Genomic DNA, 113414 nt, shown 5'->3' with positions numbered 1-113414 from the left:
CTGGGCCTGGGAGGCGGCGAGTGCGGCCTCCGCCGTCTTGAGGGCGTTTTCCTGCGTGCGGCTGTCGATCTGGGCGATGAGGTCGCCCGCCCTGACCGTCTGGCCCAGCGTCACATCGACCGAGGTGATGCGGCCCGAGACCTGCGAGCCGACTGCCACCAGCCGCGCCGGGCGGAGCGTTCCGGTGGCAAGGACCGTCTGCTCTATGTTGCCGCGCACGACGGTTGCGGTCAGCACCGCGGGCTGCGCGGGGGTCTGGCTGCGTTGCCAGAACCACCATGCGGCGCCGCCGGCCAGCAGGCAGAGCAGGAGAAGGAGGAGGAACCGTCGCGGGCGGGGGAGGGTCATGGTCTGGCGTATCCGGTCAGGAGCTGGTCGTTCGCCATTGCAGAGCGGGCGGGGCGCTGCAACACGGCGGGGAATTTCTGGTCTGTCATGTGGCCTGTTTCCGGCGGTTTTCCTGCGGGGGAGCCGCATTCTCTCCCTGCTTCAACGCAGGTGTCGCCGCTTTCCGTCGGATAGGGCGGTCACGAAGTGGCGACGGGCGCGCGAGGCCGCTGCCGGGCCGCCGCGCGGGTGCCGGAGGGGGTGCGGGAGCGCGGGGCGGAGTTGCGGGAAGGGCCGGGGGCACGGGGCCTTGCAGAGCGGGCTGCGTCGGGGAGGGGGGGCACGGCGTGGTGGCACGGGCCGACCGACGCCGGGGGGCATCGCGTATTCGGGGGCATTTCGGGGACGCACGCAGGGAGGGGATTGGCGCGCGGCCCGCGCGCGGCTAGGATGCCTTACAAATGTCAGGAACGTGGAGGAGAGACATGCGTGCAGTGTTGAGCAGGGAACCCGGTGGCCCGGAAACGCTGGTCGTGGCGGAGACGGCGGATGCGCCCGCGCCGGGGCCGGGGGAGCTGACGATCCGCGTCCATGCGGCTGGGGTGAACTTTCCCGACGCGCTGATTATCGAGGACCGCTATCAGGTGCGTCCCCCGCGCCCCTTTTCGCCCGGTGCGGAGGTTGCGGGCGTCGTGGAGGCTGTCGGGCCGGATGTGACCGGTTTCGCAAAGGGCGACAGGGTGATGGCCTTCCTGACATCCGGCGGCATGGCGGAGCAGGTGACGGTGGAGGCGTGGCGCTGCCACCCGCTGACCGAGGGCATCGGCTTCGTGGAGGCGGCGGCGCTGCAGATGACCTATGGCACCGCGCTCTACGGGCTGCAGGAGCGGGGCGACCTGAAGGCGGGGGAGACGGTGCTCGTGCTGGGTGCGGGCGGTGGTGTCGGGCTGGCGGCGGTGGAGCTTGCCGTGGCGGCGGGCGCGCGCGTCGTGGCGGCGGCCTCCAGCGCGGAGAAGCTGGCGCTGGCCCGTGACCGGGGAGCGGAGGGCGCGGTGCTCTATCCCGCCACGGTGGGCGGCGACCGGGAGGCGGGGCGGGCGCTCGCCAACGCGTTCAAGGAGGCGATGCCGGACGGGGCGGATATCGTGTTCGACACGGTGGGCGGCGGCTATGCGGAACCGGCGCTGCGCACCATGGCCTGGGGCGGGCGCTATCTGGTCGTGGGCTTTCCGGCGGGAATCCCGTCGATTCCGCTGAACCTCACCCTGCTGAAAAGCTGCGATATCCGGGGCGTGTTCTGGGGGGCTGCCGTGCGCCGGGACCCGGCCGCGCATCACCGCGCCATGGACGAGCTGCTGGCGCTGCATGCGCGGGGCGCGGTGAAGCCGCCCGTGGCCGATGTCCTGCCGCTCGACCGGGCGGGAGAGGCCATCGCGCGGCTGTCGGGCCGGGGCGTGACGGGCAAGCTGGTGCTGGAACTGGCCTGACCTTTTGCGGCGGCGGCCGCGAGGCAATGGTTGTCACGAAGAAGGGGGGACGCATCGCCGTCCCCCCTTTTTGCTGGCGTTTCGGATTTTTCGTTCACGTGCGCCATGCCTGCCTTCGGCGGCTGGGTGGTGGTGTTGTGGGCCGTTTGTGCCTGGCGTTTATGCTTGGCGCTCGTGTCCGGGCCTGGGACATTCGCGACGTGGTGCGTGACGGGTGCGGCCGCTTTGGTCGGGGGCCGGGGAGGTGACTCGCCGGGTTGCGGAAGGTCCGTTACGTGGAACGATTCGGGCTGCCCAGTTTTCGCGCTTCTGCCTTCAATTTGGAAAAATGCCGGTTCCATTGGGGGAAATGGCGCTAGGTGAAGGACGTGGGAGACCACATGATGGTCCTTTCCAGCGAATATCTGCATTGCCTCTCTTGCATGGCTCGCTGCGCTCTGGCTAAGTAACGCTGCGGCGCCCCGGAGGGAAGTGGAGGCGGTGTCGCAGCAGACAAGATGGAGAGGCGCCGGGCGATCCGGCGGATGGAGCGCGACGTCCCGGCAGGGCGGTTGCGAGGGGGGAATATATGCAAAGACTACTGATGACGGCGGCCATCTGTGCCCTGACGGCCGGCCCGGCGCTGGCCGAAGTATCCAACGGCAAGGTCAAGATCGGCATCCTGAACGACCAGTCGGGTGTCTATGCCGATTTCGGCGGCAAGGCCTCCTTCGAGGCGGCGAAGATGGCGGTCGAGGATTTCGGCGGCAAGGTTCTGGGCGCGCCGATCGAAGTGGTCACGGCGGACCATCAGAACAAGCCCGACATCGCCTCCAACATCGCGCGGCAGTGGTATGACACCGAACAGGTGGACACGATCATGGAACTGACCACCTCCTCCGTGGGGCTGGCGGTGCAGGCGCTGAGCCTGGAGAAGAAGAAGATCACCATCAACACCGGCGCCGCCACGGCGGAGCTGACCGGCAAGCAGTGCACGCCCTACGGGTTCCACTGGGCTTATGACACCCATATGCTCGCGGTCGGAACGGGCGGGGCGCTGGTCGATGGCGGCGGCGACAGCTGGTTCTTCCTGACGGCGGATTATGCCTTCGGCTACAGCCTCGAGGAGCAGACCACCCATGTGGTGGAGGAGAAGGGCGGCAAGGTCGTCGGTGCGGTGCGGCACCCGCTGGCCACGACGGACTATTCCTCCTTCCTGCTGCAGGCGCAGTCTTCCGGTGCCAAGGTGATCGGGCTGGCGAACGCGGGTCTCGACACGCAGAACACCATCAAGCAGGCGGCTGAGTTCGGCATCACCGCGGGCGGGCAGAAGCTCGCCGCGCTGCTGTTCACGCTGGCGGAGGTCAACGGCCTCGGGCTGGAGACGGCGCAGGGGCTGAACCTGACGGAAAGCTTCTACTGGAACCGCAACGACGCGAGCCGGGAGTTCGGCAAGCGGTTCTTCGAGCGCACGAAGGTCATGCCGAACATGGTTCAGGCGGGCACCTATTCGGCGGTGCTCTCCTACCTCAAGGCGGTCGAGGCCGCGGGCACGGACGAGACCGAGGCGGTGGCCAAGAAACTCCACGAACTGCCGGTGCATGACGTGTTCAGCGAGAACGGCCATGTCGGCGCCAACGGGCGGCTCATCACCGACGCCTATCTGATGGAAGTGAAGAAACCCGGCGAAAGCGACGTTCCGTGGGACTACTACACGGTGAAGGCCACGATCCCCGGCGCGCAGGCGTTTGCCGATCCGGCGAAATCGGGCTGCCCGCTGGTCAACTGACCGGGTGATGCGACGGGTGTGGCCGGACTGTCCGGCCCGCCCGATCCGGTTGGGGAGACCGGATCGACATGACAGGTCACGGAACTTCATGGAGGGTAGGATGAAGATTCACGGTTATGCGGCTTCCGTCGCCGTAGCAGCATTGCTCGCGGCAGGGCCGCTCGCGGCGCAGGGCATCTCTGACGGCAAGGTCAAGATCGGCATCATGAACGACCAGTCGGGCGTCTATGCCGATGCCGGAGGGCGGACGGGCGTCGAGGCGGCGCGTCAGGCGGCGGAAGACTTCGGCGGCACGGTGCTGGGCGCGCCCATCGAGATCGTCGCTGCCGATCACCAGAACAAGACCGACATCGGTTCCAACATCGCGCGGCAATGGTATGACACCGAACAGGTGGACACGATCATGGATCTGCCCACTTCCTCCGTCGCGCTGGCGGTGCAGGCGCTGAGCCTGGAGCGGGGCAAGGTGACCATCTCGGTCGGCGGCGGTTCCGCCCTCATCACCGGGGCGCAATGCACGCCGCTCGCCTTCCAGTGGGCCTATGACACCGAGATGCTCTCCCGCGTGGTGGGCGGAGCCCTGGTCGAGCAGGGCGGCGACAGCTGGTATTTCCTGACTGCCGACTACGTGTTCGGCCACAGTCTCGAACAGGCGACGACCAAGGTCGTGGAGGGGAAGGGCGGCAAGGTGCTCGGCGCGGTTCGTCATCCGCTGGCCACGACGGACTATTCGTCGTTCCTGCTGCAGGCGCAGTCTTCGGGCGCCAAGGTGATCGGGCTGGCTTCTGCCGGGCTGGACACCGCCAATGCCATCAAGCAGGGGCAGGAATTCGGCATCACGGCGGGCGGGCAGAAATTCGCGGCGCTGCTGTTCACCCTGGCGGATGTGCGCGGGCTTGGCGCCGAAGCGGCGCAGGGGCTTGTGATGACGGAGAACTACTACTGGGATCGGAACGACGAGTCGCGCAGGCTGGGCGAGAAGATCAAGAAGCGGGTCGGCGTCTATCCGAACATGCTTCAGGCCGGCGTCTATTCGGCGGTGATGCAATACCTCAAGGCCATTGAGGCCGCAGGCACGGACGATGGCAAGGCGGTCGCGGCAAAGCTGCACGAAATGCCCGTGAACGATGACTATGTGCAGGGCGGCAAGGTGCTGCCGAACGGGCGCATGGTGAGCGACGTGTTCCTGCTGGAGGTCAAGAAGCCCTCCGAAATGTCGGGGACCGAGGATTTCTTCAACATTCTCGCCACAGTGCCGGGTGAACAGGCCAATGTGAGCGCGAAGGACAGCGGCTGCCCGCTGACGCAGTAAGACATTCAACCAAGGGGAGGGGAGAATGAAAAACACACTCATGACCGGCGCTGCGGCGCTTGCGCTCATCGCCGGTTCCGTTGCGGGGCCCGCCGCTGCTCAGGAGGCAAAGATCTCCGACGGCAAGGTGAAGATCGGTGTCCTGAACGATCAGTCCGGCGTCTATGCCGACACGACCGGGCGCACCTCCTATCAGGCCGCGCTGGTCGCGGTGGAGGAGTTCGGGGGCACCGTTCTGGGCATGCCGATCGAGGTCATCACCGCCGATCACCAGAACAAGCCCGACGTGGCATCGAACATCGCGCGGCAGTGGTATGACACCGAACAGGTGGACATGATCACCGACCTGCCGAACTCCGCCGTGGCGCTGGCGGTGGTGGGGCTGTCGAAGGACGCCAAGAAGATCACCATGGTCACCGGCGGCGGGGCGGCGGACATCTCCGGCAAGGCCTGCACGCCCTACAACTTCCACTGGGCCTACGACACGACGATGTTGTCCAACGTGGTGGGCGGCGCGCTGGTGGCAGAGGGCGGCGACAGCTGGTTCTTCCTGACCTCCGACTATGCGTTCGGCCACAACCTCGAGGCTTCGACCACGAAGGTGGTGGAGGAGAAGGGCGGCAAGGTGCTCGGCTCCGTCCGCCATCCCATCGGCACGACGGATTACTCCTCCTTCCTGCTGCAGGCGCAGGCCTCCGGCGCGAAGGTCGTCGGGCTGGCCTCCGCCGGGCTGGACACGCAGAGCGCGATCAAGCAGGCGTCGGAATTCGGCATCGTTCAGGGCGGCCAGCGGATGGCGGCGCTTCTGTTCACGCTGCCGGAAGTGCGGGGCATCGGCGTGGAGGCCGGGCAGGGGCTGGTGCTGGCGGAATCCTACTACTGGGATGCCAACGACATATCGCGCGAGCTGGGCGAACGGATCAAGGCCAAGGCCGGGGTCTATCCCAACATGATCCATGCGGGCACCTATTCGGCCGTGCTTCAGTATCTGAAGGCGATCGAGGCCGCGGGCACGGACGACCCTGACGCGGTGGCGGCCAAGCTGCACGAGATGCCGGTGAAGGACTCCTTCACCCAGAACGGCGTCGTCTGGCCGAACGGGCGGATGGCGAGCGATGTCTATCTCATCGAGGTGAAGAAGCCCGACGAGATGAAGGGCGATTCTGACTTCTACAACATTCTGGCGACCGTTCCGGGGAAGGATGCCTATCCTGATCCCAAGACGACCGGCTGCCCCTTGGTGCAATGACGATGGTGGCGATGCAGCAGGCACAGGACGATGCCCGGGTGGTTCTTACCGCCCGGGGCTTGGGCAAGGACTTCGCGGGGTTCACCGCGGTCAACAACGTGGATCTGGACGTTCGTCACGCCCGGATCCACGCGCTGATCGGGCCGAACGGCGCGGGCAAGACCACGGTGTTCAACCTGCTGACGAAGTTCCTTCAGCCCACGCGGGGCAAGATCGAGCTTCTGGGCACCGACATCACCGGCACGCGGCCCGACAGGATCGCGCGGATGGGAATGGTGCGGTCGTTCCAGATCTCGGCGGTGTTTCCGCATCTGACGGTGCTGGAGAACGTGCGTGTCGCGCTTCAGCGGCCGGCGGGGCTGGCCACGCAGTTCTGGCTGCCGCTGTCCGCGCTCGACCGGCTGAACGGGCGGGCGGAGGAGCTGGTGGAGCATCTGGGGCTCACGCCCTACCTGCACACCCGCGCAGCGGACCTGTCCTACGGGCGCAAGCGCGTGCTGGAGATCGCGACGACGCTGGCGCTCGACCCGCAGGTGCTTTTGCTCGACGAGCCGATGGCCGGCATGGGGCAGGAGGACGTGCACATGGTGGCCGACATCATCCGCGACGTGGCCAGGGACCGCGCCGTGCTGATGGTGGAGCACAACCTGTCGGTCGTGGCCGACATCTGCCACCACGTCACGGTGCTCCAGCGGGGCGAGATCATCGCCTCGGGCGATTACGAGACCGTGAGCCGCGACCCCCGCGTGCGCACGGCCTACATGGGCACGGAGGACTAGATGGCCGCGCTGCTGACAGTAAAGAACCTGCAAGCCTGGTATGGCGAGAGCCATGTCCTTCACGGCGTGAACCTGCATGTTGATGAAGGCGAGATGATCTGCATCCTCGGCCGGAACGGCATGGGCAAGACAACGACGCTGCGCACGATCATGGGCATCCTGCGGAAGCGCACGGGCGAGATCACCTTTGCCGGCCAGAACCTGATGGCCATGCCGCTCTACAAGGTGGCGCGCACGGGCATCGGCTTCGTCCCGGAGGAGCGGGGCATCTTCGCCACGCTTTCGGTGGAGGAGAACCTGCTGCTGCCGCCGGTGGTGGCGCCGGGCGGCATGAGTCTCGACGAGATATACGACCTGTTCCCGAACCTGCTGGAGCGGCGCAACTCGCCCGGCACCAAGCTGTCGGGGGGCGAGCAGCAGATGCTCGCCATGGCGCGGATCCTGCGCACGGGCGTGAAATGCATCCTGCTGGACGAGCCGACGGAGGGTCTGGCCCCCGTCATCATCCAGCGGATCGGCGAGGTGCTGGTGAAGCTCAAGGCGCGCGGGATGACCGTGGTGCTGGTGGAGCAGAACTTCCGCTTCGCCTCCAAGATCGCGGACCGGTTCTACCTGATGGACCACGGGCAGATGACGGCGGAGTTCCCCGTCTCGCAACTGGCCGACAAGATGGAACTGCTCAACCAGGAGCTGGGGGTCTGACATGACGACAATCTTCGGCGTGCCGATCCAGGCACTTATGGGCCAGTTGCTCATCGGCCTCATCAACGGCTCCTTCTATGCGCTGCTGTCGCTGGGGCTGGCGGTGATCTTCGGTCTGCTCCGGGTCATCAACTTCGCGCATGGCGCGCAGTACATGCTGGGCGCGTTCGTGGCGCTGCTGCTGCTGACCAAGCTGGGGCTGAACTACTGGTTCGCGCTGCTGCTTGCCCCGCTGATCGTGGCGGCCTTTGCGGCAATCATCGAAAAGACCATGCTGTCCCGGCTCTACAAGCTCGACCACCTTTACGGGCTGCTCTACACCTTCGGGCTGGCGCTGGTGATCGAGGGGACGTTCCGCTACTTCTTCGGCGCCTCCGGCCAGCCCTATCCGGCGCCGCCGCAGCTGACGGGGGCGGTCAACCTCGGCTTCATGTTCCTGCCGATCTATCGCGGCTGGGTGATCGTGGCCTCGCTCATCGCCTGTATCGCGACATGGGTGCTGATCGAAAAGACCAAGCTCGGCGCCTATCTGCGCGCGGCGACGGAAAACCCGGTGCTGGTGCAATCCTTCGGGGTGAACGTGCCGCTGCTGCTGACCTTCACCTATGCGCTCGGCGCGGGGCTGGCGGCGCTGGCGGGCGTGCTGGCCGCGCCGGTGTACCAGGTCTCGCCGCTCATGGGTTCCAACATCATCATCATCGTCTTTGCGGTGGTCGTCGTGGGGGGGATGGGCTCCATCCTCGGCGCGATCGTGACCGGCTACATGCTGGGCATCGCCGAGGGTCTGACCAAGGTCTTCTACCCGGAAGCCTCCAACATGGTGATCTTCGTCATCATGGCCATCGTCCTGCTCCTGCGACCGGCGGGACTTTTCGGAAAGGATGCCTGACATGTCCGCACATGGTTCTTCCGTTCCCGCGGCGGCGTCCGTCGCGGTCCACCCCCGGGCCAGCGCGATCCGCATCGGGCTTCTGCTGGTGCTGCTCGCGCTGGCGTTGGCCGCGCCCTTCTACGTCTATCCGATCTTCGTGATGAAGCTTCTGTGCTTTGCGCTGTTCGCCTCGGCCTTCAACCTGCTGCTCGGCTATACGGGGCTGCTCAGCTTCGGCCATGCGGCCTTCTTCGGCGGGTCGGCCTACTTCACCGCCCATGCGGCGAAGGTCTGGGGCTTTTCGCCGGAGCTTGCGATCCTGACCGGGGTCGCGGGGGCGGCGCTGCTGGGGCTGGTGATGGGTGCCATCGCCATCCGGCGGCAGGGCATCTACTTCGCGATGATCACCCTCGCGCTCAGCCAGATGTTCTTCTTCTACTGTCTGCAGGCGCCCTTCACCCATGGTGAGGACGGCATCCAGTCCGTGCCGCGCGGCCATCTGTTCGGGGTGATCGACCTCAACCAGCCGCTCAACATGTATTACTTCGTGCTGGCGGTGTTCCTGATCGGCATGGCGATCATCTGGCGGTTCGTGCATTCGCCCTTCGGCATGATCCTGAAATCGATCCGCGAGAACGAGAACCGGGCGATCTCGCTGGGCTATTCGACGGCGGGCTACAAGCTCGGCGCTTTCGTGATGTCGGCGGCGCTGTCTGGCCTGGCGGGCGGTCTGAAGGCGCTGGTCTTCCAGTTCGCCACGCTGACCGACGTGGCCTGGCAGATGTCGGGCGAAGTCATCCTGATGACGCTGCTGGGCGGGATCGGCACCTTCCTCGGTCCGGTGTTCGGTGCGGGGCTTGTGGTGACGCTGCAGAACTACCTCGCCACTTCCGACTTCCCGGTGACCATTGTCACGGGTCTGGTGTTCATGGTCTGCGTGCTGCTGTTCCGCCGCGGCATCATCGGGGAGTTCTATGCCTCCCGCATCGGCCGGAGCCTCGGGTTCAAGGCCGAGAACTGAGCTTTTCGAGAGGGGGGCCAAGACCCCTGCAAGAAGGGGGCCCGTCGTGGGCCCCTGACACGCGCGAGAAGGGAGGCCGTCACGGCCCCCCGGACATCTGATCCAGACAGCCCAGCCAGAGAGTCGAGATGGAAGAATACGACTATATCGTCATCGGCGCGGGATCGGCGGGCTGCGTTCTGGCCAACCGGCTCTCCGCCGACCCGAGGAACCGGGTGCTGCTGCTGGAGGCCGGGGGCAGGGACAACTACCACTGGATCCACATTCCGGTGGGCTATCTCTACTGCATCGCCAACCCGCGCACCGACTGGTGTTTCCAGACGGAGGCGGTGCCGGGGCTGAACGGGCGGAAGCTGGGCTATCCGCGCGGCAAGGTGCTGGGCGGGTCCTCCTCCATCAACGGCATGATCTACATGCGGGGGCAGGCGGCGGATTACGACCACTGGCGGCAGCTCGGCTGCACCGGCTGGGGCTGGGACGACGTGCTCCCGGTGTTCAAGCGGCAGGAGGATTTCTACAAGGGCGCCTCCGACCTGCATGGCGCGGGCGGCGAATGGCGGGTGGAGAAGGCGCGCGTGCGCTGGAAGGTGCTGGACGCCTTTCTCGACGCGGCGGTGGAGGCGGGCATTCCGCGCACCGACGATTTCAACACGGGCACGAACGAGGGCGGCGGCTATTTCGACGTGAACCAGCGGTCCGGCATCCGCTGGAGCGCGGCGAAAGCCTTTCTCCGGCCCGCGATGAACCGGCCCAATCTGCGCGTGTTGACGGAAGCGCAGGTCAAGCGGCTGCAGGTCGAAGGCGGTGAGGTGACCGGCGTGGTCTATGACCATGCAGGTCAGGAGAAGGTGGCACGCGCGCGGGCAGAAGTCGTGCTCTCGGCGGGCGCGGTCGGCTCCCCGCATATCCTGCAACTCTCGGGCGTCGGACCGGGGGAGGCGCTGCGCGATGCGGGCATCGACCCGATCCGGGAGGTGGCGGGCGTTGGCGGCAACCTTCAGGATCACCTACAACTGCGGCTGGTCTACAAGGTGACGGGCGTGCCCACGCTGAACGAAAAGGCGTCCTCGCTGTTCGGCAAGGCGTCGATCGGGCTGGAATATGCGCTCAAACGCTCCGGCCCGATGTCGATGGCGCCCAGTCAGGTGGGGATCTTCACCCGCTCCGGCCCAGAAAAGGCAACGCCCGATCTGGAATACCATGTCCAGCCGGTAAGCCTCGACAAGTTCGGCGACAAGGTTCACCCGTTCCCGGCGATGACGGCGAGCGTCTGCAACCTGCGCCCCGAGAGCCGGGGAGAGGTGCGGGCGGTGAACGGCGACTATCGCAGCCCGCCCGCGATCCGGCCCAACTACCTTTCGACCGAGGGCGATCTGGAGGTGGCCGCGCGCGCGATCCGGCTGACGCGCAGGATCGCCAGCCAGCCCGCTTTTGCGCAATACCAGCCGGAAGAATATCGTCCCGGCCCGGACTACCAGAGCGACGCCGACCTGCGTCGTGCGGCGGGAGAGATCGGCACGACGATCTTTCACCCGGCGGGCACGTGCCGCATGGGCGGGGACGACGGCTCCGTCGTGGATCCCCGGCTGCGCCTCAGGGGGATCGGCCGGCTCCGGGTGGCGGATGCCTCTGTCATGCCGACGATCACCAGCGGCAACACCAACTCTCCGACCATCATGATCGCGGAAAAGGCTGCGGCGATGATCCTGTCGGACAACCGCTAGCAGGCTGCGGATCCGCGCGGGAGCGCAAATCCTTCGCGATCCGGCTGGAGGTCTGCAGATCTCGGATCTTTCCGGGGCCGATGTCCGGTTGCCAGCGCCTGAAAATGACGCTTCGGGATCGTTTCGGCGGGCTGCGGGGGGCGTTGGCGTCTTTGCGATTTTTCATGACGCAGGGGGCACGCGCGGGTGCCTCCGCCGCCTTTGGCTTCCGCAATCGCCCGCCACGCTGCGCCATTTGGGAGCTTCGCGCGGCGGGCGATTGCTCTCCTCCGCGACGGGGGAGAGCGGGGGTTCGGAGGCGGTCTGTATCATCGTTCCGGCACAGGATCGGCAACGCGGCAAGCTCGGCCAACGGGATGTCGCCCCCTCCGCGGGCGCCTCCGGGGTTTCGGAAGAAAGGCGGGGCAGCGGTGCGGGGCGGGTTGACTTCGCCCGCGCTTCGGCGGCTCATCCCCTGAAATACCCGGAGGACAGCATGACCGATTTCGACCGTGAAGTGGAAGAGCGGCTTGTCCGCTATGTGCAGGTGGACAGCCAGAGCGACGAACGCTCGGAGAGTTCCCCCAGCACGGCGATCCAGCTCGACATGGCGCGGCTGCTGGCGGAGGAACTGCGCGAGATCGGCGCGGCGGATGTGACCATCACCGACTATGGCGTCGTGCTGGCCACGGTTCCCGCCACTCCGGGAGCGGAGGGCGCGCCGGTCATCGGGCTGCTCGCCCATGTGGATACTGCGCCTGCCTATAACGCTACGGGGGTGAAGCCGCGCGTTCACCGGGGGTACAACGGCGGGCCGATCACCTATCCCGATGCGCCCGATCTGGTGTTGTCGCCGGAGGTGTCGGCCTATCTCGGCACCAAGATGGGCGACGACATCATCACGGCGAGCGGGTCCACGCTGCTCGGGGCCGATGACAAGGCGGGGGTGGCGATCATCATGACGGCGGCGCGGCATCTGCTGGCGCAGCCGGAGATCCGGCACGGCAAGCTGCGGCTGGCCTTCACGCCCGATGAGGAGGTGGGGCGCGGCGTGGACAGGCGGCTGCCTGCCGATCTGGGCGCGGACTTCGCCTATACGTTCGATGGCGCCGGGTTGGGCGAGATCGAGTATGAGAGCTTCTCGGCGGACGGGGCGATCGTCAGCATCACCGGGGTTTCGGCCCATCCCGGCTGGGCCAGGGGCAAGCTGGTGAATGCCCTGCATCTGGCGGCGAAGCTGGTGGCGCTTCTGCCGCAGGCGACGATGACGCCGGAAGTTACGGAGGGGCGGGAGGGGTTTCTGCATCTCTACGAGATCACCGGCACGGCGGCCAGGGCGGAGCTGCGCTTCATCCTGCGCGACTTCGAGCTGGAGGGTCTTTCGGCCAAGGGCGATCTGCTGCGGCAGGCCGCCGCCGCGGTGCAGGCGACGGAGCCGCGGGCGCGGGTGGTGTGCGATATCCGGCCGCAGTATCGCAACATGCGCTACTGGCTGGAAAAGGACATGACCCCGGTGGAGATCGCTCGCGCCGCCGTGCGGGCCGAGGGGCTGGAGCCGGTTTCGGTGCCCATCCGCGGGGGCACGGACGGCTCGCGCCTGACGGAGATGGGCGTGCCCACGCCCAATGTCTTTACCGGGATGCAGGAGATCCACGGCCCGCTCGAATGGGTCAGCGTGCAGGATATGGCGGCGGCGGTTCGGGTCTGCCTGCGGATTGCGGAAAACGCAGCAGGTGAGCCATCCGCTTGACGCGGACGGGTATTGTTGACAATAATACTACGATTTGTCGCCCTGAGGTGGCAACAGGCGGGATCAGCGGAACGGTCGGTCCTGCAGAATCGGCCGCGCCGCTGCGGCAGGAAGGATGAAGACCATGACTGATATCGCCGCGCAGCACGCCGAGCCGCGGATCGAGCGCATCCGCCACGAGTTGAAGCGCCGTGACCTGATCGTGGCCCGGACGGAGCGGCTGACCCCGCATATGCAGCGCATCACCCTGACCGGGGCGGAGCTGGAGGGGTTCTACAGCGCCGCGCCGGACGATCACGTGAAGATCATGCTGCCGGGCGAGGGCGAGCCGCAACGGCGGGATTATACGCCCCGGCGCTATGACGCGGCCAAAGGGGAACTGGTGATCGACTTCGCTTTGCACGAGGCGGGACCGGCGACGGACTGGGCGCTCTCTGCCGTGGAGGGGTCGGGACTGACCATCGGGGGGCCGCGCGGATCGCAGGTCATCGCGGGCGATATCGACCGCTGGCTGCTGATCGGGGATGAAACCGCATTGCCCGCGATCGGGCGGCGGATCGAGGAGATGGCGGCGGGCACGCCCGTTGCCGCGCTCATCGCCGTGCCGGGGCCGGAGGACGAGCAGAGCTTCGACACCGCCGCCGCGACCGATATCCGCTGGATCCACCGCCCTGAGGCGGAGGCCGTGCTGGCCGAGCGGCTGCTCGCCCCGCTGCGGGAGATGGATCTTGGCCCGCGCTGCTTCGTCTGGATCGCGGCGGAGGCTTCGGTGACGCGGGCGCTCCGCGCCTATCTTCTGGAGGAGCGCGGCCTGCCGAAGCACTGGGTCAAGGCCTCGGGCTACTGGGTGGCGGGCGCTGCCGATGCGGTCGAGCATTTCGACTGAAGCTCTGCGCGACGGACATCGCGCCATGTCCGCTTCCGGCGGGCGGGATGCTCTCCGCTGGCGGTAGAGGGCGGGGCATCGCCCCCACCGCGCGGCGGGTGTAGGCGCTCACAAGATCCACGTGCTATCACACACAGCCCGGATCCCCGGGCGCGCTGAGATCGGTGGACGAGATGCTGATCTTTCCGCCCCGTCCCCGCGCGTGCGGAGGCGCTCCTCACAGGCCGCTGAAAAAGGCTTTGGTGTGCGTTGGAGCGGAAATCGTTCGCCATCTGACGAAATCCAGCTTCCGGGCGTTTCCGGGCGGATTTTCCGATTTTAGGCGCATAGGCATGAAACTTCAGGACTTTTTCAGCAGCCTGCCAAATCCGGCGATCCCCAGGGCTGACGCAGGGTCGGTTCTGCGTGTTTGGGAGGGCCAACAGGCTGCTGAAAAAGCATTCGGGGGTTACGCTGAGGCGGAGACCTTCCCCACATCGTTGAAGAGCGTCCCGGAAACCGCAAGCTTTGGCCGGAACCGGACCGATTTTCCGGCTTTCAACGCGAGGCCGCGCCGATATCCGGCTTTCTCAGTAGCCTGCTGAAGGTTACTCATGGTTTCGCAATCCTTTGTCGTGCCCGCTCCACCCGCGCCTGTGGGCTACCCGGGGTGGATGGGGCGATAACGCGAAATGGGTCCGCTCCATGCGGGGGCGCGGAGTTGGACGTCTTCTGCGCCAAGGTCACGGATCTGCTCATCGAGAGCGGGAGGCGCTGACGCGTGCTGGATCAGCGCTCGCCGGAATGGATCTGCTCCGCGCGCAGAGGGTGCGGAGGCAAGTGCGGCCGATCAGGCTGCCGTGCGCATATCTCCTCCGCGCGTGGGGGGCGGAGCCGTTGCGATAACCGCAGTACTTCTGCCCGGTCGGGTCCGCTCAGCTCGCGTAGCGGCGGTCGTTTCTGGCGGAATCCGCTCCGCGAGTGTGTGAGGTCCTCCCTCTTCGGCATATCGCCGGCTCCGTTACCCGCTCCATGCGTGTGTGGCGTTTTCACATTTTCACCACGGCATTGGGTCGCCCTGCTCCGGGCGATGGGGCGACCGCCCTGCCGGACTGCGCTGGCGTATGACCGGCGCAGGTCCCCGATGGCGGCGTTTTGCCGTCCGGCCATCGTGCCGCCTTGCGTCCCCGCGCCCTTCGCTGTCATGGAGAAGGGGAGAGCCAAGGAGACCGCAATGACACCCATCGACCCTGCCCGCCGTATCGCGCAAGCCATCGCTCGCGACATATCGGCCCGGCCCAATCAGGTGGCGGCGGCGGTGGCGCTGCTGGACGGCGGGGCCACGGTGCCTTTTGTTGCGCGCTACCGCAAGGAGGCGACCGGCGGGCTTGACGACACGCAGCTGCGCACGCTGGCGGAACGGCTGGCCTATCTGCGGGAGATGGACGCGCGGCGGACGACCATCCTCGGCTCCATCCGCGATCAGGGCAAGCTGACCCCGGCGCTGGAGGCGGAGATCGCGGGCGCGGAGACCAAGGCCGCGCTCGAGGATATCTACCTTCCCTACAAGCCCAAGCGGCGCACCAAGGCGATGATCGCGCGGGAGAAGGGGCTGGAACCGCTGGCCGATGCGATCCTTGCCGACCGGCGGGCCGTTCCCGCCGAGCTGGCCGCGGGCTTTGTGAGCGAGGCCGTGCCGGAGCCGAAGGCCGCGCTGGAAGGCGCGCGCGACATCATCGCCGAGCGGCTCGCGGAGGACGCGGCGCTGATCGGGCGGCTGCGCGACCATCTGCGGGCGGAGGCGCGCGTCGCCTCCCGCGTGGTCGAAGGCAAGGAGACGGCGGGCGCCAAGTTCTCCGACTATTTCACCCATGTGGAGCCATGGAAATCCGTCCCCGGTCACCGCGCGCTGGCCATGTTCCGGGGCCGGAACGAGGAGATCCTGACGCTCGACCTCGAGGTGGACAGCGAGGCCGCGCCGGGGCAGGGCCGGGCCGAGGGGATGGTGCGCGCGGCGCTGGGGGTCGCGGGGCGCGGGCCGGGCGATCTGTGGCTGTCGGACGTGGCCGGCTGGACGTGGCGGGTGAAGCTGCGCACGACGCTTTCCATCGACCTGTTCGGGGAGCTGCGCGACCGGGCGGAGGAGGAGGCGATCCGCGTCTTTGCCCGGAACCTGCGCGATCTGCTGCTTGCGGCGCCTGCAGGCGGGCGGGCCACGCTGGGGCTGGATCCGGGCATCCGCACCGGGGTGAAGGTCGCCGCGGTCGATGCGACGGGGCGGCTTCTGGAGACGGCGACGGTCTATCCCTTCCCGCCGAAAAGCGACCTGCGGGGCGCGCAGGCGGTGCTCGGGGCGATGATCGCGCGGCATGGCATCGACCTCATCGCCATCGGCAACGGCACGGCGAGCCGCGAGACGGAGAAGATGGTCGCCGATCTGCTGGCCGGACTGCAGGGCAAGAAGCCGATGAAGGTGGTCGTGTCGGAGGCGGGGGCCTCGGTCTATTCGGCCTCGGCGCTGGCGGCGGAGGAATTTCCGGGGCTGGACGTGTCGCTGCGAGGCGCGGTTTCCATCGCGCGGCGGCTGCAGGATCCGCTGGCGGAGCTGGTCAAGATCGAGCCGAAATCCATCGGCGTCGGCCAGTATCAGCATGACGTGAACGAACACCGGCTGGGCCGCGCGCTGGACGGGGTGGTGGAGGATGCGGTGAACGGGGTCGGGGTGGACTTGAACACCGCCTCGCGGCCGCTGCTTTCACGCGTGGCGGGGATCGGGCCGGGGCTGGCGCAGGCCATCGTCCAGCACCGGGACGAGAACGGGCCTTTCGCCAGCCGGAAGGAGCTTTTGAAGGTCGCGCGCCTTGGCCCGAAGGCGTTCGAGCAATGCGCGGGCTTCCTGCGGATACGCGAGGGGAAGGAGCCGCTCGACGCTTCCGCCGTGCACCCGGAGGCCTATGATGTGGCGCGCCGGATCGTCACGGCCAGCGGGCGCGACCTGCGGGCGCTGGTGCGGGAGCCGGAGGCGTTGCGGCGGCTGGACCCGGCGGATTTCACCGACGCGCGGTTCGGCCTGCCGACGGTGCGGGACATTCTGGCGGAGCTGGAGAAACCCGGCCGCGACCCGCGCCCGGAGTTCCGCACCGCCACCTTTGCCGAGGGGGTGGAGACGATCTCCGACCTCAGACCGGGCATGCGGCTTGAAGGTGTGGTGACCAATGTCGCGGCCTTCGGGGCCTTTGTCGATATCGGCGTGCATCAGGACGGGCTGGTCCATGTGAGCCAGCTTGCCGACCGGTTCGTCAAGGACCCGCATGAGGTGGTGAAGGCGGGGGATGTCGTCTCTGTCCGGGTGACGGAGGTGGATGTGCCGCGCAAGCGGATCGGTCTGACGATGCGGAAGGACAATGCGGGGACGGAAGCCGGGCGCGAGCGGTCTGCGGAGCGGAGCGGCGGGGGTATCGGCGACCGGGGCACGGGGGAAAGGGGCGCGGGAAGCAGGGGGAAACCGGGCCAGAACGAGCCGCGCAAGGGCAGTCCGTCGGATGGCAAGAAGGCAGGCAGCCCGCGGAGCGGCGCGGCGGATCGCGCAGACGGCGGGGGCAACAGCGCGCTTGGCGCGGCGCTGCTGGAGGCGATGAAGCGGAAGTGAGCCTGCGCGCGCGCCGTTAGCGGGCGGCTGGAAAAGGCTTTTGGCCTGTGTTGGATTTGGCCTGTGTTGGAGCGGAAATCGTTCGCAATCTGACGAAATCCATATGCTTCCGGGCGTTTCCGGGTCGATTTTCCCATTTCCGGCGCATAGGCATGACGCCTCAGGACTTTTTCAGCAGCCTGTTAGGGGCCGGGGTCAGGCGGTTGCGGGGCGGGTGTCTTCCGCCGTGGCGCGGATGGAACCGGGGCGGTCGACTTCCACGGTTGCGTGGTCGATGCCGAACCGCTTCCGCAGATGGGCGCTGACGCGGGGCGGCAGGTCCAGCGGATCGACACCGGGCGCGGGCGTGACGTGGAGCGTCGCGACGATGGTGGTGTCGGTCAGGGTCCAGGCGTGGAAATGCGCGGCCTCCGCCACGCCGGGGATGCGCACGGCTTCGGTCAGAACTTCACCCGGATCGAGGTTCTTCGGGGTTGCCTGCAGCAGCACGAGCACGGAGTCCTTCACCAGCAGCCAGGCCGAGCGCAGCACCAGCAGCGCCACCAGAAGCGAGAGCAGCGGGTCCAGCGGCATCCAGCCGGTGAACATGATGCCGATGGAGGCCGCGATGGCGCCGACGGATCCCAGAAGATCGCCCAGCACATGCAGGAAGGCGCCGTGCAGGTTCTGATCCTGCTGGCCACCGCGATGCAGGATCAGCGCCCCTGCGATGTTGACCAGCAGGCCCACCACGGCGACCGCGAGCATCGGCCCGGCCAGCACCTCCACCGGCTGGCGGAAGCGCAACACCGCCTCCCACGCGATCCAGCCGACGAGCAGCAGGAGCGAGCCGCCGTTCACCAGCGCCGCCAGCACCCTGACCCGGTGGTAGCCGTAGCTGACCCGCGCATTCGCCGCCCGCCGCGCAACCCGGTAGGCGACAAGCGCCAGCAGCAGCGCCGCCGCGTCGGACACCATGTGCCCCGCATCCGCGATGAGCGCGAGCGAGCCCGAAAACAGCCCGCCCACCACCTGCACGAGCGCGTATCCCGCCGTCATCAGGAAGACGACGAGGATCCGCTTCTCGTTGGAGCGCGTCACCGCCGGCGCGTGGGAATGGTCATGGGCTTCGTGCCCGTGTGCTCCGTGTGATCCGTGCCCGTGCGATCCGTGGTCATGTGCCGCGTCATCCTTTGCGGTGTGGCCTGTCTTTGTGGAGCGGGTTGCCTGCTCCGGGGCTGCCGCTCCGGGGTGGCCTGCTCCGGGGTGTGGCGAGCCATGATCGTGATGCCCGCCGTCCGCACCGGAGGCGTGTGTGTCTTGACCGTGTTCGCGGTGGCCGTGCTCCCCATGGTTGTGCGCCCCATGGTTCACCCCGGTGTGGACCGGGGGATCGCCATGGGCAGGATGCGGACCGGGATCATGGGCTGCGCCGGTGCCTGGCTGCGCTGCGGCGGGGTCGGGGCGGGTGCCGCCAGAATCGCCGCCGGGATACCCCGGCTCATCGGGAGAGGGAGGAGATGCTGCTCCGTCGGGTCGGCGATCCTGATCGGTCATCTGTTCTGCCTTTTCCTTCGGGCGCGCGGCAAGGGTAAGGCGGAGACGGAGGGCGTCAAGGGCGGCGATCCGCTTGCCGGAAAAGAGCCGCAAAAGACCCGATCACGCGCGCAGACGTGATCGGGATGGACATTTCGTCGCATGGCCCCTCGCACCGCAGGAGATAGCTTCCCGGCAAGACAGGAATGTCCGCGCCGACCGCTGCCGAAATGGGCCCGAAGTGGGTCGGGGACGGTGCGAAAACTTGCGAATACAAACGGATACAATTATCGCCACCACACCGCCCCGAGAGGCGGGACAGAACCGAGGACAGCCATGACCACTCCCGCCACGCGACGCGGCCTCCTGCTCGGGGCGCTCGCCATGCCGTTCCTCGCGCCCGCGCTGGCGCGCGCGCAGGAGCCGAACGTCCGTGCGCCGAGCCACCGGCGCAACATCTCCAGCTTTGTCACCCATCGCTGGCAGGACCATTTCGCCACGCTGGGCAAGGGGGTGATCGTCGCCGACCTCACCTCCCGCGCCGTGCATTTCTGGTCTGGCGACGGGCTGGAATACCGGATCTATCCGAGTTCCGTGCCGATGAGCGACGAACTGACCCGCACCGGCTTCACCGAGGTGGTGCGCAAGCGCGTCGGGCCGGACTGGACGCCGACGGCCAACATGATCGCGCGGGATCCGAGCCTGCACTACATGCCGCCGGGGCCAGACAATCCGCTCGGCACCCATGCGCTCTATCTGACGTGGCCCGCCTATCTGATCCACGGCACGCAGGATACGCGGAAGATCGGGCGGCCGTCCTCCTCCGGCTGCGTCGGCCTTTACAACGAGCATATCGAGGAGCTTTACGCCCTCGCGCCGATCGGCACGCAGGTGCGGCTGCTCTGATCTCAGGCGAAGGGGACGGCGATGGTGGCCGCCACGGCCGCCTTCCACTGGTCATAGCGGCTGTCGCGTTCCCCGGCCGCCATCTGCGGCTCGAACCGGCGGTCGAGCGCCCATGTCCGGGCGAATTCCTCCTGTCCCGGGCAGAGGCCCGCCCTCTGCCCCGCGAGCCATGCCGCACCGAGGGCGGTCGTTTCCAGCACCTCCGGCCGATCCACCGGCGCGCCGATGATGTCGGCCAGAAAGGCCATCCCCCAGTCCGAGGCGGAAAGCCCGCCATCGACGCGCAGAACGGGCGGGGTTCCCGAACCGGCCCAGTCGGCATGCATCGCTTCCATGAGATCGCGCGTCTGGTAGCCCACGCTTTCCAGCGCGGCCCGGGCGAATTCGGCGGGGCCTGATGCCCGGGTGAGACCGAAGATCGCGCCCCGCGTCTCGGGCTTCCAGTAGGGCGCGCCGAGGCCGGTGAAGGCGGGGACGAGGATCAGCCGCTCCGCCGGGTTGGCGGCCTCGGAAAGGGGCTGTGTCTCCTCCGCCCGCCGGATGAGGCGGAGACCGTCGCGGAGCCATTGCACGACCGCTCCGGCGATGAAGATCGACCCTTCCAGCGCATAGGTTGTCTGTCCGTCCAGCCGGTAGGCGATGGTGGTGAGCAGGCGGGAGCGGCTGGCGACGGGCGTGTCGCCGGTGTTCAGCAGCGCGAAGCAGCCGGTGCCGTAGGTCGCCTTAACCATGCCGGGGGAGAAGCACGCCTGCCCGATGGTCGCCGCCTGCTGATCGCCCGCGATGCCGAGGATGGGGATCGCGCGGCCCAGCAGATCCTCCCGCACCATTCCGAAGTCGGCGGCACAGTCCCGCACCTCCGGCAGCAGGGAGAGGGGGATGTCGAGCAGGCCGCAGATCTCCTCATCCCAGCGGTTTTCATGGATGTTGTAGAGCATCGTGCGTGCGGCATTGGTGGCGTCGGTCGCATGCACGGCACCCCCCGTCAGCCGCCAGACGAGGTAGCTGTCCACCGTGCCGAAGGCGAGTTCGCCGCGCCGGGCGCGTTCCCGGGCGTCGGGGAGCGTGTCCAGCAGCCAGGCGAGCTTCGTCGCCGAGAAGTAGGGGTCGAGGATCAGGCCCGTCCGCTCCGTCACCAGCCGTTCATGGCCCGCGTCGCGGAGCCGGGCGCAGCTTTGTGCGGTGCTCCGGTCCTGCCAGACGATGGCGTTGTGCAGCGGCTGGCCGGTGCGCCTGTCCCAGAGCAGCGTGGTTTCGCGCTGGTTGGTGATGCCGATGGCGGCGATGTCGGCGCCGGTCAGCCCGGCCTTTTCCACCGCCTGCCGCATGGTGCCCGCGACCGTTAGCCAGATGTCGCCGGGATCGTGTTCCACATGGCCCGGAGCGGGAAAATGCTGGGGAAACTCCTCCCGCGCGATGGCGCGGATGGCGAGGTTGCGGTCGAAAACGATTGCGCGCGACGAGGTGGTGCCCTGGTCGATGGCAAGGATATGGGTCATGACGGTCCTCCCCCCTGCCATCTAGCCCGGTCCCGCAGCCTGTCGCCAGTAGTGTTTCCGCGCGGCCTGACCGGCAACATGGGTCGGTGGCCACGGGTTATCGGCCATGTGCGTCGCCTCCTTCGCCTCGAAGCGGGCGGCTTTCGATGCGGCCCGGATCGCTTTCGGCCCGTTTCCCAGCGGCAGCGGGCGTCATGTCTCGATGAACTGCTCATCTTCCGGCCGGAACCGCTGACCGCCGTCTCCGGCAACACGCCCTCCCGGTTCGGCTGGCGGCGGGTGCGCTTCTCCGCGCTGCGCACGCATGGGCCTGAGCGGATCAACGCCGGATGGTAGCGCGACGATCCGGCCCGGCGGGCGGGCGGACGCGATTACTGCCGGGTCGAGACCTGCGAGGGGCCGCGGCTCTGGCTGTTCCGCAGCCCGCGGGCCGCGGCCGGGTCGGTGGCCTGGTTCGCGCAAGGAGTCTTCGTGTGACCGCCTATGCCGAACTGTGTGTGACCTCGAACTTCACCTTCCTGCGCGGGGCGTCGCATCCAGAGGAACTGTTCACCCGCGCCGCGGAGCTCGGATTGTGGGCAATCGCGATCACCGACCGCAATTCCGTGGCCGCAATTCCGTGGTCGGCGTGGTGCGGTGCGCGTTGGGCCACGGTCAGGGCATGTCCCTGCGACCCTGCCGCCCGGTAGCGAACCCGCGTTTCTTCTTCCCTTTGGGAAGCATGCTGCTGCCACGTCGCTGGGTTTACGCCGGTGGTTTGCCGACAGCCCTCCTTCGCGGGGCAAAAGCCTGCAGAGCCGGGAGGGTGATCGGCCGTTCATGCCTGCGTTCCCGAAACCCTCCCTCCCTCCTCCGCGGGGCGACCATCGCGAAGATCCGGCCCTGAGGCGTGGCTGCGACCCCGCCTTTTACATCGTGCCCGTTGCTTCAGGCCGTGCAGTCCTTACGCTGTGCCAGTCCCTGGGCCGTGCCCATCCTTCAGACGGTGCCCGCGTTCAGACGGTGATTGCGCGAGGTGATGGACATATCGGGCTGACTTCCGGCCGACGACGGAGCCTTGCGGGGATCATCGCAGCAGGGCAGGCGCGGTTTCCGCAGCCCGGTGGTGGCGCTTAACAGGCGGCTGAAAAAGGTTTTTTGGCCTGTGGTGGACTGGAAATCGTTCACCATCTGACGAATTCCAGCTGGAAATCCATATACTTCCGGGCGTTCCGGGCCGATTTTCCGATTTCCGGCGCATAGGCATGACATTTCAGGACTTTTTCAGCAGCCTGTTGAGGGATTGCGGTGGGCGGTCGCCATGGGTTGCGGTTCCCACGCGGCTCGGCCAATCTCGCGCCATTGTCACGGGGAAAGCGCATGATGGAAGCCACGGGGACCGATATCGACATCGGCAAGTTCTGGAAAACGCTGGGAGAGCGGGCGACAGGGGCCACGCTGGTCACGGCGGATGGCGCGGAGGGCTGGACCGGCTTTCTGGGGCTGTCGGCCTCCCATGTCTCTGCCGCCCCTCCGGTGATGCTGGTCTCCATCGACCGCAAGACCTCCGCGTTGGGCGGGGTGCTGGAGAAGGGGCATTTCGCGGTGAACTTCCTGCCTGCGGGTGAGGGAGCGCTGGCGCAGGCCTTCGGCGGCAAGGGGGAGAAGATGTTCGAGGAGGGCCGCTGGGAAACCTTCGTCACCGGGGCACCTGTGTTCCGCGAGGCGCTCGGCGTGTTCGACTGCCGCGTGTCGCAGGTGGTGGAGGAGGGTGATGTCTCCATCGTGATCGGCAGGGTGCAGGGGGTGCGGGCGCGGGGCGAGGGAGCGCCGCTCCTCTTCTTTCGCGGCAGGTTCGAAGGCTAGCCCGCGAGCCTTGTCAGCGCGGGGCCGACCAGCGCCGCGCCCGAGCAGAACAGCAGGCCCACGGCGAGCTGCCGCATGCGGGCCGGGGTAAGCGGCGGCGGCCAGCGGCGCGCGGCAAAGGTGCCGAGCGCCACCGCCGGGATCGCGCCCGCCGCGGCGGCGAGGGTCGGCAGCGCCACCCCGTCCGTCGCGACCACCAGCCCGAGCCGGAAGGTCTGGTTCAGCACGAATACGGCGACGAGGGTGGAGCGGATCGCCGTCTGCGCGATCGGTTGGCGATAGATATGGTAGATGATCGGCGGCCCGGCAGTGGAGAACAGCCCGCCCATGATGCCGCCAGCCGCGCCGAAGGCGATGAAGCTGGCGGGCGGGGAGCGGTGCTCCTGCGGTCTGGGCCTGAAGCCGAGCTGGATGCTCGACCCGACGATGACCAGCCCGAGCAGCAGTTGCAGCAGCCAGAGCGCCGTTCCGGCGAGATAATGCAGAAGCACGTAGCCGATGATGAGCGTCGGCAGCGTCCCGGCGAGGAACAGGCGCAGGGCCGCCCCGTCCACCTCCCGCCAGCCGCGCCGGAGCACGATGACACCGTTCGTTACCACGAGGATCGACGTGACCACGGCCGCCTCCGGTAGTGGCATGAGACCAAGGAGACCCACGCCACCCATCAGGATCAGCCCGAGGGCGAAGCCGGTCAGCGTCTGCACCCATGCGGCAAGGCAGGCGATGAGCCAGAAGGCGAGCGTGGCGGTGGTAAGCATATCGGTCCCGCAGCGACGTCATGCCGCACACCCGTGAATGCGACAATTTCCTGCGGGATGAAACCCCGGGCGGTGAAATATTCGCCTGTCGCATGGATTGCAGGACGGCTTTCCCATACCCGCGCATCGTGTCCGGGCAGAGGGTTCCGCGAAGGCGTCGTGTCGGCAGAACGGCATGGGAGGCCCGCAGTCGTCTTCCTGCTGGAGGGTGCTGGCCGAAAAACACGGTTCGGTCGGTCCGTCGTGGGGCACCGCGCGGTGCGGGCAGGCCCTGTGTTCGGGGAGGAAACGCCCGCTTTCGCCGGGTGTCGGGGCGACACATGGCGACGCGCCGTCCGGCGATCATCTTAGCGGCCTGGCGCTGCGTTGCGCTGGTTTCCAGCGATCCCACCCCGTCTGATCCCACCCTGTCTGATCAGGCCCTGTCTGATCCGGCGGCAATGGTCCGCAGGCCACGGACGGCGTCGGTAACAGCGTGTGTCGCCCCTGTCCCGGTGCGCCATGGCGGATCGGGTGCTTGGTGGTGGATTGTGTTCGGCGGGTCGCAGGGTCGCAGGCGGGGGGCGGGGCGGGGTGGAACACGGTCCTGTCGTGGCGATGGCCAAATCTCTTGCAAGGCGCGCGCGTCTCGGCTTCGATGATTTCTCATCGGGAGAATGGGTTGCATGGCGAAACTGAAGGGTATGTTCGGCGAGGCGAGCGGGGAGACCCTGTTCGATCTTCCCCGTTGCGACGACTTGGAGCAGATGCCGGAAGCGGTGAAGGTGGTCGTTCTGGGAGCGGCCACGGCCACCCCCTATGCGTCCGTGGGCGCCTATTGCGCGGACGCGCCCCGCGCGATCCGCGAGGCCTCGGCCGCCTATGGCACGACGCTGCCGCATGTGAACTTCGACCTCGGCGCGCCGACCCTGCCGGACGGGGTTCTGGCGGTAGATGCCGGTGATCTGCCGATGGCGGAGGAGGCCGCTGCCAACCGTGCCGGTATCCGCGCGGCGGTGGAACGGGTTCGCAGGGCGGGGGCCGTGCCGCTTCTGATCGGCGGCGACGATTCGGTCCCGCTGCCGATGATCGCGGCCTTCGAGGGGCAGGGGCCGGTCTGGATCCTGCAGATCGACGCGCATATCGACTGGCGCGACAGCGTGGAGGGGGAGCGGTTCGGCCTGTCCTCCACCATGCGGCGGGCGTCCGAAATGGCGCATGTCGCGGGGATCGTTCAGGTGGGCCAGCGGGGTATCGGTTCCGCACGAGCGGCCGACATGGCGGCGGCGATCGCGGCGGGCGTGACGTTCGTGCCCGCGCGGGAGGTGTGCGGCGGCGATGGTATCGCCCGCGCGGTGGCGGCGATCCCGGCGGGGGCGCGGGTCATTGTCTGCTTCGACTGCGACGGGCTTGATCCCGCGATCATGCCGGCGGTGATCGCGCCCACCGCAGGGGGTCTTGGCTACTGGCAGGCGGTGGAGCTGATCACGGGCGTGGCGGAGCGGGCGGAGATCGTGGCCTTCGACCTTGTGGAACTGATGCCGGAGCGGGATATCGACGGCCGGGGGGCGCTTCTCGCGGCGCAGCTTCTGGCGACGGTCATGGGCATCGTCGCCCGGCAGGGCAGGTGATCAGCGCCGCTCGAAATGCTGGGCTGCCTTCACCACCAGATCCGGGAGCGAGCTGGCGCCCAGTTTCGATCTGAGCGCGTGACCCGCGTTGAGGACCGTCTTGTAGCTCAGGAAGGACTGCTCCGCGATCTCCCGGTAGGACCGGCCCGCGGCGATGAGGGCGAGGATCTCCGTCTCTCTCCGGCTGAGGCTGGGGAGCGGCGGTGCGTCCGGGTCCGGCATGTCGAGGAAGGCCAGCCGCTGCGCCATGTCGGGCGCGAGGTAGCGGCCGCCCCGCAGCACGCTCAGGAAGGCGGTCTGGATCTCCTCCGGCGCGGCGTCCTTGTTGACGAAGCCGTTTGCCCCGGCCTGCAACGCCTGCCGCACGATGACCGGCCCGCGGTGCATGGAGAAGACGAGGATCGGCAGGCGTCTGTCATGTCGCCTGAGGCGCGAGATGAACTTCACCCCGGCCAGGCGATCCTCCCCGAAGGAGATGTCGGCCACCAGCATCTCGGGCATCGCCTTGCGGCTTTCGCGCAGCGCGGCGAGCGGGGTGGCGGCGAAAACGACCTCGCTACCGGATACGCAGCGGACGATGCGGTTCCAGCCCTCCGCCACCACGGGATGGTCGTCCACGACGAGAATGCGGGTCATGCTGCGGCCTCCTTGCAGTCGCGGCGGGGCAGGGTCAGGGCGGTGCGGGTCATGCAGCCGTCGCGAACGGGACGTTCGTAGGTGCCGCCGAGCGCCTCCGCCCGGTCCTGTATCCCCGCCTGCCCATGGTTCGGGCCGCGGTCAGGCTCCGGGCCGCGGCCATCGTCGCGCATCTCCACCCGCAGACCGCCGGGCACCGTGGTCACGTTGAGGTCGATCCGCGCCGCGCCGCCATGGCGGACGGCATTCAGCGCGCTTTCCTGCACGAAGCGCAGGATCGCCAGCGTCTCGCTCTCGCCCACGGGTACGCGCGCGATGGGCGCCATATCGAGCCGCATGCGCACGCCCGGGGTGAGTTCGGAAAAGGCGGCCGTGCAGTCGTTCAGCACATCCGCGAGCGGGGTTCCCGCGTCCACCATCGGACGCAACCGGTAGATGATCGAGCGCAGGATGAGCTGCACGCCCTCCACGTTCCGGCGGATCGCCGCCATCTCCGCCGCCATTTCCGCCGTCAGCCCATCCGGCGTCTGCGCCGCGCGTGCCAGCATATCCTCCGCCGTCGCCACCGACATGCGGAGGGAGAAGAGCAGCGGGCCGAGGCCGTCGTGCAGGTCGCTCGCAACGTCGCGCCGCTCGGATTCGGAAAGGGTCATGAGACGCTGCTGGAGGAGCCGGTTCTCTGCGCGCCGCCGCCCGAGATCGGAGCCGAGCGCGTGTATCCCCCTGCGCAGCGTTTCTATCTCCTGCAGCGGCTGCGGCGGCAGATCGCTGCTGAGGTCCCCCTGCCGGATCGCGTCCAGCGTCCTGTTGCAGGCCCTGAGCCGGCGCTGCACCAGATGGAGCACGAGGAATGTCGTCAGCACCGCAACGCCGCTCATCGCGAGGATCGCGGCGAGAATGGCGCGGAAATCCTGCCAGACTTCCGCCGCCTCATCCCGCGTGTCGCTGCGCAGGATGAGCCTGCCGAGGATGTTGGGATAGTTGGTCACATAGGCGGTCGTTTCCTGCTCCGTCTGCCCGAGCAGCAGAAGGAACCAGCCGGGCGGCCCATCCCCATCGGTGGCCTGCGGCGCGCTGAGCAGTCTGCCGTCCGGCGCGCGGACTTCGGCATGGACATGGCGGAGCATGTCGAACTGCCGCGACAGGTTGAGCGCCTCCTCCATCGCCTGCGGGCCGGTGAGCCTGCCGCGGAACTGATCCAGATAGGCCGTGGCGAGGTCATAGGCGGTGTCGATTTCATTGCGCGTGGCGATGCGCGCATTCACGATCAGGATCGCAGAGACGCTGAGGCTGAGCACGAGGCTCATGGCGAAGGCCAGAAGGACACCCAGCCGCCGGAGCGGGACCGGCTTCATCCGCGGTCTCATTTCCCTTCCGCATAGGCCGCATGCAGGGCCTCCAGCGCGCCTCCATGGTCCATCCCCTGCCTGCGGAGCACCAGATAATGCTGCGCCACGGTGCCGAAGGAACGGGTCTGCGCCGGATCCCAGGCGAAGTCGCGCAGGAGTTGCCCCGCATCGGCATCCGTCACCTCGGCATCCATCTGTGCGATGCGGTTGGCGATCATGCGCGGCGACTCTTCGTAGTGGCGCGCCGCCTCCGCCAGAAGCCCGGCGTATTCACGGGCGTTTCCGGGCGGTTCGGCGCGCGCGGCAAGCCACCCGCCGGGGTCGCGATCATCGTCCATGGCGAGCCATTCGGCCCCCTTCGGCGCCATGCCGAGCGTCGCTGATACTAAAGTATTGTCGGCCTGCCCATGCCCCGCAAGCAGGGGCCAGAGCAGGGCAGCCCCTGCGGAAAACAGCATAAGCCCTGCAACGGGAAAAACAATCAAATATTTGTTTTTCATAGATCTTTCCTCCTCCGCCGGTCCGATCCATGTGGTCCCGCATTTTGGCAACCGGCGGCGTCCGTGGCAATCCCCCGTGACGTTTGCATCTGCAAGTCGGGATATTTATCCCGGTCGTTTGGGGAAGAAGTGCCGCTGACAGAACGCGCGCTGCCGCGCTTAATCGCCCTTGTCGGAGCGGCGCGGCGAGCGCGCCCCCGGTATCGGTGAATCGCCGGGAAGGAGGCTGGCCTGCGAGGCAGGACGGACCCGGCGCGCCGCCAGAGGGAGGCTTACATATGATACGCCATACAGGGCTCGCCGGAGCCCCATCGAGACTTGCGCTCATCGTCGCGACGGCGGCCATGGGATTTACCGCCGGGCCAGCGCTCTCCAACGACAAGCTGGTGGAGCTTGCCAAGGATCCGGCCAACTGGGTGATGACCGGGCGCGACTACAACGCTCAGAACTACTCCCCCATGACCGAGGTGAACAAGGAGACGGTCAAGCGGCTCCGCCCGGCATGGTCATTCTCCACCGGGGTGCTGAACGGTCACGAGGGAACGCCGCTCGTGGTCGGGGATGTGATGTATGTCCATGCGCCCTTCCCGAACACGACCTTCGCGCTCGACCTGAACGAGCCGGGGCATATCCTGTGGCAGAACAAGCCCAAGCAGAACCCGACGGCCCGCGCGGTGGCCTGTTGCGACGTGGTGAACCGGGGGCTGGCCTACTGGCCGGGCGACAGCGAGGTCGAGCCCCTGATCCTGCGCACGCAGCTTGACGGCCATATCGTCGCGCTGGACGCAAAGACCGGCGAGACCCGCTGGTCGATGGAGAACTCCGACATCAAGGTCGGCTCCACGCTCACCATCGCGCCCTATGTCGTCAAGGACCTGGTGCTCGTCGGTTCCTCCGGGGCGGAACTCGGGGTGCGGGGCTATGTCACCGCCTATGACGTGAAGACCGGCGAGCAGAAATGGCGCGCCTTCTCCACCGGCCCGGATGAGGATGTGCGGCTCGCGGCGGATTTCAATGACGCCAACCCGCATTACGGGCAGAAGGGTCTCGGCCTTTCGACCTGGGAGGGCGATGCCTGGAAGATCGGCGGCGGGACGAACTGGGGCTGGTATGCCTATGACCCGACCGTGGACCTGTTCTACTACGGCTCCGGCAACCCGGCCCCGTGGAACGAGACGATGCGCCCGGGCGACAACAAGTGGACCATGACGATCTGGGGCCGCAAGCCCGAGGACGGCATGGCCAAGTTCGGCTACCAGAAGACGCCGCATGACGAATGGGACTATGCGGGCGTCAACGTGATGATGCTCTCCGACCAGAAGGACAAGGACGGCAAGGAGCGCAAGCTTCTCACCCACCCCGACCGGAACGGCATCGTCTATACGCTCGACCGCACGAACGGCGATCTCGTCTCCGCCGACAAGATCGACGACACGGTGAACTGGACGACCGGGGTGCAGCTCGACACCGGCCTGCCTGTCCGCGACCCGGAATTCGGCACGCGGATGGACCACAAGGCCACGGACATCTGCCCCTCCGCCATGGGCTATCACAACCAGGGCCATGACAGCTACGACCCGGAACGCCGGCTGTTCTTCATGGGCATCAACCACATCTGCATGGACTGGGAGCCGTTCATGCTGCCCTACCGCGCGGGCCAGTTCTTCGTCGGCGCGACGCTTTCCATGTATCCGGGCCCGAAGGGCGACCGGGAGAACGCGCTCGGTCTGGGCCAGATGAAGGCCTACGACGCGATCACGGGCGCGTTCAAATGGGAAGTGATGGAGCGCTTCGCGGTCTGGGGCGGCACGATGGCGACGGCGGGCGGCGTGACCTTCTACGGCACGCTCGACGGCTTCATCAAGGCGCGCGACAGCGATACGGGCGATCTGCTGTGGAAGTACAAGCTGCCTTCCGGCGTGATCGGCCATCCGATGACCTATCAGCATGACGGTCGCCAGTATGTCGCCATCTACTACGGCGTCGGCGGCTGGCCGGGTGTGGGTCTGGTCTTCGACCTTGCCGACCCGACGGCCGGTCTCGGCTCCGTGGGCGCGTTCCGGCGGTTGCAGGAGTTCACCCAGCAGGGCGGCGGCGTGATGGTGTTCTCCATCGACGGCCAGAGCCCGTATTCGGACGATGTGCATCTGGGCGAATACGAAGTCATCCAGCCCGGCCAGAAGCTCTGACAGGCGACATCTCCGCGTCCGGCTTCTCCGGGCGCGGGCATCCCGAAAGGAGTGTCACATGAAAACCAGATCCGTGATCGCCGGTCTTGCCATCACCCTCGCCACCGGCGGAATGGGCGCGGCGGAGACGGCAAAAGAGCCGCTTCGCGTCTGCGCCTCCACCAAGGACGCCCCGTTTTCTCAGCAGGACGGCAGCGGCTTCGAGAACCGCCTCGCCCAGGTCATGGCCGATGCCATCGACCGGCCACTCGAACTGGTATGGGTCAACAAGGAGGCGATCTATCTTGTCCGTGACGGGGTGGATACCGGCCAGTGCGACGTGATGATGGGTGTCGATACCGGCGATCCCCGCCTTCTGACGACCCAGCCCTACTACCGGTCGGGCTATGTCTTCGTCACGCGGCAGGACACGCCGCTGGAGAGCGATCACTGGGAAGCCCTGGGCGACCAGAAGCTCGACACCATCGCCTACCGGCTGCACGGCCCGGCGGAGGTGCTGGTGAAATATGCCGGCAAGTATGAGAACAACCTCATCTACGTCACCAGCCTGACGAATTTCGAGGACAAGCGGAACAAGTACACCAACGTGGAAGCCGCACGCGTCGTCTCTGAAGTCGCCAAAGGCGACGCGGATGTCGGCGTGGCCTTCGGACCGGAGATCGCGCGCTACGTGAAGTCGTCGCGCACGCCGCTGAAAGTCACGGTGATCTCCAACCATCTGACGCGGTCGAATGGTGTCGAAGTGCCACTCCAGTTCAACCAGTCGATGGGGGTCGTCAAGTCGAAGCCCGAACTGCGCGATGCCCTGGACAAGGCCATCGTGGAGAAACGCGCTGAGATCGAGGCCATTCTCACGGATGAGGGCATCCCCCTTCTTCCGCCCAGCAGCTGATACCATCGGAGCCATAGCCCATGCCAAAACCGCTCACCCACGCCCTCTGGCTCGCCGCGGCGCTCGCCGCGCTGGGGACCGCCGCCTCCGCGATAGGGAGCATGACCTTCTACAATACCGTTGAAGGCACGCCCCTGAGCCTGAGCGATGCACCGGAGGAGGGGCGCGATACCGAAGCCGTCAAGACCTTCCTCGACACGGGCGTCAACATCTACAACGAAAACCCGGAGGCGCTGAAGGAAGGCGAGACGCTGTATCTTGGCATGTGCTCGGGCTGCCATGGTCACTACGGGGAAGGCAAGATCGGCCCCGGCCTGAACGATGACTACTGGACCTACGACGTCAACCGCGAGGATACGGGTCTGTTCTCCACGATCTTCGGCGGTGCGCGCGGACAGATGGGGCCGATGTACGGCGCCCTCAATCTCGACGAGATGCTGCATACGATGGCCTGGGTCCGGCACCTCTACACCGGGCCTGCCGATACAGCGGGCTGGCTCACCGAGGAACAGCGGGCCAGCTTCAAGCCGTTCACGCACGAAAAGACCAGCAACTGACCTGTCACCGCGGCCTTGCCGGCCGCGGAGGCGCATGCCGGGCGGGGAGGCCCGGACATCCCAAGGGGAGGAACCCATGAAGACCATTCTCACAGCCGCCGCCTTTGCCGTGATCGCCGCAGGTGCGGCCCATGCCTACGACGGCACCAACTGCCGCGCTCCCGGCAACTGCTGGGAACCCAAGCCCGGTTATCCCGAAAGGATCGAGGGGACCGAGTTCGACCCGCTGCACGACCCCAAGGAGGTGTCGAAACAGGGCGAGTCGCTTCAGGCCATGGACGAGCGCAATGCCAAGCGCGTCGCGCATTTCAAGAAAACCGGCGAGTTCATCTACGACCTCAGCAAGATCCCCGCGGAATAGCACCGCGGGGGCCCTCGCATGGCGCATGCGGGTGGCCCGGAGTTCCCGGCTTCGGCCGGGGCGTAACCGGCAGGCAGGCTGACAGCGCCTGCCGGTCTCCCCGCGTCCCGTGGCCCTCGTGCCGCGGGACGCTCCCGTCTCTGCCGGACGGCGGGCGGGGCAGCGAGGTGAGGCGATGACAGACGGACTTGACCAATGGCGGGGGCGCGCGCTGGCCGCGGAGGCCGCACTGAACGAAACGATCATCGGGCAGGCGGGTGCGGTCCGTCTTGTCCTGATCTCTATCCTCGCGCGCGGCCATGTGCTGCTGGAAGGCGACGTTGGGGTGGGCAAGACGACGCTGCTCCGCGCCTTTGCCCGGGCGCTTGGCGGGCCTTTCGCGCGGATGGAGGGGGCGATCGACCTGATGCCCGCCGATCTGCTCTATTCCCCATGGATCGGTGAGGACGGGCGCCCGCGTGTCGATGCCGGTCCGGTCCTGTCGCAGGGGGCCGACCTGGCGGTGTTCTTCTTCAACGAGATCAACCGCGCGCGGCCGCAGGTGCATTCCCTGCTGCTGCGGCTGATGGCCGAACGGAGCGTGACCGCCTTTCGCGGAGAGCATGCCTTTCCGCATCTGACCGTCTTCGCCGATCGCAACCAGATCGAGCGGGACGAGACGTTCGAGCTGCCCGCCGCCGCGCGGGATCGCTTCCTGATGGAGGTCTCCATGAGCGCCCCCGCCACGCGGGAGGCACGGATGGCGCTGGCCTTCGACACGCGGTTCCATGACGTGGATCGTCTGGTCGCCGGCGTGGAGGAGGGCATCCTGCCCTTCCGCGAGGTGACGGCGCTGGCGCCCCGGATACAGGAGGGGATTGCGGTTTCCCCCCTGCTGCAGGACTTCGTGATGACACTGTGGGAGGGGTTCCGTGACCCCGCCGCGCTGGGGGTCAGCCTGCCCGGTGTCCAGCGGGGCCGGATCGTGCGCGGCGGGGCCAGTCCGCGCGGCATCTCCGCCCTTGTCCGGGCCGCGCGGGTGGAGGCCTGGCTTCAGGGCCGCACGATGGTGCTGCCCGATGATGTGCGCACCGTTCTGGCGCCGGTCATGGCGCACCGTGTGTTCCTCGAACCCGTTTACGAGGCGCGGCGGGATGAGGTGATGCCGGAGCTTGTCGCCGGTGTTCTGGCGCGCGCTCCGGCCCCGGTTGCCGCATGACCGCCTCCCCGCGCATGGAGGAGGAGCGGGCTTTCCTGGAGCTTTGCGAGGCGCTGGCCTGGCGGTTCTCCCTGCGGATTTCGGGTGCGCGGCCCGGCCAGCACCGGGGGCGGCATGCGGGGTCGGAGGGCACGTTCAACGACCTCTCCCCCCTGTTCCGCCACCCCGATCCGCGCCGCATAGATATCCGGCGGACGGTGGCCGATCCCTTCGGGGAAACGTGGGTGCGCCGCTTCGCCATGCCGAGCACGGTGACGCTGCACCTGATGGTCGATCTTTCCGCCTCCATCGCCGCTACGGGCGCGACTGACCGGCACCGGCTGGCGGCGCTGCTGGCCGGTGCCTTTGCCGGAGCGGTGCGGCTTTCGGGCGATGCCTGCGCGCTTGCGATCGCGCAGGGCGATGCGGCGGAGGTCGTGCTTGCGCCCGGGCGCGACAGGGGGCGCGCGCTCGCGGTGCGGGAGGCGGTGGAGGCTGCCCGGCCTGCGGGGCGGGGGGTGGAGGGTCTTGTCAGGCTCGCCCCTCTGACGCCGGTCGCGCGGACGCTGGTCGTGCTCATGTCGGATTTCGAGATCACCGGAGAGGAGGCAGAGCGGCTTCTCGCCGCCTTCGGGAGCCATGCATTGCTGCCGCTCTGGCTGCGTGACAGCGCGCTGGAGGCGGAGGAGCGGCAGCATCCCGGCCGCGTGCCCCGCCTGCTGCGTCTCAACGACCCCGAGACGGGACGGGCCCGCACGTCGGTCGTGACGTCTGCGCGCTGGGACAGATGGCGTCAGCAGCGGGAGCGGCAGCGCGAGGAGGTCGCCGCCGCCTTTCATCGCCACGGGCGGGATCCCGTGGAGATCCGCGACAGGATCGCGCCCGCCGACCTTGCCGCCGAACTTGCGCGGAGGGTGCTGTGAGGCGGCTCGCTCTTCTGTGGTTCCTCTGGGTGGCGGGGCTTACCGGCCTTGCTGCCGCGACGGTGGATTACACTGTGGAGCCGCCGCGGGGTTACGGCTGGTGGCTGGGTGACAGGCTGGTGCATCGTGCCCTTCTGGTGCCGCCCGAAGGGTTCGGGATCGACCGGGCGAGCCTGCCCGCGCCGCGCGCCGCCGCCTATTGGCTCGACCTTGTCGATGTGGTGGTAGAGGAGCTGACGGTGAACGGCCACGCCGCCTGGCGCGTCACGACGGAATGGCAGAATTTCTATGCAGCGCTTGAGCCGTCGCGGCAGCAGGTTCCGGGCTATCGCCTGCGGTTTCTGGCCCGCGACGGAAGCGGGCGCGTGGAGGAGGCCGAGATCCCGGGCTGGGATTTCGTCACCTCGCCCATCCGACCGATCCTCGCCCCGTCCGCCATCGCTTCCATGCAGCCGGACGTGGGGGTTCGGCCGCTGGCGACGCTGCCGCTCTTCCGCGGCGCGGCGGGGTTCGGCCTGTTCGCGCTTCTGGCGCTGAGCGGCATGGCTTGGCAGCAGGGGTGGTGGCCCTTCCACCGACGAGCGGAGCGGCCCCTGACGCGTGCGCTGCGGCAGGTGCGGCGCGCGGGAGACGCGCGGACGCAGGCTCTCGCGCTGCATCGCGGGCTGAATGGCGCGAATGGCGGGCCGCTTCTGGCGAGCGATCTGGACGGGTTCCTGACGCGGCATCCCGAGTTTGAAGGCCTGCGCGCGGAGTTGCGGGGCTTCTTCGACGCCTCCGCCCGGATGTTCTACGGCGACGGCTCGGGAGAGGGGGCGGAAGCCCTGCCGCTGGCACGGAGTCTCGCGCGGCGAGAGGGGGGCCGGGCCTGATGGGGTGCGTCCGCTTCAGCCGTGTCATTCAGCGCGCCTTCCCCGTGCCGCGCGCTGTGCGGGGAGGGGGCGGGTCATGATCGGCTTTGTCTCTCCGCTCTGGCTGCTGTTGCTGCCGCTGGCGGCGGTGCCGCTTGTGCTGCCGCTGCTGGTGGCGCGGGCGCAACCCGCGCTTGGCGGCGGGCCGCCGGGAGGTGCGTGGCTGGAGCCGCTGCTCCGGCTGCTGGGCGCGCTTGCGGTTGCGGGTCTGCTGGTCGGGCTTGCCGGCCCCTATGCCGGCGGTGGAACCCGCGCGCGGATCGGCACGGGAGCGCATCTGGTCCTGCTGATCGACCGGTCGATGAGCATGAACGACAGTTTCGCGGGCCGCAGACCCGATGGTTCGAACGAGGCAAAGGCCGCCGCGGCCAAGCGGCTTCTGGCCGAATTCGCGGCCTCCCGACCGCATGACCGGATCGCCGTCGCCGCCTTTTCCACCGCCCCGATGCTGATCCTGCCCATGACCGACAGCCGCGACGCCGTGGCTGCCGCCATCGCCGCCATCGACGAACCCGGTCTTTCCAAGACGGATGTCGGGCGCGGGCTGGCGCTGGCGTTTTCGCTCTTTGACGACACGGCGGAGAATGCCTCCCGCGCGGTCATCATGGTATCCGACGGGGCCGGGATCATCCCCCGCGAGGTGCAGGATTTGCTTACCGCTGAGGCGGTGCGGCAGGGGGCGCGGCTTTACTGGCTCTATCTCCGCACCGCCAACAGCCGCGGCCTGTTCGACAAGCCTGCGCCGGGAGAGCCGGACACCGCGCAGGCCCGCCCCGAACGCCACCTGAACCTGTTTCTGGAGCGTCTCGGCATTCCCTATCGCGCCTTCGAGGCGGAGAACCCCGAGGCGGTGGCGCGGGCGATTGCCGAAATCGACCGGCTGGAGGCGCGCCCGCTGCTTTATCGCGAACCGGTGCCGCGCCGCGATCTGACCCGTTTCGCATGGGCGGCGGCCTTTGCCGCGACAGCCCTTCTGACGCTGGCGCGTCTGCTGGAGAGGGCGGAGCGGCCACGGCCCGTCGGACCCTACATTCTGGAACCGGGGGAGGAGCGGAGATGAGGCGACCTGCCATGCTGCGGCGGGTGCCGTTTCTGCTTCTTTCGCTTCTGGTGCTGCTGGCCTTTGCCGGGGCCGCGGTCTGTGCCTATCGCGGCTGGGAGGCGTCGCGGGTCAATGCCGCGCTGACGGCCTTGTCCGAGGGGCGGGACGTGCCTGTTTCCCCCGGCGATCCCTTGCGGCTGATCGAGGCGCGGGCCTCATGGCTTCTCGCACGCGACCGGCTGGAGGAGGCAGAGGCGCTCGGCCCCTTGATCGCGGCGGGCGGCGATCTGCGGGCGGAGGCGGCGTGGCATTACAACCGCGGCAATGCGCGGCTCAGGCAGGCGTTCGAGCTCATCGAGATCCGCAAGCTCGACGACGCCACGCCCCAGGTCAATCTGGCCAAGATCGCCTATCGGTCGGCGCTCCGGGCCGATCCCGGCTTCTACGATGCGAAGGTCAATCTGGACCTTGCCATGCGCCTCGTCCGCGATCTGCCGCGGGAGGAGCAGGACGGGGAGGAGCCCGATGTGCCGCCAAAGGCGCTCTGGACCGACCTGCCGGGGATTCCGGGCGGGCTGCCGTGACCATCCGGGAGACCATTCGGCGCGACAGGCGCGTGGCCCTGGGCCTGCTGGCGCTGGCCCTGCTTCTGACAGGCGTGGCGCTGGCCGGTCCAAGGGTGGCGCGGCAGGTCGCCCTGCGGGATCTGCTGCTGACGGTGGACATCACCCGCAGCATGAACGCCCGGGACATGGACGGGCAGAGCAGGCTGGACGCGGTGAAGCGAATTCTGCCGGAGGTGCTTGCCCGGCTGCCCTGCGGCTCCCGCGCGGGGCTTGCGGTGTTCACCGAGCGGCGGACGCTCACCTTCATGGAGCCGGTGGAGATCTGCGCCAACTACGGTGCCCTGACCGGATCCATACATGCGCTGGACTGGCGGATGGCGTGGGAGGGCGACAGCATGATCGCTCGCGGTCTGATGCATGCGCACGACCGTGCCGAGGCGCTTGGCGCGGATCTCGTGTTCGTCACCGACGGGCAGGAAGCGCCACCGCTGCCCTATGCGGGGCCTCCGCCCTTCCGGGCAGAACCGGGGCGGGTCGGCGGAGTGATCGTCGGGGCGGGAAAGACGACGCCCGTTCCCATACCGCGCTTTGACCGCGACGGGCGGGAGATCGGGTTCTACCGCCCGGAAGACGTTCAGCAGGCGCCCGCGCGCATCGGGGAGCCGCCCCCCGATGCGGCGGAACGCCCGGGCTATCACCCGCGCAACAATCCCTATGGCGAGGCCGATCTGACGGGAGAGGAGCATCTTTCCGGCCTGCGGGCCGACTATCTCCGGGAGCGGGCGAAGATCATGGGCCTGGGCTATGCGGCGCTTACCGATGGGCCGCAGCGGCTGACGGAGGAAATTCTGGCATCGACCCACGCAAGGCAGGAGGTGCGCCCGGTATCGGTTGCCGTGGTTCCCGCGGCTCTGGCGGTGGTCTGTCTGATCGCGTCCTATCTGACCGGACTGGTCGGGCGGCGATGACGACAGCGGGGGGCCGGAATGCAGGGGACCGGCGCTGATCGCGCCGGTCCCTTTGGTCATGGGTCCGTTCGTTCTGTCAGCGGTTGTAGGACAGACCGCCCCAGATGCGCCCTTCGTCCCGGTGACGACCGCCATGCACGGCACCGATATAGGCAGCGGCACCGGCAACAAGAGAGGCCGCGGCAAGCAGGAAAGCCGTGAGGATAGTGGCTTTACGAGCCGTCTCGGCTGCTTCGGCCGCCTGTTGCTTCGCTTCCTCGAAGCGTTGCTCGGCCTCGGCGCGGAGTTGCTCGGCCTGTTGCTTCGCGTCCTGAACGCGTTGTTCGGCCTGAGCGCGGATCTCGTTGGCGCGATCGACAGCCTGATCGACGCGCGCATCGACTTCCTGCTCCGACAGACCGGTGCGCGCGGCGACCTGCTGGCGCAGGAACGCGCGGTCCTGATCCGAGATCTCGCCGGTTTCAACGAGGTTCACGAGGATACGGCCGATCTGACGCTGCATGGCTTCAGGATCGTTGGCCGCTCCCGGCATGCCGGGCATGCCCGGTTGCTGCTGTCCGGGACGCAGCAGCGTATCGGTGATATAGTCAACCGGGTTGGATTGCAGACCCTGCGGGAGCATATCCTGCAGCGCCGGAGCAACGGCATTGCCCGCACCCTGCACAAGACCGCCGACCGCCTGACCCGCGCCGGAAACGACACCGCCGGCGAGTTGACCCGCACCCTGGGCGATACCGCCGACCGCAGTCCCCGCCGCTTCCGTCACGGTGCTGGCCGCACTGCCCACGGCCTTTGCCCCGCCGGAAATCGCGCCGGCGGCGAGCATGCCGCCGACCAGCATTCCAAGGCCCCATACCGCAAGCCCGTGAATACCGTCGCGAGCGGTTACTTCATCACGCACGGCGCCATCGACCCGCCGCCGCATACGACCGGCGATATAACCGCCGAGCATGTAGATCGCCACCATGGCAATCACTGTGAAGAGAGCGGTGACAACCAGCCACCACAGGCTGATCCCGCCGCCATCGCCGTCATCGACGGAGATGGATCCGAGCCCAAGGCCCGCCGCGAATGTCGTCATCACGACGGTTGCCCCGCCCGCGACGACTGTCCCTGCAAAGATCGCAGCCCAGTCCACATAGCTCCGACCGGGATCGCGGGTGTCCGTCACACGGACCTGTTCCACCGGGGCGGCCATCAGCGCAGACCCAGGAAGGAAAGGATGAACAACACGATGACCACCAGACCGACAAGATAGATAATGGAATTCATGACTGCCTCCGAAATCTCTGGTACGTCTCACGTACCGCTGCGGTAGAACTTGGCTGCCAAGGGGATGTTCCGCAGAAATTCGTCGAATTCAGATATGTTGTGGCATGAGACATTTCTGCCGCGCCCTTTCGCCGGTCTTTGCCGGAAGGCGGCATCGGGCATATGGGAGATGCGGAGGGGGTCGACAGCGCTGCGAGAACTATATTACCGCTCGCGACAAGATCATTCGAGGAACCAGACCATGGCCGAGACGCTGCCCTTTCCCGCCGCCCTCCCCCGGATCACCGCGGCGCTGGTGGCCGCGCTTCTGACCGGGACCGCGCCCGGCGCGCTGCTGGCTGCGGGCGATCCTGCGGCGGTCATCCGGGTGGGATCGCTCTATGAGCCGCAGAACCTCGACAATACCGCGGGGGCGGGACAGGGGATCAGCGAGGCGTTCAACGACAATGTCTATGAGGCGCTCTACCGGCTGGCCGATGACGGCTCGGTGGAGGCGGTTCTGGCCGCCGGCCATGAGGTGAGCGACGACGGCCTGACCCATACCTTCACGCTCCGGGAAGGGGTGCATTTCCATTCCGGCGATCCGCTGACCGCGGCGGATGTGAAATATTCAATCGAGCGGGTGAAGGCCGAAGGCTCGCGCAGTTCCCGCAAGTCGAGCCTCGCCACCATCGACAGCGTGGAGGCCCCGGATGACCAGACGGTCGTCGTGCGGCTGAAGTCGAAGTCGATCTCTCTGCCTTACAACCTCAGCTATGTCTGGGTGGTCAACGATGCGGCGGGCGACATCACCCAGAAGGAGGACGGCACCGGCCCCTACCGGCTGGCAGGCTGGCGGCGGGGCACGGCGCTGTCGCTGGAGGCCTTCGACGGCTACTGGGGCGACGCGCCGAAGAACGCGGGCGCGACGTTCAGCTATTTCACCGATGCCTCGGCCCTCAACAACGCGCTGCTGACGGATGCGGTGGACATCATCACCTCCGTTCAAAGCCCGGATGCGCTGGCCCTGTTCGCCGATCCCTCCGCCTTCACCATCTCGGAGGGCCGCTCCACCACCAAGCAGATCATGGCCTACAACGACCGCGTCGCGCCCTTCGACAACGTGAAGGTGAGGAAGGCGCTGGCCCGCGCGGTGGACAAGAAACGGCTTCTCGAAGCGATCTGGGGGGACCGGGGCATGGTCATCGGCTCCTTCGTGCCGCCGACGGACGCGTGGTACGAGGATCTGACCGGCGTGGACCCCTACGACCCTGAAAGCGCGAAGGCCCTTCTGGCGGAGGCCGGATTGGCGGACGGCTTCACCTTCACGCTGGAGACGCCGAACTACGACCCCCACCCGATCACTGCGGAGTTCCTGAAGGCGGAACTGGCAAAGATCGGGGTGACGGTGAACATCCGCCTCATCACCGCGAACGAATGGTACACCAAGGTCTATCAGGCGCATGACTTTCAGGCGACGCTGCAGGAGCATGTGAACCACCGCGACATCGTGTTCTATGGCAATCCGAACTTCTACTGGGGGTATGACAATCCCGAGGTCACCCGCCTGATCGCGGAAGCCGAGGCGAGCGACACGGAAGCGGGGCAGGCGGAGAAGCTCCGGCAGGCCAACGAGATCATCGTCGCGGATGCAGCCTCCAACTGGCTTTTCCTTTACCCGCAGATCGTCGTCTCCAACACCCGGACCACGGGCTATCCGGTGAACGGGCTGAACGCGCAGTTCTTCCTGCGCGGCGTCGAGAAGGCGGAGTGACCTGACGGGGCAGGCGGCATGGCACGCTATCTCCTTCGCCGGACGCTGATCCTGTTCGCCTCGCTGCTGGTGGCCGGGCTGGTGCTGTTCGTGCTGCTGCGCCTGCTGCCGGGGGATCCGGCGGCGGCGCTCCTTTCTGTCGGCGCGGATGCGGAGCAGATCGCCGCCGCGCGGGCGGAGGTGGGAAGCGATCAGCCGCTGGTGGTGCAGCTTGGCCGTTTCCTGTCGGACATGGCGCGGTTCGACCTGGGCCGGTCCTTTGTGAGCGGGGCGGAGGTTCTGCCCGAGATCCGGGCGCGGCTGGCGGTGACGCTCCCGCTGACCTTCGCGGCCTTTGCTCTGGCGCTGGTGCTGGCGGTGCCTCTTGGCATCGTGGCGGCCATGCGGGGGGACCGCTGGTATGGCGCGCTGATCTCCGCGGTGTCGCAGCTCGGGCTGGCGGTGCCGGTGTTCTGGATTGGCATCCTGCTGGTTTGGATCGTCGCGGTGAAGTGGCGGCTGCTTCCGGCGAGCGGCTTTCCCGTGCGGGGCTGGGCCGATCCGTTGGCGGCCATGCGGGCGCTGCTCCTGCCCGTCGTGACCATTGCGGTGGTGATGAGCGCCTCGCTGATCCGATACGTGCGCTCCGCCACGCTGGACGTGCTCGGATCCGACTACATCCGCAATGCCCGCGCGCTGGGAGAAAGCCTGCCGGAAGCGATGATACGGCACGGCATCCGCAACGCTTCCCTGCCCGTCATCTCCATCCTCGGGATAGAGCTTGCCTCCACCCTGCTCGGCGCGGTGGTGGTGGAGCGGGTGTTTGCCCTGCCGGGGCTTGGGTCCATGTTGCTGCTCGGCATCGAGCAACGCGATTATCCCAGCGTGCAGGGGGTATTGTTTGTTTCCACGCTCATGGTGCTGCTGATCGGCTTTGCGGCGGACATCCTGCAACGCCTTGTCGATCCCCGGCTGCGTGACGCGGGAGCGCGGCGATGAGGCGGGTGGTGCTGGGGATCGGGTGCCTGCTCGTCGGGCTGCATGTCGCGGTGGCGCTGCTGACGCTCGTCTGGACGCCCTATGATCCGGCCGCGATGGTGGGGGGCAGGCTCTCTCCGCCGTCCTGGGCGCACTGGGCGGGGACGGACCGGCTCGGGCGGGACTATTTCACGCAGGTGATGATCGGCTCGCGCATCGCCCTGACGGTGGGGGCCGGCGCGGTGCTGATCGGGGGCGTGATCGGCACGGTGCTGGGTGTCCTTGCCGCTTTCGCGCAGGGGGCGGCGGATGACGGGCTGGCCGCGACCTTCGACATCCTCATCGCCTTTCCGACGCTGCTGCTGGCCATGCTGATCGTCGCGGCGAGCGAGGGGGCAAGCCTTTCGACCGCGATCATCGCCATCGGGATCGCGCTGTCGGCCATCGTGGCGCGGCTGGTGCGCATCCTGACGAAGCGGGTGCTGACACAGGATTACATCACCGCCGCCCGCTGCTCCGGCGCGGGCTGGCCGCGCATCGTGCTGACCCATGTGCTGCCGAACATCCTGCCCACGCTCATGGTGGCGCTGGCCTTGCAGTTCGGGCTGGCTGTGATCGCCGAAGCCTCGCTCTCCTATCTGGGGCTGGGGGCGCCTCCGCCGAATGCGTCCTGGGGCCAGCTTCTGCAACAGGCGCAGTCCACGGTGTTCACGGCGCCCATAGGGGTGATCGTGCCGGGGGTGGCCCTGCTGACGCTGGTGCTGGGGATCAACTTTCTGGCTGACGGGCTGCGCGATCTGTTCGACCCGGAACGGGAGGGCGCGGCATGACCCTTGTGCAGATCGAGGCACTGACGGTCGGCACGGCCCGGCAGCAACTCGTTCACGGCATCAGCTTCTCCATCGCGCCGGGGGAGCGGCTTGGGCTGGTGGGAGAGAGCGGTTCGGGCAAGTCGCTGACGGCCATGTCCGTCGTGGGTCTGCTGCCGCCCGGGCTCCGGGCCGGCGGGTCCATCCGGCTTGGAGGGCAGGAGGTGGTGGGGCAGCCGGAGCGCGTGCTGAACGATCTTCGCGGGCGGGTGGCGGCGGTGGTGTTTCAGGATCCGCGTTCGGCGCTCGACCCGCTGATGCGGCTTGGCGATCAGCTGGCGCTGCCGCTGCGCCGCCATGCGCGCCGCTCGGGGATAACGCTCGACCGCAGGGCGCTCCGGTCGGAGCAACTCGCGGCGCTGGCGCGCGTGTCCATCGCCGAGCCGGAGCGCATCCTCGCCGCCTGGCCGCATGAGGTGTCGGGCGGACAGCGGCAGCGGGTGGCCATCGCCATGGCGCTTGCCTGCCGGCCGCAGCTTCTCATCGCGGATGAGCCGACGACCGCGCTCGACGTGACGACGCAGGCGGAGGTGCTGGACCTGATCGACCGGCTGGTGCGGGAGGAGGGGCTGGCGCTCCTGTTCATCAGCCATGACCTTCCGGTGGTCGCGCGCATCACCGACCGGATCGTCGTGATGGAAAAGGGGCGCGCGGTGGAGGAAGGCCCGGTCGAGCAGGTTTTCACCCGCCCGTCCCATCCCTATACCCGTGGCCTGATCGCTGCCGCCCGGCGGCTAGAGGCGGCGCTGGAGGGGCGGACATGACGCTCCTGTCGCTCCGCCATGTGAGCCATGCCTATCGTCCGGGCGCGCCCGTGCTGGAGGATGTGTCTCTCGACCTGCGGCAGGGGGAGAACCTCGGCATTCTGGGAGAGAGCGGGTCGGGCAAGACCACGCTCATGCGGGTGATGCTGGGGCTGATCGCACCCGATGCAGGCGTGGTGGAGGCGGGGGGCAGCCCGCTCGACACCCGCTCCACCGCACGGATGCGGGCGCATCGCCGGATGGTGCAGCCGGTGTTTCAGGACCCTTACACCTCGCTGGATCCCCGGATGCGGGTGGCCCGGATACTGGCGGAGCCGGTGCAGGCGCTGGCCCTTCCCGTCGATGCGCGGGCGGAGGCGTTGCGTGTGCTGGCCGCCGTCGGCCTGCCCCCCGACAGCCTGGAGCGGTTTCCGCGCGCCTTCTCCGGCGGCCAGCGCCAGCGTATCGCCATCGCCCGCGCGCTGATCGCGCGGCCCAAGGTGCTGCTGGCCGATGAGCCGGTGAGCGCGCTCGACCTTTCCACCCGCGTGCGGATCGTCGATCTGCTGCGCGATCTGTCGCGGGAAACCACGATGGTTCTCGTCTCACACGATATCGCCATCGTCGCGGCGCTCTGCCCGCGTATGGTGGTGCTCGAACGCGGGCGGGTGGTCGAGGCGGGCGAGACGCGTGCCATTCTTGACGCCCCCCGCCATCCCTATACCCAGCGGCTGCTCGCAAGCCTGCCGCGTCTGCCGGAAGGAATGACCGATGACCGATGACGCCTATTGTGCCGAAATCGAAGCATGGCGCAGCCAGCGTCTTGCCGCGCTGACAGCGCCGGACGGCTGGCTGAACCTGACCGACCGGGTGGAGATTGCGCCCGGCACCCATCAGGTGGGCAGCGGGCCGGAGAGCGACGTGCCTCTCTCCGTCGGGCCGTCGCGGCTCGGCGTGCTGGTGCTTGGCGCGGACGGAACCGCGACCTTTGACGACGGCACGGGTGCGCGCGCTTTCGTTGCCGCGGGGGACAACCCGCCCCAGCTTGAGACCGGCGGCCTGCTGCTCGAGGTGACGGAGATCGAGGGGCAGCACGCCCTGCGGGTCCGTCAGATCGACGCGCCGTCCCGAACGGCCTTCGCGGGGATCGAGAGCTTCCCGCTGGATCCCGCTTGGCGTGTGGAGGCGGAGTGGAAGGCGCTGGCCGCGCCCGAGCGTCTGGGGATCGACACGGTGAAGGGTATCCCCACCTCCGTCAGCATCACGCATGAGGCGCGGTTCTCCCATGACGGTGCGGAGGTGGTGCTGCTGCCGACCCATTGGAAGGGCGGCAAGCCGATGTTCGTGATCCGCGACCGCACCTCGGGGCCGGAAACCTATGGCGCGGCGCGGTTCCTGATCGGTGACGTGCGGGGCGACAGGGTGATCCTTGACTTCAACAAGGCGTTCAACCCGCCCTGCGCCTTCACCGACTTCGCCGTCTGCCCGCTGCCTCCGGCGCAGAACGTGCTCCCCTTTCCGATCAGGGCAGGAGAGAAGAAGCCGCACTGAGCGAGGGGGGATGCCGACTTCGGCCGAGCGGGAAAGTTTGGCGGCAGGCACAGGAATCCGGCGACCGTGTATGCCTTGAGGGCAACACACCGCGCTGGTCACGCGCCTGAATGATGACCGCACCGGATTGCTGTTGGCCCCGGTCGTTTTCGATTGCCGGGAGGGGCACGGAGGTTGATGGCTTCGCGCCTCCCGATTACGGGGCGGGCTGCTGAAAAGCTCTGAGCTGTCATGTCCCTGCTCTGGAAGTCGGGGCATCAGCCCTGGACTCACCGGAAACGCGTGAATTCCTGGCGGATCTCCCGGATTGCGGACAATTTTCCCTCCCGCGCGGACCTGAAAAGTCTATTCCGGCAACCGGCCAGGGAAAGCCTGCGCCGCACTCCCCGCCGCCCGGACCGGGCATCTGCTGCGGGGGCGCGGGGGTTGACCCGTGCCGGGCCTGCGGCATCTGTTGGCCCCATGCAGACCACCATCACGATCGACCCCGATTATCTCACCCGGCAGCTTGCCAGCCTTCTTGCCATACCGAGCCCCACCGGTTTCACGGATGAGGTCGTCCGCCACGTCGCGGAGGAGTTGGAGCGGCTCGGCCTTCATGTGGTTCTTACACGGCGCGGTGCGATCCGGGCGCGACGGCGCGGCGCGGCGCGGCGCCCGGCGCGGAGTATCGTGTCGCATGTCGATACGCTTGGCGCGCAGGTCAAGGCGCTGAAGGCGAACGGGCGGCTGGAACTGGTGCCCATCGGGCACTGGTCGGCGCGTTTCGCAGAGGGCGCGCGGGCCTCCATCATGTCGGATCGGGGTGTGTATCGCGGCACCGTTCTGCCGCTGAAGGCCTCTGGCCACACGTTCAACGAGGAGGTGGACAGCCAGCCCTCCGGCTGGCCGCATGTGGAACTGCGGGTGGATGCGCTCTCCCGCGATGTCCATGATCTTGCGGGGCTTGGCATAGATATAGGTGACATCGTCGCCATCGATCCGCAGCCGGAGTTTCTCGACAATGGCTACATCGTCTCCCGCCATCTGGACGACAAGGCGGGGGTAGCCGTCATGCTGGCGGCGCTGGAGGCGATGCAGCGGGAGCAGGTGGAAACGCCGGTGGACAGCTACTGGCTTTTTACCATTGGGGAGGAAGTGGGTGTCGGCGCCTCCGCCGTGCTGACGCCGGAGATCGCGTCGCTGGTCGCGGTGGACAACGGCACGACGGCACCCGGGCAGAACTCCTCCGAATTCGGCGTGACGCTGGCGATGGCGGACCAGACCGGCCCCTTCGACTATCACCTGAGCCGGAAGCTCCATGCGCTCTGTCTCGATCACGGGGTCCGGGTGCAGAAGGACGTGTTCCGCTACTATCGGTCGGACGCGGCCTCTGCGGTGGAGGCCGGACACGACGTGCGGACAGCGCTCCTTACGTTCGGGGTGGATGCGTCGCATGGCTACGAGCGGATCCATCTCAATGCCCTCGTCTCGCTGGCCCGGCTTCTGGTAATCTATGCCGCAAGCGAGGTGCTGATCGAGCGGGATGCGGAGGAGGTGGCGCCGGGTCTGGAGGGGTTCACCCATCAGGATCTCCCTGAAGCGGAGCAGGCGCAGAGCAGCGAAGATCAGCCCTGAGGGCGATCCATCCGGTTTTCTTATGGAACCAATCGGGGATCCGTCGGTTTGCCTTATGAATGTGCTGCGCCTGCGGCCTGATTTTGCGGGCGTCGGCACCTTTTTGCGTAACGACAAAGGAGGCCTAGGCCCAGTTCATGTGTGGTATTTGCGGAGAAATTCGGTTCGACGGCGCACAGCCCTCGGTCACGGCGGTTTCGATGATGGCGGACGCTCTGGCGCCCCGCGGGCCGGACGGAGCAGGGGTCGTGGTGCGCGGCAATGTCGGGCTGGGGCATCGGCGGCTGCGCATTCTGGACCTGTCCGACAAGTCGCAGCAACCGATGATCGATGCGGACCTTGGCCTCACCATCGTGTTCAACGGATGCATCTACAACTTTCGCGACCTGCGCGCCGAACTGGAGGGCAGGGGGTATCGCTTTTTTTCCGACGGCGACACGGAAGTCATCCTGAAGGCGTGGCACGCCTGGGGTGAGCGCTGCGTGGAGCGGTTCCACGGCATGTTCGCCTTCGTCATCCATGAGCGCGACACGGGCCGGGTGGTGATGGCGCGCGACCGGTTCGGGATCAAGCCGCTCTATCTTTCGGAACGTGGGAAGCAGGTCCGCTTCGCCTCTGCGCTGCCGGCGCTGCTTCGCGCCGGTGATGTGGACACGTCTATCGACCGGGTGGCGCTGCAGTTTTACATGAGCTTCCATGCGGTGGTGCCCGCGCCCCGCACCATCCTCGCCGGGATCGGCAAGCTGCCGCCCGCGACGATCCGCATCTATGAGCACGACGGCACCTTTGCCGACCGGCGCTACTGGGATCCGGCGTATGAGCGGCGTGCCGAGGATGGCGGCATGACGCGGGAGGACTGGCAGGAGGAACTTCTGGCCGCGCTCCGCCTCGCCGTCAAGCGGCGCATGGTCTCTGACGTGCCGGTGGGCGTGCTGCTGTCCGGCGGCGTCGATTCCAGCCTGATCGTCGGCCTGCTCGCGGAAGCGGGCCAGACGGGGCTGATGAGCTTTTCCGTGGGGTTCGAGGAGGCGAATGGCGAGAAGGGCGACGAGTTCGTCTATTCCGATCTCATCGCGCGGCATTTCGGGACCGATCACCGCAAGATCTTCGTCCCCTCCGGCGAGTTGATGTCGGCTCTGCCGGGCACGATCGCCGCCATGTCGGAGCCGATGGTGTCATACGACAACGTGGGCTTCTACCTGCTCTCCAAGGAGGTTTCCAAGCATATCAAGGTGGTGCAGTCTGGCCAGGGCGCGGATGAGGTTTTCGGCGGCTATCACTGGTATCCTCCGCTGGTCGAGTCGAACGATGTCGTGCGCGATTATGCCAAGGGTTTCCGCGACCGGCCCCACGACGTGCTGGCCCGCCAGATCCAGTCGCGCTGGATGGCGGACCGGGATGTGGCTGGCGAGTTTCTCGCCGGTGAACTGCTCCGCGCCGGCGCGGATACTCCGGTGGATGCGGCGCTGCGGCTCGACAGCAACGTGATGCTCGTCGATGATCCGGTGAAGCGGGTGGACAACATGACCATGGCCTGGGGGTTGGAGGCGCGAGTGCCCTTCCTTGACCATGAACTGGTGGAACTGGCCGCGCGTATTCCGGTGGAAGAGAAGCTCCGCGAGGGCGGCAAGGGCATCCTGAAGGATGTCGCGCGCCGGATCATCCCCAGCGAGGTGATCGACCGCAAGAAGGGCTACTTCCCTGTCCCGCAACTGAAATACATCGACGGTCCCTATCTCGACATGCTGAAGGACACGCTGAATTCGCAAGCGGCGCGGGAGCGGGGGATCTTCCAGCCGGCCTATCTCGAGACGCTGTTCGATGCGCCGTCGGAGCATATCACCCCGCTTCGCGGCTCGGAGCTTTGGCAGGCGGGCCTTCTGGAACTGTGGCTTCAGGAGCAAGGCGTATGACGATGGAGCGGTCGGGGCTTCGTCCCCGCGGCAAGGGGACGCGCGCCGTCTCGCACCGGCTGACCCGCCTGCGCACGCCGGCGACGATAGACGAGCAACGCGACCGCCTGCGCCGGGATGCGGTGCCGGGGGAAAGCGCGGTGCTGGACTGCGGCTGGGGGCGGCTGCTGTTCGGCGCCACATTCCCCAGCCACGCGGCGCTGCTGGAGGAGCTGCGCAAGGAGGCGCCCGGCGCACGGGACATAGCCTTTCACATCCGCGATCCGCATGTGCTCCTGTCGCTCGCGCCGCAGGAAGTGTTTCTCGATCCGTCGCACACCTACCGGCTGGAACTGTCCACCTATCGCTCCGGCGGGCGAAAGCCCAAGGGCATCGCGATCCGCCGGATGATCGCGGAGGCGGATGCAGAGGGGGTGAATGCCGTTTATGCCGCCGCGGGAATGGTGCAGATCCGGCAGGATTATCTGGAGGGGGAACGCAACAACCGCTCCGTCACGCATTTCGTCGCGCAGGAGGAGGAGACGGGCCGGATCGTGGGCACGGTGACGGGCATCGATCACGAGCGTCTCTTTGCAGACCCGGAGCGGGGGGCCTCGCTCTGGTGCCTTGCGGTTCATCCGCAGGCGCGGCAGCCCGGGATCGGGGAGCGGCTTGTCCGTACGCTGGCTGAGCATTTTCAGGCCCGCGGGCTGAGTTATATCGACCTTTCGGTGCTGCACGACAATGAGGGCGCGATAGGGCTCTATCGGAAGCTCGGCTTTCGCCGGGTGCCTTTCTTTTCGGTGAAGCTCAAGAACGCGATCAACGAACGGTATTTTGCGCAGCCTCCGGCGGAACATGCGGCGCTGAACCCCTACGCACGGCTCATCGTGGACGAGGCCATGCGGCGCGGCATCCGGGTGGAGGTTACGGATGCGGAGGGCGGCTTCTTCCGCCTCAGTCATGGCGGCCGGTCCATTCGCTGCCGCGAGAGCCTGTCTGACCTGACGTCTGCGGTCGCCATGTCGATCTGCGACGACAAATCCGTGACGCGCCGGGTGGTAAGCGTCGCGGGCGTCACCGTGCCCGCGCAGATCGACGCCGATGCGGAGGAGGAGGCGCTGGAGCAATTCCTTGTCACCCATGGCAAGCTGGTGGTGAAACCGGTGCGCGGGGAGCAGGGGCGCGGTATTTCAATCGGCATTTCGACGATGAAGGACCTGAAACCCGCCATCCGCGCCGCGCGGAGCGTATCGGAGCGGGTGCTTCTGGAGGCGTTCCATGAGGGAGAGGACTTGCGACTCGTCATCATTGATGGCGCACTGGTGGCGGCGGCGCTTCGCCGCCCACCGCGGGTGACGGGGGACGGGCGCACGCCGCTCCGCCGATTGATCGAGGCGCAATCCCGCCGCCGGTCGGCCGCCACGGGCGGGGAGAGCCGGATACCGATAGATGCCGAGACGCGCCGTTGTCTGGAGGGACAGGGCCTCGACCTCGACAGTGTGCTGGCGGAGGGGCAGGACATCACGGTTCGCAAGGCCGCGAACCTGCATACCGGCGGCACCATTCATGACGTTACGGCGGAAGTGCATCCCGAGTTGGTCGACGCGGGTCTCCGGGCGGCGCGGGCCATCGGTATTCCGGTTGTGGGCATCGACCTGATGGTGAGCGATCCGACGGCGCCCGAATATATCTTCATCGAGGCCAACGAAAGGCCGGGGCTTGCAAATCATGAACCACGACCCACCGCCGAACGGTTCATGGATCTGCTCTTTCCCGCGACCCGTGGTGCGCGCTAGCTTGGGCTGACCGCTTCCGCTTCCTACTGTCAGTCGGACCATCAGACGGAGATCGCCCTTGGGATCCTTCAACCGTATCCTTGTGACGGTCGGCGCGACGATCATCGGCATCAGCATCGTCCAGCTCGCCAACGGTTATCTCGGCACGCTTGTTTCCATGCGAACGGCGAGCGAGGGGTTTGCCCCGCTGATGGCTGGTCTGGTGCTGGCGGCCTATTACGGCGGCTATACCATCGGCGCGGCCACCGTCAGCGGCGTGTTGCAGCGCGTGGGCCATATCCGCATGTTCGCCGCATTGGCGGGGATGGTCGCGGCTTCGGTCTCGCTCCAGCCGGTATTCACCTCGCCGGAGGCGTGGATCGCCATCCGGCTCTTTACCGGCATCGGCTGTGCGGGGTTGTTCGTGACGGCGGAAAGCTGGCTCAACGCCTCCACGACGCAACAGAACCGCGGGACGATCTTTGCCATCTACATGGTGGCGACCTATGCAACCTTTGGGCTGGGACAGTTCGTTCTCACCTTGCCCGCGCCGGGCGGGTTCGAGCTGTTCTCGCTGGCCGCCGCCCTGTTCTGCATCGCTCTGCTTCCGGTGAGCCTGACGCGCCGCATTCCGCCCACGCTGACGCCCGGCCCGCGGCTGAGCCTGCGAGAGTTGCAGCACGTGGCCCCCGTGGCTTTTGCGGGCTGCGCGGTATCCGGCCTCATCAGCGCGTCGTTCTTCAGCCTGATGCCTGCCGAAGCCCAGGCCACCGGGGCGACGACGGAACAGGTGTCGCGGCTGATGGCGACGGCGATCTTCGGGGGCCTGGCTTTTCAGATCCCGGTTGGCGCCGTATCCGACCGCTTCGACCGGAGGATCGTGGCTGCGGTGCTGGCGGGGGTGCTGGCGATCCTGTGCCTGGGCATGATCCTGATCCCGCCGGGGGGGTGGATGCGGCTGGGGCTGACCTTCCTGTTCGGCGGCTTCATGGCGACGATCTACCCGGTTTCCGTCTCTCACGCGAATGACCGTGTCGATCCCGACAAGGTCGTGTCGGTGAGCGGGCAGCTCATCCTCATCAACGGAACTGCATCCTTCTTCGGGCCGCTGCTGGGCGCATGGCTGCGGGGGATCGGCGGGATCACGTTCGTCTTTGCCTACATGGCGACGGCGGCGGTGCTGTTCATTGCCTTCACCCTCTGGCGCGTGCGCAATGTTGCACCTGCTGAGCGGCGGGAGCGGCCTTTCGTCATCCTGACCGAGCGGGTGGGCCAGCAATTCGCCCATGCGCCGGACAGCGACGCGCTGCCGGATGGCGTTGCCGCAGAGGCGGTTCAGGCGGAGGCGGAGGCGGATGCGGAGGAGGCCGCGCGGGAGCCGGAACCATCCCCGAAGGATCAGCCAGAAGGCTAACCCGCTGTCATGACGATGTGAAATGGGCTGTTGACCGGCGCCGCAGGCAATATGTAAGCTGACGACATATCGCCTGTGGAGCCTGTCCTTGACCGCCATCACCTCCTCCGTCTCGCTTGCCATACCGGATCTCGCTCCCGCCGGGATCGAGCATGTGCGGTTGCTGGAGGCGATCGGGCGGGAGGGCAGCATCTCCGCCGCCGCCCGCGCCATCGGGCTGAGCTACAAGGCCGCATGGAGCAGGGTTTCCGCTCTCAACACGCTGGCGGGACGGCCATTGGTCGCGTCGCAGCGAGGGGGCGCGGAGGGGGGTGGTGCCGCTCTCACCCCCGAAGGGATCGGGTTCGTGGAAGCGTTCCGCCGGCTGGAAGCGGAAACCGCCGATGCAGTCCGGCGCTTGTTCAGCGATCCCGCAGGTCCGGTTCTGGAGAAGGGGCACGTGCGCGGCGGGTTCTTCCGCACCAGCGCCCGCAACGCCCTGCCGGGTGTGGTGATCGACGTGGAGGACGGGCCTCTCAATGCGCTTGTCCGCCTTCGCATCGCCGGAGGGCAACTGGTGGAGGCGGCGATCACACGCGCGAGTCTTCTTGAGCTTGGGTTGTTTCCGGGTCGCCACGCCCTCGCCCTCATCAAAGCGCCTTTCGTCCATCTGCTTCCGCCGGGGGAAAGCGGTAGCAACCGCTTGCTGGGCCGGGTTGTCAGCATAGAGATGGAGGAGGGTCGCGGCGCCGATGCCAGGGGGGAGGTCACGCTGGATATCGGCCCTCCCGACGGGCCTGACATCGGCGCGCGACTGGTTGCCGTGGCGCCTGTCTCCCGGCTCCTCACACTTGGCCTTGCGCCCGGAACCGCTGCCATGGCGCGTTTCGAGCCGTCACAGATCATCCTCGCAACAGATTGAAATCGATATGAAACACACGATCTTTGCTGCAGTTGTCGCCGTGCTCCCGGCGCTTCCCGCCTTCGCCGGGCAAACCAATGTCGCGGTCGCCGCCAACTTCACCGAACCCGCGACGGAGATCGCCAAGCTGTTCGAGCAGCAGACCGGCCACAAGGCGGTGCTGAGCTTCGGCGCGACCGGGCAGTTCTACACCCAGATCACGCAGGGCGCGCCCTTTGAGGTCTTCCTCGCCGCTGACAACATCCGGCCGGAGAAAGCGGTGCAGGATGGATACGGAGTGCCCGGGACGGTGTTCACCTATGCCATCGGGCAACTCGTGCTGTGGAGCAAGGATCCGGCCCTCGTCACCGGGCCGGAGGTTCTGAAATCGGATGCGTTCCACAAGATCGCCATCGCCGATCCCGCCACGGCGCCCTATGGTCTCGCCGCCGTTCAGACGATGACCGCGCTTGGTGTGGAGGAGACGCTCCGCCCGAAGATCGTTCAGGGGACGAGCATCGGGCAGACGCTGCAATTCGTGGAGACCGGTAATGCGGAACTGGGCTTTGTGGCGCTTTCGCAGGTGATCGCGAAGGAGGAGGGATCGCGCTGGATCGTGCCGGCGGGGGATCATGAGCCGATCCTTCAGGACGCGGTGCTGCTGAAGACCGGCGAGTCCAACGAGGCCGCCCGCGCCTTTCTCGACTTCCTGAAGGGGCCGGAGGCGACGGCGGTGATCGAGCGGTTCGGCTATGCCCTGGCCAGGGACGGCGTACCGGCCAACTGATGTCGCCCGAACTCTGGCAGCCGATCCGGCTGACGCTTGAACTGGCGACGATCACCACGGTCATCCTTCTGTTCATCGGCACGCCGCTCGCCTGGTGGCTGGCGCGGTCGCGCGCGCGGTGGAAGGAAGCGGTCGCCACCGTGGTGGCGCTGCCGCTCGTGCTGCCGCCGACGGTGCTGGGGTTCTACCTGCTGATCGCGCTCGGACCTTCCGGTCCGGGCGGGTGGATTGCGAGCCTGTGGGGCGGGCGGACGCTGGCCTTCACCTTTCCGGGGCTGGTGATCGGTTCGGTGCTCTATTCGATGCCCTTTGTCGTCCAGCCGATCCGCAACGCCTTCGAGGCGATGGGCGAGCGGCCCATGGAAGTGGCGGCGACGCTCCGCGCCTCACCGCTCGCCGCCTTTCTGAGTGTTGCGCTGCCTCTGGCGCGACCGGGTCTCATGACCGGTGCGGTGCTGGGTTTTGCGCATACGATAGGAGAATTCGGCGTGGTGCTGATGATCGGCGGCAATATTCCGGGCACGACCAAAGTGCTCTCCGTCGCGATCTACGATTTTGTGGAAACGCTGCGCTGGCGGGAGGCGCATCTGCTGGCGGGCGGCATGCTGGCGTTCTCCTTCGTCGTCATTCTCGCCATGTTTCTGTTGGAGCGGCGGATGGCGCGGGCCGGGCGATGAGCGACAGGATGCAGGCCGTGTTCAAGGGGCACTTGGGCGCCTTCGCGCTGGATGCCGCGTTCGCGGCGCCTCTCACCGGCATCACCGCGCTTTTTGGCCCGTCCGGCTCAGGCAAGACCTCCGTATTGCGCGCGATCGCAGGGTTGAACCGGCTGGATGGGCGCTTCGCCTTGGGGGATGACATCTGGCAGGACGGCAGGACGTTCCTGCCCGTGCATCGCAGACCCATCGGTTATGTCTTTCAGGAGGCGAGCCTTTTTCCACATATCGATGTGCGGTCCAACCTGGATTACGGGCGCCGGCGGGCGCTGGCAGGCGGCGCGCGGGAGGAGATACGCCTTGACGAAGCCGTCTCTCTGCTCGGTCTCGCGCCTCTGCTCAACCGTGGGCCCTCTGCCCTGTCGGGGGGAGAGCGGCAGCGGGTGGCCATCGGACGCGCCCTTCTGTCTCAGCCGCGACTGCTGCTGATGGACGAACCGCTTGCTGCGTTGGACCGGGCGGCCAAGGCGGAGATCCTGCCCTATCTGGAAAGCCTGCGCGACCGGCTGGCCGTTCCGATCCTCTATGTCAGCCACGATATCGCGGAGGTGGAGCGTCTCGCCTCCCACATGGTGCTGCTGGAACGGGGCAAGGTGCGCGCTTCCGGCCCGCTTGTGGAGTTGGAATCCGATCCCTCATTGCCTCTGCTGCGGATGCCGGAGGCGGGAGTCACGCTTGCCGGGCGGGTGATCGGCCAGGATGCGGCCTATGGGCTGATCCGTATCGCCGTTGATGGCGGGGAACTGGTCGCGCCCGGGGAGGGCATGGGCACGGTCCGCCTGCGTATCTCCGCGGCGGATGTCAGCCTTTCCACGCGGCAGCCGGAGGGGAGTTCCATTCTCAACATCCTGCCCGCGCGTATTGTCGCGGCGGAAGCGGAAGGCGCCGCGATGATCGTGGTGCTGGGGCTGGGGCCGGGGGGAGAGGGCGCGCGACTTCTGTCACGGGTCACAAGGAGATCATGGGATGATCTGGCCTTGTCGCCGGGCGCGGCGGTCTTCGCGCAGGTCAAGGGGCTGGCTTTCGCACCCCGCTAGCAGGCTGCTGAAAAAGCCCTGAAGTGTCGTGCGTATGCGCCGGAAATCGGAAAATCTGCCCGGAAATGCCCGGAAGTCTAGATTTCGGGTTGGATTCCGTCAGATGGCGAACGATTTCCGCCTCAACACAGGCCAAAAAGCCTTTTTCAGCAGCCTGCTAGAAGCGAATCTCGACGGTGACACGGCCACGGTGGTCCTCGAAATCATCTCCGAAGCGGCCGCCGTATCCCATCTGGACAGTGCCGTTCCTGAGCGCGGCGATGCTGACCGAAGCTTCGACATCCAGAAGGTTCTCCGGCAGTTCGACGCCCCGCGCGCGGAAGGCGGGGCTACCGGAGAAAGCAGCGGTGAGGGGCGTAGACCGGTCGCCCATGTTGCCCTCCCAGCCGGCCCCGAGCCGGGCGGTCATCGGATAGGGGCCGATATCGACATTCCATATGCCACGCGCGCCCAGCCGCAGCGTGGTCAGCGACGCATCCTGATCGTCCACGCTCAGGGCAGCGACGGCGCCCCGCTCGCGAAAGCGGTCCGCGTGGAAAAATGTCTGCGTAATGCCCAGCACCGGCTCCACTTCCACCGCTTCGAGCTGAACGGGGCGGGTCGCTTCGGCAAAGAGGCGATGGGCGCTGGCGGAGGAACTGCCGCGAACTCGCATCGTTTCTTCCAGCAGCACGGTGCGGTCTTCGTCAAGATCGTAGCGCGCATAGGTCCAGCCGCCGGTCAGGTTCCACCCACCGCGCTCTCCCAGCGCATAGACCCCGGCGTGCAGCCCGTCGGCGGTGGCAGAAGTATGGCGGTCGCGGCTGTCGAAGCTCCCGTCATTATAGCCGATCGCGACCCCCGCCCGAAGACCCTCCCAATCACTGTCCGCGCCGAGCCGGATGCCGCTGGAACGGAAGCCCGACGTGGCGAAATTGCCGTCTCCCGAAGCGTGCAGCTTGCGCGATTCCCCGTCCAGCCAGAAAAGCCCGCTGTCACCGAAGGTCGAAGTCTCCACCGCCCCCGAACCACGCCGAAGTATGCCGCGCGAGAGAAAAGCACTGTCATCGAGCAGCATTGTCCGCGCGCTCGCGATACCCTCCCCCGACAGCAGGGAATAGGCGAGACGCGTGCCGGAGGAGGTCAGCTCCGCCAATGCGGCAGGGAGCGCGCCCTCCGGCTCCATCCCGGCGATCGCCCGCGCCACCGCTGCCTGGTTCGGGCGCAGTGCGCCGGTCGCATCCTGACCCAGGGGCTCGGCAACAACGGTGCCGCCTGCAAGAAGCAGGCCGGCGAACGGCAGGGCGGTTGTAAATACGGAACGGATCATTGCGACCCCCGGCTTCTGAAGGTGGTTCAGCACTCTTGCAGGCAGTCTGGGGTGAAATCCGGCGAGGGGGAGGGCAAAGTTAACGAGGTATGGCCTGCGTCGCATATTGCGACGCGTTTGCATCACCTGTCTTTTGCGTCCCGCGGCCCTGTATCAGGGTCTATCGCACTGAAATTGCCGAGCATCTTGTCCAGATAATGGATCATGTGGATCTTGTCGGAAGTGGAGAAGTCGGCAAGAGCCTGCTCATAGTAATCGGCGATCACGGGGCGCATGTTCTCGTCCCAGAGGCTCCGCCCCTTGGCCGTAAGGCGAATCAGCCGTGAGCGGTTATCACGGGCGTGGATCGCCCGTTCCACGTAATCCAGCGCTTCCAGCCGGGAGAGAACGCCTGCCAGATTCTGCCTGCTGACCATCAGGAAAGCGGCAAGATCGCCCACCGCCACACCCTCTGAGAACCCTGTCCGTGTCAGGGCACCGAGCACAGCCCATTGCTGGGTGGTAATGCCGTGATCTTCCAGCGCCCGCGTGCCCGTTTTGTGCAACATGTTGGCGCATTGATACAGCCGGAAGAACAGCCGGTTGCTCAAACCGAGCGACATATCCCTGAACTGATCACTGTCTTTTGCCATGAGGCAACATGTTCGTTGGCGAGGCTTCCGTCAAGCTGTGATGAAGCATGAACGTAAATATGTTGACATATATTATGGAGACGTGTTTCCTGTCTTCAGGGAGGCAGCACGGGATTCGAAAGAAAAGGCGCTTAAAACCGCTTTCGTTATGGAAAACCTGCTGCCGGAGAGAAATCGAGGAGGCGAGAATGCGCGGCCTGAAAGGTAAAGTAGTTGTCATAACGGGTGGGGGCGGAGGTATCGGTTCCGCGACCTGCAGGCGCTTTGCCGGAGAGGGCGCGCGTGTGGTCGTGGCGGATATCGGAGAAGCCGCCGCGAACCGCGTGGTGGAGGAAATCCGCGCGGAGGGTGGTGAGGCCACGGCGATGATCGTCGATCTGACCGACTATCAGGCCACGGGCGCCGCCGTGTCGCGGGTGGAGGCGGAGTTCGGCCCCATCGACATCCTCGTGAACAACGCGGGCTGGGATCTGTTCGTGCCGTTCCTGAAGCAGGAACCGGATTTCTGGAGCAAGATCATCGACATCAACCTTCGGGCGGTGCTGAACATCACCAAACCGGTACTCGCCTCCATGGTCGCGCGCGGCGTGGCGGGACGGGTCGTGTCCATCGGCTCCGATGCCGGCCGGGGCGGGTCTTCGGGCGAGTCTGTCTATTCCGCCTGCAAGGCCGGGGTGATCGCGCTGTCGAAAACGCTGGCACGGGAACATGCGCGGCACGGGATCACCTTCAACACCGTCTGTCCGGGCGTGACCGAAACGGCGATGCTGGAGCAGTTCATGGAGGCGGCCGGCGACAAGGAGAAGCTGCGCGGCGCATTCGCAAAAGCGGTGCCGATGGGGCGCCTTGGGCAGCCCGACGATCTTCCGGGCGCGATCCTGTTCTTCGCGAGCGACGACGCGGCCTTCATCACCGGTCAGGTGATTTCGGTCTCCGGCGGTCTGACGATGCACGGGTGAGGGGAAATCATGGCGTATGAGGGGGAGACGATGACCTACGAAGACATCCTTTACGACATTCGCGGCGGTGCTGCCTGGATCACGATCAACCGGCCCGACAAGTACAACGCCTTCCGTGGACAGACGGTGGACGAGCTGATCCATGCCTTCCAGACAGCAGGCTGGGACCGCTCCGTCGGGGTGATCGTCTTGACCGGCGCAGGCGACAAGGCGTTCTGCACCGGCGGGGATCAGTCGGCCCATGACGGGCAATACGACGGGCGCGGCGTGATTGGCCTGCCGATCGACGAGCTGCAGTCGCTGATCCGCGACGTGCCGAAGCCGGTGATTGCGCGGGTGAACGGATTTGCGATCGGCGGCGGCAACGTGCTGGCCACGATCTGCGATCTGACCATCGCCTCGGAGAAGGCGCAGTTCGGGCAGGTCGGCCCGAAGGTCGGCTCGGTCGATCCGGGGTTCGGCACCGCCTATCTGGCCCGCGTGGTGGGGGAGAAAAAGGCGCGCGAGATCTGGTATCTCAACAAACGCTACACCGCCCAGGAGGCGCTCGCCATGGGGCTGGCGAATGCGGTTGTCCCGCATGAGGAGCTGGATGCGGAAGTGGACCGCTGGGTGGCCGAACTGATGGAGCGCTCCCCGACGGCTCTGGCGCTGGCAAAGGTGTCGTTCAACGCCGACAGCGAGAATATCCGGGGTATCTCGGCGCTCGGGATGCGGGCGCTGTCGCTCTACTACGACACCGACGAAAGCAGGGAAGGCGGCGTCGCGTTCCGCGAAAAGCGCAAGCCCGATTTCCGCAAGCACGCGAAATAGGCAGGGAGGCCGGGTGGCCGGAGCGCCACCCGCACCGGTTTGGGAGGACAGGGTGCAACCGACGATTTTCGACACAGATGACCTCAGCGCGCTCCGCGATCTCGCGCGCAGGTTCGCGGGCGAGAAGCTCGCCCCCGGCTACCGTGCGCGGGAGAAATCGGGCAGCTTCGGCCCCGATCTGGTGCGGGAGATGGGAAGCCTTGGCCTCATCGCGCCCGAACTGCCGGAGGAGGTGGGCGGCCTGGGAGCGGGCAGCATCTATTCCGGCGTCATCATCGAGGAGATCGCGCGCGCCGATTTCAACTTCGGCTACATCAACGTCCTCGCTTCCCTGAACGGCCAGATCCTCGCGAACTTTGCGAACCCGGAGATCCGGCGCGACTGGCTTCCCCGGCTGACGGCGGGGGAGATCATGCTGGCCATCGCCCTGACCGAGCCGCGGGGCGGATCGGACGCGGCGAACCTCGGCCTGAAGATGGAGCGGTCGGGCAACCACTATGTTCTGAATGGCGAGAAGACCTCCATCTCCGCGGCCGATCAGGCGGCGGGAACGGTCGTATTCGCGCGGACGGGCAGGCCGGAGGACAGGGCGCGGGGGGTTTCCGCGGTCTTCGTGCCGATGGACACGCCCGGTATTTCCACCACACGGTTCACCGATGTCGGCCAGCACGCAATCGGGCGGGGGTCCATTTTCTTCGACAACGTGAGGGTGCCGGCGGATCATCTTCTCGGCGATGAGGGGCAGGGATTCGTGCAGGTCATGCAGGGCTTCGACTTCTCCCGTTCGCTGATCGGGCTGCAATGTCTTGGCACCGCGCGGCAATCGCTCGACGAGGCATGGGCCTATATCGGGGAGCGGAAGGCGTTCGGCAAACCGCTTGCGGCGTTTCAGGGCGTGACCCATCAGCTTGCCGATTTCGACACAAAGGTGGAGGCGGCGCGGCTTCTCTGCCTGAACGCGCTGTGGCTGAAGGACACGGGCCGTCCCCATGTGGCGGAGGCGGCGATGGCGAAGTGGTGGCCGCCGCTTCTGGCCTATGAGGCGATCCATGCCTGCCTGCTGATCCACGGCCATGCCGCCTATTCGAACGAATTGCCGTTCGAGCAGCGGCTCCGCGATGTGCTCGGCCTCCAGATCGGGGACGGCACCGCGCATATCATGAAGAATATCATCGCCCGGGAGCGGGCGGGACGCGCCGCCGTCGGCGCCTGACCGGACCGAAAGCAGGGGGGAGGAGACCATGCACTTCGATGCCGTTCTGATAGAGCCGCGCCGCGCCCGGATGGAGGCGGAAGGCCTCTGGCCGGGCAAGACGCTGCTCGACTATTTCGAGGAGGCGCTGGCGGAAGCACCGCAGGCGCGGGCGCTGACCAGCGTCACCGTGGGCACGGGGGAGACGCGACATGTGACATGGGCGGAGATCGAGCACCTGTCCTGGCGCGCGGCCGAGGGGCTTCGGCGGCTCGGCCTCCGGCGGGATGATGTTCTGGCCTGCCAGCTGCCCAATTCGTGGGAGTTCGTGGTGCTCTACATCGCCTGTCGGCGGCTTGGCATCGTGTTCAATCCCGTGATGCCCATCTTCCGGGAGCGGGAGCTCCGCTTCATGCTCCGCCATGGCGAGGCCAAGGTGCTGGTTGTGCCCAAGACCTTCCGCGGCTTCGACCATGAGAGGATGGCGGACGCGTTGCGCCCCGATCTGCCGGACCTCTCGCATGTCGTCGTCGCGGGACGCGAGGGGGAGGGCAGTTTCGAGGCGCTGCTGCTGGACCCTATGCTCGACGATGCGCCGGATCTGCGAGAGGTGAGCCTGCGGGACAGGGGCGATGCGAATGCCGTCTGCCAGCTCATCTACACCTCCGGCACGACCGGCGAGCCGAAGGGCGTGATGCACACGGCCAATACCATGTATTCCAACCTCGTCGCCTATGCGGAGCGGCTGCGGCTGGACGGATCGGACGTGATCCTGATGGCCTCTCCGATGGCGCATCAGACCGGGTTCATGTATGGCTTCCTGCTGCCCGTGATGCTGAAGGCGCGGATGGTGCTGATGGACAGCTGGGACAGGACGCTGGCGGCTGGCCTGATCGCGAGCGAGGGTGTGACCTTCACCATGGCCTCCACCCCCTTCCTGATGGACCTGACCAATGCGGTGGAAGAGGGGGCGAGCGACAGCCGGAGCCTTCGGATCTTCCTTTGTGCGGGAACCGCGATACCCGGCCCGCTGGTGGAGCGCGCCGGTCGGGTGCTGGGCGCGCGGATCGTTTCTGCCTGGGGCATGACGGAGAACGGGGCGGTGACGGTGGTGCCCCTCGACGACGCGCCGGACCGCTCCGCCCGGTCGGACGGCGCGCCGCTCCGGGGCATGGAGGTGCAGGTGCGGGGGGCCGAAGGCAAGCCTGTCCAGCCGGGGCAGGAGGGCGAATTGTTCGTGCGCGGCTGCTCCAACTTCGCGGGCTATCTCAGGCGGCCCGATCTGAACGCCACCGATGCGGAGGGCTGGTTCGAGACGGGCGATATCGCGCGGCTGGAGGCGGACGGCCATATCCGCATCGTCGGCCGGTCCAAGGATGTCATCATCCGGGGCGCAGAGAACATCCCCGTGGTGGAGGTCGAGGCGCTTCTCTACAAACATCCCTCCGTGTTGCAGGTGGCAATCGTCGCCTATCCCGACGACCGGTTGGGGGAGCGGGCCTGCGCCTTCATCGTGCCTAAGGAAGGGAAGGGCATCGACTTTGCCGAGATGAGCGCGTTCCTTGCAAGTGAACAGCTCGCCCGGCAGTATGTGCCGGAGCGACTGGAGATCCGCGAGCGGCTGCCCGCCACCGCCTCCGGCAAGATCCAGAAATTCGCCCTGAGGAACGAGCTCAAGGTGGAATACGAGCAGAGGCGATCGGCGACGGCCTGACAACGGCGCCGATCACGATGATCCGTGTGCGTAGCGAGTGATTTGGTTTCCGTAATCAGGAACGGGCGGGGATGCTCAGTCCCCGCTCCACCGCGGGCCGCGCGAGGCAGGTTTCGAGCCAGCGGGGCACCGCTTCCAGCTCGGCGTAGTTCACCAGCTCGCCTGCATCGTAAAACCCGATGAGGTTCCGCACCCAGCCCCGCGTCGCGATATCTGCAATGGTGTAATCCGGCCCGGCGAGGAAGGCCGTCTTCCGAAGCTGTCCTTCTAGTACCCGGAGCAGGCGCGCGGACTCCGTGGCGTAGCGGTCACGGGGGTGCTTGTCTTCGTACTCCCGCCCCGCGAAACGGTGAAAGAAGCCGAGCTGGCCGAACATCGGTCCGATGCCGCCCATCTGGAAGAACACCCATTGCAGCACCTCGTAGCGCTCGGGGCCTTCAGGCAGGAACATCCCGGTCTTTTCGGCCAGATAGACAAGAATCGCCCCGGATTCGAACAGGCCGAGCGGCTGTCCGCCGGGACCGGACGGGTCGAGGATCGCGGGTATCTTGCCGTTGGGGTTCAGCGACAGAAAAGCCTCGGTCCACGTCTCGTCCTTGCCGATATCGATGAAATGCGGCTCGTAGGGCAGGCCCGTCTCCTCCAGCATGATCGACACTTTCACGCCGTTCGGGGTGGGTGTCGAATAGAGCTGCAACCGCTCGGGATGCTTCGCGGGCCACCGGTGGGTGATGGGAAAGCGGGAAAGGTCCGACATGTCCGTCTCCATATCAAAGGGTTGCGAGCAGCGGATACAGGCTGCGGTAGCGTTGGCGGGCCGTGTCGAATGCCGGGCGGAGTGCTGCATCGGGGAAAATGACATGATCCACGGGCGGCGCGGTGCAGATGCCAAGCGGATCGGCCCCGGTCGCGGCAATCAGCCCGAGCCGCGCGGCGCCAAAGGCCGCGCCGAAGTCGCCGCGTGCGGGAAGCTCCACGGGGATGTCCAGCGCCGTCGCGATGGCCTGCAACCAATAGACGGAGCGGGAGCCGCCGCCGATCGCCGTCACCCGCGACACCTCTGCCCCTGCGGATCGCAGCGCGGCGAGGTTGTCGGCCAGTGCGAAGGCCACACCCTCCATGACCGCCTGCGTCATCTCCGCCCGGCCCGTCTCATGGCCGAGCCCCGTAAACGCACCGCGGATGCGGGCGTCGTTATGCGGCGTCCGTTCCCCCGAGAGATAGGGCAGGAAAGTGACCGGCCCCGGTGCACGCAGCACCTCCCCCAGTTCGGCCGACAGATCCCCGGCGGTCGCGCCGGAAGTGCGCGCGTGCCAGTTCAGGGCATCTGCTGCAGACAGGATCACGCCCATCTGGTGCCAGCGGTTCGGCAATGCGTGGCAGAAGGCATGCACGGCGCTTTCCGGCTGCGGGCGCCACACGTCGTTCGCGGCGAAGAGCACGCCGGATGTCCCGAGCGAGACAAACGCCTGCCCCTCGGACACCATACCCATGCCGACGGCGGAGGCGGCATTGTCTCCGGCCCCTCCCGCCACCGTCACCGCACCGTCGATGCCCCATGCGCGCTGGAGCCGGTCGCGAAGCATCCCGCCCGGTTCGGTTCCTTCCACCAGCCGGGGCATGTGGGCGCGGGTGAGGCCGGTTGCGGCCAGCAGCTCGTCTGACCAGTCACGCGCCCCGATATCGAGCCAGCTCGTGCCGGAAGCATCGGACATTTCCGAGACGTGGTCCCCCGTAAGCCAGAGCCGGAGAGCATCCTTGGGCAGCAGCACCTTGGCCAGGCGGGCGAAGGCCTCCGGCTCATGCCGGGCGATCCAGCGCAGTTTCGGCGCGGTGAACCCCGGAAAGACGATGTTGCCGGTGATGCGGCGAAAGGCGGGTGTCGCGTCCATCTCTGCCGCTTCTTCCGCCGCGCGCGTATCATTCCACAGGATCGACGGACGGATCGGCCTGTCTGCGGCGTCGTAGAGCGTCGCGCCATGCATCTGGCCGGACAGGCCGATCCCTTTCAGCGCGGAGAATTCGGCAGGATGCGCTTCCCGGACGCTTGCGATGGCGGTTTCGGCGGCGGCGATCCAGTCCTCGGGGGCCTGCTCCGACCAGCCGGGGTGCGGGCGCGACACGTGGAGATCCGCTGTCGCGGAGCCGAGGATATGCTGGCTTTCGTCCATCAGGAGCGCCCTGATACCCGAAGTGCCCAGATCGAGGCCGAGGAACATGCTTCTCTCCCAGTCGCAAGTGCCGCCCCGTTTTGGCAGGCGTGCCTCGCAGCGTCCAGCCCCCCACGGGATCCGCGCCCCTCTCCCCCGGTGGACCCGGTCCGCGCGCCGCCTTATGCTTGCCGGCATGACCCCCGCGCTCATCATATTCGATTGCGACGGCGTGCTGATCGACAGTGAGACGATCAGCCGTTGCGTGCTGACCGAAGAACTGGCGCGGGAAGGGGTGTTCATCGACCTGCCCGCCTTCCGGCGGCACTTCCTTGGCCACAGCTTTCCGGCCGTCGAGGCGGCAGTGAGCCGGGTCTGGTCGCGCCGGCTACCCGCCGATTTCCGGCAGCGCTACCTGGATCGGCTGCTCCCGCGGTTCGCTGAGGAGCTTCTGGCGATGGAGGGCGCGGCGGAGATGCTTCGTGACCTTGCCGTGCCCTATTGTCTGGCGACCTCCTCCAGCCCCGACCGACTTCGCCGTTCCCTCGCGACAACCGGTCTGGATCGGTTTTTCGACGGGCGTTGCTTCACCGTGGCGGATGTCGCCCGTGGCAAGCCGGAGCCCGATCTTTTCCTGCATGCGGCGCGGGCGATGGGTGTGGCACCCGCCAGCGTCGTGGTGCTGGAAGACAGCGAGCCGGGGCTGACGGCCGCGGCACGCGCGGGCATGACGGGCTGGCAGTTCACGGGCGGCGGGCATATGAGCGGGGAGGTCCCTTCGCCCTTGGCCGCGCGGCATTTCTCCAGCTTCGGGGACATCCGCGCCGCTTTCCCCGCGTTCTTCCAACAGGTTGCCCTATGAGCCTGCCTCCCGATTCCGATGCCTCCGTTGATGATGACGCTGCCCGCGCGGCCTGGCTCTACTATGTCGGCGGCATGACGCAGGATCAGATCGCGCGCGAGATGGATATCTCGCGGCAGCGGGCGCAACGGCTCGTCAGCCGTGCGATGGCGGCCGGCATGATCCATGTCCGGCTCAATCACCGGCTGGCGCCCTGCCTTGCTCTGGAGGCCGCGCTGACCGATCGCTTCGGCCTCTGGCGTTGCCGTGTGGCGCCCAGTCTCGGCGCGGGCGGCGATCCGGTGCAGGCCATCGCTCCCGCCGCGGCGGCGGAGATGGAGCGCGTGCTTCGTCGCCCGGAGCCCCTGGTGATCGCCGTCGGCACGGGGCGCGCGATGCGGGCAATGGTGGATGCGATGGGACGGGTGGATGCGCCGCGGCATCGTCTTGTCTCGCTGATCGGCAATATCGCACCGGACGGCTCGGCATCCTATTTCGATGTCATCATGCATCTCGCCGAAAAGGTGCAGGCCCGCCATTATCCCATGCCGGTGCCGGTCCTTTCCTCGACTGCAGAGGAAAATGCGGCGTTCCAGTCCCTTCCCGCCGTGCGCGTCGTGAGGGAACTGGCAGGCGGGGCAAACGTTACATTCGTGGGCGTCGGCCAGATGACGGATGACGCCCCCTTGCTTACCGATGGCTTCCTGACGCGGGAGGAGTTGGTGCATGTGCAGCGCAGCGGCGGGACGGGTGAGGTCGCCGGATGGATCTACGATCGCGAAGGTCGGTACATGGATCTCTCTCTGAATTCCCGCGTGGGCGGGGTAAGGGTTCATGCCACGCCGGAGCGCCCCGTGGTGGCTGCATCCGCCGGACCGCAGAAGGTGGCGGCCATCCGCGCCGCACTCACATCCGGGATCATCAACGGACTGATTACCGACGAAAGCACCGCGCGCGGCATTCTGTCCGCCTGACCTTCCATCATACGGACTTTGCAGGTGCGGCGGAGGGAAGGGGTTGACCGGCTCTGCGCTTAAGTGAATATTTGCTCAAAGTGCGATGATTTGCTCAGGTGGCATTGTCGCGATCCTAGGGGAGGGTAAAAATGACTTTTACGCTGCGCGCCCTGCTGGGCGCATCCGTGGCCATTGGGATCACCGGGGCCGCGATGGCGGAGACCACGATCACCGTCGCCACGGTGAACAATGGTGACATGATCCGCATGCAGGGCCTCATGTCGGATTTCAACGCCAAGCATCCCGACATCAAGGTCAATTGGGTCACGCTGGAGGAGAACACCCTCCGCCAGAGGGTGACCACCGATATCGCCACGAAGGGCGGCCAGTACGATGTCCTGACCATCGGCAACTATGAGGTGCCGATCTGGGCCAAGCAGGGCTGGCTCATGGCGCTGGACGATCTGGGCGAGGGCTTTGCGGCAGACGACCTGCTTCCCCAGGTGGCCGCGGGCCTGAAGGAGGAGGGCAAGCTCTATGCCTCGCCCTTCTATGCGGAAAGCTCCATGCTGATGTATCGCACGGACCTGCTGGAAAAAGCCGGGCTGACGATGCCTGCCGCGCCCGACTGGGACTTCATCAAGGATGCCGCCCAGAAGATGACCGACAAGTCGGCGGAAGTCTATGGCATCTGTCTGCGCGGCAAGGCGGGCTGGGGCGAGAACATGGCCTTCGTAACCTCCATGGCCAATTCCATGGGCGCCCGCTGGTTTGACATGGAGTGGAAGCCGCAGTTCGACAGCCCCGAATGGAAGGCGACGCTCGACATCTATCTGGACCTGATGAAGAACTACGGCCCGCCCGGCGCTTCCTCCAACGGGTTCAACGAGAACCTCGCGCTGTTCCAGCAGGGCAAGTGTGGCATGTGGATCGACGCGACGGTGGCCGCATCCTTCGTGTCGAACCCGAAGGATTCGAAAGTGGCCGATCACGTGGGCTATGCTGTCTCTCCCACCCGCCCGGGCGGAGAGAACCATGGCAACTGGCTGTGGTCGTGGAACCTCGCCATTCCGGCAACTTCCACGAAGGCGGAGGCTGCGAAAGCCTTCGTCGCCTGGGCAACCTCTCCCGCCTATACTCAGCTGGTGGCGGAGCATGAGGGGATTGCCAACGTGCCCCCCGGCACGCGCACTTCTCTTTATGAGAACGCCGACTACCTGAAGGCCGCACCCTTTGCCGAGATGACGCTGAAGGCCATCCAGTCGGCGAATACCGCGCACCCGTCCGAGAAGGACGTACCCTATACGGGTGGACAGTTCGTTTCCATCCCGGAGTTTCAGGCAATCGGCACGGCGGTGGGCCAGCAGGTCGCCGCGGCGCTGGCTGGGAGTGCGACGGCGGAACAGGCGCTGGCCAATGCGCAGACCCTCACCCAGCGGGAAATGTCGCGCGCCGGCTATCCGAAGTGATCTGCCCGAAGTGATCTTCGATTGACAAGGGAGGCGGCTCCTCCGCGAGCCGCCTTTTCGCTCGGACCCGCGAGGGCCGCAGGTAGAGAGGATGACATCCGTCATGGCGACGCAAGCCTCACGTTCCGCAGGGCGGCTCATGCTGTCACCCGCGGTCATCCTGCTGCTGCTGTGGATGATTGTGCCACTCGCGATGACGCTCTACTTCTCCACGCTTCGCTACAACCTGCTGATGCCGGGGATGGAGACCTTCGCCGGGTTCGAGAACTACCGGTATTTCTTCACCGACCCCGCATTCTGGCCTGCGCTCTTCAATACGTTGACGCTGGTGCTTGGGGTGCTGGCGATAACGACACTGGGCGGGATTGCCCTGGCGCTGCTGCTGGATCAGCCGATGTGGGGGCAGGGGATTGTCCGCATCCTCGTCATCGCGCCGTTTTTCGTCATGCCCACCGTCTCCGCGCTGGTGTGGAAGAACATGATGATGAACCCGGTGAACGGGCTGTTCGCCTGGATCGCGCGGACGCTCGGTTTTCAGCCATTTGACTTCTTCGCCCAGGCCCCGCTGTTTTCCATCATCCTGATCGTGGCGTGGCAATGGCTGCCCTTTGCGACGCTCATCCTGCTCACCGCGCTGCAAAGCCTCGACAGCGAGCAGATGGAGGCGGCGGAAATGGACGGCGCCGGCTGGGGATCGCGGTTCTGGCACCTGGTGCTGCCGCATCTGAGCCGGGCGATCACGGTGGTCATCCTGATACAGACGATCTTCATTCTCTCGGTTTTCGCGGAGATCCTCGTCACCACGAATGGCGGACCGGGTACGGCTTCGACCACGCTGACCTTCCTCGTGTACATGCAGTCGATGCTGCAATTCGATGTGGGCCTTGGGTCCGCGGGCGGGATCGTCGCGGTCATCCTCGCCAATATCGTCGCCATCTTCCTGATGCGCGCCATCGGCAAGAACCTGGAGACCTGACATGGCGCGCAATGTCACGAATGGGCAGAAAGCCCTTGTCACCGTACTGGCTTGGGTCATCGGGCTGGCGATCTTCTTTCCGATCCTCTGGACGGTACTGACGTCCTTCAAGACGGAAGGGGAGGCTGTCGCCACCCCGCCGAGCTTCCTCTTCTTCGACTGGACCTTGGAGAATTATCACGCGGTCAACGAGCGGTCCGACTATCTGGGCCATTTCTGGAACTCTGTCGTCATCTCTCTCGGCTCCACGCTGATCGGTCTGGCGATCGCCCTTCCGGCCGCGTGGTCCATGGCGTTCGTCCCCGGCAAGCGGACCAAGGACCTGCTGATGTGGATGCTCTCGACCAAGATGCTGCCCGCGGTGGGTGTGCTCGTGCCGATCTACATGATCTTCCGCGACACGGGGCTTCTGGATACCCGGATCGGGCTGGTCATCGTGCTCACGCTCATCAACCTGCCGATCATCGTGTGGATGCTCTATACCTATTTCAAGGAAATCCCGGCGGAGATTCTGGAAGCCGCGCGGATGGACGGGGCTGGGCTGTGGTCGGAAGTGGTCCACGTCCTCACCCCCATGGCGGTGCCGGGCATCGCCTCCACCCTGCTGCTGAACGTGATCCTCGCCTGGAACGAAAGCTTCTGGACGCTGAACCTCACGGCCTCGCAGGCCGCACCGCTGACGGCCTTCATCGCGAGCTATTCCAGCCCCGAGGGCCTGTTCTACGCCAAGCTTTCGGCGGCAAGCACCATGGCCATCGCGCCGATCCTCATCCTCGGCTGGTTCAGCCAGAAGCAACTTGTGCGCGGATTGACCTTCGGCGCGGTGAAGTAAGGAGACGCCGATGGGCGAGATCGTTCTCAAGGACGTGCAGAAATCCTTCGGCGGTGTGGATGTCATCAAGGGCATTGATCTGCGGGTGGAGGAGGGCGAGTTCGTGGTTTTCGTCGGGCCGTCCGGCTGCGGCAAGTCCACCCTGCTGCGGCTGATCGCGGGGCTGGAGGATGTGACCTCCGGCACCATCACCATCGACGGCAACACCGCCACCGACCTGCCGCCGGCGCGGCGCGGGCTCGCGATGGTGTTTCAGTCCTATGCGCTCTACCCGCATATGACAGTCCGCAAGAACATCGCCTTCCCCCTGAGGATGGCCGGGATGTCCTCCGCCGATCAGGCCCGGAAGGTCGAGGAGGCTGCCAAGATCCTCAACCTCTCGCCCTATCTCGACCGTCGCCCGGGGCAGCTTTCGGGGGGGCAGCGGCAGCGTGTGGCGATCGGGCGCGCCATCGTGCGCGAACCGAAGGCGTTTCTGTTCGATGAGCCGCTCTCCAATCTCGACGCGGCGTTGCGGGTCTCCATGCGGCAGGAGATCTCGGAGCTTCACCAGTCGCTGGGAACCACGATGATCTATGTCACCCACGATCAGGTGGAGGCGATGACGATGGCCGACAAGATCGTGGTGATGAACGCCGGCCGGATCGAGCAGGTGGGCACCCCGCTGGAGCTGTACCGCAGCCCCGCCAATCTTTTCGTGGCGGGCTTCATAGGCAGCCCCAAGATGAACTTCATCGAAGGGGGGGCTGCTGAACAGTATGGCGCGCATACCATCGGGGTTCGTCCCGAACATGTCACGCTTGCCGATGACGGGCCGTGGCAGGGCACGGTGACCCTTTCCGAGCACCTGGGTTCGGACACGTTCCTCCATGTGGATGTGGCAGGGGTCGGCCCGCTGACGGTGCGCGCGCATGGCGAAGTGGGCCTTGGGAGCGGCGCGCCCGTCGGCCTCGCCCCACAGGCGGGCAAGGTTTATCGCTTCGATCAGGCTGGAAAGGCGATCGCATGAGACTGGAAGGGAAGCGCGTGCTGATCACGGGGGCCGCGCGCGGTATCGGGCTGGAATTCGCCCGTGCCTATCTGGCGGAGGGCGCGTCGGTCGCACTGGCCGATATCAATGCCGCGGCTGTCGAGGAGGCTGCGGGCGCGCTCGGTGCAGGCGCCCATGCGGTCACGATGGATGTGACGCGGCAGGAGAGTATCGAGGCAGGTGTGGAGGCGGCGGTGGCCGCGATGGGGGGGATAGATATCCTCGTCAACAATGCGGCGCTTTTCGATGCGGCCCCCATCGAGGAGATCACCCGGGAGAGCTATGACCGGCTCTTCTCGGTCAATGTCGCGGGCACACTCTTCACACTTCAGGCGGTTGCGCGGCACATGATCGCGCGGGGAGAGGGCGGCAAGATCATCAACATGGCGAGCCAGGCGGGGCGCCGGGGCGAGCCGCTGGTCGCGGTCTATTGCGCGACGAAGGCCGCCGTCATCTCGCTTACCCAGTCGGCGGGGCTGAACCTCATCCGGCATGGCATCAACGTCAACGCCATCGCCCCCGGCGTGGTGGACGGGGAGCACTGGGACGGCGTGGACAGCCTGTTCGCGAAGTATGAGAACCGGCAGCGCGGTGAGAAGAAGCGCCTTGTCGGAGAGGCCGTGCCCTTCGGACGGATGGGCACCGCGCAGGACCTGACCGGCATGGCGATCTTTCTCGCCACACCGGAGGCCGATTACATCGTCGCCCAATGCTTTGGCGTGGACGGCGGCAACTGGATGGCGTGAGCCATGATTGCGGGCGCGCGTCAGGGACCCTCCCTCCGCTGATGCGCGCCCCTTCCCCTCGGTGAAGCGGTGGTCTGACATGACACATACTGATACTTCCGTGGCCCTTCCCGCCTATGACCGCAGCCGGTTGACCCCCGGTATCGTGCATATCGGGCTTGGCAATTTTCATCGCGCGCACCAGGCCGTCTATCTCGATGACCTTTTTGCGCGCGGCAACGACCATGACTGGGCGATCATCGGGGCGGGCGTAAGGGCGCCCGACGCTGCCATGAGGGCGGCGTTGAAGGCGCAGGACTGCCTTTCGACGGTGATCGAGCTTGATCCTTCCGGCAAGCGGGCACGCCGCGTGGGGTCGATGATCGACTACATCCCGGTGGAGCCGGACAATGCCACGCTCATCGCCACCATGTCCCGGCCGGAAATCCGCATCGTCAGCCTGACAGTGACGGAGGGCGGCTACTTCACGGATGCCAACGGGGATTTCGATCCCGGGGCCGCAGATATTCTGGCCGATGCCGCAAACCCGGAGGCGCCCGCAACCGCATTCGGCGCTATTCTGGCGGCGTTGAGCGTTCGGCGGTCGCAGGGGATCCAGCCCTTCACCGTCATGTCCTGCGACAACCTCCCCGGCAATGGCGAGGTCACGCGGAATGCGGTGGTGGGTCTGGCGCGGCTTTTCGATCCCGAACTCGCAGGCTGGGTGCATGCGAATGTCGCCTTTCCGAACGGCATGGTGGACCGTATCACGCCCGCCACCGGCGAGAGGGAGCGGGCGATGGCGCGAGACTTCGGTCTCGACGATCCCGTGCCCGTTACCTGCGAGCCGTTCCGCCAGTGGGTTCTGGAGGACAATTTCCCCGCAGGTCGCCCGGCGCTGGAGAAAGTGGGTGTGACCTTCACCCCGCATGTCCATCTCTACGAGACGATGAAGATCCGCATCCTGAACGGCGGCCACGCGATCATCGCCTATCCGTCCGGGCTCATGGATGTGGAGCTTGTCCATGACGCGATGGCAGAGCCGCTGGTCTCCCGCTTTCTCGACCGGGTGGAGGGGGAGGAGATCCTGCCCATCGTTCCGCCGGTGCCCGATTCAGATCTGAAGGACTACTACCGCGTGATCCGCGAGCGGTTTTCCAACCCGGAGGTCGCGGATACGGTGCGGCGGCTGTGCCTTGACGGTTCGGGGCGTCAACCGAAGTTCATCGTGCCCTCGATCCGGGACAATCTCGCGCGGGGGGTGTTGCCGCGGGGGCTGCTGCTCGAATCCGCCCTGTGGTGCCGCTATTGCGCCGGAGAGAGCGACAGCGGGGCCGGGATCGCACCGAATGATCCGCGCTGGGAGGCGCTGACCCTGCGGGCCAAAGCCGCGCGGCAGGATCCGGCGATCTGGCTGGGAATGACCGACATCTACGGGGATCTCGGTCAGCACCCTGAGGTCGCGGACGCCTTCGCCAAGGCGCTTGAAGCCCTTTGGGCAAAGGGGACGCGGGCGGTGCTGGAGGAATACCTGGCCTAGCGGCAGGGCACGCCGACTTGCGCGCCCCGCCGACAGATCATGTCCGGGCGGCTACCTGCTCCCGGTCGAACGTATCGCCGGTCACGCCGTCGGTTCGGAGGATATGCTTCTGGATCTTGCCGCTCGCCGTCTTGGGCAGGTCGTCCATTACCCTTACGTAGCGGGGCACCATGAATTTCGGCAGTTGCGCCGCGAGATAAGCCACCAGCGCCTCTGCGTCGATTATCCGACTGGCGACCGGCGTGACCACGATCAGCACCTCATCCTCGCTGAAGGCGCTCGGCACGGCGACTGCGGCGCATTCCCGCACATCGGGATGGGCGGTCACCTCCGCTTCCAGAGCGAATGAGGAGATGTTCTCCCCCCGCCGCCGGATCACGTCCTTCAGCCGGTCCACGAAAAAGAATTGCCCCGCGGCATCGCGCCGGAAGCCGTCGCCGGTGTGGAACCAGCCGTTCCGCATTGCCTCCACGGTTGCGGCAGGAGCGTTGTGATAGCCCTTCATCAGTGCCCAGGGGCGGCTTGAGCGGATGATGAGTTCCCCCGTGGCACCCTCCGGCACCTCGATATCGTTGGCGTCCACGATCCGCAGATCGAACCAGGGGCGCGGTCGCCCGGCAATACCCTTCAGGCCGGCGCTTCCCCGCAGGGGGCCCGCGTGCAACGGACTGGCGATCTCCGTCATGTTGTATATCGTCCAGGCTTCTACTCCGAACCGCTCGGCAAAGAGCGGCCCGTCCTCCCCGAAGGGGGTGATGAAGGCGCGGCGAAGCGGGTGGTCCCGATCATCGGGCTGGCTGGGCTCTTTCAGCAGGAAGCTCGCCATCACGCCCAGCAGGAGGCAATAGGTCGATCCTGTGCCCCGTACGGCTGACCAGAACTCCCGCGTCTTGAACTCCCGCATCATGCCGATGGACAGTCCGCGCGCCAGTTGCGCGTAAACGTAAAGTGTTGAACCACAGTGGAAAATAGGTCCACAGATGAGGCAGCGATCATCCGGCGCCACCTCGAACGCATCCGGCCCCATCGTATAGAGCTGCGCATAGGAGGTCACGACGCCCTTGGGATTTCCGGTGGTGCCGGAGGTGTACATGATCGCCAGAGTGTCCCACGGCTCGATCGGCGTTTCTAGCGCGAAGATCGCGGGATCGACGTGATCAACCTCGTGAAGTGGCAGGATCTCGATATCGGCATGCGCCGGAATTTCGCCTGCGCCGACCGCAAGCACCTTACGCAGCTTGCCCGGCGCGACATCGGCCAGCCGGTCCAGCAGCCCCGCTTCCGCTACCATGAGCGGGGCGTCCGCATCGCTCAGGATATGTTCGAGCGGCCTGCCGCGAGAAGCTGTATTCAAGGGAATATAGACAGCGCAAAGGTAGTTGATCGCGAACCAGGTGACGAGCAGGTCAGGCCCGTTGCCCATGAAGCACAGAACATGGCTGCCCCGGCGGACGCCATGCGCATGCAGCGTCGCGGCGCGCTGACGGACCTTCTCCCATGTCATGCGGTAGGACCACTGAACATCGGGCCAGAAATGCACGAAAAGCGCCTCCGGTCGGTCCTCCACATACCGGTCCAGCAGATTGCGCAATACCGCCTGCTCCCGGTCGAGCGCCTTGTCCTGATGTTCCATTTCGTTCTCCTCCCACGCGCCCGTTCGTATGGGCATGCAAAAGCCGTTTGCAATGCCGTCCGAACCATGCAACATACCGCGTAGTATGTCAAAGGGGGAACGGCATGCCGTCCGTTACCATCACGCGCGAAGAATGTGTGGCACTGGTCCGCTATGACAGGGGCGCAAAGGCGAATGCGCTGAGCCATGAGACCATCCTCGATCTGACCCGCGCGGCGGAGGAACTGGCAGCCGATACCACATGTCATGTCGTCATTCTTGCAGGGACAGAGAAACGGTTCTCCGCAGGTGTCGATCTTGATGATGCCGCGCTCTGGCAGCCGGGAGAGGGCAGTGTCGCGCGCTCGGAGGCGATGGCCGCTGGCGGCCGGATGGTGGATCGCTGGGCGCGGCTGCCGCAGGTTTGCATCGCCGCGGTGGAGGGGCCTGCCATCGGCGGCGGTGCGATCCTCGCGCTCGCGGCCGATTTCCGCGTCATGGGGGAGGGGAGTTACTTCCGCTTCCCCGAAGTGCGGCTCGGCATGACGCTGGGTTGGGGCGGGTTGCCGTTGCTGGCGGCGCTGGTCGGGCCGGCGCGGGCGAAGCTCATGCTCTTTACCGACGCGCGTATCGACTCCTGCGAGGCGGAGCGGCTTGGCCTGTGTGAACGCGCGGTTCCGGCGGGGAGTGCCCTCGCCGTCGCGCGGGAGATGGCCGCGGGTATCGCCGCCTGTCCCCCGATGGCCCTGCGCATGACCAAGCGGACGGTGGACAGCCACTGCCGCAAGAACTGGGCCTCGGGTTTCGAGGCCGATCAATTCTTTCTGTCGCGTCTGCTGTCGGAGGAAACCGGCTGACGCGACCTGTTGGGGAGGGACGTATGAGACTCAAGGCACTGTTGACGGGCGTGGCGCTTGCCACCCTTGCGTCTGCCGCTTCCGCGGAGCCATATCGGCTCGGCGTGCTGACGGACATGTCGGGCATGAACTTCGACCTTGCCGGGCAAGGTTCGGCGGTGGCCGCGCGGATGGCTGTGGAGGATTTCGGCGGCAAGCTGCTGGGCGAGCAGGTCGAGGTGATCGTGGGGGATCACCAGAACAAGCCCGACGTGGGTGCCACGCTCGCCCGCCGATGGATCGACGAGCAGAACGTGAAGGCGGTGATCGACGTGCCCACGTCTTCCGTCGCCATGGCTGTTCAGGATGTGACCCGTGCGGCGGATGTGGCGTTCCTGATCTCCACCGCCGGATCGTCGGACCTGACGGGCAAGGCGTGCTCTCCCTCCAGTGCGCTCTGGACATGGGATACCTATGCGCTTGCCAATGGCACCGGGAGGGCAATGACGCAGGAGGGCGGCAAGAGCTGGTTCTTCATCACGGCCGACTATACCTTTGGTCACGCGCTGGAGCGCGACACGTCCGAGGCAGTGCGTTCGCTCGGCGGCGAGGTGGTGGGTGCCGTGCGCCACCCGCGAGAGACGACCGACTTCTCCTCCTACCTTCTGCAGGCACAGGCCTCCGGCGCGGATGTGATCGCGCTGGCGAATTCCTCCGGCGACACGATGACCGCGATGAAGCAGGCGGGCGAATACGGCATCACCGCAGGCGGGCAGAAGCTCGCCGGGCTCCTGTTGTTCCTGACGGACGTGGATGGCGTGGGGCTGGAAACGGCGCAGGGCCTGACCCTCACCACCGGGTTCTACTGGGACTTCGACGATCAGACCCGTGCATGGTCCAGACGCTTCGGCGAGCAGATGGGCGGACGCATGCCCACGATGGTCCAGGCGGGCGTCTATTCCGCGGTGCTGAACTACCTGAAGGCGGCGGAGGCGGCAAAGACCGTCGGGGGCACCGCGGTCATGTCGGAGCTTCGCACCATGAAGATCGACGACATGTTCGCGCGGAATGCCTATCTCCGGGAGGATGGCCGTCTTGTCCATGACATGTATCTCGCACAGGTAAAGACGCCACAGGAGTCGACAGAACGCTGGGATTACTACAAAATTCTGCGGACGATACCGGGCGAGGAGGCTTTCAAGCCGTTGGAGCAAAGTGACTGTCCGCTCGTCAAGAAGTAACGCCTTGCGCGTCCTCCTCTTAGCAGGCTGCTGTAAAAGTCGGCCGCCTGCTCGGGCTTGTGTTGAAAATCAGAAAGTCACCCCGGCCCCGCGCCACAACTTGCGGTTTCCGGGGCGCATCTCAACAATGTGGGGAAAATCTCCGGTCCAAGGCAGCCGCGGAATGCGTTTTCAGCAGCCTGTCAGGGGGGCGTTGCCGGGATGAGTGAGGAGGAGAAGCGGATGGAGAGTGGCGCCCGCCATGGGCTGATCGTGCTGAACCGGCATGTGCCGGAGGGGTGGGTGGATTACAACGGGCACATGGGCGACTTTGCCTATGGGATCGCCTTTTCGGATGCGGTGACGGCCTATATGGATCGTATCGGCGTCGATGCCCCCTATCGGGAGCGGACCGGGGCCACGCTCTACACGCTCGACTGTCGCATCGGATTCTTTCGGGAATGTCATCTGGGCGATCCGCTGGAAATGGAGCTGGTCCTGCTCGCCGCGGATGACAAGCGGCTGCACGTCTTTCTCCGGTTGCGGGGTGCGGATGGGCGGGAGCTTGCCCTTTGCGAGCAGCTGCTCATGCATGTCGGGCGGGCCTCCGGCAGCCCACGGGCGGAACCGTTCCCGGCGAATATCGTGGCGATCGTGGCGCAAGACAGGGCCGACCATGCCGACCTTATCCGGCCGGACTGGCTGGAGCGGCGGATCGGGCTTTCCCGTTAGCGCGCCATAGGGCGGATCGGAATGCGCCGGAATTCGCGTCGGGCGCCCAGCCAGAACGCGGGATGTGAGCAGGCCTCACGGCCGGGAGCGGGTGTACCGCTTCCTCGATCAGATCACCGCGCCGGACGGAGGCGTCAGTCCATGCGCCATCTCCAGATGCGCGGGGGTCAGCGGGACAGGGCGACGGGTTGTGCGGTCGATATAGACATGCACATATCCACCCTGTGCCGCAGCTGTCTCCCCTCCCTCCCGGAAGAGCGCAAAGCTCCATGTCAGGCTGCTGGAGCCGATACGGACGATGCGCAGACCCACCTCCACCCGCTCCGGGTAGGTCACCTCGGCGAAGTAGTGCATCCACTGCTGGGCGACGATTCCGATGGGCCCGGTCCCGCCCGCAAGATCGAGCGCCCCGGAGGCGATCAGCGGGCGGTTCACTGCGCTGTCGAAACACTCCATGTAGCTCACATTGTTCATGTGACCGTAGATGTCCATGTCGCGCCAGCGCGTTTCCATGGTGTAGAAGGCGGTGTAATCGGCCCGGCGATGTGGGCTGGCGCGGTCAAGCATGGTCAGACCGCCCGTTCTGCATCGCGCGCGCGGGCAACGATCCGCTCCACATGGTCCAGCCCGTTCTGCGTTTCCATGAACCCATCCAGTTTCGCGAGCGTGCCGAATGCTTCCGCAACCGCCTCCGGGGTGCGTGCGCCTTCGGGCAGATAGATGCCCTCGTTCTCTACAATGGCGAGCCGTGCGACCGTACCCGCCCCGGCCAGCAGCGCCGTGCGACTCGGCGCGCCCTCGCTGGTGAGATAGAGCGCGGCGGGGACAACGTTGTCGGGTGAGAGATGGGCGAGCGTCTCCTCCTCCATCATGTCGCCGGTCATGCGCGTGGCGGCTGTGGGTAGGACCGCGTTGACGTGGATGCCGTACTTCTGCCCCTCGAAATGCAGCACGTTCATGAGCCCGATCAGCCCGGCCTTGGCCGCGCCATAGTTGGCCTGACCGAAGTTGCCATAAACGCCGGACGTGGAGGATGTCATCAGGATACGCCCATAGCCCTGCTGGCGCATCGTCTCCCATACCGCCTTCGTCGCATTGGCCGAACCGATGAGATGTACCTCCACCACTGCGCGGAAGTCTTCCATCGTCATCTTGGCGAAAGTCCTGTCGCGCAGGATGCCCGCGTTGTTGATGAGCACGTCGATCCGCCCAAAGGTCTCGCGCGTGCGGGAGGCCAGCGCCTCCATCTGCGAAAAGTCGGTGACGTTTCCGCCGTCCGCCAAGGCTTTCCCGCCCTGCGCTTCGATCTCCGCCACGACGGCTTCCGCCGCGGCAGTGGAGCCGCCACGGCCATCCCGCGCGCCGCCGAAGTCGTTGACGACCACCTTTGCCCCCCGACGCGCCAGTTCCAGCGCATAGGCACGCCCCAGCCCGCCGCCTGCTCCCGTGACGATGGCGACGCGCCCGTCGTAGCTGATGGTCATTGTGCTTTCTCCTCCGCCTGCGCCTTCAGTATATGCCATTCCGCCACCGCCGCCGGCTTCTGCTGGCCTTCCACCTCCACGGTCACGCCATAGGTGTCGAGCCGCCCGCTTCCGCGTGCCTGCGACGAAACAGGCGTAAAGCGCGCGCGGATCCGGCTGCCGACCCTGACGGGTGCGACGAAGCGGACCTTCTCGAAACCGTAATTCACCTCTACCCCGCAGCCGGGCGGCATGGCGCTCTGCTGCAACTGGGTCAGGAGGGAGATAACGAGAAATCCATGTGCTATGGTGCCGCCGAACCCACCCTCGCGGGCGGCGCGTTCGGGATCGACGTGGATGTATTGATGGTCGCCGATGACATCGGCAAAGCGATCAACGAGCCCCTGATCGACGAGAAGCCAGTCGCTCACCCGGTCCGTAGCCTGCTGCATCGCTCTCTCCTTTACAACATACGGAGTAGTATGGATTGCTTTTCTCGCTGTCCAGTGTCAATATCGTCAAAGAAACGAGCGGCCGAGACCGGATGACACAGCCACGCACACGCAACAGAGACGACGGGGCGGGGAATATCGAGATCCTCGAAATGGCGGCGCAATGCTTCATGGAGCAGGGTTTCGCCGCCACCAGCATTGACGATGTGGCCCGACGGCTCGGGGCGACGAAAGGCCGGATTTATCACTATTATTCCTCCAAGACCGACCTGTTCTTCGATGTGCATCGCGAGGGAATGGAACGGCTGTTCCGCGCTGTGGAGCCGGTGATGGCCGGGCCGGGCCCTGCGGTGCAGCGGTTGACGGCGATGCTCCATGCCCATGCGATGGCGATGATGACCAACGTGGCTTTCGAGGCGGTAGTGGTGCAGGGCGTGCACATGCACAGGATGGCGGCCACGACACCGGACCAGCGCCGCACGCTGGACGCCCTGATCGCGCTGCGCCGCCGGTTCGAAGGGTTGTTCCGGCAGGTCATGGAGGAGGGCATCGCGGATGGCTCCCTCCGCGCGATGGATGTGTCTGTCGGGGCAAAGGCCATGCTCGGCGCGGTGAACTGGATGTCGGTGTGGTATCGCCCGCTGCCGGAGGAGACGCAGGAGAGCCGTCACCGCCTTGCCGACCAGATCGTCGCGACGCAGATCGAGGGTTTCCGTCGACAGTAGCACCGCGATGCGACGACATGGCCTCATGTCACGGGCAAAGCGGGAACGACGATTGCCGCCCCCTCCCGGCTAAACCTCGCTCCGCCCAGCCGCCCGGCGCAGATCGCGGACAAAGGCTCCGGGTTGGAACGCATGTTGCTCGGGCCCGTAGATCCTGCGATCCAGCCCCGCAAGCAGCGATCTTATCGCCGGCGATGTTCGGCCATCCAGATACGCCTCCGCCGCGCGGCGAAGCGCAAGGGGATCGCCCGACCGGGCGGCACGCCGGAGCGCAAGTCGCGGCAGGGGCGACCAGCGCCGCCGAAGCCGCTTCCAGCCTGCGCGCCCGGAGGCGGGCACGCTGCGCCAAAGCATCACCCCCGTGCCAGCACCCATGCCCGCGATGATCGCGGCGCCGGAGAGTGCATCCTCCCACATTCCGAAACGTCCCGTCGTCGCCCGGTTCGCTGCGAAACTGGCATAACCAATGGAGAGAGGCGGGATTTCCACACTCTCCATCCGGCGGGTGTTGCTGTCGAAATAGGGGATGGTGACGGGTTCGATGACCCCCGGCTCCCCGGTTTCCGGGCGGAACTGCCATGTCCAGACCACCTCCGCCACCGGACCTTCGGCGGTAAGGGTCAGCTTGCGCTCGACCGGCGCGGCGAAGGTGATGAGCCAGTTCTCCGAGACCACGGGCCGGGGCGGCAACATCTCCGGCAGCGCGCCTTCCGCCGTCAGGGTGATGCGACGCGTGACGGTTTCGCCGTCGGCCAGATGTGCGGGATCGGTGGAGAGTTCCTGTCGAAGTGTCAGCCGCTCTGCCGCAAGCTTCCAGCCGCGATCCGCCGGGAATGGGCCCACGGGGATTTCCACCGGCTGGGCCTTCACCTCCCGCGGCTGGCGCTGGCTCGCTTCGTCAATGATGGTCAGGTGGTGAAACACCGGGCCGAAGTGCAGCACTCCCGGCCGTCGGGGGAAAAGCGCCAGATGCCGCTCCATCACCTGCCATGGCAGCCCGTCGATGATCTCCTGCCGCCAGCTGTCGGGGGCAGTCTGGATCCAGTCGAAACTCTCGCTGGGTGCGATCTCCAGCTTCTCGTTCGCCACCTTGCGGTCATAGACGGCGCGGATGGTAACGGGGAGCATTTCCCCGGCGATCAGGTCCTTGTGTCTCGGCTCGGGCCGGATCGTGAGCGTAAGGCTTTCCGCTCCCGCGGGCGAGGTGAGCAGCGTGAGGGAGAGAAGCAGCCATCTCACCATGGATCGCCCTCCTGCGGCGCCGTCAGTCCCATCGAAAGGCGGCGGTCGTTCTCGGCGGCGAGCCTGAGCCGCAGGAACGCGCCGGGATCGTCGGGAACCGTCGCCAGCCACTCCCGGTCGGCCACCCGTCTGCCCGCGTCGAGCGGGCGCCCGAGCCGCTTCACCTCGTCAAGCGGCGACCCGCCCGGCGTGGCTATGGCGACGACAGCGATCCGCCCCGCTTCGTTACCCTCGCCCATCTGCGGCGGTATGAGCGCGTTCACCAGGTTGCGGTTCTCCCGCGCCGCACTGTCAGCGGGGTTTGCGAACAGCACCGCGTCGAAGTAAGCGCGGGAGAGGGGGTAATTCCCTGTCGCGGCGAGCGAGAGGCCACGGTTGTAGGTGGAGGACCGCCCCGCACGGGCAAAGGCCGCGTCCGCTTCCGCGTAATGTCCTGCCTGATAGAATGCGACGCCCGCGATGGCAGGATCATCCAGAAGCGATGAAGCCAGTCCCGGCTGCCCGGCCATGAGCAACAGCCGCCCCCCCGCCTCCCGACCGGCAAGAAGCACAGCCGCCACGCCTGCAAGGGCGATCAGCGCCGCGATACGGGCCGGGGTCATGCGCGCCTCCGGTAGAGCGGCAGAGCAAGCAGCATCGCCAGTCCCACGCACCACGGTCCGAGGTCGCGAAAGACCCGCGTCGCCTCCCCGCTCCTTGCGAGGCGGGCCGTCCGCGCGGCTGCGATCTCGGCCAGAAGGGGGCGCGGAGTCGCTGCCGGAAACTCCTTCCCGCCGCCTGCCGCCGCAAGCTGCACAAGGGCGCCCCGGTCCGGCGTGGGCGCTCCCTCTGCCGCGCGGGGGAGGGAGAGAGCCCAGACACGCGCCCCCTCCGCCTGAAGCCGCCGCGCTTCCGTCAGGGCCGGGGGGCCCACCCCGCCGCCATCGGAGATGAGGACGAGGTCCGCGCCAGCGATGCCCGGGCCATCCTTTCCGGCCACGAGGTTTCGGCTCTCGGCGAGCGCGATGTCGGGACGGCTGCCGGTGACCGGCATGGTATCGGCCGCCAGCACCGCGATGATGCTCTGAAGACTGGCCGCGTCGCTTGTCGGAGCGGAGGCGATATAGGCATCCGCGGCATAGACCATGATGCCTACCGGCCGACCTTCGGATTGATTGAGCAGGAAGGCCGCCGCCGCCTGAAGGTCGGGAAGCGCCGGGCCCGCCGCGACGGAAGGGGAAAGGTCGAGCAGCAGCAGCATCGGATCGAGCGCGCGGTACTCAACCCCCCCCGGTCGCAGAACCGCAGGCCCCGCAAGGCCGAGGATGAGAGTGCCCGCGATGAGGAGGGGCAGCAGCGCCGCCCTGTCGGCTCGGGCTGGCAGGATCTGTCCCAGCGCCAGCAATTCGCGCCGGATGGCTGGGTCGATGAGCGTCGTCCAGGGGCTTCGCCCCCGTTGCGCGCGAAGCCAGACCGCCAGCGCGGCAAGCGGCAGCAGGGCCAGAAGCCAGAGCGGACGCAACAGCACCAGACCGGCGCCAAGGGCGAAGGGCGTCATGCTGCTCGCCCCGAACGGCGGGTGAAAAGGTCCGTCGCCTCCACCACCGCCACGCCGAGGGCCAGCAGCAGGGCAAGCGCGGCTGGCCAGACCCACAGGGCCTCTGCCACGATCACTGGGGGACGGGTGGAGGGGTTCGGCTCCAGCCTGTCCAGATCGGCGGCCATCTGCACGAGGTCCGCCATATTGCGCACCCGCCAGGAGCGCCCGCCGCTGGCCTCCGCAATGTCACGGAGCGCGGCGATATCAACGGCATCCCGGGCGGCGGGGCGCGTCTCCAAATCCTCCGGGCCGAGAGCAATGGTGTGAACCCGGACCCCCATCGTTGCAGCAAGCCGCCCCACGTCGCGGGCGTCCAGCCGGTCGGAGGTGTCGCGCCCGTCCGAGAGCAGCACGATCACGCGGGATGTCGCAGGCTCGGCCGTCACGCGTTTCAATGCCAGCCCCAATCCGTCTGCGATCGCGGTCGAGCGCCCCGTGATCCCGATTTCAGCGGCGTCTATGGCGCGCACGACAGCAGGAAGATCGTGTGTAAGCGGCGCGGCGACATAGGCCTGATCGGCGAAGATCACCAGCCCGATCCTGTCGCCCTCCCGCTCTGAGACAAAGCGGGCGGCCACGCGCTTGACAGCGGCGAGCCTGCTCGCGGTTTGTCCGTCGAGCGTGAAATCCGGCGTTTCCATGCTGCCGGACAGATCGAGCGCAAGCATGATGTCCCGCCCGGTCGCCGTCCTGTCGGGCGTGGGCCGCAACCACTCCGGTCCCGCGAGGGCAAGCGTGAGGCACAGCCAGAGCGCAAGCCGCAGCGGCAGGGAGCCATCCCGCAGAGGTCCTTCCGCCACCGGAACCCCCGCCGCCGCGATGGCTTCCGGAAGGTGCAGCGCTTCCGTCCGGTTCTCGCGCGGGCGCAGCAGATAGAACAGGATCACGGGCAGCGGCAGAAAAAGAAAGGCGAAGGGGTGGGAAAATTGCAGGTCAGCCATTCCGCCGCTCTCCCCAGGCCTCTGCAACCAGCCGCTCCAGCTCCGCCGGGTCGTAGGGCGTCCCCACATAAAGCGCGTCGCGATAGCTGTCTGGCAGGGCGACGCCGCGTTCGGCCAGGAGCCGTGCTCCGGCAACCAGCCGCTCGGAAGCGGGCAGGGCGCGAAGCTCGCCAAGCGCATCCGCAGCACGTCGCCGGGCGGGGCGCCGCCGGAGCAGTGGCGCAAGGACAAAGACCAGCGCCGCCGCGATGAGCAGTCCGATACCGAAAGCCGCAAGGATGTCCGCTGCGCCCGTGCGCACGAACTCCGCTGGCAGCCGGGGCGGATTGAGCGTTTGGACAAGGTCGCCGTTCATCGGGAGTCCTCCATGCCGGGGCCGATGCGTTCCGCAGCGATGCCGGGGCGATGCAGGGTTTCAACACGCGCCGCCGTCGTGGCAGCAAGGCCGGAGAACCCACGGCGGAGAACGTGTTTGGCATTATCGACAATCGGCAGCGGGCCCCCAGCAGGCGCGCGCTCGAAAACATCTTCGATGAGCAGGAAGCGCAGGGGACCGCGGGTGGAAAGCGCGGCAAGCGTCTCTTCCCATGCAGCGCCGGGCAGGTCGAGACCCGTGGCTATCACAAGGCCGGCCCCCCGCGGCGCGAAACGTGCGGCGCGGCGCAGCTCGACGTCAAGCGGGGGTGTGGGCAGATTTGCCATCACCGCTTCCCGCGCCGCGGCATGGGCACGTGCGAGGCACCCCGCGACACGGGCCATCCCGCGCGCGCCGGGGGCAGGGCGCTCTCCAAAAATCCCGGTATCCGTGATCGCGGCGACACCGATGGAGCCGCGCTCCGCAGCCTCCCGCCACCCTTCCATCGCCAGCTGCTCCGCCCCCACGACCGAACGAAAGCGCCCACGCGTCGCCCAGAGCATCGGGCGGCGAAAGTCCGCGATGAGCAGCAGGGTCCGCTCCCGCTCCTCATGAAAGGTTCTGACCTGCGGCACGCCGGTTCGGGCGGTCGCCGCAGCGTCCAGATGCCGGGGGTCATCACCGTCGGCGAAGGGGCGGATCTCGCGGAGCGCCTGTCCACTGCCGCGTTGACGGACAGGTGTGAGGCCGGGACGCTCCGCCAGCCGCTCCTCCTTGCCGCGCCGGAGGGCGAGCGGGGCGAGGGCGAGCAGACGGCTTGCCGTCACCTCGCCGACGCCTGCGCCTGACTCACCAGGGCCTGACATGATCGATGAGCCGCCGGACCAGATCGCGCGGGCCCAGCCCCTCTGACGTGGCACGCCAGCTCGGGACCAGACGGTGCGCCAGCACGTCCGGCGCCAGCAGCTCCACGTCTTCGGGAAGCCCGTGATCCCTCCCGAGCAACCCTGCCCGCGCCCGGGTACAGGCCGCGAGCGCCAGTGTTCCGCGGGGAGAGACGGCATGTTCGACCAGCCCCGCGAGCGGTCCCTCCTCCGTCTCCCGCGTGGCGATGACGAGGCGGACGATATAGTCCTTCAGGGCAGGAGCCAGCAGCACATTGTTCGCCGCCCGGGCCGCGGCATGGATGGTATCGGCTCCCAGCCGCGACTGCGTGCCGGGGGGTGGCACGCGCAATTCCCCCTCCACCAGATCGAGAATCCGCCGCTCCGCCTCCGCGTCCGGCAGGACCAGATCGACATGGAGAAGAAAGCGGTCCAGCTGCGCCTCCGGCAGCGGGAAAGTGCCTTCGTGCTCGATGGAGTTCTGCGTGGCGACCACCATGAACGGATCGGGAAGCGCCCGCGTCGTGCCTCCCGCCGTCACCTGGCGTTCGGCCATCGCTTCCAGCAGCGCCGACTGCACCTTCGGGGGCGCGCGGTTGATTTCATCGACGAGCACGAGCTCATGAAACAAGGGGCCCGGCAGGAAATCGAACCGTCCCGTATCCGGCCGGAACACCTGCGTGCCCGTCATATCGGAAGGCATGAGGTCCGGGGTGCACTGGATGCGCGCAAAGTTGCCCGCCAGCCCCTCCGCCAGCCGCTTCACTGCGCGCGTCTTGGCAAGGCCGGGCGGGCCTTCAATGAGCACGTGCCCACCCGCGACCAGAGCGATCATCAGCCGCTCAACCAGATGCTCATGGCCGATCAGACCTTCGACCATCTCATGGCCGAGCATCGCCACCGGCGCAAAGGCCGCGTTCATTCCACTGTCCTGTATCGTCACGCCGCTCCTCCCCAAGATCGAACGTGTCGGTCCACAGTGACAGAGCGCACGCGCCTGCGCCACTCCTCAATAGCTGCTACTTAAGAATGACATAAGAAGGAGGAGGGGGGTGCCGCGGGATGGTTCATCGCGCCCCACGGTGCATTGGGAGGGCGTCTCGGCGGGCCAGGTCAAACGTATCAGAGATGCAATGCTCGTCTGCGTGCTGTTCTCCGGCGGCACGAAAATGGCGGCAGAGAACCCCTGCCGCCAGAGTGCTCACCACCATGCAGCGACCACGTCCTTCCGCCGGATCGTATCCCGCTCGGAAAAGGTGGCCGTTGAGGTGGGTCAGAGGTCCACGGGCCGGGGAAGGATTGGCGCGCTGACATCAGCCGGGATCGGGCTGGTGTAGGGCGTCCTGTCGATCCGTGCCTTGTGATCTGCCTTGGCACGCGCGAGCTTGGCAGGGTCGGTCAGCAGGTCGACACCGGTTCCTGCCATCACCTTTGCGGCGTAGATCAGCCCCTTGTGCGCCGCCCCCGCCTTGCCCTGCGCGGTGATCTGCCAGGAATGACCGGGGGACCCGATGGCATGGGTGGCAACGCGCGCCTGCACGGTGGGCACCGCCCAGGAGACATCGCCCACGTCGGTGGAACCGATCATCGGCTCACCCACGGCCTCCAGCGGGACGATGAAATCGCAAAGAGGCGTCTCCTCCCGGAGCGGGACGCCGGCGCGGCGATAGTCCTTCTCTATCGCCTCATCGCCGACCGTGGCCTGAATGCTGCGGGCGTAGACGCGGTCTGCCTCGTCGAACGGTACGGGGCCGAGGCGCTGCATGTTGGCGAACATGATTTCCTCCATCGGTGTGTTGCCAAGGAGGTTCGACACGGCGGAAAGCACGCGGCTGGTGACACGGGTCTCCGTCATCAGCGCCGCGCCTTCCGCGACCTTCACGACGCGGGGATTGAGGGCGACCATGCCCTGAACATCGCGGGACCGGATGGCATAACGCACCGTCGCCTTCGCCTGCACCACGTTCGGGGCAATGCCACCCGCGTCTATGATGGCATAGTGGATGCGCGTGCCTTCGGGGACATGCTCCCGCATGTAGTTGACGCCGACGTTCATCAGTTCCACCGCATCCAGCGCGGATCGGCCAAGGTCGGGCGCGGCAGCGGCGTGGGAGGCGCGCCCATGGAAGGTGAAGTCGATGCGCGTATTGGCGAGGCTCTTCGCGTCATCCACGCGCGTGATCGACGCAGGATGCCATGTGATCGCCGCATCCACGTCGGCGAACAAGCCATCCCGCACCATGAAGGCCTTGGCCGCGCCGCCTTCTTCCGCGGGACAGCCGTAGTAACGCACGCGGCCGGGCAGGCCCGTCTGCTCCAGATAGGTCTTCATCGCCGAAGCCGCCAGAAGTGCCGCCGATCCCAGCATGTTGTGCCCGCAGCCATGGCCGTAGCCGGTGCCGGCAAGCGGCCTGTGTTCCGCAGCGCCAGCCTCCTGCGACAGGCCCGGAAGAGCGTCGTATTCCCCCAGAAACGCGATGACCGGCCCGCCGCTCCCGGCCTCGCCGATGACGGCGGTGGGTATCCCGGCCGGGGCATCGGTGATGCGGAAGCCCTCTGCCTCCAGCATGGAGCGATGTTCGGCGACGGAGCGGAACTCCCCATAGGCCAGTTCCGGCATTTCCCAGATACGGTCGCTGAGCGCGGTGTACTCCTCACGACGCGCGTCGATCAGGTTCCAGATCAGGTCGGTGTTCTGCATGGCTTCTCTCTGTCGGTTTTCTGACGCGTCGTCGGGGTCAGTTCTGGTCGTTCAGATGGCAGGCGGAGAGCCTGCCGGGGGCCACCGGCTTCAGCAAGGGCCGTTCAACCCTGCACCGCTCCATGGCGTGCGGACAGCGCGGGTGGAAATGACAGCCGCGCGGCGGATTGAGCGGCGAAGGGATTTCGCCCTTGATCGTGGAATAGCTCCGCCGCTTTGCTTCGAACGTCGGGATTTCGGAAATAAGCGCCTGCGTGTAGGGATGGTTCGGACGGGCAAACAGATCCTGCGCTTCGCCCAGCTCGATCATCCGGCCAAGATACATCACCGCAATCCGGTCCGAGATATGTTCGACGACGCCGAGGTCATGGCTGATGAACATGTAGGTGAGGTTTAGCTCCTCCCGCAACTTCATGAACAGATTGAGGATCTGCGCCTGAATGGACACGTCCAGCGCCGCGACGGATTCGTCGCAGACGATGAAGTCCGGCTGCACGGCGAGCGCGCGGGCGATGCCGATCCGCGCCCGCTGTCCGCCGGAGAACTGGTGCGGATAGCGCCGCCTGGTCGTCGGGTCGAGACCCACGCGCTCCAGCATCGTTTCGACATAGCCTTCCGTCTCCGCCCGGGAGACAAGGCCGTGGACGCGTGGGGCCTCGCCAACCAGAGTGTCCACGCGAAGGCGGGGGTTCAGCGAAGCCATCGGATCCTGAAAGACAAGCTGGATCTTCAGCGCCGCCTCCCGCGCCTCCTTGCCCTTCAGACCGGCCACGTCGCGGCCGCGGAAGCGGATCTGCCCTTCGCTCGGCGGCAGCAGCCCGGCCACCATCCGCCCCAGGGTGGACTTGCCGCAACCGGATTCGCCCACGAGCCCGAGGACTTCGCCGGTCCGCACGGCAAGATCCACGCCATCGACCGCGTGGACGGTGGGCGCGTCGATCGGTGCACCCAGCCGTTTCGCGGTGCGTTCGGCAAAGTCGAGATTACGGGTGAAGCGTTTGGAGACGCCGGCGATTTCGAGAACGGGTGCGGATGTCACGGGATCAGCCCCTCCAGTTCGAGATCAGGGTGGAAGCAGCGCACCTTGCGGCCCGCCCCGGCTTCGCGGAGCGCCGGTTCCGCCAGACAGGCGGCATCGGCGCGCGGACACCTGGGGCGGAAACGGCACCCTTCGGGCAGGTTCATGAGCGACGGCGTCATCCCGGGGATCTGCCGCAGCTCCGAGCGGTGGGGCTTGCCATGCGGGACGGAGTCGATCAGGCCGCGGGTATAGGGATGGACGGGGCGGGTGATGACCTCCGACGTCTCGCCCTCCTCGACGATGCGGCCCGCATACATGACCACCAGCCGGTCCGCGAAACCGGAGACCACGGCAAGGTCGTGCGTGATCCAGATGAGGGCCGTTCCGGTCTCCCGGCAGAGCTTCTGCACTTCGGCAAGGATCTGCGCCTGGATCGTTACGTCGAGCGCTGTCGTGGGTTCGTCGGCGATGATGAGGTCCGGCTTGTGCAGAAGCGAGATGGCGATGGCCACCCGCTGCCGCATGCCCCCGGAGAACTGGTGAGGATAGCTTCTCAGCCGCTCCTCGGGCGCCGAGATCCCTACCTGCACCAGCGCCGCGCGCGCGCGCTCCATCGCCTCGGCGCGGGACACCTTGTCATGCGCAAGCACCGTCTCCACCATCTGCGTATCGATGCGCAGAACCGGGTTCAGGGTCATCATGGGATCCTGAAAGATCATCGCTATGCGCTTGCCGCGGAGCCCTTGCAGCCGCTTTTCGTCCATCCGGGCGAGATCATCGCCGTTGAACAGAACCTGCCCCCCCACGACACGCCCCGGTGGATCGACAAGACCGAGAAGCGAGAACCCGGTGACAGACTTGCCTGAGCCGGATTCACCCACCAGACCGAGTATCTCGCCCCGGTTCAAGGTGAAGCTTACCCCGTCCACCGCCTTTGCGACCCCGTCACGCGTCATGAAATGTGTCTTGAGGTCGCGGACATCGAGAAGCGCGGTCATTTCTGCAGCCTCGGGTTCAGCACGTCGCGGAGCCTGTCCCCGACGAGGTTGATGGAGACGATCGTGACGAGCAGGGCGATCCCCGGAAACACGCTCACCCAGTAGCGGCCCGACAGGAGATAGTCGTAGCCGTTGGAGATCAGCAGGCCGAGCGAGGGTTCCGTGATCGGCACGCCGACGCCCAGGAAGGAAAGCGTGGCCTCCAGCGCGATGGCCTGCGCGATCTGCACCGTGCCGACAACGATCAGCGGCGGCAGGCAGTTCGGCAGCAGGTGGCGGAACATGATCCGGCGATGCGACAGCGCAAGACAGCGTGCGGCGTCGATATAGTCCTTCCGCCGTTCCACGATGGCGGAGGAGCGCACCGTGCGGGCATAATAGGCCCACTGCACGATGATGAGGGCGAGGATGACCTTGTCCACCCCCCGCCCGAACAGCGCGAGCAGTATCAGTGCCACGAGAATGGAGGGAAATGACAACTGCAGATCCACGATGCGCATGATGAACGTGTCCACCCGCCCCCCGAAATAGGCGGAGGCCGTGCCCGCGATCACGCCGATCAAGATGGCGCAGCCGAGGGAGACCAGCGCGACGAGCAGCGAAATCCGCAACCCGTAAAGGATGGCGGAGAGCATGTCGCGCCCCTGCGGATCGGTGCCCAGCCAATAGGTCATGCCGGAGAAGCTGGTCTCGGCGGGTGCAAGGCCACCGTCCATGATGTCAAGCTGAGCAAGGTCATAGGGGTTCTGCGGGGCGATCAGGGGTGCCGCGATTGCCAGCAGAACGACGGCGGCGAATACCAGAAACCCGATAAGCGCCAGCCGGTCTTCTGCAAAGCCCCTCAGGATCCGCCACACCGGCGACTGCATCCGGGGTTTGCGCGGGGCGGAGGCCGTGGTTTCAACCGTATCGGTCATCCTTTCACCTCTGACAGCCGGACGCGGGGGTCGAGCATCGTATAGAGCACGTCCACCACGAGGTTGATGGTAACGATGATGACCACTGTCAGCATCAGGTAGGCAACGATCACCGGACGATCGAGCAGGTTGATGGAGTCGATCAGCAGCTTGCCCATGCCTGGCCACGCAAAGACCGTCTCCGTGACGATCGCGAAGGCGACCATTGAGCCGAGTTCCAGCCCCAGTACGGTGACGAGCGGGATCATGATGTTCTTGAGGACATGCACGGTGACGATCCGGTTGCGGGACAAGCCCTTGGCGCGGGCGAACTTGATGTAGTCCTGCAGGCTCACCTCTCGCGTGTTGGCGCGGGCAAGGCGGATGACCAGCGCCATCTTGAACAGCGCGAGGTTCATTGCCGGAAGCAGGAGATAGACCCAGCCCTGCGGCGTGAGAAAGCTCACCGGCACGCCCAGCACGGAAACGGTCGGGCCACGGCCGCCCGCGGGCAGCCAGCCGAGATAGACCGCGAAGACAAGGATCAGGATCATCCCCTGCCAGAAGTTGGGCAGCGAGAATCCCAGGATCGAACCGGCCATCACGGAGCGTCCGCCGATGCTTTCGGGCTTCAACCCCGCATAGATGCCGAGCGGAATTCCAAGCAGGACAGAGATGAACAGCGCCACAAAGGCCAACTCGAACGTGGCCGGCATCCGTTCCAGAATGATCTGCAGGGCGGGGCGTCCGTACACGAAGGATATGCCCAGGTCGCCCCTGAGCGCATTGCCCGCAAAGGTGAGAAACTGTTGCCAGAGCGGCTGGTCGAGGCCCAGACGCGCAATGGTGGCCCGGATCTCCGCCTGAGTGGCGTCCGGGCTGATGAGGATATCGACGGGGTTGCCGATGGCATAGACGCCGAGAAAGACGAGAACGGCCATCACGACGACGGCGAGAATGCTCTGGCCGATGCGGCGCAGCAGATAGACGATCATGAGAGGGAACTCTGGCGTTCGGGCAAGGCGCCGGGCCGGATTGGCCCGACGCATCGCGCGGTCGTCAGTCGGTGGCTTGCGTCACGGTGTGGGCAAGCGTGTACTGATCGACGCGCGGCTCATAGTTCACCTTGGGCGACATCGCCCAGGCCGAGCGCTCGTAGTGAAGCGGCAGGATGCCGTGCTCGTTCAGAACGATGTTCTCTGCCTGCTGGAGCAGTTCGGAGCGTTCGTCATCATCGATCGTGACCATCGCCTTTTCCAGCAGAGCATCCATCTCCGGATTGGTGTAGCGCCCGGCATTGGTCACGCCCAGCCCCGCGTCGGGGTTGTAGGTCGCCACCAGCGACTTCAGCGGAGACGACATCTCGCCCGATGCCGCGCCCCAGCCTGCCAGGAAGGCCGGATAGTCGAGTGCGTTCCGGCGGGAGAAGAACTGGCTCGCCGTCGTCGCGTCAACCTTGGTGCGGATGCCGATCCGGCTCAGCATCTGCGCCACCGCCTGCGCCACCTGTTCATCATTGATGTACCGGTCGTTCGGCGTGCCGAGCGTCAGTTCGAAGCCGTTCGGGTAGCCGGCCTCCGCCATGAGCTGCTTGGCCTTCTCGGGATCATAACCATCGGCCGGGCGCCCGGAAGTGCCGAACATCGGCGGCGGCAGAAGCTCGCCCGCAGGGGTAGCGTAGCCGCTCATGATCCGGTCCACGATTGCTTCGCGGTTGATGGCGAGGGACATGGCCTCCCGCACGCGGGAGTCCTCCAGCGGGTTTTTCCCGTCGGCTCCGGCGATGCCCTTGTGGGCGCCGTCCTGGAACAGCGCGATATAGATCACACGGTTGGAAAGCGCATCCACCACGTTGAAGCCCGCATTCTTGATGCGCGGCAGGTCCTGCACGGGCGGGGCCTCGATCAGATCAACGTCACCCGCCAGAAGGGCCGCGACGCGCGGACCGGCGCTGCTGATGGGGCGGAGCGTGATCGTCTCCCATTCCGACTTGTCGCCCCAGTAATCCTCCGCCCGTGTCAGCACGATCTGCGACCCGCGGGTGAATTCCTTGAGCTTGTAGGGCCCCGTTCCGACGACGAGAGCCGGGGAGTTGAAGGCTGCCTGCTGCGGCACCTCCCCCATCCCCTCGCAACCGCCCTTCTTGAAGGCGAGGTCGTCCGTGGCACCGCTGGCATCTGCCGACATGATTGCCCAGGTCGAGCTTTCCACGGGCAGGAGGGGGTTGGGGCCGTCAGTGCGGATGATGACGGAGTGGTCGTTCTCCGCCTCCATGCCTGCCACGGATTTCGTGTAGATGGAGAAGGAGGAGGGCGAGTTCTCCACCATCGGAATGCGGCAGACGCTGTAGATCACGTCACGCGCGGTAAAGGGGGTGCCGTTGTGGAAGGCGACATCCTCGCGCAGCCGGAACCGCCATGTGGTCTCGTCCAGCGCCTCCCATTCGGTGGCGAGCTTGGGTTGCAGGGCCTGCACGGCATCCTGATCGAGCAGTGACTCGAAGATGCTCAACCGAACCTGCGTATTGGTTGCGAGGTTGTGGAACTGCGGATCCATCGAAGTCGGCTCCGACGCAAGGCCGATGCGAAGGTTCTGCGCCGAAACCGCCGAAACGAGCGCGGTGGACGAAAAATGCGTGGCTAAGGCGAGGGTTCGCCAGGTCGCTTGCATGTTGATCACCCTGTCAGTTGGTCGTTTTCTTATGTTTCTTAGTGAAGCGGCAGGCCCCGCGGAAAAGCCGGACCATGCCCCTTGGAGTTCAGCGTAGTATGAGTTATTGAAATATCCAAGTCCATAAATCATGCAAAATGGTTATAGGGAAGCGGATGTGAGCGCAGCAGATGATGGGCGCGGGGGGGAGCGCCGGTTCAACCTGACTCTGCGAGAGCTGGAGGTGCTCCGCGCTCTGGTGGAGGCAGGGACCGCGACGACGGCGGCCCGCAGGCTCGGCCTTACGCAGCCGGCAATCAGCCGGGCTTTGGCACAGCTTGAGGAGGCGTTGGGACGGACCTTGTTTGACCGGTCGGGTGGCAGGCTGGTGCCGACGACGGATTGTCTCATTATAAACGAGGAACTGGGGCCGGTGTTCGCGGCGCTGGAGCGTATTTCCCGCCCCGAGGCGCCGCGGCAGAAGGGACGGGGGCATGCGGGGCGGATGGTCGTCGCCGCTCCGCCGACCATCGCACACCGCTTCCTGCCTTCCCGCGTTGCCCGTTTCATCAAGATGAACCCGGATCTGGAGGTGACGTTCGAGGTGGTTGCATCCGACGCGCTCATCACCGGAGTGGCGGAGGGGCGTTACGAAGTCGCGCTGACGGATACGGTGCCGTCTCACCCGGCCGTGCGAACCGAGGTCGTGCTGGCGAGCGAGGCGGTCTGCGCGCTGCCCTCCCGCCACCGGCTGGCGGCGAAGGAGGTCATTGAACCGGCCGACCTGACAGGGGAGCCGTTCGTCGCATTGACGCGCCGCCATTCGGGCCGCATCGCCATAGACAGGGTGCTGGAGCGGGCGGGCGTCACACCGTCCATCGTGGTTGAGACCGCGACAGCCGTCTCTGCCGCGGAATTCGTTGCGGAAGGGCTGGGTGTAGCCCTGCTGAACCCCTTTCCGATCGCCCACCGCCTTGCTCCCGGGGTGGTGATCCGGCCTTTCACGCCCGCAGTGCCCTATCGCACCTCATTTCTCACGCCTTCCAGCCAGCCGATCAGCCCTGCTGCCGCCGATTTCATCCAAATGGTGCGCGCCGAACTCGTCGATCGCTTCAGCCCTGGCGCGCTTACCCAAAGGAGATGACCATGCCCACCCCGACCAGTGCGGAGGTTCTGTCCCGTCTTGTCGCCTTCGACACGACGAGCTGCAATTCGAACCTGCCGCTGATCGACTACGTCGCGGACTATCTTGCGGAGCTTGGTATCGAGAGCCACCGCATATTCGACGCGACCGGAGAAAAGGCGAACCTTTGGGCGACGATCGGGCCTGCCGACGTGCCGGGAACGATCCTGTCGGGGCATACCGACACCGTGCCTGTTGCGGGACAGGTGTGGACGAGCGATCCCTTCACCCTCACGCCGCGGGGGGGCAATCTCTATGCACGCGGTGCTTGCGACATGAAGGGGTTTCTTGCCTGCGCCCTCGCGGCGGTGCCCAGGATGCTTGCAGCGCCGCTCGCCCGACCGATCCATCTCGCCTTCTCCTATGACGAGGAAGTGGGGTGCATCGGCGTGATCGGACTGATCGACTGGCTGGCTGCGCAGCCTGTGAAACCCGATTTCTGTGTGGTGGGAGAGCCGACGATGATGTCCCTCGTGGTGGGACACAAGGCAAAGCGCTCCATGCGAATCACCGTTCGCGGTCGGTCATGCCATTCCTCGCTTGCGCCGGATGGGGTGAATGCGGTCGAATACGGCGCCTTGATCGTGGCGAAGATGCGGGAGATCGCGGGGCGGCTTGCGGCGTCCGACAGGCAGAACCCGGCCTATGACGTGCCTCACTCCACGGCGCATGTGGGCACGTTCCACGGCGGAACCGCGCTGAACATCGTGCCGGATGAAGCGGTGATCCTTGGGGAGTTCCGCGTGCTGCCGGGAGAGGATCCGGACGCGCTGGTCGCGGAGCTGAGCGATTATATCGGCACGCTGGATGGAGAGATGAAGGCGCGCGCGCCGGAGACCGGGATCGACCTTGATGTCTATGCCGCATTCCCCGGCCTTGCCACGCCACCGGAGTCGCAGGCGACGGTGAGGGGCCTGTCGCTTGCCGCGGCCAATGGAACCTCCAGCGTTGCCTATGGCACGGAGGGGGGCCGCTTTTCCGAAACGCTGGGTGTGCCGACGATCATCTGCGGGCCGGGCTCCATCGCCGATGCGCACAAGCCTGACGAATACATCAGTGAGGCGCAGCTTCAGCTCTGCGACCGGTTCATGGAGCGGCTGATCGACTGGAGCCGGGCGAAGCAGGCCGCGTGAGTCAACATGCGGCAAGGATGCGGGCGAGCAGGTCGTGGAGGTCGCTCCGGTGACCGGTCCGGGCGGAGGGGATGCTATCGTCGGAGGTCATGACCACGGTCATCTCCCGTCCGGGCACGACATAGACCATCTGGCCGCCATAGCCCCAACCGTAACGGACCTCCTCGCCCCCGATGCGGCGGAGGAACCAGCCGTAGCCATATCCGTCGCCGTTGAAGCGGGAGCGCGTGCGGGGCGTCCACGACTCGGCAATCCAGCGGGCGGGGAGCAGGCGCTCGCCGGCCGCGTTCAGGCCGTCGCGCCGGTAAAGCTCGCCGAAGGACAGCAGCGAACGGGGTGTCATGGCCATCTGGTTGCCGCCCAGATAGACGCCCTGCGGATCGCGGTCCCAGCCGGTGATGGCGAAGCCTTCCAGCGGGCCGAACCAGTCCCGCGCCAGCGAAAGGCTCGACCGCCCGCCCGCCCGCGTGAGGATCGCGGACAGCAGATGGGTGGATCCGGTGGAATAGAGCATCCCTTCGCCCGGTCGCGCTTCGAACGGCATGGCAAGGGCCGCGCGGACCCAGTTGCCGCTGGAGACCCAGCGACCGTAGTTCGGCCCGGATGTCCGTCCCAGCCCCGCCTGCATGGACAGCAGATGCCCGATGGTGATCTCCTCCATCAGGGGATCGGGGTCCTGCGGAAGATCGCTGCGGAGCAGGGGAGCGATCCGCTGGTCCACGCCGTCCAGCATCCCCCGCTCGATGGCCATTCCGACCATGGCGGAGATCACCGATTTGGACGCCGACTTGATATTCTTCGGCTGGTCGGGCGCGTGCCCGCGATATCCCTGCGCCGCGATGACGGTGCCCCGCTGCGCCACGAGCAGGGTTTCGAGCGGCTGGAGACTTTCCGCCTCCTCCACCAGCGGCTGAAGCGCCACGCAGGCATGAGCCGCGAGAGGGAACAGGGGTGTCGCAGCGGCGAGAACAAGGAAAAGACGGCGATCCATCAGCACCATTTAAGCTGCGGTTTTGCCGCGTCCCGGAGTTTCACCCCGAAGTGATGTCTCAACCGCCGGTCGATGGCACCGTCCGCGCAATGTCTCGAGCGATTTCTTCCAGCGTCTCCAGCCCCGGTGCTTCATGCGTCTGGCGCCGGGTGGTGCCCACCGCTCCGGCAAGGAAGCGCGCCTTCACCGGCAGCAGCGCCATCTCTCCCCGCTCCAGTTCCTCCGCGATGACGCCGCGAGAGATGAACCACAGGGCATCGGACCCGCGGCAGATCGCGCGCCCGATGGCGAGCGAGACGGTCTCCACCGCCGGTCGCAGATTGGGCAGGCCGACAGAGGCCAGATAGTCGTCCACGGGCCGCCGGATGATCGCCGTGACAGGTGGCAGGATGAGCGGCGACCGCGCCAGCGCCTCGGCAGGCGGAAGGTCGAGCAGGGGGTGATCCTGGCGGGCGGCCAGTACGATATCTTCTTCATACAGGTGCTCGAAGCTCAGCCCCGCCATGTCCCGCGCCTCCGGCAGCCGGCCGATCATCAGGTCGATACCGCCTTCCCGCAACTGGCGCATCAGGTGGAAATGCGGACCCGTCTCCACCGCCAGCACCATCTCCGGCCGTATCTCGCGGAAGCGGAGCGCGACGCGGGGAAAGAACCAGCTTGCTACCGTCGGAAGGACACCAACCCGCAGCGTGCCTCCCGCGCGCGGGCGAAGGGCCGCGGCGCCCGCCTCCAGCGATTGCAGGGAAGCCGTCGCATGCCGCCGAAACAGGGCGCCCCCCTCAGTCAGCACGAGCCGCCGCCCCTGACGCAGAAACAGCGGCTGACCGAGAAGGGTCTCCAGCTCGGCCAGGGTGCGCGACAGGGCGGGCTGCGTAATGCCCTGCCGCCGCGCGACCGCAGAAAGATTCCCCTCGCTCGCAATATCCAGAAAGGTCCGAATGTGCCGAAGCTTCACCGCTGGATGTATGCTCTCCGAGTTATCCATATGCACGCTTTTTGCATTATCCATCGGTTTTTCCTTGTGGCAGATTATGGGAATGTGGAGGAGATCATGCAAGTTCTGACGCGCCCCTGGGGGGCGATGCATTACCGTGTGGATGGGGCGGACAGCGGGCCGGCTGTCATCTTTGCGAATTCGCTGGGGACCGATATGCACCTGTGGGATGCGCTTCTGCCGCATCTGCCCGAGGGTTTTCGCTTCATTCGCTATGACAAACCCGGACACGGCCTGTCCGATATCGCGGAAACCAGCATCTCCGAACTGGCGGACGATGCGGCAGCGCTTATCGAAGCTGTGGGAGGGCCGGTGGTGTTCGTCGGTCTGTCCATCGGCGGCCTTATCGGGCAGGCGCTGACCGCTACCCGCCCGGAGCTGATCCGGGGGCTCGTCCTCTCCAATACGGCGGCGAAGATCGGGACTGCGGAAAGCTGGCTTTCTCGCGTTGATGCCGTCAAAGACAATGGCTTGGAGAGCATTGCTGACGCAGTGATGGAGCGCTGGTTCGCCGAGGCCTATCGGACGCGGCCCGAGCTTGCGCTGTGGCGCAACATGCTCGTCCGTACCCCGGCGGAAGGCTATATCGCCGCCTGCAAAGCCATTGCCGCCGCCGATCTGACGGAAACGACGCGCCAGATCAAGGTGCCGGTGATCGTTATCGCGGGCAGCGAGGATGGCGCGACACCTCCCGATCTCGTTGCAGGGACGGCTTCCCTTGTTGACGGCGCGGTCCTTCATCGGATGGAGGGAGTCGCGCATATACCATGTGTAGAAGATACAAAGGCTTACGCGGCCATATTGACACCATTTCTGAGGGGAACATGCCAGTGACGGATATTCTTGAGCAGGGAATGGCGACCCGTCGCCGTGTTCTCGGCGATGCGCATGTGGACCGGGCGGAGGCCGCCAAGAGCCCGCTCGATCAGCCCTTTCAGGAGCTCATCACCGATGCTGCATGGGGCCGCGTCTGGTCGCGCGACACGATCTCTCTCCGGGAGCGCTCGATGCTGACGATCGCGCTCCTTGCGGGGCTGGGGAACGACCATGAGCTTGCCATGCACATCCGCGCCACCGCCAATACCGGCGCGAGCCAGGAGGATGTGATGGAGGCGCTTTTGCACGTGGCGATCTATGCCGGCGTGCCGCGTGCCAATCACGCCATCAAGATAGCCAAGGAGACATTCGCAGAAATGGAGGCAGCGCAATGACTCTCAGCAACACCATCGACCGTGGGCCGCTTTATTTCCGGGATCGGGACTGGCACCCGCCAGCCTATACGCCGGGCTACAAGACATCGATGACCCGCGCGCCGTTCCGGCCGCTGGTCGCGCTCGGCTCCACACTCTCGGAGGAGACGGGGCCGGCGTTCGGGCAATCCATGCTGGGCGAGCTGGACAACAACCTCATCCTCAACTTCACCGGCGATCCGGCAATCGGCGAGCGGATCATCGTCCACGGCAAGGTTATGGACGAGAACGGGCGCGGGATACCGGGCGTTCTGGTGGAGATCTGGCAGGCCAATGCGGGGGGCCGCTACCGTCACAAGAAGGATAGCTACGCCGCGCCGCTCGATCCGAACTTCGGTGGCTGCGGGCGCACCATCACGCGGCCCGACGGATCCTATGAGTTCCTCACGGTGCGCCCCGGCGCGTATCCCTGGCCGAACCGCGTCAACGACTGGCGGCCCATGCACATCCACCTGTCGATTTTCGGCTCGGGCTTTGGTCAACGGCTTATTACCCAGATGTATTTTGAGGGCGATCCGCTGATCCAGCGGTGTCCCATTGTGAAAACCATCGGCCAGCAGAAGGCGATCGACGTGCTCGTCGCGCCGCTTGACATGAACCGCGCCATCCCGATGGACTGTCTTGCATACAAGTTCGATGTCGTGCTCCGTGGTCGACGTCAGAGCTTCTTCGAAAACCGGAAGGAGGGCCTGTGATGCAGGAACTCGACTATCTGAAGGAAACGACCTCCCAGACGGCCGGACCTTACGTTCATATCGGTCTGACCCCGAACAAGCTCGGTATTCCCGGCATCTATCCGGTCGATCTCGGGGAAAGCCCGATCAGCGACGGCGCCAAGGGCGAACAGATCACCATCACCGGCACCGTGCGCGATGGGGCAGGCATGATCCTGCGCGACGCGCTCATCGAAAGCTGGCAGGCGGATGCGGAAGGTATCTACCCGGGCAACGATCCTCGTGGAGCCGCAGATCCCAACGTCTCCGGCTGGGCGCGGATTATCGCAGATTTCGACAGCGGTGAATGGACGTTGAAGACGATCAAACCGGGGCGCGCTCCCTTCCCGGATGGGCGTCTGATGGCGCCGCACATCGCGCTCTGGGTCGTGGCGCGGGGGATCAACCTGGGCCTCCAGACCCGGATCTACTTCGAGGGAGAGGATAACGACTCCTGCCCGGTGCTTCAGCGTATCGAGTTCCGGGAGCGGGTGAACACGCTCATCGCCAGAAAGACGGGCGAGGGCGCATACCGCTTCGACATCATCCTGCAAGGCGAGAACGAGACCGTCTTCTTCGACATGTGAGGTAAAATGGCCGGCCCCTGCATCATCTGCGTTGCCATCACCGGATCGCTGCCGACAAAGGCGAATAACCCGGCGGTGCCGATCTCGATATCCGAACAGATCGAATCGACCCAGCAAGCGTTCGAGGCGGGGGCCAGCATCGCCCATTGCCACGTGCGGGACGATGAGGGGCTGCCGACCTCCGACCCGGAGCGGTTCGCGCGGCTGAAGGAGGGGCTGGAAACCCATTGCCCCGGCCTCATCATCCAGCTTTCGACGGGGGGCAGAAGCGGTGCGGGTCAAGCACGCGGCGGGATGCTGCCCCTGCGGCCGGACATGGCCTCCCTCTCCGTTGGCTCGAACAACTTCCCCACGCGGGTATATGAAAATCCGCCCGACCTGGTGGACTGGCTGGCGGGAGAGATGCTCACATATGACATCAAGCCAGAGATAGAAGCTTTTGATCTAAGTCATATTATTCAGGCGACTCGGATGCAGGCAGACGGACGCCTGAAAGGCCCGCTCTATGTGCAGTTCGTCATGGGCGTGAAGAATGCCATGCCTGCGGATGAGCGCGTGCTCGACTTCTATATAGAAACGCTCCACCGGCTTGCCCCCGATGCCTCGTGGTGTGCGGCGGGGATCGGGCCGCAGCAGATCGTTCTGAACGAATGGGCCATACGCAAGGGCGGTCATACCCGAACCGGGATGGAGGATAACGTGCGGATCGACCGGGAAACGCTTGGGCCGTCCAATGCGGCGCTGGTGCGTCGCGCGGTTGAGCTGTGCGACCGGTACGAGCGTCCTGTGGCCACCTGGCAGCAGGCCCGCGACATTCTCGGCCTGCGTATGCCGGGCCAGGGCTTGCACGCGGCGCGGTAACGCGCTTTCTTCCGCCCGTAATCTGCCCAGACGAAAGATCGACCATGCCTGCCGCCCCTGCCGACAGCGCCCTTTACCGCGGGCTTTTCGGAGACGATGAAACCGCAGCCTTCTTCACCGACAGCGCCGAGATACGTGCCATGCTGCTGGTGGAAGGGGCCCTTGCCCGCGTGCAGGGCGTGCTCGGGATCATCCCGGAAACCGCCGCCGCCTTTATCGACAGGTCCAGCCGGGAAGTGCTGATCGACCCGTCCGCCCTGGCGGCGGAGACGGCGGTGAACGCGGTGCCGGTGCCTGCTCTCGTCTCGGCGTTTCGCAAGGCAATGGCTGCGCCGGATCACGCGCAGTATCTTCACTGGGGCGCGACAAGTCAGGATATCATTGATACCGGCCTCGCGCTCAGGCTCCGGCGCGTGGTGGAGCTTTGGGATGCACGTCTTGCGGCTCTGCTGACGGCACTCGGTCGCATGGCGGGTGACTATGCCGACCTTCCCATGGCGGCCCGGACCTATGGTCAGGTGGCGACGCCGACCAGCTTCGGCTCTGTCGTCGCGGGTTGGGGGCGACCGATCCTGCGGCACCGGCATCGGCTTCATGAGGTATCGGCAGATCTTGCCACCGTTTCGCTTGGTGGTGCGGCAGGTACGCTTTCCGCCATGGGACCGGAAGGGCCGGAAGTGCGCGCCGGTCTGGCGCGGGCGCTCGGGCTCAGCGATCCCGGGGCCTCGTGGCATTCGGAGCGTGACCGGATCGGTGCTTTCGCAGGCTGGATGGCAGGCCTTGCCGCGAGCCTTGGCAAGATGGGCGATGACCTCGTGTTGATGGCGCAGTCCGGCATTGGCGAGATCCGCATCGCGGGTGCAGGGGGGTCCTCCACCATGCCGCAGAAGCAGAACCCGGTCGGCCCATCGGTGCTGGTTGCTCTGGCGCGGCAGATCGGGGCACTCGCCGCGACGTTGGAGGGCGCGGGCATACATCGGCAGCAGCGCGATGGGTCGGCCTGGTTCGTGGAATGGCTCACGCTCCCGCAGATCTGTGTTTCCACGGGCCGGGCGTTGGCGCTTTCCGTGGAGATCGCGGGCGCGATCAGCCCGGATTCCGAGGCGATGGCGCATGGTCTTGATGACGGTACGGGCCTTATTCATGCGGAAGCCTATACCTTTGCCCTCGCGCGCCATATTCCGCGGCCCGATGCGCAGGCGAAGATCAAGACGCTGTGCAAGGAGGCTCAGCTGACCCACGTAGCCTTGGGTAAGCTTGTGGCGCGCGATTTCCCCAACCTGTATCTCAGTGCGGCCGGGGGGCTTGGAACTGCACCGGCGGAGGCAAGAACCTTCGCGAAGCTCGTACGAGACCTGTGAAAGGCTCCGGGCGGGAACACCTGCCCGGAGCCGGGCTTAATAGAATGCCGTTTCGCCTGCACCCGCGAAAATCGTGGTGCCTTTTTCGCCTTTGACCGCTTGTGGAATATCCGCAAGCGAGCAGATGACCGCACGGTTGCCGGTGGCGCGGGCAAAATCCTGCGCGGCCTTCACCTTTGGCCCCATGGAGCCAGCAGGGAAGTCATAGGCATCCATCCCGTCAGGGGTCGCGGAGCGGATGGCCTTCTGCTCGGGTTTTCCCCAATCGAGATAGACCGCGTCTGCATCCGTGGCTACCACGAAGAAATCGGCCTTCAGATCCCGCGCAAGCAGAGAGGAGGCGTTGTCCTTGTCGATAACGCATTCCACCCCGATGAGCTGCCGCTCGGCATTGGGATCATACGCCGTAGGAATACCGCCTCCGCCCGCCGCAACCACTGTCGTTCCCTTCTCCAGCAGCCATTGGATGGGGTGAAGCTGAAAGATGCGCTTCGGCTCCGGCGACGCGACGACACGACGCCAGTATTTTCCGTCCTGCTTGACGACCCAGCCCTTCGCGTCGGCTTCCTTCTTGGCCTCCTCCTCCGAATAGACCTTGCCGATGAACTTGGTCGGGTTCTTGAAGGCGGGGTCGTCCAGATCGACCTCCGTCATCGTGAGGATCGTTGCGATGGGCTTGTCGAAGGGCAGCACATTGCCCAACTCCTGCTCGATCATGTAGCCGATCGCGCCCTCGGTCTGCGCGCCCAGGACATCCAGCGTCGCGGGTGTGTCGGACCCCTCCTGCTGGAGGGCGAGCAGCCCGACCTGCGGGCCGTTGCCATGGGTGACCACTGCGGTGTGTTCAAGGCAGAGCGGCGCAAGGGCCTCGGCCGCCAGCCGGGCATTCCGGCGCTGGTTTTCCTCGGTCATCGGCTCGCCCCGCTTGAGCAGGGCGTTACCGCCAAGGGCAATGACCACGGTTCCCATGGATCACCCCGCCAGCGTGGCGACCAGAATCGCCTTGATCGTGTGCATCCGGTTCTCGGCCTGCTCGAAGGCGATGTTCTGGTGGCTCTCGAACACCTCCTCCGTCACCTCCATCTCGGTGATGCCGAACTGGTCGAAGATCTGCTTGCCGACCTTGGTATCGGTGTTGTGGAAGGCGGGCAGGCAGTGCATGAACTTGACATTGGGATTACCGGTCTTGTTCAGCATCGCCTTGTTGACCTGATAGGGGCTCAGCAGTTTGATCCGCTCCCCCCAGACGTCCGCCGCTTCGCCCATCGACACCCAGACATCCGTATGGACGAAGTCCACCCCTTTCACGCCTTCGTCGATATTGTCGGTAATCGTGATTCTGGCACCGGTTTCCTCGGCACGCTTTTTTGCCATCTCGACGACGTCGTCATGGTTCCAAAGACTCTTCGGCGCAATGATGCGCACATCGCACCCCATGATGGCACCGAGCATCAGAAGCGAATTGCCCATGTTGTTGCGCGCGTCGCCGACGAACGCATATTTGATCTGCTGCCGTGGCTTGTCGGCATATTCCGTCATGGTGAGGAAGTCGGCGAGCATCTGGGTGGGGTGCCAGTCGTCTGTCAGCCCGTTGTAGACCGGAACGCCGGAGTATTGTGCCAGCTCTTCCACCATGCCTTGTCCGGCGCCCCGGAATTCGATGGCGTCAAACATCCGACCGAGCACGCGCGCGGTATCCTTCATGGATTCCTTGTGGCCGATCTGGCTGCCCGATGGATCGAGATAGGTGATATGCGCCCCCTGATCGTGGGCGGCCACCTCAAAGGCACAGCGCGTGCGGGTGGAGGTTTTCTCGAAGATCAGGCAAATATTCTTGCCCGACAGCGCCGGCTGCTCCGAATGGGAGTATTTCGCCCGTTTCAGATCGCGCGCAAGATCAAGCAGATAGAGCATTTCCCGCTGGGAAAAGTCGGCGATCTTCAGATAGCTGCGACCGCGAAGATTGAGACCCATGGTGGACTCCTTTGTGACTGGTCGAAATCGTCTGGAGGAGGGGGTGCTCTCGCACCCCCTTGCGGTGTCGGCTCAATACGCGGGATCGCGCAGGATCGGGCAGGTCATGCAGTGACCGCCGCCCCGGCCCCGTCCAAGCTCGCTGCCGTTGATGGTAATGACCTCGATCCCGGCCTTGCGGAGGAGCGTGTTGGTGTGGGTGTTGCGCTCGTAACCGATGACGACACCCGGCTCCAGCGCGACGACGTTGTTGCCGTCGTCCCACTGCTCGCGCTCGGCCTGGAACTCGTTTCCGCCGGTATAGATCGTGTGCAGGTCGTTGAGGCCCATGGCCTTCTTGTATGTTTCAAGAAGGTCGGTCTTTTCTTCGATGATCTCGATGCCCCACTTGTCATGAGGAACGAGGCTGAACGGCCGGATTTCCTCGATCACCTCGCCGAAAGCCGTCACCTTGTCGTGGTCCACGCAGGTGAAAACCGTATCGAGGTGCATGGCCGAACGCGATTTCGGCATCACGCAGGCGATGACCTTTTCCGCCGCACCCTTCGCGAAGAGGGCGCGGGCGAGCTTGTCGACGCCCTGACGGCTAGTCCGCTCGCTGACGCCGCACAGGACGATGCCCTTGCCCACGGCCATCACGTCGCCGCCCTCGATAGAGGTATTCCCCCAATCCTCATCGGAATCGCCGAGCCAGATATCGAACTCGTTTTCCGTGAACATCGGATGGAACTTGTAAACGACGCGCTGATAGAGCGTCTCCGGTTTGCGGGCAGGCCAGAACATCGGGTTCAGCGTCACGCCGCCATATACCCAGCAGGACGGGTCGCGCTGGAAAAGCGCGTTGGGGATCGGGCGGACAAGAAATTCGCTGGACGACAGGATATCGGTCATCAGGGACGTGACCATTTCCTTCGGCAGGTCATCGCGGACGATACCCCCCATCAGGTGTCTCGCGAGCGCGGCAGGTGCCAGCGAGTCGAGCCAGGGCCGGAGGATCGGCACCAGCGTCGGGCCGACGTAATTGTCGTTGATCCGACGGTCGAGGACGAAGGCGCGCGATTCTGGCACTTTCTCGAAGGTCTCGGCCAGCAGGTCCTGAAGATCATAGACCTCGATACCGCGCGACTTCATCTTCAGGACGAAGTCGGCGTGGTCGGCACGGGCCTTGGAAACCCAGATGACGTCGTCGAACAGAAGGTCCGCGGCGTTTCCTGGGGTCAGCCGCTCATGGGCGAGGGAGGGGCGGGAGACCAGCACCTTCCTCAATTTGCCGATTTCGGAATGAACACCGAGTTGCATAGGATCAGACCTCCTTTTGGAATTGCGATCCGGTTGCGATCGCGGCGACCCGTGCATTGCGCCAGCGTATGCCCACATGAACAGGAATCCCCGCGATCAGGAGAAGAAAGCCTAGAAACACCGTCTCTGCTCCCGAGCCGTAGAGCGCCCACATCGAGTAGAGGAACCCCAGCCCCCCGAGAATGGTTGCACTGAACAGCTTCCGCGCGCGCAATTCTCCCCGCGAGATGAGGATTGCCACTTCGGCGAGGGAACAGACGCAGTAAGGCAGAAGGCTCGACATGACGGCGAGCAGAACGATCGTATTGAAAGCGTCCACCAACCCCTGTCCGAAGTTGATCGTGACGAGGATGGAAGCGAGGACGTTGGACAGCACCAAAGCATTGGCCGGTGTGCCGAAGCGCGAAAGCTCTCCGAAAACGGCGGGAAAGACCCTGTCTTGCGCGGCGCCGTAAGGCACCTGGCCGGTGAGCAGGGTGAAGCCGTTCAATGTTCCGAAAGAGGAGATGACGGCGCCGATCGCGACAAGCAGCCCCCCCGTCACGCCCCACATGGAGCGGGCGACGTCGGCCAGCGGCGCTGAAGATGCCGCGAGTTCGTCGGAAGGGATCACGCCGATCGCGACTGTCGTGACAGAGATATAGACAATGGCCGCGATCAGCACGCCCGCGACGGTGGCCCGCGGTATCGTCTTCTCCGGGTTGCGGACATTGCCGGACGGTACGGTCGCCGATTCCAGCCCGAGATAGGCCCAGAGTGTCAGTGCCGCCGCCGCCGATATGGCTGCGATATTGGACTGGTCGCTCACATTCACCGGAGCGAAATTGCGCCCGTCGATCCAGAACAGCCCCAGCACCCCGATAAGGACAAGCGGCACCAGCTTAAGTACAGTGGTGACGATCTGGACAAAGCCCGCTTCCTGTACCCCCCGAATGTTGACGAGGGTGAGCACCCAGATGCTGACGAGCGCCACCGCAAGACTGTAGGTGGCGCTTTCCGCCACAGCGGGAAACAGAAATCCCACATAGCCCGCCAGCGCGACCGCCACTCCCGCATTCCCCGTCCAGAGCGCGATCCAGTAGCCCCATGCGATGAGGAACCCCATGAATTCGCCGAAGGCGGTTTCTGCATAGGCGTAGGGACCACCCGTCTTGGTCACGAGCCGGGATAGCCGTCCGAAGATCAGCGCAAGAACCAGCGCGCCGAGCGACGTAAGCACCCAGCCCACGAGAGAGATCGGCCCGATCCGCGCAAGCGACGCGGGAAGCAGGAAGATGCCCGATCCGATCATGTTGCCCACGACAAGCGCCGTGCAGGCGACAAGACCGAGGCCCGGCTGCTGGCTTCCTGCTGCCTCGCCGATGAGCGACACATCGTTCGTCACGGACATCACGCCCCGCCAAGCGCGCCGACGCTGAGCACCACCATGATGATGATGGCGAGGATGACAAGCAGCGGCCAGACGAACTTCAACCACCGGTCATAGGAAACCTGCCCGATCGCGAGACCACCCATGACCACTGCGAAGGTCGGGTTGAAAAGGTTCACCCAGCCATTGGCGGATTGATAGGCCGTCACCACCAGGTCTCGTGTCACTCCCGCAAAGTCTGCCAGCGGTGCAAGGATCGGCATGCTGAGCACTGCCAGACCGGAGGACGAAGGAACGAGGAAGGAAAGGATCGTCTCCACCACCAGGATGGTGTTGATGAACATGACCTGGCCCAGCCCACCGAAGAGACCTTCAAGAGAGTGAAGGATCGTATCGGTGATCTTGCCCGCGTCCATCACCACGACGATCCCGCGCGCCACGCCTATGATGAGCGCCACGCCCAGCAGGTCGCGCGCCCCGTTGACGAACGTTTCGACGAAGGTCCCCTCATCGAACCTGGTCTCGGGCGCGAACTTGCCAACCAGCCAAGTGAGGATCGCCATGCCCAGGAACAGCGCCGACATCTCGGCCATCCACCAGCCCTGACTGATGACCCCCCACAGCATGATGACGAAGGTCAGCCCGAAGAGCGACAGGAGGATGGCGCGCATCGTGGTGAATTCGGGAAGGGTCGCCGAATCTCCGTCTTCCGACTTCAGGAAGCGCTGGATGTTTTCCTCGCGCATGTCGGCGACTATGGACTTGGACGGGTCGTTCTTTACCCGCTGGGCATAGCGCATCACGAAGGTTATGCCGGCCAGCAGACTGACCACAAGGATCACCACACGCAGCGTCAGCCCGTCTGTAAAGGGTACTCCGGCCGCGTTGGAGGCGATCACCGTGGCAAAGGCGTTGAAGGTCGAGCCCATCGTGCCGATGCCGCAGCCCAGCAGGATGGTGGCCACGCCGGTAAGCGAGTCATAGCCCGCGCGTAACATCACCGGAATGACGATGGCGTAGAACGCAAGACTTTCCTCTGCCATCCCATAACTTGTGCCGCCGAGGGCAAAGGCTGTCATCAGGATGGGGATCAGCCAGACTTCCTTGCCCTTGAGAGCGTTCATCAGCCCGCCGATCCCGGCGTCGATGGCCCCCGTCCGCGTGATGACAGCAAGGAAACCGCCGATGATGAGAACGAAGAGAGCTACATCAATGGCGCGCGCCATGCCCGACTCCGGGTCATAGAACCCGGCGATGGGGGCGAGCAGCACATCCCACCACCCCTGAGGGTTCTGGGTGACGGCATGGTAGGTGCCGGGAACCGGCACCTCCTGACCCAGCGTTTCGCTCATCTGGCGTGTATATTCGCCGGCAGGTACGAACCACGTCAGGATTGCTACAACGACGATGAGACAGAACAGAATGGTGAAGGCGGTTGGAAACTTGAATTTCACGCGAAAACTCCCTGCCCGTGGCATTGAGGAAACTTCCGGTCGAGCAAGGCCGATGCCGGCCTTGTCGCGATTACACCCGCTTGGAGGTCGTTATTCCACGTGGACCGCTCACAGGGATTTCAAGATCAATCTCTAAGATTGAGATGTATTTTATTGTTCTGGATGCTCGATAAAAAAGCTTGACTGCTACCCCAAAAACAAAAGCGCCCCTCGCAGAGAGCGGGGGCGCTTGCAAATCAGTCCGGTCTTGAGCGTGCGTCAGGCCGGGAGAAGCGTCGTGCCGATACGGGAGGCGAGTGGTTCGGCGCCGGCAATCTTGCCGATGATCCGGCCCTCCCAGGCGAAACGCTGCTCCAGCCGGGCGAAGAGCACACCGTCGGTCACGGCGACGACCGGTGTCGTCGTGCCGAGCGGGTCAACAATCTCGGCGACGACCTGCCCCGCCCGCACCCGCTCTCCAAGGTCCGCCCGGTAGAGGATCAGCCCTGCGACCGGCGCGGTGAGCTGCTGCATCCCGTCGAGTGGCGTGGCATCGCAGAGCGGCTCGGGCAGTGGCCCTGCCTCGCCCTGCACCACGCCGCGCCGGACCAGAAAGGAGAGAAGCGCGGCGGCGTCCTTGCGGGCCAGCGTCTCATCCACCTGATTGTTGGAGCGCAGTTCCACGGTGGCGGAAAGGCATGCGGGGGGCACGGGCTGCCCGGGAAAGCGGCGCGCCAGCGACCACCACGGGCCGGAGCAGGCCTCGTCGAACGGATTTCCGCCGGACACCTCCTCCAGCAGGACGGCCCGCGCACCGATCTCCTGCGCAAGATCGGCAGCATCCGGCCACAGCGGCGTCCCGATATAGAGATGCACTTCCGCTTCGCTGTCGGCATGCAGGTCGAGCACATAGTCCGCATCATGCGCGAGCGTCATCAGGGCCTGACGCAGCGCCGTGATCTCCGTCTCCCGCGGCATCGCAGCAACGAGGTCTCCCATCGCCTGCCGGATGATCGCGACATTGGCGGCGGCATCGCCTCCCAGCCGGCCCGCCACGCGCCCGGCCACATCCTCTGCCAGATCCGGCCAGCCGCGGTTGAAATTCTCGCCGCCCGCCGTTTCGTAACGCCCGCGTACCGCGCCATGCACCGCCTGCGACAGCCCCACCGGGTTGCAGACCGGAACCACGACGATCTCGCCCACGATCCGTCCCTGGTTGCCAGCCTCGGCAAGCAGGGGGACAAGCTCGTGCAACGCCAGCATTCCGGGGAACTCATCCGCATGCAACCCTGCCTGAAGATAGGCCTTGGGACGTGCGCCCGGGGTGCCGAAACGCAGCACGGCGATTTCCCGCGCGGGGCCGGAGAGGGGCGGCGGCAGGGTGATCGTCTCCCGAAGCGGGTTTTGGGCTTGCATGGGACGCGTCATCGGTCTTTCTCCTGCCTGGGGCGGTCCGGTTTCTGTGCACGCTCCATCATGCCGCGTCCAGCCCCGGAGGACTACGCTTCCATGACTTTCCGCCTCACAGCGCTCACCGATCTGGCGGAGATGGGCTTCGACACGATCATCGACGTGCGCTCCCCTTCGGAATATGCCGAAGACCATCTGCCCGGCGCCATAAACCTGCCTGCCCTCGACGATGCGGAACGCGCGCGTGTCGGCACGCTCTACAAGCAGGTTTCGCCCTTCATGGCGCGCAAGCTCGGCGCCGCACTGGTGGCGCGGAACGCGGCGCATCATCTGGAGACGGCGCTTGCCGAGATGCCGGGAGGCTGGCGGCCGCTGATCTATTGCTGGCGGGGCGGGCAGCGGTCGGGTTCAATCTCTCTCATCCTTTCCGAAGTCGGCTGGCGCGTCGCGCGGCTGGAGGGCGGCTACAAGGCATGGCGCCGGCAGGTCATCACCTGCCTGCATGACCGGCCCTTTCCGGCCCCGGTCATCCTGCTCGACGGCAACACGGGTTCGGCCAAGACCGAAGTGCTCCGCCTCCTGCCCGAACGCGGGGTGCAGGTGCTCGATCTCGAGGGGATGGCCAACCACCGCGGCTCGCTTTTCGGAGGGCAGGGGCCGCAGCCCTCGCAGCGCGCGTTCGAGGGGCGGCTGGCCTTAGCCCTCGCATCGCTGGACCCTGCAAGGCCGGTGCTGGTGGAAGCCGAGAGTTCGCGTATCGGAAATTGCCTGCTGCCTCCGACGCTCTGGCGCGCGATGAAGGCCGCGCCGCGCATCGCCATTGTCGCGCCGGCGGCGGCGCGTGCCGACTATCTCCTCCGGGCCTATGGTGATCTGCTGGCCGATCCGGGCAGGCTCGCGGCCATTGTCGAAAGCCTCCGCCCTCTCCATCCTGCGGCAAGGGTGGAAGAGTGGCAGGCGCTCGTCCTGCGGGGCGCATGGCGCGAACTGGCGGCTGAATTGATGCTCCATCACTACGATCCGCGCTACAACCGGCACCGCGCCCGGACTGGCGGAGGCGTGCAGGATGTGCAGGTCGATTGCCTGCGCCCGGAAGCGATCCCGGGTCTGGCAGACCGGATCGCCGCGCTGGTCACCACTCCCCGCTAGTGCTTATGCAGGTGCGGCACGGACCGCCGCCGCGATCCGGCCATGGGTCTCGGTGCAGATTGTCCGCAGGATCGTGACCAGCACATCCACCGCATCGGAAGCAGGACGATCCTCCGGTCGGACGGCCGAGACGATGAACTTCTGCCCGGGGCTGAATGGCCGGATGACCGCGCCGCGTTCCGCGAGAGCAAGACCGGTCAGCGGGTTCAGGATCGCCACCCCGAGGCCCCGCAACACCAGTTCGGAGACAGCGGCCGCCGATTGCGCTGTCACGCGGATCCGCCGCGAGACCCCGGCCGCATCGAACATCCGGTCCAGTCCGGCCCGATAGGGATCGTGGACGGGAAACGAGATATAGTCGATCCCGGCGAAATCCTGCGGTGTGCAGACTGCACGCTCCGACAGGGGATGACTCGGGGCCATGACCACCACCATGTCGAAAACACCGAGCGGCACCACCTCCACCCTCCGCTGCGCGTGGAAGCTCTCTGTCAGCCCGAGGTCGAAGTTGAAGCCGGTCAGCACGGAGTCGTTCCGCGGATCCTGGGTCGCTACGTCCACGGTCATGCCCGGCTGCCGCTCCAGAAGGCGCAGGATCGCATCGGGGAGCAGGGTCTGCGCAAGGGCGGGCAGCGCTGCGATGGTCATCGTGCCGGTATCCGCGGCCCGTAACCGCTCGACCGTGGCGTTGATCCGCGCCAAACCGGCATAGGCCGCATCGACCTCCTCCCACAGCTGCAGCGCGCGCAAGGTCGGAAACAGGCGCTGCCGCTTTCGTTCGAATAATGCAAATCCGATATGTTTCTCCAGCCGATGAAGTTCCCGTGTGATCGTGGGTTGCGACGAACCGAGGGCATGCGCCGCCGCAGTGACGGTATGGAAGCGCATCATCGCGCGAAACACCTCGATCTCGCGAAGGGTGAGGGGAGTATCGGGCTGGATCATGGGTGGACCTTCTGGAGTGTTGCAGGTTCATATCACGCGTGCATGAACTTGCATCGCATTTTCTGTATCGAAAATCGAAGGGATCGCTATCCCTTGCGTGACCAAAGCAAGGCCCGTTCATGGAACAGTTCGACCCAGCCGCGTCTCCTGCCCACGCAGCACTTCATGAGGTGTTGTCCCGTCGTGCGGGCATCGAACCAGCGGATGTGAGCTTTGCCATCCGCCTCTACGACCGCCCATTGCGCGCGGGGGCCGCGGGGCGCTTCGCTGATGGAGAGGTGATGAGCCATCTTCCCCGTCAGGCGCGCTATCCGGCCTCGGTGATGAAACTTTTCGTGCTGAACATGCTGGCGACGCTCCGCGCCAGGGGAGAGATCGAATACGATCCTGAGGACGACCGGGCTGCACGGGCGATGATTGGCATTTCCTCCAATGAGGCGACGGTCTATCTCATCGGGCGGATCACGGGTGCCGAAGATGGCGGGCCGCTCTATGGCGCCGAACTGGAGGAGTGGTTCGCGCGAAGACAGTTCATGCGAAACTTTTATGAACGCATCGAATTATCTGAATTCAAAGGAATAAACATTCTTCACGGGACATACGAAGACAGCCCGTATGGCCGCGCGTTTCAGGTTCGCACCCCGCAGAACGCCAATCGTCTGACCGCACTAGCGGCGGCGACGCTCATGCACGACGTGATGCGGGGCGCTCTACCCGGAACAGAATGGATGCAGGACCTGTTGTCCCGTGATTTCCAGCGGCGGGGCGGACCGCATGAGGGCGATCAGGCGGCGACCTATCTCGCGGGTGGCCTCCCGGATGAAATGCGCTGCTGGTCGAAAGCGGGAAACACTTCTAGCGCGCGCCACGACCTGCTGTATGGCGAGCGGCCCGACGGGCGTTCGCTTCTCATCGCGATCATGACGGAAGGATCGCGGGCCGCTGCGGATGAGACGCTGCTGACGGAGTTCGCGCGGGTCTTCCATAGCAGGGTCTTTTGCTGAAGCAACGATAACAACAGGGAGAACAACCATGAACAATCGCTGGAAGATCGCGCTCGGCGCAGGTGCGCTGGCTCTTGCGACCACCTCCAACTTCGCGCTGGCGCAGGTGGCAGGCGGGACATTGAGCCTCGTGGCGCCTTATGGCTCGGCGCTGAAGTCTCTCGATCCGCACGCGACCTATGCCTCGCAGGATATGGCTGTGTCCAAGGCATTCCACCGGGCGCTTTATACATGGGATTCCGCTGCGAATGCCCCGGCGCTCGATCTCGCGTCCGAGGTCGCGGTTTCGGAGGACGGGCTTACCTATACCTATACGCTGTTCGACGACATCTATTTCCACAACGGGCGACAGATGACGGCGGACGATGTCATCTGGTCCTATGAGCGCATCCTCAACCCGGAAAAGGCATTTCCGGGGTCGGTCAAGCTGGAACCCATCGTCGGTGCCCGGGAGTATGCGCGGGGCGAGGCGGCGCATGTGGCCGGGTTGAAGAAGATCGACGACCTCACCTTCTCCATCACCTTTGCCGAGCATGTGGAGCCGGGTAACCTGCTGTTCGAAGCGATCACCGCGATCCTGCCGAAAGAGGTTGCCGACACACCGGAGTTCCTGTCCGATCCCGTGGGCCTGGGTCCTTTTGTGTTTGATAAACATGTCGAGGGATCAGCTATTTCCGGCACGAAGTTCGATAGATACTTCAAGGAAGGGAAGCCCTATGCGGATCGGGTGAGCTATGTCATCACCTCCGATTATTCCGCGATGGATATGGCTTTCCGGGCCGGCGAGATCGACGCGACGGTGCTGTCGGAGAATGTCTATACGCAGTACAAGGCGGACCCGGAGCTTTCGAAAGGTCTGATCGAGGTTTCCGAGGTCTTTACCCGTCACATGGGGATGAACACGGAGAAAAAACCCTTTGACGACGCCCGCGTCCGGCAGGCGATCAACTATGCGGTGGACCGAGATCTCATCATCCAGAAGCTTCTGAAGGAAAAGGCGTTCAAGGCCAACGGCTGGTTGCCCGCGACCTCCGCCGCGTTTGACGAGACGCGCGCCCCCTATTCCTACGACCCCGCCAAGGCCAAGGCTCTCATGGCGGAGGCCGGTTATGCGGATGGTGTCGAGATCGAGGTGATGGTGGTGGACAGCACCCAATCGCTCGGCGTTCTGCAGGCGATGATGCCTTATCTTCGGGAGATCGGCATTACTGCCAAACCGCGTGTGGTGGAACAGAACGTTCTGGTCGATGCGATGACCGACGGGACGGCCCTGGCCTGGTTCCGCTCCACGGGAACAGGGCCGGACGACATCGCGGCGCTGCGCTATTTCGACAGCCGTGTCTCCCGCGCCGCGGGCAACC

The 113414-nt window shown here is 66.1% G+C and carries 107 protein-coding genes and 1 pseudogene (2 of these 108 running past the window's edge); 69 read left to right on the top strand and 39 right to left on the bottom strand.

Annotation, left to right across the window (positions count from 1 at the left end; genetic code table 11):
• Positions 1 to 348, bottom strand: the 5' end (the start) of a protein-coding gene (locus CDV49_RS03455) for an efflux RND transporter periplasmic adaptor subunit (protein WP_088214167.1). The gene continues 867 nt to the left of window position 1, outside the view; the window shows 348 of its 1215 coding nt (coding positions 1-348); the start codon lies at positions 346 to 348; its stop codon lies off the left edge, out of view.
• 464 nt (positions 349 to 812) lie between these two features.
• Between CDV49_RS03455 and CDV49_RS03450 the strand changes: the two genes are divergently transcribed.
• The 12 genes from CDV49_RS03450 to CDV49_RS03395 all read left to right on the top strand — a co-directional run bounded on the left by CDV49_RS03450 (position 813) and on the right by CDV49_RS03395 (position 17483).
• Entirely contained in the window at positions 813 to 1814 is a 1002-nt protein-coding gene (locus tag CDV49_RS03450) for an NADPH:quinone oxidoreductase family protein (RefSeq protein WP_088214166.1), read from the top strand.
• A 568-nt stretch (positions 1815 to 2382) separates the two neighbouring features.
• Entirely contained in the window at positions 2383 to 3582 is a 1200-nt protein-coding gene (locus CDV49_RS03445; protein ID WP_088214165.1) for an ABC transporter substrate-binding protein, read from the top strand.
• A 100-nt stretch (positions 3583 to 3682) separates the two neighbouring features.
• Entirely contained in the window at positions 3683 to 4894 is a 1212-nt protein-coding gene (locus CDV49_RS03440) for an ABC transporter substrate-binding protein (RefSeq protein WP_088214164.1), read from the top strand.
• A gap of 25 nt (positions 4895 to 4919) precedes the next feature.
• On the top strand, positions 4920 to 6143 hold the full coding sequence (locus CDV49_RS03435; protein ID WP_088214163.1) for an ABC transporter substrate-binding protein: 1224 nt from the start codon (positions 4920 to 4922) through the stop codon (positions 6141 to 6143).
• Between the two features lie 11 nt (positions 6144 to 6154).
• Positions 6155 to 6922 carry an ABC transporter ATP-binding protein gene (locus CDV49_RS03430; RefSeq protein WP_088214203.1) on the top strand — a complete coding sequence of 256 codons (768 nt, stop codon included), beginning with the start codon at positions 6155 to 6157 and terminating at the stop codon, positions 6920 to 6922.
• Entirely contained in the window at positions 6923 to 7624 is a 702-nt protein-coding gene (locus CDV49_RS03425; RefSeq protein ID WP_035746927.1) for an ABC transporter ATP-binding protein, read from the top strand. It abuts the gene before it with no gap.
• A 1-nt stretch (position 7625) separates the two neighbouring features.
• Positions 7626 to 8513 carry a branched-chain amino acid ABC transporter permease gene (locus tag CDV49_RS03420; RefSeq protein ID WP_088214162.1) on the top strand — a complete coding sequence of 296 codons (888 nt, stop codon included), beginning with the start codon at positions 7626 to 7628 and terminating at the stop codon, positions 8511 to 8513.
• On the top strand, positions 8506 to 9516 hold the full coding sequence (locus CDV49_RS03415; protein ID WP_373447781.1) for a branched-chain amino acid ABC transporter permease: 1011 nt from the start codon (positions 8506 to 8508) through the stop codon (positions 9514 to 9516). The genes CDV49_RS03420 and CDV49_RS03415 overlap by 8 nt, the downstream gene beginning before the upstream one ends.
• A gap of 128 nt (positions 9517 to 9644) precedes the next feature.
• A complete protein-coding gene (locus tag CDV49_RS03410) occupies positions 9645 to 11240 on the top strand; it encodes a GMC family oxidoreductase (RefSeq protein ID WP_088214160.1) in 1596 nt (531 codons plus the stop codon).
• Positions 11241 to 11715: 475 nt separating this feature from the next.
• On the top strand, positions 11716 to 12969 hold the full coding sequence (gene pepT / locus CDV49_RS03405) for a peptidase T (protein WP_088214202.1): 1254 nt from the start codon (positions 11716 to 11718) through the stop codon (positions 12967 to 12969).
• A gap of 124 nt (positions 12970 to 13093) precedes the next feature.
• Positions 13094 to 13855 carry a siderophore-interacting protein gene (locus tag CDV49_RS03400; RefSeq protein WP_088214201.1) on the top strand — a complete coding sequence of 254 codons (762 nt, stop codon included), beginning with the start codon at positions 13094 to 13096 and terminating at the stop codon, positions 13853 to 13855.
• Positions 13856 to 15068: 1213 nt separating this feature from the next.
• Positions 15069 to 17483, top strand: coding sequence for a Tex family protein (locus CDV49_RS03395; RefSeq protein WP_088214159.1), 2415 nt, complete (start codon positions 15069 to 15071; stop codon positions 17481 to 17483).
• 195 nt (positions 17484 to 17678) lie between these two features.
• Here the strand turns inward: CDV49_RS03395 and CDV49_RS03390 are convergent, their stop codons facing one another.
• Positions 17679 to 18563 (bottom strand): cation diffusion facilitator family transporter, encoded by an 885-nt coding sequence (locus tag CDV49_RS03390; protein WP_256947220.1) that lies wholly within the window; start codon positions 18561 to 18563, stop codon positions 17679 to 17681.
• 219 nt (positions 18564 to 18782) lie between these two features.
• On the opposite strand from CDV49_RS03390, the gene CDV49_RS20780 reads away from it, so the two are divergent.
• Entirely contained in the window at positions 18783 to 19139 is a 357-nt protein-coding gene (locus tag CDV49_RS20780) for a hypothetical protein (protein WP_256947219.1), read from the top strand.
• A gap of 195 nt (positions 19140 to 19334) precedes the next feature.
• On the top strand, positions 19335 to 19904 hold the full coding sequence (locus tag CDV49_RS03385; RefSeq protein WP_088214158.1) for a L,D-transpeptidase: 570 nt from the start codon (positions 19335 to 19337) through the stop codon (positions 19902 to 19904).
• A 2-nt stretch (positions 19905 to 19906) separates the two neighbouring features.
• On the opposite strand, the gene glpK is transcribed toward CDV49_RS03385, so the two are convergent.
• Positions 19907 to 21403, bottom strand: coding sequence for a glycerol kinase GlpK (glpK, locus tag CDV49_RS03380; protein ID WP_088214157.1), 1497 nt, complete (start codon positions 21401 to 21403; stop codon positions 19907 to 19909).
• A gap of 108 nt (positions 21404 to 21511) precedes the next feature.
• Here glpK and CDV49_RS03375 point away from each other — a divergent pair, with 108 nt between their 5' ends.
• The gene (locus tag CDV49_RS03375; RefSeq protein WP_143413111.1) at positions 21512 to 21739 is read left to right on the top strand and encodes a hypothetical protein; all 228 of its coding nucleotides are present in this window, start codon (positions 21512 to 21514) and stop codon (positions 21737 to 21739) included.
• Between the two features lie 137 nt (positions 21740 to 21876).
• Positions 21877 to 22032 (top strand): annotated as a pseudogene (locus tag CDV49_RS20775) (PHP domain-containing protein); the annotation flags it as partial.
• 349 nt (positions 22033 to 22381) lie between these two features.
• Here CDV49_RS20775 and CDV49_RS03365 read toward each other — a convergent pair.
• Positions 22382 to 22573 carry a hypothetical protein gene (locus tag CDV49_RS03365; RefSeq protein WP_088214154.1) on the bottom strand — a complete coding sequence of 64 codons (192 nt, stop codon included), beginning with the start codon at positions 22571 to 22573 and terminating at the stop codon, positions 22382 to 22384.
• 189 nt (positions 22574 to 22762) lie between these two features.
• On the opposite strand from CDV49_RS03365, the gene CDV49_RS03360 reads away from it, so the two are divergent.
• Positions 22763 to 23248 (top strand): flavin reductase family protein, encoded by a 486-nt coding sequence (locus CDV49_RS03360; protein ID WP_256947218.1) that lies wholly within the window; start codon positions 22763 to 22765, stop codon positions 23246 to 23248.
• Here the strand turns inward: CDV49_RS03360 and CDV49_RS03355 are convergent.
• Positions 23245 to 24006, bottom strand: a complete 762-nt coding sequence (locus CDV49_RS03355) for a TSUP family transporter (protein WP_088214153.1) — start codon at positions 24004 to 24006, stop codon at positions 23245 to 23247. The two genes, CDV49_RS03360 and CDV49_RS03355, sit on opposite strands and share 4 nt — an antisense overlap.
• 665 nt (positions 24007 to 24671) lie before the next feature.
• On the opposite strand from CDV49_RS03355, the gene CDV49_RS03350 reads away from it, so the two are divergent.
• On the top strand, positions 24672 to 25616 hold the full coding sequence (locus CDV49_RS03350; protein WP_088214152.1) for an arginase family protein: 945 nt from the start codon (positions 24672 to 24674) through the stop codon (positions 25614 to 25616).
• Here CDV49_RS03350 and CDV49_RS03345 read toward each other — a convergent pair whose 3' ends face one another.
• From CDV49_RS03345 to CDV49_RS03335, 3 genes are read right to left on the bottom strand one after another with little or no spacing between them, the layout of a single operon-like run.
• The gene (locus CDV49_RS03345) at positions 25617 to 26252 is read right to left on the bottom strand and encodes a response regulator (RefSeq protein WP_088214151.1); all 636 of its coding nucleotides are present in this window, start codon (positions 26250 to 26252) and stop codon (positions 25617 to 25619) included.
• On the bottom strand, positions 26249 to 27607 hold the full coding sequence (locus CDV49_RS03340; protein WP_179209107.1) for a sensor histidine kinase: 1359 nt from the start codon (positions 27605 to 27607) through the stop codon (positions 26249 to 26251). Before CDV49_RS03340 ends, CDV49_RS03345 begins: the two co-directional genes overlap by 4 nt.
• Positions 27608 to 27615: 8 nt before the next feature.
• Positions 27616 to 28101: a hypothetical protein gene (locus tag CDV49_RS03335; protein ID WP_088214149.1), complete on the bottom strand. Its 486-nt coding sequence runs from the start codon at positions 28099 to 28101 to the stop codon at positions 27616 to 27618.
• 278 nt (positions 28102 to 28379) lie between these two features.
• Between CDV49_RS03335 and CDV49_RS03330 the strand changes: the two genes are divergently transcribed.
• From CDV49_RS03330 to CDV49_RS03290, 10 genes are all read left to right on the top strand, one after another.
• Entirely contained in the window at positions 28380 to 30290 is a 1911-nt protein-coding gene (locus CDV49_RS03330; RefSeq protein ID WP_088214148.1) for a methanol/ethanol family PQQ-dependent dehydrogenase, read from the top strand.
• A gap of 58 nt (positions 30291 to 30348) precedes the next feature.
• The gene (moxJ, locus tag CDV49_RS03325; RefSeq protein ID WP_088214147.1) at positions 30349 to 31182 is read left to right on the top strand and encodes a methanol oxidation system protein MoxJ; all 834 of its coding nucleotides are present in this window, start codon (positions 30349 to 30351) and stop codon (positions 31180 to 31182) included.
• Positions 31183 to 31202: 20 nt separating this feature from the next.
• Positions 31203 to 31739 (top strand): cytochrome c(L), periplasmic, encoded by a 537-nt coding sequence (moxG, locus tag CDV49_RS03320; RefSeq protein WP_088214146.1) that lies wholly within the window; start codon positions 31203 to 31205, stop codon positions 31737 to 31739.
• A gap of 76 nt (positions 31740 to 31815) precedes the next feature.
• A complete protein-coding gene (locus CDV49_RS03315) occupies positions 31816 to 32100 on the top strand; it encodes a methanol dehydrogenase (RefSeq protein ID WP_088214145.1) in 285 nt (94 codons plus the stop codon).
• Between the two features lie 175 nt (positions 32101 to 32275).
• The gene (locus CDV49_RS03310; protein WP_088214144.1) at positions 32276 to 33298 is read left to right on the top strand and encodes an AAA family ATPase; all 1023 of its coding nucleotides are present in this window, start codon (positions 32276 to 32278) and stop codon (positions 33296 to 33298) included.
• The gene (locus tag CDV49_RS03305; protein WP_088214143.1) at positions 33295 to 34200 is read left to right on the top strand and encodes a DUF58 domain-containing protein; all 906 of its coding nucleotides are present in this window, start codon (positions 33295 to 33297) and stop codon (positions 34198 to 34200) included. Before CDV49_RS03310 ends, CDV49_RS03305 begins: the two co-directional genes overlap by 4 nt.
• Positions 34197 to 35072, top strand: a complete 876-nt coding sequence (locus CDV49_RS03300) for a nonribosomal peptide synthetase MxaA (RefSeq protein ID WP_088214142.1) — start codon at positions 34197 to 34199, stop codon at positions 35070 to 35072. Before CDV49_RS03305 ends, CDV49_RS03300 begins: the two co-directional genes overlap by 4 nt.
• Before the next feature lie 76 nt (positions 35073 to 35148).
• Positions 35149 to 36171 carry a vWA domain-containing protein gene (locus CDV49_RS03295; RefSeq protein WP_088214141.1) on the top strand — a complete coding sequence of 341 codons (1023 nt, stop codon included), beginning with the start codon at positions 35149 to 35151 and terminating at the stop codon, positions 36169 to 36171.
• Positions 36168 to 36737, top strand: a complete 570-nt coding sequence (locus CDV49_RS20770) for a hypothetical protein (protein ID WP_256947217.1) — start codon at positions 36168 to 36170, stop codon at positions 36735 to 36737. The genes CDV49_RS03295 and CDV49_RS20770 overlap by 4 nt, the downstream gene beginning before the upstream one ends.
• Positions 36734 to 37687, top strand: a complete 954-nt coding sequence (locus tag CDV49_RS03290; RefSeq protein WP_256947216.1) for a VWA domain-containing protein — start codon at positions 36734 to 36736, stop codon at positions 37685 to 37687. The genes CDV49_RS20770 and CDV49_RS03290 overlap by 4 nt, the downstream gene beginning before the upstream one ends.
• A 76-nt stretch (positions 37688 to 37763) precedes the next feature.
• Here CDV49_RS03290 and CDV49_RS03285 read toward each other — a convergent pair whose 3' ends face one another.
• A complete protein-coding gene (locus tag CDV49_RS03285) occupies positions 37764 to 38885 on the bottom strand; it encodes a hypothetical protein (protein ID WP_088214139.1) in 1122 nt (373 codons plus the stop codon).
• Positions 38886 to 39200: 315 nt separating this feature from the next.
• Between CDV49_RS03285 and CDV49_RS03280 the strand changes: the two genes are divergently transcribed.
• The 14 genes from CDV49_RS03280 to modC all read left to right on the top strand — a co-directional run bounded on the left by CDV49_RS03280 (position 39201) and on the right by modC (position 54953).
• Positions 39201 to 40712, top strand: a complete 1512-nt coding sequence (locus CDV49_RS03280; RefSeq protein ID WP_088214138.1) for an ABC transporter substrate-binding protein — start codon at positions 39201 to 39203, stop codon at positions 40710 to 40712.
• Positions 40713 to 40730: 18 nt separating this feature from the next.
• Complete coding sequence (locus CDV49_RS03275; RefSeq protein WP_088214137.1) at positions 40731 to 41690, top strand: ABC transporter permease; 960 nt, start codon at positions 40731 to 40733, stop codon at positions 41688 to 41690.
• Positions 41687 to 42499, top strand: coding sequence for an ABC transporter permease (locus CDV49_RS03270; protein WP_088214136.1), 813 nt, complete (start codon positions 41687 to 41689; stop codon positions 42497 to 42499). Before CDV49_RS03275 ends, CDV49_RS03270 begins: the two co-directional genes overlap by 4 nt.
• Complete coding sequence (locus tag CDV49_RS03265; RefSeq protein ID WP_088214135.1) at positions 42496 to 43302, top strand: ATP-binding cassette domain-containing protein; 807 nt, start codon at positions 42496 to 42498, stop codon at positions 43300 to 43302. The genes CDV49_RS03270 and CDV49_RS03265 overlap by 4 nt, the downstream gene beginning before the upstream one ends.
• On the top strand, positions 43299 to 44063 hold the full coding sequence (locus tag CDV49_RS03260) for an ABC transporter ATP-binding protein (protein ID WP_088214134.1): 765 nt from the start codon (positions 43299 to 43301) through the stop codon (positions 44061 to 44063). The genes CDV49_RS03265 and CDV49_RS03260 overlap by 4 nt, the downstream gene beginning before the upstream one ends.
• Positions 44053 to 44832, top strand: a complete 780-nt coding sequence (locus CDV49_RS03255) for a DUF1684 domain-containing protein (RefSeq protein WP_088214133.1) — start codon at positions 44053 to 44055, stop codon at positions 44830 to 44832. Before CDV49_RS03260 ends, CDV49_RS03255 begins: the two co-directional genes overlap by 11 nt.
• Before the next feature lie 462 nt (positions 44833 to 45294).
• On the top strand, positions 45295 to 46449 hold the full coding sequence (locus tag CDV49_RS03250; RefSeq protein WP_088214198.1) for an osmoprotectant NAGGN system M42 family peptidase: 1155 nt from the start codon (positions 45295 to 45297) through the stop codon (positions 46447 to 46449).
• Positions 46450 to 46586: 137 nt separating this feature from the next.
• Positions 46587 to 48362, top strand: coding sequence for an N-acetylglutaminylglutamine amidotransferase (locus CDV49_RS03245; RefSeq protein WP_088214132.1), 1776 nt, complete (start codon positions 46587 to 46589; stop codon positions 48360 to 48362).
• Positions 48359 to 50140, top strand: coding sequence for an N-acetylglutaminylglutamine synthetase (gene ngg, locus CDV49_RS03240; protein ID WP_256947215.1), 1782 nt, complete (start codon positions 48359 to 48361; stop codon positions 50138 to 50140). Before CDV49_RS03245 ends, ngg begins: the two co-directional genes overlap by 4 nt.
• Positions 50141 to 50198: 58 nt before the next feature.
• A complete protein-coding gene (locus CDV49_RS03235; RefSeq protein WP_088214131.1) occupies positions 50199 to 51533 on the top strand; it encodes an MFS transporter in 1335 nt (444 codons plus the stop codon).
• Positions 51534 to 51621: 88 nt separating this feature from the next.
• Complete coding sequence (locus tag CDV49_RS03230) at positions 51622 to 52434, top strand: TOBE domain-containing protein (RefSeq protein WP_088214130.1); 813 nt, start codon at positions 51622 to 51624, stop codon at positions 52432 to 52434.
• A gap of 7 nt (positions 52435 to 52441) precedes the next feature.
• Positions 52442 to 53200, top strand: coding sequence for a molybdate ABC transporter substrate-binding protein (gene modA, locus CDV49_RS03225; RefSeq protein WP_088214129.1), 759 nt, complete (start codon positions 52442 to 52444; stop codon positions 53198 to 53200).
• On the top strand, positions 53200 to 53877 hold the full coding sequence (modB, locus tag CDV49_RS03220; protein WP_088214128.1) for a molybdate ABC transporter permease subunit: 678 nt from the start codon (positions 53200 to 53202) through the stop codon (positions 53875 to 53877). Before modA ends, modB begins: the two co-directional genes overlap by 1 nt.
• Positions 53874 to 54953 (top strand): molybdenum ABC transporter ATP-binding protein, encoded by a 1080-nt coding sequence (gene modC / locus CDV49_RS03215; RefSeq protein ID WP_088214127.1) that lies wholly within the window; start codon positions 53874 to 53876, stop codon positions 54951 to 54953. The genes modB and modC overlap by 4 nt, the downstream gene beginning before the upstream one ends.
• 157 nt (positions 54954 to 55110) lie before the next feature.
• Here the strand turns inward: modC and CDV49_RS03210 are convergent, their stop codons facing one another.
• Together CDV49_RS03210 and CDV49_RS03205 are read right to left on the bottom strand one after the other, a co-directional pair.
• Complete coding sequence (locus CDV49_RS03210; protein WP_179209106.1) at positions 55111 to 56262, bottom strand: autotransporter outer membrane beta-barrel domain-containing protein; 1152 nt, start codon at positions 56260 to 56262, stop codon at positions 55111 to 55113.
• Positions 56263 to 56384: 122 nt separating this feature from the next.
• Positions 56385 to 56810 carry a MarR family winged helix-turn-helix transcriptional regulator gene (locus tag CDV49_RS03205; protein WP_256947214.1) on the bottom strand — a complete coding sequence of 142 codons (426 nt, stop codon included), beginning with the start codon at positions 56808 to 56810 and terminating at the stop codon, positions 56385 to 56387.
• 272 nt (positions 56811 to 57082) lie between these two features.
• On the opposite strand from CDV49_RS03205, the gene CDV49_RS03200 reads away from it, so the two are divergent.
• From CDV49_RS03200 to aliA, 4 genes are read left to right on the top strand one after another with little or no spacing between them, the layout of a single operon-like run.
• Positions 57083 to 57853 carry an SDR family NAD(P)-dependent oxidoreductase gene (locus CDV49_RS03200; RefSeq protein WP_179209105.1) on the top strand — a complete coding sequence of 257 codons (771 nt, stop codon included), beginning with the start codon at positions 57083 to 57085 and terminating at the stop codon, positions 57851 to 57853.
• Between the two features lie 30 nt (positions 57854 to 57883).
• The gene (gene badI / locus CDV49_RS03195; RefSeq protein WP_088214195.1) at positions 57884 to 58666 is read left to right on the top strand and encodes a 2-ketocyclohexanecarboxyl-CoA hydrolase; all 783 of its coding nucleotides are present in this window, start codon (positions 57884 to 57886) and stop codon (positions 58664 to 58666) included.
• 52 nt (positions 58667 to 58718) lie between these two features.
• Positions 58719 to 59879: a cyclohexanecarboxyl-CoA dehydrogenase gene (gene aliB, locus CDV49_RS03190; RefSeq protein ID WP_088214124.1), complete on the top strand. Its 1161-nt coding sequence runs from the start codon at positions 58719 to 58721 to the stop codon at positions 59877 to 59879.
• 28 nt (positions 59880 to 59907) lie between these two features.
• Positions 59908 to 61572: a cyclohexanecarboxylate-CoA ligase gene (gene aliA / locus CDV49_RS03185; RefSeq protein WP_088214123.1), complete on the top strand. Its 1665-nt coding sequence runs from the start codon at positions 59908 to 59910 to the stop codon at positions 61570 to 61572.
• 55 nt (positions 61573 to 61627) lie between these two features.
• Here the strand turns inward: aliA and CDV49_RS03180 are convergent, their stop codons facing one another.
• The gene (locus CDV49_RS03180) at positions 61628 to 62329 is read right to left on the bottom strand and encodes a glutathione S-transferase N-terminal domain-containing protein (protein WP_088214194.1); all 702 of its coding nucleotides are present in this window, start codon (positions 62327 to 62329) and stop codon (positions 61628 to 61630) included.
• Between the two features lie 13 nt (positions 62330 to 62342).
• On the bottom strand, positions 62343 to 63791 hold the full coding sequence (xylB, locus tag CDV49_RS03175; protein ID WP_088214122.1) for a xylulokinase: 1449 nt from the start codon (positions 63789 to 63791) through the stop codon (positions 62343 to 62345).
• Between the two features lie 127 nt (positions 63792 to 63918).
• Here xylB and CDV49_RS03170 point away from each other — a divergent pair, with 127 nt between their 5' ends.
• From CDV49_RS03170 to CDV49_RS03135, 8 genes are all read left to right on the top strand, one after another.
• Positions 63919 to 64584, top strand: coding sequence for an HAD family hydrolase (locus CDV49_RS03170; protein ID WP_088214193.1), 666 nt, complete (start codon positions 63919 to 63921; stop codon positions 64582 to 64584).
• Entirely contained in the window at positions 64581 to 65537 is a 957-nt protein-coding gene (locus CDV49_RS03165) for a sugar-binding transcriptional regulator (RefSeq protein ID WP_088214121.1), read from the top strand. The genes CDV49_RS03170 and CDV49_RS03165 overlap by 4 nt, the downstream gene beginning before the upstream one ends.
• A gap of 131 nt (positions 65538 to 65668) precedes the next feature.
• On the top strand, positions 65669 to 66988 hold the full coding sequence (locus tag CDV49_RS03160; RefSeq protein WP_088214120.1) for an ABC transporter substrate-binding protein: 1320 nt from the start codon (positions 65669 to 65671) through the stop codon (positions 66986 to 66988).
• Positions 66989 to 67091: 103 nt separating this feature from the next.
• The gene (locus tag CDV49_RS03155) at positions 67092 to 67964 is read left to right on the top strand and encodes a carbohydrate ABC transporter permease (RefSeq protein ID WP_088214192.1); all 873 of its coding nucleotides are present in this window, start codon (positions 67092 to 67094) and stop codon (positions 67962 to 67964) included.
• 1 nt (position 67965) lies between these two features.
• Positions 67966 to 68796, top strand: coding sequence for a carbohydrate ABC transporter permease (locus CDV49_RS03150; RefSeq protein ID WP_088214119.1), 831 nt, complete (start codon positions 67966 to 67968; stop codon positions 68794 to 68796).
• A 10-nt stretch (positions 68797 to 68806) separates the two neighbouring features.
• A complete protein-coding gene (locus CDV49_RS03145; RefSeq protein ID WP_088214118.1) occupies positions 68807 to 69805 on the top strand; it encodes an ABC transporter ATP-binding protein in 999 nt (332 codons plus the stop codon).
• Positions 69802 to 70572: an L-iditol 2-dehydrogenase gene (locus CDV49_RS03140; protein ID WP_088214117.1), complete on the top strand. Its 771-nt coding sequence runs from the start codon at positions 69802 to 69804 to the stop codon at positions 70570 to 70572. The genes CDV49_RS03145 and CDV49_RS03140 overlap by 4 nt, the downstream gene beginning before the upstream one ends.
• A 79-nt stretch (positions 70573 to 70651) precedes the next feature.
• Entirely contained in the window at positions 70652 to 72091 is a 1440-nt protein-coding gene (locus CDV49_RS03135) for a mannitol dehydrogenase family protein (protein ID WP_088214116.1), read from the top strand.
• A gap of 37 nt (positions 72092 to 72128) precedes the next feature.
• Here the strand turns inward: CDV49_RS03135 and CDV49_RS03130 are convergent, their stop codons facing one another.
• Entirely contained in the window at positions 72129 to 73724 is a 1596-nt protein-coding gene (locus CDV49_RS03130) for an AMP-binding protein (protein ID WP_088214115.1), read from the bottom strand.
• 104 nt (positions 73725 to 73828) lie between these two features.
• On the opposite strand from CDV49_RS03130, the gene CDV49_RS03125 reads away from it, so the two are divergent.
• From CDV49_RS03125 to CDV49_RS03115, 3 genes are all read left to right on the top strand, one after another.
• Positions 73829 to 74560 carry an enoyl-CoA hydratase/isomerase family protein gene (locus CDV49_RS03125; protein ID WP_088214114.1) on the top strand — a complete coding sequence of 244 codons (732 nt, stop codon included), beginning with the start codon at positions 73829 to 73831 and terminating at the stop codon, positions 74558 to 74560.
• 23 nt (positions 74561 to 74583) lie between these two features.
• Positions 74584 to 75780 carry an ABC transporter substrate-binding protein gene (locus CDV49_RS03120; protein WP_088214113.1) on the top strand — a complete coding sequence of 399 codons (1197 nt, stop codon included), beginning with the start codon at positions 74584 to 74586 and terminating at the stop codon, positions 75778 to 75780.
• A 222-nt stretch (positions 75781 to 76002) separates the two neighbouring features.
• Positions 76003 to 76491, top strand: coding sequence for a thioesterase family protein (locus CDV49_RS03115; RefSeq protein WP_179209104.1), 489 nt, complete (start codon positions 76003 to 76005; stop codon positions 76489 to 76491).
• A 108-nt stretch (positions 76492 to 76599) separates the two neighbouring features.
• On the opposite strand, the gene CDV49_RS03110 is transcribed toward CDV49_RS03115, so the two are convergent.
• Genes CDV49_RS03110 through CDV49_RS03100 form a run of 3 tightly spaced genes read right to left on the bottom strand, consistent with a single transcriptional unit; the run spans position 76600 to position 78406 of the window.
• On the bottom strand, positions 76600 to 77058 hold the full coding sequence (locus CDV49_RS03110) for an acyl-CoA thioesterase (RefSeq protein ID WP_218821873.1): 459 nt from the start codon (positions 77056 to 77058) through the stop codon (positions 76600 to 76602).
• Between the two features lie 2 nt (positions 77059 to 77060).
• Positions 77061 to 77975, bottom strand: a complete 915-nt coding sequence (locus tag CDV49_RS03105) for an SDR family NAD(P)-dependent oxidoreductase (protein ID WP_088214111.1) — start codon at positions 77973 to 77975, stop codon at positions 77061 to 77063.
• A complete protein-coding gene (locus tag CDV49_RS03100; protein ID WP_088214110.1) occupies positions 77972 to 78406 on the bottom strand; it encodes a MaoC family dehydratase in 435 nt (144 codons plus the stop codon). The genes CDV49_RS03105 and CDV49_RS03100 overlap by 4 nt, the downstream gene beginning before the upstream one ends.
• A 92-nt stretch (positions 78407 to 78498) precedes the next feature.
• Here CDV49_RS03100 and CDV49_RS03095 point away from each other — a divergent pair, with 92 nt between their 5' ends.
• Positions 78499 to 79131, top strand: coding sequence for a TetR/AcrR family transcriptional regulator (locus CDV49_RS03095; protein WP_088214190.1), 633 nt, complete (start codon positions 78499 to 78501; stop codon positions 79129 to 79131).
• A 69-nt stretch (positions 79132 to 79200) separates the two neighbouring features.
• Here the strand turns inward: CDV49_RS03095 and CDV49_RS03090 are convergent, their stop codons facing one another.
• From CDV49_RS03090 to CDV49_RS03030, 13 genes are all read right to left on the bottom strand, one after another.
• Positions 79201 to 80373, bottom strand: a complete 1173-nt coding sequence (locus tag CDV49_RS03090; RefSeq protein ID WP_088214109.1) for a BatD family protein — start codon at positions 80371 to 80373, stop codon at positions 79201 to 79203.
• Entirely contained in the window at positions 80367 to 80975 is a 609-nt protein-coding gene (locus CDV49_RS03085) for a hypothetical protein (protein WP_088214108.1), read from the bottom strand. The genes CDV49_RS03090 and CDV49_RS03085 overlap by 7 nt, the downstream gene beginning before the upstream one ends.
• Positions 80972 to 81910: a VWA domain-containing protein gene (locus CDV49_RS03080; protein WP_088214107.1), complete on the bottom strand. Its 939-nt coding sequence runs from the start codon at positions 81908 to 81910 to the stop codon at positions 80972 to 80974. The genes CDV49_RS03085 and CDV49_RS03080 overlap by 4 nt, the downstream gene beginning before the upstream one ends.
• On the bottom strand, positions 81907 to 82893 hold the full coding sequence (locus CDV49_RS03075) for a VWA domain-containing protein (RefSeq protein WP_088214106.1): 987 nt from the start codon (positions 82891 to 82893) through the stop codon (positions 81907 to 81909). Before CDV49_RS03075 ends, CDV49_RS03080 begins: the two co-directional genes overlap by 4 nt.
• Positions 82886 to 83248 (bottom strand): hypothetical protein, encoded by a 363-nt coding sequence (locus tag CDV49_RS03070; RefSeq protein WP_088214105.1) that lies wholly within the window; start codon positions 83246 to 83248, stop codon positions 82886 to 82888. Before CDV49_RS03070 ends, CDV49_RS03075 begins: the two co-directional genes overlap by 8 nt.
• A complete protein-coding gene (locus CDV49_RS03065) occupies positions 83245 to 84075 on the bottom strand; it encodes a DUF58 domain-containing protein (RefSeq protein WP_256947212.1) in 831 nt (276 codons plus the stop codon). Before CDV49_RS03065 ends, CDV49_RS03070 begins: the two co-directional genes overlap by 4 nt.
• Before the next feature lie 22 nt (positions 84076 to 84097).
• Complete coding sequence (locus CDV49_RS03060) at positions 84098 to 85054, bottom strand: AAA family ATPase (protein ID WP_088214103.1); 957 nt, start codon at positions 85052 to 85054, stop codon at positions 84098 to 84100.
• Positions 85055 to 85405: 351 nt separating this feature from the next.
• Complete coding sequence (locus CDV49_RS03055; RefSeq protein WP_088214102.1) at positions 85406 to 86833, bottom strand: M20 family metallopeptidase; 1428 nt, start codon at positions 86831 to 86833, stop codon at positions 85406 to 85408.
• Positions 86834 to 86870: 37 nt separating this feature from the next.
• Complete coding sequence (locus tag CDV49_RS03050; RefSeq protein ID WP_088214101.1) at positions 86871 to 87872, bottom strand: ABC transporter ATP-binding protein; 1002 nt, start codon at positions 87870 to 87872, stop codon at positions 86871 to 86873.
• On the bottom strand, positions 87869 to 88852 hold the full coding sequence (locus CDV49_RS03045; protein WP_088214100.1) for an ABC transporter ATP-binding protein: 984 nt from the start codon (positions 88850 to 88852) through the stop codon (positions 87869 to 87871). The genes CDV49_RS03050 and CDV49_RS03045 overlap by 4 nt, the downstream gene beginning before the upstream one ends.
• Positions 88849 to 89769, bottom strand: coding sequence for an ABC transporter permease (locus tag CDV49_RS03040; protein ID WP_088214099.1), 921 nt, complete (start codon positions 89767 to 89769; stop codon positions 88849 to 88851). Before CDV49_RS03040 ends, CDV49_RS03045 begins: the two co-directional genes overlap by 4 nt.
• Complete coding sequence (locus CDV49_RS03035; RefSeq protein WP_088214098.1) at positions 89766 to 90743, bottom strand: ABC transporter permease; 978 nt, start codon at positions 90741 to 90743, stop codon at positions 89766 to 89768. The genes CDV49_RS03040 and CDV49_RS03035 overlap by 4 nt, the downstream gene beginning before the upstream one ends.
• A 64-nt stretch (positions 90744 to 90807) precedes the next feature.
• Positions 90808 to 92418 carry an ABC transporter substrate-binding protein gene (locus tag CDV49_RS03030; RefSeq protein ID WP_088214189.1) on the bottom strand — a complete coding sequence of 537 codons (1611 nt, stop codon included), beginning with the start codon at positions 92416 to 92418 and terminating at the stop codon, positions 90808 to 90810.
• Between the two features lie 157 nt (positions 92419 to 92575).
• On the opposite strand from CDV49_RS03030, the gene CDV49_RS03025 reads away from it, so the two are divergent.
• Positions 92576 to 93541, top strand: coding sequence for a LysR substrate-binding domain-containing protein (locus CDV49_RS03025; protein ID WP_179209103.1), 966 nt, complete (start codon positions 92576 to 92578; stop codon positions 93539 to 93541).
• Positions 93542 to 93543: 2 nt separating this feature from the next.
• On the top strand, positions 93544 to 94713 hold the full coding sequence (argE, locus tag CDV49_RS03020; protein WP_088214096.1) for an acetylornithine deacetylase: 1170 nt from the start codon (positions 93544 to 93546) through the stop codon (positions 94711 to 94713).
• Between the two features lies 1 nt (position 94714).
• On the opposite strand, the gene CDV49_RS03015 is transcribed toward argE, so the two are convergent.
• Both CDV49_RS03015 and CDV49_RS03010 read right to left on the bottom strand, forming a co-directional pair.
• Entirely contained in the window at positions 94715 to 95704 is a 990-nt protein-coding gene (locus tag CDV49_RS03015; protein WP_088214188.1) for a serine hydrolase domain-containing protein, read from the bottom strand.
• Between the two features lie 58 nt (positions 95705 to 95762).
• Positions 95763 to 96713 carry a LysR substrate-binding domain-containing protein gene (locus CDV49_RS03010; RefSeq protein ID WP_179209102.1) on the bottom strand — a complete coding sequence of 317 codons (951 nt, stop codon included), beginning with the start codon at positions 96711 to 96713 and terminating at the stop codon, positions 95763 to 95765.
• 42 nt (positions 96714 to 96755) lie between these two features.
• Between CDV49_RS03010 and pcaD the strand changes: the two genes are divergently transcribed.
• The 6 genes from pcaD to CDV49_RS02980 are packed head-to-tail and all read left to right on the top strand — an operon-like array spanning position 96756 to position 101470.
• Positions 96756 to 97532, top strand: coding sequence for a 3-oxoadipate enol-lactonase (gene pcaD / locus CDV49_RS03005; protein WP_088214094.1), 777 nt, complete (start codon positions 96756 to 96758; stop codon positions 97530 to 97532).
• Positions 97523 to 97909 carry a 4-carboxymuconolactone decarboxylase gene (pcaC, locus tag CDV49_RS03000; protein WP_179209101.1) on the top strand — a complete coding sequence of 129 codons (387 nt, stop codon included), beginning with the start codon at positions 97523 to 97525 and terminating at the stop codon, positions 97907 to 97909. Before pcaD ends, pcaC begins: the two co-directional genes overlap by 10 nt.
• Complete coding sequence (gene pcaH / locus CDV49_RS02995; RefSeq protein ID WP_088214093.1) at positions 97906 to 98643, top strand: protocatechuate 3,4-dioxygenase subunit beta; 738 nt, start codon at positions 97906 to 97908, stop codon at positions 98641 to 98643. Before pcaC ends, pcaH begins: the two co-directional genes overlap by 4 nt.
• A complete protein-coding gene (pcaG, locus tag CDV49_RS02990) occupies positions 98643 to 99248 on the top strand; it encodes a protocatechuate 3,4-dioxygenase subunit alpha (protein WP_088214092.1) in 606 nt (201 codons plus the stop codon). The genes pcaH and pcaG overlap by 1 nt, the downstream gene beginning before the upstream one ends.
• 6 nt (positions 99249 to 99254) lie before the next feature.
• On the top strand, positions 99255 to 100109 hold the full coding sequence (locus CDV49_RS02985; RefSeq protein WP_088214091.1) for a 3-keto-5-aminohexanoate cleavage protein: 855 nt from the start codon (positions 99255 to 99257) through the stop codon (positions 100107 to 100109).
• A 44-nt stretch (positions 100110 to 100153) separates the two neighbouring features.
• Positions 100154 to 101470: a class-II fumarase/aspartase family protein gene (locus tag CDV49_RS02980; RefSeq protein ID WP_088214090.1), complete on the top strand. Its 1317-nt coding sequence runs from the start codon at positions 100154 to 100156 to the stop codon at positions 101468 to 101470.
• 36 nt (positions 101471 to 101506) lie between these two features.
• Here CDV49_RS02980 and arcC read toward each other — a convergent pair whose 3' ends face one another.
• The 6 genes from arcC to CDV49_RS02950 all read right to left on the bottom strand — a co-directional run bounded on the left by arcC (position 101507) and on the right by CDV49_RS02950 (position 108973).
• Positions 101507 to 102439 (bottom strand): carbamate kinase, encoded by a 933-nt coding sequence (gene arcC / locus CDV49_RS02975; protein WP_088214089.1) that lies wholly within the window; start codon positions 102437 to 102439, stop codon positions 101507 to 101509.
• Between the two features lie 3 nt (positions 102440 to 102442).
• Positions 102443 to 103444 (bottom strand): ornithine carbamoyltransferase, encoded by a 1002-nt coding sequence (locus CDV49_RS02970; RefSeq protein WP_088214088.1) that lies wholly within the window; start codon positions 103442 to 103444, stop codon positions 102443 to 102445.
• Between the two features lie 72 nt (positions 103445 to 103516).
• On the bottom strand, positions 103517 to 104743 hold the full coding sequence (arcA, locus tag CDV49_RS02965; protein WP_088214087.1) for an arginine deiminase: 1227 nt from the start codon (positions 104741 to 104743) through the stop codon (positions 103517 to 103519).
• A 4-nt stretch (positions 104744 to 104747) separates the two neighbouring features.
• A complete protein-coding gene (locus tag CDV49_RS02960) occupies positions 104748 to 106133 on the bottom strand; it encodes an amino acid permease (RefSeq protein WP_218821872.1) in 1386 nt (461 codons plus the stop codon).
• Positions 106133 to 107566, bottom strand: coding sequence for a YfcC family protein (locus CDV49_RS02955; protein ID WP_256947210.1), 1434 nt, complete (start codon positions 107564 to 107566; stop codon positions 106133 to 106135). The genes CDV49_RS02960 and CDV49_RS02955 overlap by 1 nt, the downstream gene beginning before the upstream one ends.
• Positions 107567 to 107824: 258 nt before the next feature.
• Positions 107825 to 108973: a succinylglutamate desuccinylase/aspartoacylase family protein gene (locus CDV49_RS02950; RefSeq protein ID WP_179209100.1), complete on the bottom strand. Its 1149-nt coding sequence runs from the start codon at positions 108971 to 108973 to the stop codon at positions 107825 to 107827.
• 81 nt (positions 108974 to 109054) lie between these two features.
• On the opposite strand from CDV49_RS02950, the gene mnmH reads away from it, so the two are divergent.
• A complete protein-coding gene (mnmH, locus tag CDV49_RS02945; protein ID WP_088214084.1) occupies positions 109055 to 110104 on the top strand; it encodes a tRNA 2-selenouridine(34) synthase MnmH in 1050 nt (349 codons plus the stop codon).
• 3 nt (positions 110105 to 110107) lie between these two features.
• Here mnmH and CDV49_RS02940 read toward each other — a convergent pair whose 3' ends face one another.
• Complete coding sequence (locus CDV49_RS02940) at positions 110108 to 111049, bottom strand: LysR family transcriptional regulator (protein WP_088214083.1); 942 nt, start codon at positions 111047 to 111049, stop codon at positions 110108 to 110110.
• 119 nt (positions 111050 to 111168) lie between these two features.
• On the opposite strand from CDV49_RS02940, the gene CDV49_RS02935 reads away from it, so the two are divergent.
• Positions 111169 to 112053, top strand: coding sequence for a serine hydrolase (locus CDV49_RS02935; protein WP_088214082.1), 885 nt, complete (start codon positions 111169 to 111171; stop codon positions 112051 to 112053).
• 28 nt (positions 112054 to 112081) lie between these two features.
• Positions 112082 to 113414, top strand: the 5' portion of a protein-coding gene (locus CDV49_RS02930) for an ABC transporter substrate-binding protein (RefSeq protein ID WP_088214081.1). It continues 257 nt past the right edge of the window; the window shows 1333 of its 1590 coding nt (coding positions 1-1333); the start codon lies at positions 112082 to 112084; the stop codon falls past the right edge of the window.

This window comes from Haematobacter genomosp. 1 (assembly GCF_002196855.1).
Taxonomy (GTDB): Bacteria; Pseudomonadota; Alphaproteobacteria; order Rhodobacterales; family Rhodobacteraceae; genus Haematobacter.
The sequence above is the reverse complement of the archived record's forward strand: the minus strand, read 5'-3'. Positions and strand labels throughout refer to the sequence as shown.

Bases quoted from the DNA above. Each gene is read 5' to 3' on its own strand.
- pcaC (WP_179209101.1), top strand. From the start codon at position 97,523: ATGCCAGTGACGGATATTCTTGAGCAGGGAATGGCGACCCGTCGCCGT.
- CDV49_RS03070 (WP_088214105.1), bottom strand. From the start codon at position 83,248: ATGAACGGCGACCTTGTCCAAACGCTCAATCCGCCCCGGCTGCCAGCG.
- CDV49_RS03200 (WP_179209105.1), top strand. From the start codon at position 57,083: ATGCGCGGCCTGAAAGGTAAAGTAGTTGTCATAACGGGTGGGGGCGGA.
- CDV49_RS03425 (WP_035746927.1), top strand. From the start codon at position 6,923: ATGGCCGCGCTGCTGACAGTAAAGAACCTGCAAGCCTGGTATGGCGAG.
- CDV49_RS03255 (WP_088214133.1), top strand. From the start codon at position 44,053: ATGACCGATGACGCCTATTGTGCCGAAATCGAAGCATGGCGCAGCCAG.
- CDV49_RS03135 (WP_088214116.1), top strand. From the start codon at position 70,652: ATGACACATACTGATACTTCCGTGGCCCTTCCCGCCTATGACCGCAGC.
- CDV49_RS03395 (WP_088214159.1), top strand. From the start codon at position 15,069: ATGACACCCATCGACCCTGCCCGCCGTATCGCGCAAGCCATCGCTCGC.
- CDV49_RS03430 (WP_088214203.1), top strand. From the start codon at position 6,155: ATGCAGCAGGCACAGGACGATGCCCGGGTGGTTCTTACCGCCCGGGGC.
- CDV49_RS03285 (WP_088214139.1), bottom strand. From the start codon at position 38,885: ATGGCCGCCCCGGTGGAACAGGTCCGTGTGACGGACACCCGCGATCCC.
- moxJ (WP_088214147.1), top strand. From the start codon at position 30,349: ATGAAAACCAGATCCGTGATCGCCGGTCTTGCCATCACCCTCGCCACC.
- CDV49_RS03170 (WP_088214193.1), top strand. From the start codon at position 63,919: ATGACCCCCGCGCTCATCATATTCGATTGCGACGGCGTGCTGATCGAC.
- CDV49_RS03035 (WP_088214098.1), bottom strand. From the start codon at position 90,743: ATGATCGTCTATCTGCTGCGCCGCATCGGCCAGAGCATTCTCGCCGTC.
- CDV49_RS02970 (WP_088214088.1), bottom strand. From the start codon at position 103,444: ATGGGTCTCAATCTTCGCGGTCGCAGCTATCTGAAGATCGCCGACTTT.
- CDV49_RS03335 (WP_088214149.1), bottom strand. From the start codon at position 28,101: ATGAAAAACAAATATTTGATTGTTTTTCCCGTTGCAGGGCTTATGCTG.
- CDV49_RS03105 (WP_088214111.1), bottom strand. From the start codon at position 77,975: ATGACCATCAGCTACGACGGGCGCGTCGCCATCGTCACGGGAGCAGGC.
- CDV49_RS03280 (WP_088214138.1), top strand. From the start codon at position 39,201: ATGGCCGAGACGCTGCCCTTTCCCGCCGCCCTCCCCCGGATCACCGCG.
- CDV49_RS02950 (WP_179209100.1), bottom strand. From the start codon at position 108,973: ATGACGCGTCCCATGCAAGCCCAAAACCCGCTTCGGGAGACGATCACC.
- CDV49_RS03210 (WP_179209106.1), bottom strand. From the start codon at position 56,262: ATGATCCGTTCCGTATTTACAACCGCCCTGCCGTTCGCCGGCCTGCTT.
- CDV49_RS03350 (WP_088214152.1), top strand. From the start codon at position 24,672: ATGGCGAAACTGAAGGGTATGTTCGGCGAGGCGAGCGGGGAGACCCTG.
- CDV49_RS03165 (WP_088214121.1), top strand. From the start codon at position 64,581: ATGAGCCTGCCTCCCGATTCCGATGCCTCCGTTGATGATGACGCTGCC.
- CDV49_RS03205 (WP_256947214.1), bottom strand. From the start codon at position 56,810: ATGTTGCACAAAACGGGCACGCGGGCGCTGGAAGATCACGGCATTACC.
- arcC (WP_088214089.1), bottom strand. From the start codon at position 102,439: ATGGGAACCGTGGTCATTGCCCTTGGCGGTAACGCCCTGCTCAAGCGG.
- CDV49_RS02985 (WP_088214091.1), top strand. From the start codon at position 99,255: ATGGCCGGCCCCTGCATCATCTGCGTTGCCATCACCGGATCGCTGCCG.
- CDV49_RS03155 (WP_088214192.1), top strand. From the start codon at position 67,092: ATGGCGACGCAAGCCTCACGTTCCGCAGGGCGGCTCATGCTGTCACCC.
- CDV49_RS03330 (WP_088214148.1), top strand. From the start codon at position 28,380: ATGATACGCCATACAGGGCTCGCCGGAGCCCCATCGAGACTTGCGCTC.
- CDV49_RS03075 (WP_088214106.1), bottom strand. From the start codon at position 82,893: ATGGCTGACCTGCAATTTTCCCACCCCTTCGCCTTTCTTTTTCTGCCG.
- CDV49_RS03030 (WP_088214189.1), bottom strand. From the start codon at position 92,418: ATGCAAGCGACCTGGCGAACCCTCGCCTTAGCCACGCATTTTTCGTCC.
- CDV49_RS02940 (WP_088214083.1), bottom strand. From the start codon at position 111,049: ATGATCCAGCCCGATACTCCCCTCACCCTTCGCGAGATCGAGGTGTTT.
- CDV49_RS03260 (WP_088214134.1), top strand. From the start codon at position 43,299: ATGACGCTCCTGTCGCTCCGCCATGTGAGCCATGCCTATCGTCCGGGC.
- CDV49_RS03400 (WP_088214201.1), top strand. From the start codon at position 13,094: ATGACTGATATCGCCGCGCAGCACGCCGAGCCGCGGATCGAGCGCATC.
- CDV49_RS03420 (WP_088214162.1), top strand. From the start codon at position 7,626: ATGACGACAATCTTCGGCGTGCCGATCCAGGCACTTATGGGCCAGTTG.
- CDV49_RS03090 (WP_088214109.1), bottom strand. From the start codon at position 80,373: ATGGTGAGATGGCTGCTTCTCTCCCTCACGCTGCTCACCTCGCCCGCG.
- CDV49_RS03360 (WP_256947218.1), top strand. From the start codon at position 22,763: ATGATGGAAGCCACGGGGACCGATATCGACATCGGCAAGTTCTGGAAA.
- CDV49_RS03435 (WP_088214163.1), top strand. From the start codon at position 4,920: ATGAAAAACACACTCATGACCGGCGCTGCGGCGCTTGCGCTCATCGCC.
- pepT (WP_088214202.1), top strand. From the start codon at position 11,716: ATGACCGATTTCGACCGTGAAGTGGAAGAGCGGCTTGTCCGCTATGTG.
- CDV49_RS03410 (WP_088214160.1), top strand. From the start codon at position 9,645: ATGGAAGAATACGACTATATCGTCATCGGCGCGGGATCGGCGGGCTGC.
- CDV49_RS03085 (WP_088214108.1), bottom strand. From the start codon at position 80,975: ATGACCCCGGCCCGTATCGCGGCGCTGATCGCCCTTGCAGGCGTGGCG.
- CDV49_RS03415 (WP_373447781.1), top strand. From the start codon at position 8,506: ATGCCTGACATGTCCGCACATGGTTCTTCCGTTCCCGCGGCGGCGTCC.
- CDV49_RS03180 (WP_088214194.1), bottom strand. From the start codon at position 62,329: ATGTCGGACCTTTCCCGCTTTCCCATCACCCACCGGTGGCCCGCGAAG.
- aliA (WP_088214123.1), top strand. From the start codon at position 59,908: ATGCACTTCGATGCCGTTCTGATAGAGCCGCGCCGCGCCCGGATGGAG.
- CDV49_RS03295 (WP_088214141.1), top strand. From the start codon at position 35,149: ATGATCGGCTTTGTCTCTCCGCTCTGGCTGCTGTTGCTGCCGCTGGCG.
- CDV49_RS03055 (WP_088214102.1), bottom strand. From the start codon at position 86,833: ATGCAGAACACCGACCTGATCTGGAACCTGATCGACGCGCGTCGTGAG.
- CDV49_RS03060 (WP_088214103.1), bottom strand. From the start codon at position 85,054: ATGAACGCGGCCTTTGCGCCGGTGGCGATGCTCGGCCATGAGATGGTC.
- CDV49_RS03305 (WP_088214143.1), top strand. From the start codon at position 33,295: ATGACCGCCTCCCCGCGCATGGAGGAGGAGCGGGCTTTCCTGGAGCTT.
- CDV49_RS03270 (WP_088214136.1), top strand. From the start codon at position 41,687: ATGAGGCGGGTGGTGCTGGGGATCGGGTGCCTGCTCGTCGGGCTGCAT.
- CDV49_RS03450 (WP_088214166.1), top strand. From the start codon at position 813: ATGCGTGCAGTGTTGAGCAGGGAACCCGGTGGCCCGGAAACGCTGGTC.
- CDV49_RS20770 (WP_256947217.1), top strand. From the start codon at position 36,168: ATGAGGCGACCTGCCATGCTGCGGCGGGTGCCGTTTCTGCTTCTTTCG.
- modB (WP_088214128.1), top strand. From the start codon at position 53,200: ATGTCGCCCGAACTCTGGCAGCCGATCCGGCTGACGCTTGAACTGGCG.
- CDV49_RS03125 (WP_088214114.1), top strand. From the start codon at position 73,829: ATGCCGTCCGTTACCATCACGCGCGAAGAATGTGTGGCACTGGTCCGC.
- CDV49_RS03045 (WP_088214100.1), bottom strand. From the start codon at position 88,852: ATGACCGCGCTTCTCGATGTCCGCGACCTCAAGACACATTTCATGACG.
- CDV49_RS03315 (WP_088214145.1), top strand. From the start codon at position 31,816: ATGAAGACCATTCTCACAGCCGCCGCCTTTGCCGTGATCGCCGCAGGT.
- CDV49_RS03365 (WP_088214154.1), bottom strand. From the start codon at position 22,573: ATGGTGAACGATTTCCAGTCCACCACAGGCCAAAAAACCTTTTTCAGC.
- CDV49_RS03385 (WP_088214158.1), top strand. From the start codon at position 19,335: ATGACCACTCCCGCCACGCGACGCGGCCTCCTGCTCGGGGCGCTCGCC.
- CDV49_RS02980 (WP_088214090.1), top strand. From the start codon at position 100,154: ATGCCTGCCGCCCCTGCCGACAGCGCCCTTTACCGCGGGCTTTTCGGA.
- CDV49_RS03310 (WP_088214144.1), top strand. From the start codon at position 32,276: ATGACAGACGGACTTGACCAATGGCGGGGGCGCGCGCTGGCCGCGGAG.
- CDV49_RS03015 (WP_088214188.1), bottom strand. From the start codon at position 95,704: ATGGATCGCCGTCTTTTCCTTGTTCTCGCCGCTGCGACACCCCTGTTC.
- xylB (WP_088214122.1), bottom strand. From the start codon at position 63,791: ATGTTCCTCGGCCTCGATCTGGGCACTTCGGGTATCAGGGCGCTCCTG.
- CDV49_RS03340 (WP_179209107.1), bottom strand. From the start codon at position 27,607: ATGAAGCCGGTCCCGCTCCGGCGGCTGGGTGTCCTTCTGGCCTTCGCC.
- CDV49_RS03440 (WP_088214164.1), top strand. From the start codon at position 3,683: ATGAAGATTCACGGTTATGCGGCTTCCGTCGCCGTAGCAGCATTGCTC.
- CDV49_RS03115 (WP_179209104.1), top strand. From the start codon at position 76,003: ATGGAGAGTGGCGCCCGCCATGGGCTGATCGTGCTGAACCGGCATGTG.
- CDV49_RS03040 (WP_088214099.1), bottom strand. From the start codon at position 89,769: ATGACCGATACGGTTGAAACCACGGCCTCCGCCCCGCGCAAACCCCGG.
- CDV49_RS03250 (WP_088214198.1), top strand. From the start codon at position 45,295: ATGCAGACCACCATCACGATCGACCCCGATTATCTCACCCGGCAGCTT.
- CDV49_RS02960 (WP_218821872.1), bottom strand. From the start codon at position 106,133: ATGTCCGTGACGAACGATGTGTCGCTCATCGGCGAGGCAGCAGGAAGC.
- modA (WP_088214129.1), top strand. From the start codon at position 52,442: ATGAAACACACGATCTTTGCTGCAGTTGTCGCCGTGCTCCCGGCGCTT.
- CDV49_RS03120 (WP_088214113.1), top strand. From the start codon at position 74,584: ATGAGACTCAAGGCACTGTTGACGGGCGTGGCGCTTGCCACCCTTGCG.
- CDV49_RS03445 (WP_088214165.1), top strand. From the start codon at position 2,383: ATGCAAAGACTACTGATGACGGCGGCCATCTGTGCCCTGACGGCCGGC.
- CDV49_RS03145 (WP_088214118.1), top strand. From the start codon at position 68,807: ATGGGCGAGATCGTTCTCAAGGACGTGCAGAAATCCTTCGGCGGTGTG.
- pcaH (WP_088214093.1), top strand. From the start codon at position 97,906: ATGACTCTCAGCAACACCATCGACCGTGGGCCGCTTTATTTCCGGGAT.
- CDV49_RS03080 (WP_088214107.1), bottom strand. From the start codon at position 81,910: ATGACGCCCTTCGCCCTTGGCGCCGGTCTGGTGCTGTTGCGTCCGCTC.
- CDV49_RS03265 (WP_088214135.1), top strand. From the start codon at position 42,496: ATGACCCTTGTGCAGATCGAGGCACTGACGGTCGGCACGGCCCGGCAG.
- CDV49_RS03130 (WP_088214115.1), bottom strand. From the start codon at position 73,724: ATGGAACATCAGGACAAGGCGCTCGACCGGGAGCAGGCGGTATTGCGC.
- pcaG (WP_088214092.1), top strand. From the start codon at position 98,643: ATGCAGGAACTCGACTATCTGAAGGAAACGACCTCCCAGACGGCCGGA.
- arcA (WP_088214087.1), bottom strand. From the start codon at position 104,743: ATGCAACTCGGTGTTCATTCCGAAATCGGCAAATTGAGGAAGGTGCTG.
- badI (WP_088214195.1), top strand. From the start codon at position 57,884: ATGACCTACGAAGACATCCTTTACGACATTCGCGGCGGTGCTGCCTGG.
- CDV49_RS03095 (WP_088214190.1), top strand. From the start codon at position 78,499: ATGACACAGCCACGCACACGCAACAGAGACGACGGGGCGGGGAATATC.
- CDV49_RS03355 (WP_088214153.1), bottom strand. From the start codon at position 24,006: ATGCTTACCACCGCCACGCTCGCCTTCTGGCTCATCGCCTGCCTTGCC.
- moxG (WP_088214146.1), top strand. From the start codon at position 31,203: ATGCCAAAACCGCTCACCCACGCCCTCTGGCTCGCCGCGGCGCTCGCC.
- argE (WP_088214096.1), top strand. From the start codon at position 93,544: ATGCCCACCCCGACCAGTGCGGAGGTTCTGTCCCGTCTTGTCGCCTTC.
- CDV49_RS03275 (WP_088214137.1), top strand. From the start codon at position 40,731: ATGGCACGCTATCTCCTTCGCCGGACGCTGATCCTGTTCGCCTCGCTG.
- CDV49_RS03110 (WP_218821873.1), bottom strand. From the start codon at position 77,058: ATGCTTGACCGCGCCAGCCCACATCGCCGGGCCGATTACACCGCCTTC.
- CDV49_RS03245 (WP_088214132.1), top strand. From the start codon at position 46,587: ATGTGTGGTATTTGCGGAGAAATTCGGTTCGACGGCGCACAGCCCTCG.
- glpK (WP_088214157.1), bottom strand. From the start codon at position 21,403: ATGACCCATATCCTTGCCATCGACCAGGGCACCACCTCGTCGCGCGCA.
- CDV49_RS03160 (WP_088214120.1), top strand. From the start codon at position 65,669: ATGACTTTTACGCTGCGCGCCCTGCTGGGCGCATCCGTGGCCATTGGG.
- CDV49_RS03010 (WP_179209102.1), bottom strand. From the start codon at position 96,713: ATGGATAATGCAAAAAGCGTGCATATGGATAACTCGGAGAGCATACAT.
- mnmH (WP_088214084.1), top strand. From the start codon at position 109,055: ATGACTTTCCGCCTCACAGCGCTCACCGATCTGGCGGAGATGGGCTTC.
- modC (WP_088214127.1), top strand. From the start codon at position 53,874: ATGAGCGACAGGATGCAGGCCGTGTTCAAGGGGCACTTGGGCGCCTTC.
- ngg (WP_256947215.1), top strand. From the start codon at position 48,359: ATGACGATGGAGCGGTCGGGGCTTCGTCCCCGCGGCAAGGGGACGCGC.
- CDV49_RS03150 (WP_088214119.1), top strand. From the start codon at position 67,966: ATGGCGCGCAATGTCACGAATGGGCAGAAAGCCCTTGTCACCGTACTG.
- CDV49_RS03345 (WP_088214151.1), bottom strand. From the start codon at position 26,252: ATGACCCGCATTCTCGTCGTGGACGACCATCCCGTGGTGGCGGAGGGC.
- pcaD (WP_088214094.1), top strand. From the start codon at position 96,756: ATGCAAGTTCTGACGCGCCCCTGGGGGGCGATGCATTACCGTGTGGAT.
- CDV49_RS02935 (WP_088214082.1), top strand. From the start codon at position 111,169: ATGGAACAGTTCGACCCAGCCGCGTCTCCTGCCCACGCAGCACTTCAT.
- CDV49_RS03140 (WP_088214117.1), top strand. From the start codon at position 69,802: ATGAGACTGGAAGGGAAGCGCGTGCTGATCACGGGGGCCGCGCGCGGT.
- CDV49_RS03100 (WP_088214110.1), bottom strand. From the start codon at position 78,406: ATGCAGCAGGCTACGGACCGGGTGAGCGACTGGCTTCTCGTCGATCAG.